Raw genomic sequence first — 85,012 nt, 5'->3', positions numbered from 1 at the left:
CATTCACGGCGCGCTCCTGGCGGGAGCGCATTTGCGCCGGGGCCAGGAGCGGGAGGCGCCGTGGGGTTGGGCCCCACAAGTCCTTCCGTGACGCCGCCCCGGCGCAAATGCGCCCCGTCCCGAAGGGATCCGGCGCAATCGGCCCGCTGCCGCGTTGCTCGTCGTCGAATATGCTCGGCATGTCCTTCCTCCTCGCGCCTAACAGCAGGCCGATTTCACTCGGACCAGGAGCGCGCCCTGGATGTCCACAGGCCCTAATCCTCTGAGATTTTGGACGCGCCCGAATCAAGCGTTACCTCGGCCTCGACCGTAGGGTTTTCCCGCGAATCGAGCACCTCGCGTCCTCTGATGTCGAAGATCGACGCCATGCCACCCCTCTCCCCTCGAGCACGACAACCCGCCACGGCAACACTTTACCGCCCGTCCGAACCGAGGCAAGAGCGGCCAGTCCCCTGGGCGCCGACTCTGCCGCCGGGACCCGAACAGGGCTATTTTGGCGGTGGCTTGAAAAAAATCTGAGCGTGGGGAATAAAACTCGAATTCCTTCGTTGTCATACTAAACAGCCCGGCTAACTGCATAAAAAACCGCCAATAACGGCCGACGGCAACAACGAGGCAAAACGGAACACAACTGAGGGGACGAACCCTTAGGACAGAAAGGAGAGCAGTCCACGAGAAGTCGGTCCGAAGCCGTCCTTGAACCTGCTTTCCAAAAACTGCAAAGATCCCGCCCGATGATCGCTCATCCGGCGGGTTCTTTATTTCCCCATCGCGCAGTTCGCCGGTTCCTCTCGCCCGTGGTGGCGGCCGGCGTGATGCTCGGCGGCCTCTCCGCTGCGCCGGCCGCGCCGTCTTCGCTGCAGGCCGGCCTGACGCAGGCCGGGCAGGAGCGCGCTCTCGATGACTTGGCGAGGGTCGTGCACGCGCTCGTGGCGGGCGCCTCGCCGGGCGTGGGCCTGCCGGAAACGCTGGCGCCCGAAGGAGCGGCGGTCTATCTGGCCTTCCGGCGACAAGGCCTGAAACTCGGTGATGGCTGGGCGGAGGCCCCCACGGCTCTGGCGGCTCTGCGCCGCGCCATCGAAGCACTCCGCAAAAGCACGGCGGAAGCGCCCGATACGGTCGAGCTCGCCTTCGCCTATGATTTCCGGCCCGTCGCCTTCAGCGAGCGGGCGCGCATCCTGACCAACCTGCAGCGGGGCATCGCCGGCGTGGAGCTGCGCTTCGGCGACGCCGTCGAACGGGTCGGACCAACCCAAATGATCGCGACGAACCGCTCCTTCCAGCGGGTCATCGACCGCTTCGCCTCCGCCCGCGGTCTGACCGAACCGGATCTGTCGCGCGGCCTGGGTCTGCGCCGCTTCGCCGCACGGCAATTCCTCGTGTTCCTGGGTCCGGAACCCTCGGCCGTGGCCCTTCATCGCGGCAACCAGGTAGTGCGGCGCGAGGATGTCACTAAATCGGCGGTTGTCGGACTCGCGCGCCGCATGTCCTCCTGGCTCGCCCGCCAGGTCAGGCGCGACGGCCGGATGACCTACAAGTACTGGCCGAGCAACGGGCGGGAATCCCGAGGCAACAACATGATCCGCCAGTGGATGGCCACGCTCGCCCTGGTACGGGTCGGCGAGCACTATCGGGATGCCGATATCACGGCGCTGACGGCGCGCAACATTCGCTATAATCTCGCAGCCTTCTATCGGGAAAAGGACGGCCTTGGGGCGATCGAGTACCGCGACAAGGCGAAGCTGGGCGCGATCGCCATCGCGGCCCTGGCTTTGGCCGAGCATCCCGACCGGAGCGATTTCACCGACGTCGAAGCGGCCTTGAGACGCAGTATCGAGCACCTCTGGGCCGACGACGGATCCTTTCGCACCTTCCTCACGCCGGAAGGCCGCAACGACAATCAGAACTTCTATCCAGGCGAAGCCCTGCTCTATCTCGCGAACCTCTACCGGGAGAGCGGCGATCCGGAGCTGCTCGCTCGGATGATGACGAGCGTGGAGTACTATCGCGCCTGGCATCTGGCAGCCCGCGACCCGGCTTTCGTGCCTTGGCACACAATGGCCTACGCGGAGGTCTGGCGGCGCACCCGCGACCCAGGTTTGCGCGACTGGATCTTCCAGATGAACGACTGGCTGCTCGACATGCAGCAGGCGAGCCTCGACCCGCCCGACATCGATGGACGGTTCTACGATCCGCGCCGGTCCCACTTCGGCCCGCCCCACGCCTCGGCCACCGGGGTCTACCTCGAGAGCCTGATCCAGGCCTTCCAAATCGCCCGCGACACCGGCGACCAGCCGCGCGCGCAAGCCTACCGCCGGGCCATCGTCGGCGGCCTCCGGAGCCTTCTTCAGCTGGAGTTCAAGGATCCTATCGACATGTACTACGTGTCGAAGCGCGACCGGGTCCGTGGCGGCCTCCGCACCACGGTCTACAACAACGAGATTCGCGTCGACAATGTGCAGCACGGTCTGATGGCGGTGCTGGAAATCCTGACCGCCTTCTCGGATGGCGACTACCGCTGAGGGAGACGCGCGGCGGCTGGCTTCAGCAGCGGGGCGGGCCCTGGATGAGACCCCAGCCGTAGATCGGGTCCTTTCCCGGGTCGCCCAAATCCCGAGCCCTCAGCTTGAGTTCCTCGACGATGTCGTCGCTCGCCAGATCGGTCCGCTGGGATAAGAGGTCGGCGGCGAGCGCGGTGACGAAGGGTGCGGCGAAGGACGTGCCGTCGCGATACTCGCCGCCGTCCCTCCGGTCGATCGTCCAGACATCGACCCCGGGCGCGGCGAAACTGACATGCCTGCCTCTGTTGGCCCATCGGTAGACCCGCAGATCGGCGTCGACGCCGGTGACGGCGATCACGCCCTTGTAAGCGGCGGGATAGGCCGGCGGCGCGGCGGGTCCGAAGTTGCCCACAGCGGCGACCACCGCGATTCCTCTCTTCAGGACACGCGGCACCGATGCCGCCAACAAGGTGTTGTCGGGTCCGGAGAGACTGAGGTTGATGACTTGAACCCTTTCCCCGGCGAGCCAGTTGAGCGCCGACACCAGTTCCAGAGCGTCGACGAGCTCCCTGCCCCCGTCCTCCTCGGCCCGCAGAGCGTCGGCGAGGAAGACCTCCGCCGCGGGGATCAGGCCGGGAAACTCGCTGTCGGGCGCTCCGACCAGGATGCCGGCGACCGCCGTGCCGTGGGCGCTCGGCTTCGATGCCACACCCTCGGGGAACGAGCGGACATAGATGGCCCGATCCGCCAGGGCCGGATGAGACACGTCCACGCCGGAGTCCACCACGCCGATCCGGGCGCTGCGCCCGCAGGCGGGACCGGCCGCTTGCCAGGCCACCAGCGTGCGTTGCCGACAATGGCGCCCGGCGCATTCCGGTTCGGAGGACGAGTAGAGGTGATTGAGTGAGAAGCTGGCGTTCGGTGCCTCGCGGCGCAGGACCTCAATGGCTTCTTCCGCGCTTATGCCCACCGGTGGGCTCACCTGTGCGACCGAGAGGCCGAGTTCTCCGAAGTTCCTGACAGCAACAACCGAGTAGGAAAGGTTGCTCAAGGCCGCGAGCGTCTGGGGATCCGGATCGAGCACCAGAACCTCGCGTTCGACGACCGAGGTGCTGCCGCCTTCACTGGCCGCGGATTGGCCCTCGGTCGCTCCCGCGCTGCCATTGCCGCTATTGGCTTCTGCATCGCTGTCGGCGCCGTCCGCGCTACCGGAAGCGCCCCCGTCGCCGCCACCGTCGCCGCCACCGTCGCCGTCGCCGTCTCCATCCCCGTCGCCGTCACCGTCGCCGTCGCCATTCCCGCCGCGGCCTCCCCCGCCGGCGCCACCGCCACCGCCGGCGCTAGCGCCACCGCCACCGTCGCGACCGCCGCCACCGCCGCCACCGCCGCCGCCATCGCCATCGCCATCCCCGTCGCCATCCCCGTCGCCATCCCCGTCGCCATCCCCGTCGTCGGCGAGCGCCGGCGGGACGAGCGTACAGAGCCCGTCGGCGACGGTCTCGCCGGCGCGGTACGGCTGGCCCGTGAGGTACGCGCCAATCAGAACGGCAATGAAGAGGGATACTCGCGGCATTCCCAGGCTACAACCTCTAGGCGTATATTTTTAATCTGACGGCAATTCGGTTGCCGTACTGTAAAAGACAACGTCTTTACCAGCGGTTTAATCCCCTGAGACGAAGTCTTCTAACTGGGTTTTCTTCACTCTTGGTAAAGCTTCGCGCATTGCTGGCAGGTGTTTATCTTGGCGAATGATGTGCAAGCGGATGGCTTTGGAATAAATCTGTTCGGGAAACGTTGTCGAGGTACAGGGCCATGACCGCGTCGGAAGACATCAAGCAGCAGATGGTCGCTCTCCTTCCGCGACTGCGCCGCTTCGGTTACGCCCTGACGGGCTCGACCGAAGAAGGCGACGACGTCGTTCAAGCCGCCTTCGAGAGAGCCCTGAGCCGGCTCCATCAGTGGCAACCCGGCTCGCGGCTCGACAGTTGGATGTTTCGCATCATGCAGACCATTTGGCTCGATCAGATCAGGTCCCGCGCAGTGCGCGCCGTCTCGGTCGACCCCGACGAGCTGGCGGATCAGCCGGGATTGGACGGGCGCCGTGTTACCGAGAGCCACATCACCCTGGAGACCGTGCGGCGGGCGATACAGGAGCTGCCGGAGGACCAGAGAGTCGTTCTCGCCTTGGTCGCGGTCGATGGGCTTTCCTACAAGGAGGCGGCGGAGACGCTTCAGGTTCCCATGGGAACCGTGATGAGCAGGCTCGCCCGCGCGCGTCAGCGGATCATCAGCCAGGCCTTGGATCAAGAAGAAGAAGAGGCGCCCGGCCGGCGCCGAGCAAAGACAGGGGTGGACAGTGTTTGAACTCAACGAAGAGATGCTGATGGCCTTCGCCGACGGCGAACTGGATCCTCAGGTGATGGCCCAGGTCCGGGCGGCACTGGCCGACGACCCGGCGGCCCGCGAGCGGGTGCGCCTCTATCGCCGCACGACGCAGCTCTTGCGCCAGGCCTATGACGCACCGATGCACGAGCCCGTTCCGAAACCGCTGCTCGACGCGGTCGATCCGCGCAACGACGCCACGGGGTCCGGCGAGGTCGTCGAACTGGCCGCGCGGAAGAATTCGGACCGCCGCTGGTCGGTTAGAAGCGCGGCCTTGCCGCTCGCCGCTTCCCTCGCCCTGGTGATCGGCACCGCGGTCGGCTACCGGCTGCAGCCCGCCCCGGTTGACACCTTCGCCGGGGGCGACGGCTTCGCCGGCCGCATCGCGCTCGAGAGCCCGCTGCACAGGCTGCTCGAGACCAAGACCAGCGGAGAACCGCTGGAGTGGGCCGCCGACGAGGGGGCCAGGGTGCGCGCCCTCGCGCAGCTCACCTTCAAGAGCGCGGACGGCCAATACTGCCGGCAATACCGTGTCTCCGTTGCCGGCCACTCGCGAGCCGGCGCGACGGCGGGCATCGCTTGCCGCTCGCCCGAGGGCGGCTGGCGCAATGAGATCGTCGTCAACGTGCCCGCCGATGCCGGCGCGCCGCCTGGGGACAGCTACGTGGCCGCCGGCGGTCGCGGCGTCGAAGCGCTCGACCGATTCATCGAGCCCATCATGGCCGATCCGGCTCTGGGCGCCGACGAGGAGACCCGGGCCATCGATCTCGGCTGGCGTTAGAGCAGCATCGTCCGGCCGAGCACGAGCTTTTCGAGGGAGCGAACGAGAGTCCTTGCACCGGGACGGCCGGGGATCGATGCTGGAGCGGTTGTTCACCGCCCCAAGGCGCTCCCCATGCATCTCCAACTCTTAACCTGGCAAGAGGTCGAAGCCTATCTCAGGACGTCGACCGGCATCATCGTTCCCATCGGCTCCACGGAGCAGCACGGGCCGACTGGCTTCATCGGCACCGATGCGCTCTGCCCGGAGCTGGTCGCCCGGGGCATCGGCGACAAGCTCGAGGCCATGGTCGCGCCGACGCTCTCGATCGGGATGGCGCAGCATCACCTGGGATTCGCCGGCTCCATCACGCTTCGTCCCTCGACCCTGATGGCGGTTGTACAGGATACGGTGAACTCCCTAGCGCGCCACGGCTTCGACCGTTTCTTCTTCCTCAACGGCCACGGCGGAAACATCGCAACGGTGACGGCGGCCTTCTCAGAAGTCTACGCCGAGGCGAGCCTGGGCACCGCCGGTCACAACCGGCCGAGCCTGCGCTGTAAGCTCCAGAATTGGTGGGATTGCGAAGGCGTGAAGCGGATTTCGGCCGAGCGCTTCGCCGAGGCCGAGGGTCAGCACGCGACCGCCTCGGAGGTCTCGCTGACCTACTTCGGCTATCCGGAGCACGGCGAGCGTGTGCGCAAGGCCGAAACCACGCCGTCGATCGCACCGCTCGGGCCGATTTACGACGCCGACGACTACCGGCGCCGCTTTCCCGACGGGAGGATCGGCTCGGACCCGAAGCTCGCGACACCAGAAATCGGCGCCCTGCTCTACGAGGCCGCGGTCGAGGAGATTTCGGGCGCCTACCGGGACTTTCTCGCCGAGGGCTAGCTCCCCCTTTTCGCGGCGCTTTCCAGGAGCCTTTTTACGTCTTTGTAACGTGGCCACGCCCATAGTTGCCGGGCTTACTCCTGGAGGCGTGGATGAAGGCGGAAAACCGTCCGCTGAGCGACTGGTTTAACCGGGTGCGCACCGGACAGGTGCGCCTGCCCCGATTCCAGCGTTACGAGGTTTGGGGCCACGCCGAGGTCAGCAGTCTCTTGGAGACGGTGTTCCGCGAGCTGCCGTCCGGCGCCACGCTGCTGCTGCAGGTGGACGAGGAGGAGCAGTTCCCGAGCCGGTCGATCTCCGGCGCGCCGGACCCGACCGAGAAGTGCGAGGAGCATCTTCTCGACGGCCAGCAGCGTCTGACCGCCTTGTGGCGCTGCGTCAACGACCTCTACGACGACCGCACCTACTTCGTCTACTTCCGGGCGGACAGCGACCACGACGGTGCCGAGATGCCCTGCATCTATGGACAGGCGCGCTGGTGGAAGAACGGCATCCGCCATCCGCTGTGGTGCGACGTGCCGAGGGAGGTCCACGGCCGCGGCTACCTGCCGCTCGGCCTGATGCGGACCGACGACGACATCTTCCGCGAGATCCGCAAGTGGTGCGACCTGGCGACCGCGAACGATCTGGCCGAGAGCCGGGAGCTGGAAGACCGCATCCTGTCGATGCGAAAGCAGATGTTGAGCTACAACCTGCCCTATCTGGCCCTGCCGGCGACCACGCCCCCCGACGTCGCCCTCGACGTCTTCATCAAGCTGAACACCACGGCGGTCAAGCTCTCGACCTTCGACATCATGGTCGCCCGCTTCGAGGACGAGACCGGCCAGTCGCTGCGCCAGCTGGCCAGCCAGCTGTGCCACCAGGTCCCGGCGATCGAGCGATATCTGACCCCAGAGGACCTCATTCTGAGCGCCGCCGCCATGCGCGAGGGCCGCGCGCCGACCCAGGCCAATTACGAGCGCCTCGACCTCAAGCGGCTCCACGACGAGTGGCCGGAGCTGGTCGCCGGCGTGCGCTGGGCCGTCGGCTGCCTCGAGCAGGAGAACGTGTTCGACGAGGCGCGCCTGCCCACGGTCGCCGTCGTGCCGGTCCTGACCGCGCTCCACGCCGACGAAGCGCTCAACCTGGAGCGCAAGGCCGGCGCCAAGACGCTGATCCGCAAGTACCTCTGGCGCGCCTTCCTGACCCGGCGCTACGAGAACTCGGTATCCGGCCGGCAGCTGCAGGACCTCAACGGTCTGCGCTATGTCCTCGCCGGCCACGCCGACGAGACCGAGGTGCCGATCTTCGATCACAACCAGTTCCCCTTGCCGACCGTCGAGGAGCTTATGCTCGCCGGCTGGCCCAAGCGCCGGGACACGCTGGCCCGCGGCATTCTCGCCATCACGCTCAAGGGGGGCGCCATCGACGTCGCCGACAACGAGCCGGTCTCGGCGGGGCACATACGATTGAGGGACTATCAGCACCTCTATCCCTATGCGCTCCTCACCGGCGACGGGCAGATGCCGAACTCAGAATGCTTTCAGGCACTCAACTGCGTGCTGATGACGTGGGACCTCCAACGGTTCCTCTCCGCCCAGAAACCGCGATCCCTGTTCAAGAAGCGCGACAAAGCGGCCGACCTCAGCCGTGAAGTCATCATGGACCGTCTCGGCACCCACGCCGTTCCGATCGACCACCTGCCGCAAGAGAGCTATGCCAAGATCGGCGACCCGGACGACCGTGCGGAGAAGATACGGGTCGACTACCAGGCCTTCCTCAAGGCCCGGGCGGAACAGCTTCGCGAGGCCATCGAGGTGCTGTGCGACGGCGAGGACTGGCCCGGCGAAGGCGCCGCCCGCCGCCCGGCGAAGAAGACCCGGGCGGCATCTTGATCCCTGCGTGAATTAACTGGCCTGCGTCAGGAACCGTCAGTTTCCGGCGTGTCGCGATAGCTCGGTTTTTGTCTCGCAAGCAAGCCCGCTGTAGCCTGCCTGCTATTGGCGCTCCCACGATAGGGCTGAAGTATGGGACCCAGGATCTACAGGGTCGCGGAAATCGGGAAGGGATTTTTGGGCATCATGGCAAAGCCGACGGCCGGCGATGACGCGGCTGCGGCCTTCGCCGAAATCGCGGCGGCCGGGATCATGCAAGTCGCGTCGCTTCTCGAGGAAGCGGAAGCGCAACGACTCGGCCTCGGCCAGGAAGCTGCGCTTTGCCAGGCACACCAGATGCGTTTCGCCGCCTTTCCAATTCCCGACTTCGGCCTGCCCGGATCTCTCGAGGGTTTCGCGGCCTTCACCTCGGATCTCTGCTGCGACATCGCAAAGGGGATCAATACGGCCGTGCACTGCCGCGGCGGCATTGGCCGGTCCGGCCTTACCGCTGCCGGGGTCCTTCTGCACGCCGGTCTGGAGCCGGAAGACGCCTTCCGGATGATCTCCGAAGCGCGGGGCGCGCGCGTGCCCGAGACCCAGCAACAGCATGACTGGCTGATCAATAACAGGCACCGGATCCAAGCGTGGAAGCGCGTCTCCCCGAACACGGAAAGCCTCGATGTACCAGATCGATGATAAGGACAGGGTGCGGAAGCTTTCCGGCGTGCCCCGGCCTGATGTCGGGGCGCCGCTGCCGGTCGTCCTGGCGTCGGAAGGAAACCTGGATCTGGTTTACCGGGTCGACGATCCCGATTCGAAGACGGACCAGGCGACCGACGCCAAGGTCGGCAGCTGTCACGGCAAGCCGGTCGTGCTTCGCGTCCTGTCGGGCGCCATGCACCAGGAGGGCGGGATCTTCTTTCGCAGCGCGAAAGGCGTCTGGCTGGCCGACCAGGTGCCGGCGCGTTACCTCGAGCTTCCCTAAGCGATCCCGACCGGCTTGGCCTTGGCCAGGCGGTCGAACTCCATCAGGGTCTCGACCAGCGCGGGCAGGTCCTTGAGGTGGATCATGTTGGGACCGTCGGAGGGCGCGTTGTCAGGGTCCTGGTGGGTCTCCATGAAGACCGCGGCGACACCGACCGAGACGGCGGCGCGGGCCAGGACAGGCACGAACTCGCGCTGCCCGCCGGACGCCGTGCCCTGCCCGCCCGGCTGCTGGACCGAGTGGGTTGCGTCGAAGACCACGGGGCAGCCGGTCTGGGCCGCCATGATGGGCAGGGAACGCAGGTCGGTCACCAGGGTGTTGTAGCCGAACGAGGCGCCGCGCTCGCAGACCATCACCTTGTCGTTGCCCGAGTCCTTCAGCTTGGCGGCGACGTTCTTCATGTCCCAGGGGGCCAGGAACTGGCCCTTCTTCACGTTGATCGCCCGGCCGGTCTTGGCGGCCGCGACGAGCAGGTCGGTCTGACGGCAGAGGTATGCCGGAATCTGCAGCACGTCGACCGCTTCCGCCGTCGGCGCGCACTGGTCCGGCTCGTGGACGTCGGTGAGGACCGGACAGCCGTAGGTCTCGCGCACCTCGGCGAAGATCGGCAGGCCCTTCGCCATGCCGATGCCCCGCTTGCCAGTGAGGCTGGTGCGGTTGGCCTTGTCGAATGACGTCTTGTAAATCAGCCCGATACCGAGGTTTTTTGCCATCTCGGTCAAAGCATGGCTGATCTCGAGCGCATGTTCGCGGCTCTCCATCTGGCAGGGTCCCGCGATCAGGACGAAGGGCCGGTCGTTGGCGATCTTCAAGTCGCCGACTTCGACGGTGGTGTTGGCAGCGCCGTTGGTGCTCACCTTCTCGCTCCGCTTACATCAGCCGCGACTGCTCGACCGCCGCCTTCACAAACGACGTGAAGAGCGGGTGGGGCTCGAACGGCTTGGATTTCAATTCGGGGTGAAACTGGACGCCGACAAACCAGGGGTGCGACGGCAGCTCCACGATCTCCGGCAGTTCGCCGTCGGGCGACATGCCCGAGAAACGCAGGCCCGCCTCTTCCAGCGCCTTGCGGTAGTTGATATTGACCTCATAGCGGTGGCGGTGGCGTTCGGAGATCTCACGGACGCCGAAGATCTCGTGGGCCCGGCTGCCCTGTTCCATGACGCAGGGGTAGGCGCCCAGGCGCATGGTCCCGCCCAGGTCTCCCTCGGCGCTGCGCCGCTCTACGGTGTTGTCCCGGGTCCACTCGGTCAGGAGCCCGACCACCGGATCCTTGCACGGACCGAACTCGGTCGAGCCGGCGCCCTTGAGGCCAGCAAGCGATCGGGCGGCCTCGACCACGGCCAGCTGCATGCCGAAGCAGATGCCGAAATAGGGCACCCGGTGCTCGCGAGCGAAGCGGACCGCGGCGATCTTGCCTTCCGAACCCCGCTCGCCAAAGCCGCCGGGCACGAGGATGCCGTGCACCCCCTGCAACTCTTCGGTCATGCCGTCCTGCTCGAAGATCTCCGAGTCCAGCCAGTTGACATTGACCTTCAGGTTGTTGGCGATCCCGCCGTGAGCCAAGGCCTCGGCCAGTGACTTGTAGGCATCGATCAGGCTGGTGTACTTGCCGACAACACCTATGGTTACCTCGCCGTCCGGCCGCCGAATCCGCTCTATCACCTGATCCCAGGCCGAGAGGTCGGGCTCGGCTTCGGGCAGGCCGAAGTGGCGGCAGACCTCGGTGTCGAGGCCCTCGGCATGATAGGCGCGCGGTACGGCGTAGATCGTGTCGACGTCGAGCGCCTGGATCGCGGCCTCGGGCCGAATGTTGCAGAACAGCGCGATCTTGCGCCGGGTGTCCTCCGGGATCCGGTGCTCCGTCCGGCAGACCACGATGTCGGGCTGGATGCCGACGCTCTGCAGCTCCTTGACCGAATGCTGGGTCGGCTTCGACTTGAGCTCGCCCGCCGAGGCGATGTAGGGCAGCAGGGTCAGGTGAATGAAGAGGCTGTTCTCCCGGCCCATCTCGTTGCCCAGCTGGCGGATCGCCTCGAGGAACGGCAAGCCCTCGATGTCACCCACCGTGCCGCCGATCTCGCAGACGATGAAGTCCTCGTCCGTGACTCCGCTGAGAACGAACTCCTTGATGGCGTCGGTCACGTGGGGAATGACCTGGACCGTCGCGCCGAGATAGCTGCCGCGCCTCTCCCGCGCGATCACCTGGGAATAGATCTGGCCCGTGGTCACGTTGTCGCCCTTGCGCGAGGGCACACCCGTGAAGCGCTCGTAGTGGCCTAGGTCGAGGTCGGTCTCGGCGCCGTCATCGGTGACGTAGACCTCGCCGTGCTGGTAGGGGCTCATGGTGCCCGGGTCTACGTTGAGGTAGGGATCCAGCTTGCGCAGCCGAACCTTGAATCCGCGCGCCTGAAGCAAGGCGCCGAGCGCCGCGGCGGCGAGACCTTTCCCCAAGGAGGAGACCACGCCGCCGGTGACAAAAATAAAACGCGCCATGGAGCGTCACTATCGTCGGATTCGGTTGCTCCGAGCAAGCCCGAGCCCGCCCGCGAACGAAGTCTTCACGCCTGCGCCTATTCGACGGGTACGGCCGGTCCGGCCGGCGCCTGGGGTTCCGGCACGGCCGGCGCGGTGATCGGCAGGTCGTCGGTGATCGAGCGGCCCCGATCGGTCTGACTCTCGATCCACGCCAGGAGCATGCTCGTGGCCATGAAACAGGCTGCCAGGATCGCCGTCGTGCGGGTCAGGACGTTCTTGGTCGAGCTGCCCGAAAGAAACCCGCCCATGCCGCCGCCACCGCCGCCGCCGCCACCGATGCCCAGACCGCCGCCCTCGCTGCGCTGCAGCAGGACGACGCCGATCATGGCAAGGGCCAGCAACAGATGGATTACCAGTAAAACAGCCGTCATGGGGTGCCTTTCGATCGCGGGCCTGTCCCGGCCGGCGGGCCTTCCGGCCACGCAGGAATTCGCTGAGCGCTATGTAGTCGTTTCGGCCAGCAAAGACCAGCCCGCATTTCGGCCCCGCGGGCTCAGCCCCTTCGGGTCCGGGCGCTCGATTCGAGCCTGCCCCGATCCCCCTTCCCGGGCCTAAGCGGCGCGCGCGGCGATCGCCAGGAAGTCGTCCGCCTTGAGGCTCGCGCCGCCGATCAGGGCGCCGTCCACGTTGGGCACCGCGAGCAGTTCGGCGGCGTTTTCCGGCTTGACCGAACCGCCGTAGAGGATCCGGACGGCCGCGGCTGCGTCGCCGCCGAGCAGGTCTGCCAGTCCCGCACGGATCCCCTCGTGGACCGACGCAACGTCCGCAGGTGTCGCAGTCTTGCCCGTCCCGATCGCCCAGACCGGTTCGTAGGCGATGACCAGGGACGCGCCGTCGGTCGCGACAAGGGAAGAGCGGAGCTGATCCCCCACGACCGCCATGGCCCTGCCCGCCTCGCGCTCGGCCTCGGTCTCTCCGATACAGACGATAGGGCAGAGACCCGCGGCGAGCGCGGCGGCCGCCTTGGCCTGGACCTGAGCGCTGGTCTCGCCGTGGTCCTGCCGCCGCTCCGAGTGGCCGACGATCACGTAGCTGCAGCCGACGTCCCTCAGCATGGCGGCGGAGATGTCTCCGGTGTGGGCGCCCGACTGCGCCGGGTGGCAGTCCTGGCCGCCCAGGGCGACGGCGCTGTTCTTCAGAGCGGCGGCGACCGGCAGGAGCAGCTGCGCCGGCGGGCAAACGAGCAGCTCGCAGGCCGGGCCGGCCTCCGCCGCGCGCGTCGCGATCGCCCCGGCGAGGGCCTGTGCGTCGGCCAGCAGGCCGTTCATCTTCCAGTTGCCGGCGATGAGCTTGTTTCTAGCCACCCAGTTTCCCCCCTGCACGCTCGGAGCCGCCCCCTGCCCCGGTTCTACCTAACACGGCCCCATTCCCGTGGCCAGCGCCCGACCAGTCGCTGCCAAGCCTTTGTTCTCGCAGCGAAGTGAGTAAATGCGCCTTGCCGGGCTTTTCGGCGGTCCCTAAGATGCCGCGCTTCCGCGCAGCGAGCCTCTTCCCGGTCAAGGAACGCGCCTACGATGCTGATTCAGATGCGATCGAAGATCGCCAAGGTCTTCATGTTCTTCCTGTTCGGAATTCTGATCCTCAGCTTCGCGGTCTGGGGCATCGAGGATGTCTTTCTGAACCGCGGCCAGGATGCCGTGATCGCAGAGGTCGGCGACACCGAGGTCCAGCAGACCGAGTTCGCGCGTCTGCTGAACCGGGAAATGAACATCCTGCGACGCCGTTTCGGCGGCCAGTTCGACATCACGCTGGCCCGGTCCCTCGGCCTCGTCGACCAGGTCATCGATCAGCTCGTGACCCGCGCCATGTTCGAGCAGCAGGCCAAGGACATGGGCCTTACCGTGACCGAGGATCAGATTCGCCAGCGCATCCTCGAGGAGCCGGCCTTTCAGAACAGCCTTGGCGATTTCGAACGAGGCCGTTTCCAGCAGGTCCTCGCCAACAACAACCTCACCGAACAGCAATACGTCCGCAGCCTCGGTCTCGCTATCGGACAGCAGCAGATCGTCGAGGCCGTGAGCGGGGCGAGCGAAGCGCCGCAGGACCTGGCGACGGCGCTCTATCTCTTCGAGCAGGAACGGCGGATAGCCGAGATCATCGAAGTACCCCTCGCCGAGCTGCCGGAAGACGTGGCGCCGACGGATGAAGATCTGATGGCGCTCTACGAGGCGAACACGCCGTCTTTCCAAGCGCCGGAGTACCGGACTCTCGTCTTTCTAGCGCTTGACGCCGAAGGTATCGCCGAGGGCATCGAGATCACGGAAGAGGTTCTCCGGGTCGAGTTCGAGCTGCGCCGCGCGGACTTCAGCCAGCCGGAGCGGCGAACCATCGAGCAGATGGTCTTCAGCTCCGAAGAGGAGGCCCGAACGGCAGAGGAGCGCATGTCGGGCGGCGAGGACTTCGCCGCGGTCTCGCAGAACCTCCTGGAGCGCGACCCGGTCGGTCTCGGCCAGTTGTCGGAAGCGGAGCTCTCCCAGCAGCTTCCCGCGGTCGTCGATGTGGTCTTCGCGCTCGACGAAGGCGCGGTCAGCGCTCCGGTGCAGAGCCCCTTCGGCTGGCACCTGATGCGGGTGCTCAGGATCGATCCGGAGCGCGAACCGACCTTCGAAGAGGCGCGGGCCGAGCTGTCACAGGACCTGGCCATGCGCGAGGCGGTCGATGCCATGCTGGAACTGGCGGACAGTCTGGATGACGAACTGGCCGCCGGCGCCTCGATCGAAGAGGCGGCCAGCACCATCGACCTCCCCGTGCGCACCTTGCCGGCTGTCGATCGCTCGGGCCAGGACAAGCAAGGCGAGCGCGTGGCCGGCCTGCCGACCGGCGCGGAATTCATGCAGACCGCGTTCCAGACCGAGCCGGGAGAGACCAGCCTGCTGACCGCGACCCGCGACGGCAATTACTTCGTGCTGCGGGTCGATGGAATCACCGACTCGACGACGCGCCCCTTCGAGGAGGTGCGGAGCGATGTGCTCGAGATCTGGCGGGGCGAGGAGCGCGACCGGCGAACCCAGGAACGGGCCGAAGGCCTTGCCGAGCGGGCCCGCGAGGGTGTCGAGCTCTCGGCCATCGCCGAGGGCGAGAGCCTGGTCGCCTCGACCACCGAGCCCCTGATCCGGGACCCGCGCCAGACCGAGAGCGGCGCGGCGCGGGCGATCGCCGCCCAGCTGTTCGACATGGCCCAGGGCGACATCGCCGTCGTGGCCACACCCGAGGGCCAGGCGGTCGCCAAGCTTACCCAGATCCAGAGCGCGGATGCCGCGGCCGATCCCGATGCGGTCGAGCGCCTGAAGGCGCAACTTGCAGAGGATCTCCAGAACGATCTCTTGGCGGGCTTCGTCTCGACGATGCGGAACGAATTGGGCGTCACGATCGACCAGCGGGCCGTCGAGAACGCGATCCCGACCTACTAGGGCCTGTTGGCACTCACGTCGCGCTTCTGGTCCGAGTGAAATCGGCCTGCTGTTAGGCGCGAGGAGGAAGGACATGCCGAGCATATTCGACGACAAGCAACGCGGCAGGAGGCCGATTTCGCCGGATCCCTTCGGGACGGGGCGCAAATGCGCTCCCGCCAGGAGCGCGCCGTGAATGTCAACAGGCCCTAGCCCATGAAGCCGGTCCCCGATATCGAGCGCTTTTCGGCGCTCTATGCGGCCGGCAAAGCCCAAGTCGTGTCGACCAAGCTGGTTGCCGACCTGGAGACGCCGGTGTCGGCCTTTCTGAAACTTGCCGACGGGCGGCGCTACGCCTGCCTTTTCGAATCGGTCGAGGGCGGCGTCACCATCGGCCGCTACTCGTTCATCGGCCTGAAGCCCGACGTGATCTGGCGCTGCCGCGGCGGGCAGGCGGAGATCAACCGCAAGGCGCGCAACGACCTGGAGGCCTTCGAGACCGAAGCGCTGCCCGCGCTGGAGAGCCTGAGGCGCCTGATCGAGGAGTCGCGGATCGACCTGCCTGATGCGCTGCCGCCCATGGCGGCCTGCCTGCTCGGCTATATGGGCTACGACACGGTCCGCCTCATGGAGCGCCTGCCGGCCGAGAATCCCGACAAGCTCGGACTGCCCGACGGGCTGTTCTTCCGCCCCACCGTCATCTGCGTGTTCGACCGGGTCGAGGACCAGGTGACGGTCTTCACCCCGGTGCGTCCGCGGGACGGCGTCGACGCCGAAGCCGCCTATGAAGAGGCCTGCGCCCGCCTGGCCGATATCGTCGGAGATTTCGAACGCTCCCTGCCCTATCGACGGGAGCCGCTCGAACGCCGCCAGGACCTGCCGCAACCAACGTCGAACATGACACGCGAAGCCTTCTGCAAGATGGTCCGGCGCGGCAAGGAGTACATCTTCGCGGGTGACGTCTTCCAGGTCGTGCTGTCGCAGCGCTTCGCGCTGCCCTTCAAGCCGCCGCCCTTTGCGCTCTACCGCGCGCTTCGGCGACTCAACCCCTCGCCCTTCCTGTTCTATCTCGACCTCGACCAGTTCTCTGTGGTCGGCTCCAGTCCCGAGATCCTGGTCCGCCTGCGCAACGGCAGGGTGACCATCCGGCCGATCGCCGGGACACGCTGGCGCGGGGCCGACGAGGCGGAGGACCGACGACTGGGGGAAGAGCTGCTGGCAGACCCCAAGGAACTGGCCGAGCATCTGATGCTGCTCGATCTGGGCCGCAACGACGTCGGCCGGGTGGCGAAAATCGGTACCGTGGAGGTCACGCAGCGCAACCTGATAGAGCGCTACAGCCACGTCATGCACATCGTCTCCAACGTCGAGGGCGAGCTGGACCCGAAGTACGGTGCCATGGACGCGATGATTGCGGGCTTTCCCGCAGGCACGGTGTCCGGCGCGCCCAAGGTCCGGGCTATGGAGATCATCGAGGAGCTGGAGCCCGAGCGTCGGGGCATCTACGCCGGCTCGGTAGGCTACTTCGGCGCCGGCGGCGCCATGGACACCTGCATCGCGCTCAGGACCTCCGTGGTGAAGGACGGCGTGGTCTACATCCAGGCAGGCGGCGGTATCGTCGCGGACAGCGACCCGGAAGCGGAGTACCAGGAGAGCTGTAACAAGGCCCAGGCCCTGGTCCGGGCTGCGCAGGAAGCCGTTCGTTTCGCCGCCGACCGGAGCTAGAAAACTACTCCGCCCCCGTGGCCTTGGCCGAAGCAGCCATGGCCCGCTCTACCACCGTGGTCAGGGGCACGAGAACGAAGCCGCGGCGCGTCGCTTCGGGGATCCACTGTTGCAGGACGTCGAGGGTGGCGTCGTGGGGATGGGCGATGCCGATCGCTTCGCCGCGGCGCCGGGCGACGCGTTCCAGCTTGCGCAGCTGCGACCAGATCGATCGTTCGTCCTCGGGCGTGTTGTCGATGAAGATATCGCGACCGGCGTGGGGAACCCCGAGGCGGCTGGCCAGGTTGACGCCCACGCTGGAGCCCGCGGTCAGGGAATCGAGGAACAGAAGGCCGCGCGACTTCAGGGCAGCCATCACCTGAGCCATGCCGAGCAGCGAGGTGGTGAAGCGGCTGCCCATATGATTGTTGATCCCGACGTAGCCCTCGAAGCGCCCGAGCGCCCAGTCCAGGCGCCGCTCCAGCTCGTCTTCCGGGAGCCCAACCAGGAGCGCGTTCGGACCCGGATCCCAGCGCAGGTCCTTCGGCTCCATGGGCACGTGCACCAGGAGTTCGTGACCGGCGTCCCGCGCCTGCCTGGTCAGGCCCTCGAGCCCCTCGGCATAGGTCAGGAAGGAGAGGGTCAGAGGCGCCGGCAGGGCGATGGCCCGGCGGGAATTGATCCGGTTGAGGCCGAGGTCGTCGATCACCAGCGCGATAACCGGGCGGCCGCCAAGCCCCGTCACGGAGACGGAGTGACGCTGCCAAAGGGGATCGGTTTCCACGTGGGCATCCGGGACGACGACGCCGAGGGAGTCGTCGGTGATCGGGTAGTCGTAGGCCACCTCGGTCTCATCGGCGGGGATCACCGCGTGGATAATGCCGAGCGGCTCGGGCTCCCCGACCATATCTCCCGTGCTCTTCGAGGCCGGCAAGGGAACCGGGTCCAACGGCGCCGCCGGTTCAGCCGGCCCGGCAGGCGCACGAGCCGCCTCGAGGATGACCTGCGCCGGCAGCAGCGCATCGGCACCCGCTACGCTGGCCGCTGCGAGACCACTCTCCGGCGAGGGTATCTGCCGCTCCGAGCTGGAGCCGCTCTCCGTGCCCATCACGGCGCCGACGAGCAGGCCGACACCGGCGGCTGCCAGCGCGACCACAAGCGAGCCCAGCGCGCCCTGCGGGCGGCCTGAAGCCCAGCGCTGTCCAGTAAACAGGGTCCGGGCGCGGCGCGCCGACTTGGGGTTGATCTCGGAGGCGGGCATGAAGACCGGCTAGGTGGGGCTGACGCTGTTAACTATACGGTAGATTCGCGATCACCCAAGTTTTCTTCCACGGGAATCGACGGTATAGCGAGCTTATGGTTAATTAATTCTGCGGTCTTGTGCCTTTTACGTGTCCTTATAGTTGGATTTCTCTTTAGGCGTCTCGCTTGCCTCGTTCCTGACCTCCGCCAGATCTCGAAGAATCGGACAATCGGGACGCTCGTCGCCCTGGCAGCGGTCGACCAGGTCGGTCAGGGCGGCCTTCATGGCCGTGAGCTCGGCGATCTTGGCATCGATCTCGATCAGATGGCGATTGGCCAGATCTTTGACTTCCGCGCTGGAGCGCTTCTTGTCGCGCCACAGAGCCAGCAGCCGCGCGACGTCGTTGACCGCGAAGCCGAGCCGCCGGGCGCGGCGAATGAAGCGCAGCGTTTCGATATCCCGACGTTCATAGCTCCTGTATCCCGACTCGGTGCGCCGAGCCGGGCCGATCAGACCGATCGACTCATAGTAACGGATCGTCTTAGCGGGAACCCCCGACTGGCTCGCGGCTTGGCCGATATTTATAGTCCAGCCTCCTTCACAGTCTAACTTGGCGCAAGCGCAGGGCGTTGGCGATCACCGACAGGGAGCTCAGGCTCATGGCCGCCGCCGCGATCATGGGGTTCAGCGTGAGACCGATCAGCGGATACAGCAGCCCGGCCGCGACGGGCACCGCAAGGCCATTGTAGCAGAAGGCAAGAAAGAGGTTCTGGCGGATGTTCGTGAGTGTGGCGCGGCTCAATCGGCGGGCCCGAAGCACGCCGCGGAGATCGCCCTTGATCAGGGTTACGTCGGCGCTGGCGATCGCGGCGTCGCTGCCGCTGCCCATGGCGAGCCCGACATGAGCCTGGGCCAGGGCGGGCGCGTCGTTAATGCCGTCGCCGGCCATCGCGACCAAGCGTTCCTGGTCCTGGAGGGCCCGCACCAGCCGTAGCTTGTCGGCGGGCAGCACCTCCGCCTCGATCCGATCGATGCCGAGTCGTCCTCCGACCGCTGCCGCGGCCTCGGCGGTGTCGCCGGTCATCATCACTATCGTGACACCGTCTCGGCGCAGCCCGCGCAGCGCCTCCTCCGTCGTGGCCTTGATCGGATCGGCCAGGGTGAAGAGGCCGGCGACCTCGTCGCCGACGCTGAGGATCACCGCCGTCTCGCCCTCGGCGGTGAGGTCCGCAAGAATCTCATGGATGTCGCTCGTGTCGACCGACAGGGTCCGCATCATCGCCGCGTTGCCGAGCGCCGCCGGCGTGCCTTTCACCACGCCCCGCACACCGCGGCCGGGCTCTGTCTCGACGGAAGCGACCGGCGACAAGCCAATCCCGGCGTCCCGCGCGGCCCGCAGGAATGCCTCCGCCAGGGGGTGCTCGCTGCCCTGCTCAAGACTGGCGGCGATCGCCAAGACCGCCTCCTCTGACCTGCCCCCGAGCGTCACTGTCCGCGTCAGGCGGGGGCGGCCCTCGGTCAGGGTTCCGGTCTTGTCGACCACCAGCGTGTCGACCCGTTCAAGGGTCTCCAGCGCTTCGGCGTTCTTGATCAGGACGCCGGCACCGGCGCCGCGTCCGGATGCCACCATGATCGACATCGGCGTCGCCAGTCCCAGGGCGCAGGGACAGGCGATGATCAGGACCGCGATCGCACTGATCATGGCGTGAGCCAGTCGCGGCTCCGGACCGAACCAGGCCCAGAGTGCAAAGGCGAGCAGCGCGATCGCCACGACCGCCGGCACGAAATAGCCGGACACCCGGTCGGCCAATCTCTGGATTCGCGCACGGCTGCGCTGCGCCTCACCGACCATGCGGACGATCTGTGCCAGCAGCGTTTCCCCGCCGACCCGTTCTGCCGCCATGACGAAGCCGCCGGTGCCGTTCAAGGTGCCGCCGATCACGCCATTGCCCGGCCCCTTCTCGACCGGTATGGGCTCGCCCGTGATCATCGATTCGTCGATGCTGCTCCGCCCCTCGAGGATCCGTCCATCGGCAGGGACTCGCTCGCCCGGGCGCACCCTCAGCCGGTCGCCCACCTCCAGCGCGTCGAGCGGGACATCTTCCTCGCTGTCGGCGCCGATGCGGCGCGCCACTCTCGGTGCCAAGGCGAGCAGAGCGCGCAACGCCGTGGTCGTTCTTGCCCGCGCCTTTAGCTCCAGAACCTGACCGAGCAGCACTAAGGTCACGATGACGGCCGCCGCCTCGAAGTAGAGCGGTACCGAACCCGATTCGCCTCGGAACGTCGCAGGGAACAACTCGGGGACGAGCAGCGCCATCAGGCTGGCCAGGTAGGCGGTCCCGGCGCCCAGCGCGATCAGGGTGAACATATTGAGCTGGCGTGTCCTGAGCGAGACCCAGCCGCGCTCGAAGAGCGGCCAGCCGGCCAAGACCGCGACGCTCGCCAGAACGCCTTGGAGCCATCCCGACCAGGCTTCGCCGATGAAAGCGGCAGCCGGAACCATGTCCGACATCGCCACGACAACAACCACCAGCGTCGGCGGAAAGGCGAGCCAGAGCCGTCGCGTCATCTCGGCCAGTTCAGGACTGGCGCCGCTGTCCTCGGCGGGGTCGGCGGGCTCGAGGGCCATGCCGCAGGACGGGCAGGCGCCCGGCCCCTCGTTCTCCACTTCGGGACACATCGGACAGATGAACAGGCCCGGGCGCCCGGGTGCCGCGCGCCGCACGCTCGCGCCGGCATGATGCCCGCAAGAGCCCGGCGCGTGGCAGCGTGGGCTCTCGCCGGCGTGTTCCAGCGCCCCTTCCAGGGCGCGAGATTCGTTTCCCTGCCTTGTCATGCGCCCGATATGAGGCTTCCAGTAACTAGAAGGTCAAGCCCGCGATCGCCTTGGTCCCTCGGCTTTCACCGCCTGGGCCTTGCTGATATAACCGGAGCAGCCGCTAGGCGCGGCTCCAGGCTTACGCTTCTAACGTTTTGATATGTTTCTCTTAATCGACAACTACGACAGCTTCACTTACAACCTCTTCCATTTCCTCGGAGAGCTTGGCGCCGAGGTTACCGTGAAGCGGAACGACGCCCTGGGGGTGGCCGAGGCACTGGCGATGGAACCCCAGGGAATCGTTCTCTCTCCGGGTCCCTGCGATCCTGATCAGGCGGGCATCTGCCTGGACCTGGTCGAGGCGGCGGCCGGCCAGCGGCCAATCCTGGGGGTCTGTCTCGGCCACCAGGCGATCGGACAGGCTTTCGGCGGCCGGGTCGTGCGCGCACCGAGCCCGATGCACGGCAAGACCAGCGAGGTCCGCAACACCGGAGAAGGCGTTTTCCAGGGTTTGCCCGAACGCTTCGAGGCGACCCGCTACCATTCCCTGACCGTCGAGCGGGACAGCCTGCCGGATTGCCTCGAGATCACGGCGGAGTGCGACGAGGGCGTCATCATGGGGTTGCGCCACAAGGAACTCCCGGTTCATGGCGTCCAATTCCATCCGGAGAGCATCGCCACCGAACACGGCCACGCCCTGCTGAAGAACTTCCTGACAATCGCCGGGAAGAACGATGTCTGAGCGGTCGAAACCGACGGGCACGCGGAGTCCGGGCCCGTGACCGGTGACATGAGCAACCTCAAGGAGCTTCTGGGCCAGGTCGCGACCGGCCAAGTGCTGACCGAGGTGCAGGCCGAGCGGGCCTTCGACATCATCATGTCGGGCGATGCCACCCCGGCTCAGATGGGCGCCTTCCTGATGGCGCTGCGTGTGCGCGGAGAGAGCGTTGCCGAGATCACCGGCGCGGTCCGCGCCATGCGGGGCAAGATGCTGACCATCGAGGCGCCAGCTGACGCGATCGATGTCTGCGGAACCGGCGGCGACGCCTCGGGCACCTACAATATCTCGACCGCCAGCCAATTCGTCATCGCCGCCTGCGGCGTACCGGTCGCCAAGCACGGCAACCGGGCCCTCTCGTCCAAGAGCGGCGCCGCCGACGTGCTGGCGGCCCTGGGTGTCAATATCGAGGCAGACCTGCGCCTGGTCGAGAAGGCGCTTAGGGAGGTCGGCACTTGTTTCCTCATGGCACCGCGGCACCACAGCGCCATGCGCCACGTCGGCCCCACCCGGGTCGAGTTGGGCACCCGGACGATCTTCAATCTCATGGGGCCCCTGTCGAACCCGGCGCGGGTCAAGCGCCAGCTCGTCGGCGTCTTCTCGCCGGACTGGATAGAGCCCATGGCCCAAGTGTTGAAGGGGCTCGGCCACGAGGCGGCCTGGGTGGTGCACGGCGCCGACGGACTTGACGAGCTGTCCACGACCGGCCCGTCGCAGGTCGCCCAGCTCAAGGACGGGGCGGTGACCACCTTCGAGGTGAGCCCGGAGGACGCCGGCCTGCCGACGGCCACGCTGGACGATCTGGCCGGCGGCGACGCCGCCCGGAACGCCGAGGCGCTGAAGGCCGTCTTGCAGGGCGAAGCGGGTCCCTACCGGGATATCGTGCTCTACGGCAGCGCGGCGGCCCTGGTGGTGGCCGGCAAGATCGAAGACTTGAAGCTTGGCGTCGCCATGGCAAAAGACGCGATCGACAGCGGCCGGGCCGCCAAGGTGCTGGAGGGGCTGGTGGCGGTCACCAACGAAGGAGCGGACGCGTGAGCGATGTCCTGGAGCGGATCTGCGCCGACAAGCGGGCCGCGGTCGAAGCGGCGAAGGCGCGGGTCGGCCTCGCGCAGCTCGAGGCATCGGCGCGCGAAGCCGGGCCGGTCCGCGGCTTTCGCCAGCGCCTGATCGCGCGGTCGGCCGAGGGCGCGCACGCCCTGATCTGCGAGATCAAACGGGCCTCGCCGAGCAAGGGGCTGATCCGGGCGGACTTCGATCCGGCCCGGCTTGCCCGGGATTACGAGCGGGGCGGCGCCGCCTGTCTTTCCGTCTTGACCGACGAGCCCTACTTCCAGGGCAGCGACGCCCATCTGGTCGACGCGCGGCACGCCGCAAGGCTGCCCGTCCTGCGCAAGGACTTCATGCTCGACCCCTACCAGATCGTCGAATCGAGGGCGGTCGGCGCCGACTGCATCCTGCTGATCATGGCCGCGCTCGACGACGGCCAGGCGGCGGAGCTGGAGGCCTGCGCCCGGGACTGGGAGATGGACGTGCTGATCGAAGTCCACGACCGGGAGGAACTGGAGCGCGCGCTCGCGCTCGCGTCGCCGCTGATCGGCATCAACAACAGAAACCTCAAGACCCTGGCGGTCGACCTGGCGACCTGCGAGGCGCTGGCTCCGCAAGTTCCGGCCGACCGGCTGGTGGTCGCGGAGAGCGGCCTCTACGAGCCGGCGGATCTGGCCCGGGCCTACGCGGCCGGCGCCCGGGCTTTCCTGATCGGCGAATCCCTGATGCGCCAAGACGACGTCGCGGCGGCGGCGGCGCGCCTGGTGAAGCGCCAGTCGGTTCCGGCCGGCTGACCGCCCCGAGATGCCGCGCCTCACCCACTTTGACGCGGAAGGCAAGGCCGTGATGGTCGACGTCTCGGCCAAGGCCGAAACCACGCGGGTGGCCGTCGCCAAGGGCGCGGTCTACATGGCCGCGGAAACCCTCGCCTTGATCCGCGACGGCGGCGTGCAGAAGGGCGACGTGCTCGCCGTGGCCCGGCTCGCGGGCATCATGGGTGCCAAGCGGACGGCGGAGCTGATCCCGCTCTGCCACCCCCTGCCGATCACTTCGGTCGAGCTCGACCTGCAGCTGGACGAGGCGCGCAACGCGGTCGACATCGCCGCGACCTGCAAGGTCACGGGGAAGACGGGCGTCGAGATGGAAGCCCTGACCGCGGTCTCGGTCGCGGCCCTGACGATCTACGACATGTGCAAGGCGGCGGACCGCGCCATGCGCATCGGCGACATCCGCCTGACGCATAAATCCGGCGGCAAGTCAGGCACCTACGAGGCGTCTTGATGATCCCCGTCGAGGATGCGCTGGCCCGTGTCACAGCGGCGGTCGAGCCGCTCGAGACCGAATTGGTGAGCCTCTCCGAAGGTCTCGACCGCGTCCTTGCCGAAGATCTTCACGCCCGTGTCACTCAGCCACCCTGCCCGGTATCGTCGATGGACGGCTATGCGGTCAGGAGCGTGGACCTCGCGAAACCGCCGGTGACGCTGACCATGGTCGGCGAGGTCGCCGCGGGCGGGCGCCACGATGAAGCCCTCGCGGCGGGCCAGACCGTCCGAATCTTTACCGGCGCACCCCTGCCCCCGGACGCCGACGCAGTGGTGATCCAGGAAGACGTGACCGCCGAGGGAACCCGGGTCACCTTCCCGGAACCGGTTGCCGCAGGCCGCTTCGTCAGGCCCGCGGGCCTCGACTTCAAGGCGGGAGAACTCGGCCTCCCGGCCGGCCGCCGCCTGTCGCCGCGCGATATCGGCTTAGCCGCGGCCATGAACGTGCCGTGGCTCACGGTGCATCGCCGGCCCCGCATCGCCGTGCTCTCCACCGGCGACGAGCTGGTCCTGCCCGGCACGGCGCCGGGTCCGAGCGAGATTGTTGCCTCCAACGGCTTCTCGCTCTCGGCCTTCGTCCGCCTCTGCGGCGCCCAGCCGCTCCATCTCGGCATCGCCGAGGACTCGCCCGAGGCGCTGCGTAGCCGCCTCGAAGCGGCCCGTGGTGCCGACCTTCTGGTGACCTCGGGTGGCGCGTCGGTCGGAAAGCACGACATCGTCGGAAGCGTCCTCGAGTCGCTCGGCATGGAACTCGACTTCTGGCGGATCGCGATGCGCCCGGGCAAGCCTCTGATGTTCGGGCGCATGGGGGCGCTCCCCGTGCTCGGCCTGCCCGGGAACCCGGTCTCCAGCCTGGTCTGCGCCGAACTCTTCCTCAAGCCAGCGATCGACATCATGCGGGGCTGCCGGGACGAGCCGCACCGCACCCGGCGCGCCACGCTGGCCGGCGGCCTCGCCGCCAACGACCGGCGCCAGGACTACTTGCGCGCGCGTCTGCGCGAGGAAAACGGGCAACTCCTGGCCGAACCTTTCGAGCGCCAGGACAGCGCCATGCTGGCCGTTCTGGCGGAAGCCGACTGCCTGATCGTGCGGCCGCCTCACGCGCCTGCCGCCGAGGCCGGAGAACCGGTCGACATCCTGCCGCTTTCGGGCTGCTTTCCCGCAGGTTAAGGGGACAAAGTTGTGGCGCGGTGCGATCAAGGCCGCCGTAAGCTTGACGTCTGAAAAGAACTAAACTAGAACATGCGCGTGAGTTTACGTTTTGTTCTAAATCTAGTGGTGACCCAGAGGGGGCGACAGGATCGGCCATGTTGACCAAGAAGCAGCATCAGCTCTTGCTCTACATCCACAACCATCTCAGCACACAGGGTGTCTCGCCCTCGTTCGACGAGATGAAGGACGCCTTGGACCTCAAGTCGAAGTCGGGCATTCACCGTCTGGTCACGGGGTTGGTCGAGCGCGGCTTCATTCGCCGCCTGCCACACCGGGCCAGGGCTTTGGAGGTATTGCGACTGCCCGACGGCTCCAAGCCGGGCGCCGGCGGCAGCTTCGCGCCGAAAGTCATCGAGGTGGACTTCACGGGCCAGCTTTCGGGCAGCGAGGCCGCCGAGCCGGGCGACACCGTTCAACTGCCGCTCTACGGCAAAATCGCCGCGGGCACGCCGATCGAAGCTCTGCGCGATTATTCGAACTTCGTCGACGTTCCGAGCAGCCTGCTGCGGCGCGGAGAACACTACGCGCTCGAAGTCGAGGGCGACTCGATGGTCGATGCCGGGATCCTGGACGGCGACACGGTCCTGATTCAGCGGCGCGACGTCGCCGAGAACGGCTCCATCGTCGTGGCGCTGGTCGACAACGAAGAGGCCACCTTGAAGCGCTTCCGCAAGCACGGCAACTCGATCGCCCTGGAGCCGGCGAACAAGGAATACGAGACCCGCATCTTCCCGGCCGATCGCGTCAGCATCCAGGGTTGCCTGGTCGGCCTGATCCGCAGCTACTGAGACGATTGGTGCGGCCGGCCCCAGTCTCCGGCCGCGCCGCCTCGCCGTGAGCCGTGCCGGTGCGCGTCCGTTCCGCCGCCCTGGACGATTTCCTGGCTCTTTGCCGTCTCTACGCCGAGCTCAATTCCGAGCGGCCGCCCCTGACCGGTGCCAGGGGCGAAGAACAGTGGCGCAGGCTCTTAGCCCATCCGGGAACTGATGTCTTCGTCGCCGATGCCGGAGACGGCCCGCTCGCCGCCGTGACGCTCCATGTCCTGCCCAACATGACCTACGGCGGTGCGCCCTACGCCCTGATCGAGAACGTCGTTGCGGCCACCGACAGGCGCGGCGAAGGCTTGGGCCAGGCGGTCATGGCGCACGCCGTCGAGCAAGCCCGGTTGGCCGGCTGCTACAAAGTCATGCTGTTGACCGGACGGCTGCGCGGCGCCGCCGGCTTCTACCGGAAGCTCGGCTTCAACGGCGACGAGAAGACAGGGATGATCCTGCGGTTCGATAAAACCCTCTAGATCAGATCGCGATTGAATGGACTCGCCCAGTGCGATCCATTCAATCGCGTGAATCTGCTCTACCTCTAGGCTGTAGAGCGGATCCACATGTTTGGTCGGAACCACGAACTGGTTCCGACCAAACATGATCCGCTCTAGCGCTGCCTCACCCAGGGCCGACGACCGCGATCGCCCGCCACGGTCTCGATCGTCAGGCCGCGCGGATGTAGCCAGATCGCATGGGCGCCCTCGCGCCAAAGGTCGAAGAGGTCGATCACCGCGGCCGGCTTCGGACAGCGACCCCGGAACGGCTCGAGGCTGATCAGCACGCCGGCCCGACGGCAGTCCTCTTCCAAAGCCGCCCCGCTGAGCGCGAAGGCGACCAGGTGCTCTTCGATACGGGCAACGCACCCGGAGGAGTCACAGAGCAGCGGCGACGCCGGGTTCTCCTCCTCGAGCGGCCAAGGCTCGGCGCTCCCCTGCCCGGCCCGGCGCAGCCAGACACCGGCGGTGAAACTCTCGCGCCGGGTTGTCGACAGCCAGAGCCGGCCGTCGGGGTCGCGCAGGGCGAGCAGCCGCCCGCCCCCGTCGACCAGAATGTCCGGGGGCGTGACCCACAGCGCCGCAGCGATCCCGAGCCCGACGGCGCCGAGTCCGAAGAGCCGCCAGGGTCGCCGCCAGATGCAGAGCCAGAGACCGCCGAGGATGACACTCACGAAGGCGGCGAAGGAGCTCGCCTCGATCAACCGGACGGCTCCCGGCAAGGCGGCGACTTCGCGGGCCACGGTAAGGATCACCGACACGCCGCCGCTCATGACCGTCAGCGGCAGGGCTTCGAGTCCGAACGGCAATGCGAGGTAGGCGACCATGGCCGCCGGCATGACCCAGAACGCTGTGACCGGCACCGCGATCAGGTTGGCGAGCAGCCCATAGGTCGCCATGCGATTGAAGTGGTAGGCCGCGAAGGGTCCGGTCGCGACAATGGCGATCACCGAGGTCAGGGCGACACCGGCGAAATAGAGCGCGGCGCCTCGAAGAGGTCCGCGCCCGCCCACGGCGCCCGCGAATCGACCCCTCAGCGCTTCATAGGCGGCAACCAGCGCGACGACAGCGGCGAAAGACATCTGGAAACTCGCCGTCAGCAGGCTCTCCGGCGCCGCCAGAAGCACCACCACGGCGGCCCAGGCAACCAGCCTCAGCGAGATCGCGCTCCGGTCGAGCAAGACCGCGAGCAATGCCAGGGAGACCATGAGGAAAGCCCGCTGGGTGGGAATCGTCGCGCCGACCAGGAACAGGTAGGTCAGAGCGCCTGGCCAGGCGATGACGGCCGCCCACTTCTTGATCGGATAGCGCAGCGCCAGGGCGGGCACGCCGGCTAGGAGGGCGCGGACGGAGAAGAACAGCAGACCTGCCACCAGCCCGAGGTGAAGGCCGGAGATGGCGAGCAGATGGGCCAGGCCGGCGTCGCGCATGGCGACGATAACGGACTCGGGGATGGCGCTGCGGTCACCGGTCATCAGCGCGACGGCGACGGCACCGTTTGCGTCCGGCACGCGGGCAAGGACCCTCTCGCCCACGGTCTGACGCAGCTCGGCCCACCAGAGCCGCCAGCGGGTCGAGAAGCCGCGGTCGTCTTCCCGATGGGCGCTGCCGCGGAGTGTTACATGTGACACGGCAAAGCCGACCGCCCCGATCCGCTCGAAGTAGGCCCGGCGGGCGAAGTCGTAGGATCCCGGCGCAGCGGGCTCGGGCGGCGGGCGCAGCACGGCGCGAAGCTCGATCCAGTCGCCCGGCGAGATCCCCGCGGGATCGCGGCTGGTCAGGCGCAGGCGCGCCCGCGCCGGCGTTGGACCCCGGAGCCCCTCGATCTCCAAGGCGCGGAGCACGATCCGCTCGCCGGCAGCGCGCGGCGGCGCCGCGACAACCTGCCCGACCACCCGTGTCGGCCCGATCCGTTCTTCGAGCACGGGCGCGGCGACCAGCGCGACGCGAAACTGGGCAACGGCGAAACCCAGAGCGATCGCGCCGAGCAGTAATCCCAGGATGCGCCCGCCCGGCAAACGGTGCGTCGCGGCGACCAGGCCGAGTACGGCGCACAGCAGTGCCGGTCCGAGCCAGCGATGGGGCTCGGCCGGCAGAAGAAAGTAGAGTCCGATCCCGGCGCCGAGCGCGACCGGCAGCCAGAGGACCCAGCGGTCCTGCTCGTCGGTCAGCTGCCGTGCCAGTCCTTGGCCCAGCGGCCTCAGTTTGCGAATTTCATCCCGGGCCCGGTCCATTCTCGACCCGGAACCGAGAGCCTGTCCCTTCAGGGATGCCATCGCGTCATGCCCCGTCCGGCAAGTATTATGGCGGAGCAAGTTCGAGATGGATAGCGGCCGGGATCTCCGGTGAACCGGCTGCGACATGGCACCTCGTATCCGCATGTGTTAAACCACCGCTCTTCTAGGATGATCCATCAGCAGCGCGCACCGCGATGACCGTCGTCACCCGTTTCGCTCCCTCGCCGACCGGATTCCTGCACATCGGCGGGGCACGGACGGCGCTCTACAACTGGCTCTTCGCCCGGCATCACGGCGGCCACTTCCGCTTGCGGATCGAGGATACCGACCGGAAGCGCTCCACCCAGGAGGCCGTCGACGCCATCCTGGGCGGCATGACCTGGCTCGGTCTCGACTGGGATGGAGACGCGGTCTACCAATTCGCCCAGGCGGAGCGGCACGCCGCCTGCGCTAGGACGCTCTTGGCGCAAAGTCGGGCCTACCACTGCTACTGCTCGCCCGAGGAACTCCAGGCCATGCGCGAAGAGGCCCGCGCGGCGGGACGCGCCCGACTCTATGATGGACGCTGGCGGGACCGCGACCCTGCCGACGCGCCGGCCGGCGTGGATCCCGTGGTCAGGCTGAAGGCGCCGCTCGACGGCGAGACGGTGATCGATGACCAAGTTCAGGGCCGGGTGACCGTCGCCAACGGCCAGCTCGACGACATGGTTCTGTTGAGGGCGGACGGCACGCCGACCTACATGCTCTCCGTGGTCGTGGACGATCACGACATGGGGATCACCCACGTCATCCGCGGCGACGACCACCTGACCAACGCCTTTCGGCAAACGCAACTATACCGAGCGCTCGACTGGGAACCACCTGCCTTTGCCCACATTCCGCTGATCCATGGATCGGACGGCGCCAAACTGTCGAAACGCCACGGCGCGCTCGCCGTCGAGGACTATCGGGACATGGGCTACCTGCCTGAGTCGCTCAGAAACTACCTTCTGAGGCTCGGCTGGTCCCATGGCGACGATGAGATCATTTCGACCGAGCAGGCCGTCGGCTGGTTTGACCTGGACGGCGTTGGGCGCTCGCCGGCGCGGTTCGACCCGGATCGCTTGGACAGCCTGAACGCGCACTACATCCGCGAGGCGGCAACCGAGCGGCTGGTCGGACTCGTCGCCGACCGGCTCGAAGCGGCCCAGGGCCGACCGCCCGACGAAACCGGCCTCGCCCGCCTCGCTGAGGGCATGGCGGGGCTGCGAACGCGTGCGAAGACAATCGTCGAGCTCGCGGAGAACGCCGCCTTCTACACGGCCCGGCGACCCCTGGAGCTCAGCGACAAGGCCCGAAAGCTGCTCGCCGACGGGGGCTCCGAGACGCTTTCGGCACTTCACGAACGCTTGGCTGAACAGGCGACCTGGGAAGAGGAGGCGCTCGAGCTCGCCGTCCGCCAGTTCGCCGAGGCGCGGGCGATAAAGCTCGGTAAGATTGCACAACCATTACGGGCTGCCCTCACCGGCTCCCATGCCTCTCCAGGGCTGTTCGAGGTTATGGTGGTGCTGGGTCGGGAAGAAAGTCTGAACCGGATCGCCGATCAAACGGCGATCTGAGCCCGGCCGAGGTCCCGATTGATCCCCCGGGCCGGAAACTCTATTCTCCGGCTAAACTTTCGGTCGCAGACGAAGGAGTCGCCATGACAACGACCTCCGGCGAGGCAAGCGCGGTCAAGAACAGCTTTACGCTCACCGACAACAGAAACGGCCGGTCCTGGGAGATCCCCGTGATGGACGGCACTGTGGGGCCAAGTGTGCTCGACGTGCGGAAGCTCTATGCCGACACCGACATGTTCACCTACGATCCAGGCTTCACTTCTACCGGAAGTTGCGAGTCGAAGATCACCTATATCGACGGCGACCAGGGCGTCCTGCTGCATCGGGGTTTTCGGATCGAGGACTTGGCCGAGCACAGCGACTTCATGGAGGTCTGCTCCCTGCTGCTCTACGGCGATTTGCCCAACGCGAAGCAGAAAGCCCACTTCGAGCGGGCGATCACCTACCACACCATGCTGCATGAGCAGTTGAACTATCTCTATCGCGGCTTCCGGCGCGACGCGCATCCCATGGCGATCATGGTCGGGGTCGTTGGCGCCCTCTCGGCCTTCTATCACGATTCGACCGACATCAACGATCCCAGGCAGCGGATGATCGCGTCTCATCGCCTGATCGCCAAGATGCCGACCATTGCCGCTTGGGCCTACAAGTATTCCCTCGGCCAGCCATTCGTCTATCCGCGCAATGATCTGAGCTACGCTGAGAACTTCCTCTACATGACCTTCTCGGTCCCCTGCGAGGAATACAAGATCAGCCCCACCCTGGCCCGCGCCATGGACCGGATTCTGATCCTCCACGCCGACCACGAACAGAACGCGTCTACTTCGACGGTGCGCATCGCCGGCTCGAGCGGCGCCAATCCTTTCGCCTGCATTGCGGCCGGCATCGCCTCGCTCTGGGGCCCGGCCCACGGCGGCGCCAACGAGGCGGTCCTCAACATGCTTCAGGAGGTCGGACACAAGGACCGGATTCCTGAGTTCATCGAACGCGCCAAGGACCGCAACGATCCCTTCCGCCTGATGGGCTTCGGCCACCGGGTCTACAAGAACTACGACCCCCGGGCGACCGTCATGCGCAAGTCCTGCCATGAGGTCCTCGGCGAGCTGGGCGTCGGCCACGACCCTTTGCTCGAACTGGCGATGGAGCTGGAGAAGATCGCGCTGGAGGATGCCTACTTCGCCGAGAAGAAGCTGTTCCCCAACGTCGACTTCTATTCCGGCATTATTCTCAAGGCCATGGGCTTCCCGACCTCGATGTTTACAGTGCTCTTCGCAGTCGCGCGAACTGTCGGCTGGGTCGCCCAGTGGAAGGAGATGATCGAGGATCCGGGCCAGAAGATCAGCCGGCCGAGGCAGCTCTATACTGGCGAATCCGAGCGGCCCTTCGTGCCGATCGACCAGCGGGCCTGAAGCCGTTCCTGGGCGCTCTAGAGTTGATATTGAGCGGATTCACATGTTTTGACGGAACTGCGGCGCGGTTCCGTCAAAACATGATCCGCTCGAGGCCCCGGCTCAGTCGTCCATGATCATGGCCGCGAAACGGGCTTGGGCAACCACCTGCTCGTCTACCTTTGCCTGAGCCGCGAACTTCCAGACGTTGCCTCGGTGACGTTCCTTCTCGACGTGGATCCTCAGCGTGTCGCCGGGAAACACCGGCTTGCGGAAGCGTGCCTCGTCGATCGACATGAAGTAGACGAGCTTGCCGGCTGCCGCCCCTTCCAGGGTGTACACCACAAGGACACCGGCGGTCTGCGCCATGGCTTCGACGATCAGCACGCCCGGCATCACCGGCTGACGCTGAAAGTGCCCCTGGAAGAAGCCCTCGTTGATGGTGACGTTCTTGATCCCGACGGCGCTGACATCCGACTTCAAGTCGACGACCCGATCAATCAGCAAGAAGGGATAGCGATGCGGGATCATCTCCATGATCTGCATCACGTCCATGGTGGCCAGTTCCGCCCCCTGTTCGACCTGATCGTTCATCGCGCCCTTCCACTTCCCCGCGTCGTCCTAAGCCGATAGCAATAGCCGGGCGGCCGCGCAATACCCGCGCGCCTTCGCGGGCCCTGCCGACCGTTGCGATCCGGGTGCGCCGGGGACATGCAGGCTAGTTCTTCAGCGTGGCGATATCGAGCTGCGGCAGCCTCTGATTAAGCCGCTCCAGCGCTTCCCGGGTAATCTCCAGATCCGGCTTGACCAGAACAACAGCGCTTTTTTCCAGCACGATGTCGACCTCCCGCTCCTTGGCGATCTCCTGGGAGATCTCGACCAGGAGCCCCCGGATCTGGTTCATCCCACGGGCGAAGAGCCGTTCCAAGTCGCGCTTGTGTGACTGGATCTCTCGCTGCAGGGTCACCACCCCCTCTTCGAGCTCCCGGCGGCGGGTGTTAAAGACGTCGGCGGTCAGGACCCCGCGCTGGCGCTCCAGTTCCTGGCCGGCGGCGCGCAGGCTCTCTTCCTTGCCGCGCAGTTCCTCTTGATTGCGCGCCCGCTCTTCGTCGACGTGCTTCTGCAGCCGCATAACCGCGGTCGCCTCCCGATAGATCCGCTGGGTGTCGATCACGACAATGCCGAACTCGGTCTGGGCGTCGGCCGGACCGCTCGAACCTACCAGCATCAGGCCCGCAAAAGCGGCGAGCACAAAGCAGATGGAGGTCGTTCGTCGCATTCCTCAGAACCTGGTTCCAAAGCTGAAATTGAGCACCTCGGTCTCGTCGAACTCCTCCTTGATTACCGCGAAGCCGAGGTCCACCTGGATCGGACCGAACGGCGAGTTCCAGGAGAAGCCGCCGCCGACGGAGACGCGTGGCGATGAGGAATCCTCGAGTTCGATCCTGCTGGTATCCCCGTCGACATCCCACGATGCGCCGATATCGGTGAAAAGCCGTCCCCGGATCTGGAACTCCTCAGGCAGACCGAGCGGGAAGCTTATCTCGGCGGTGCCCGAGTAGAACTTCTTGCCGCCGAGCGCGTCGTTGCCGCTGCTGGCCGCATCCCGCGGCCCCACGCCGGCGAACTCGAAGCCGCGCAGATTGTCAGGTCCGATGAAGAAGCGGTCGCTCACGCGCGTGTCCTCGCCCAGCGGCAAGATGAGGCCCCCTTCTGCCCGCGTCGTCCACGTTACGTCGCCGAACAGCGGAAAGTAGAACGACCCGCCGATCGTATTCTTCAAGAAGCGCAGATCGCCGCCAAGGCCGACAAATTCGTTGGTAACGGTTGCCGCGTAGCCCTCTCTCGGATCGAAACGGGAGTCGCGTTTGTCGTAGGACAGCTCCTGGTTGATGCTGGATACGATGTAGGTATCCAAATCATCGATCACCAAGAGCGAGGCCCCGTCGTCGGCGTCCTCCAGCTCTTCGCGCGCCAAGGAGTAGCGTACGACCTGCCGCAGATCCTCGACAATGTCGTAACCGGCACGCAGGGATCCGCCGATCCGTTCTTCGTCGAACGAGCTCTCGCTCTGCTCCGACGTTAGACGGAAAACATCGAAGCCTGCGGAGAGGTTGCGGTCCAGAAAGTAGGGTTCGGTGAAGCTTAGGTTCAGCCGCGTGGTGTCGGCTGAGACGGCGAAATTCAATCGCAAGTCCTGTCCGCCGCCCAGCAGGTTTCGTTCGCGCAGCCCGACGTTGCCGATGGGACCGGCCGTTGTCGAGAAACCCGCACCGAAGGACAGGTCGCCGGTAGACTGCTCTTCGACCTCGACGGTGATCACCGTGCTGTCGGGGCGTGTCCCCGGCTCGTTCGACACATCGACCCTGCTGAAAAAGCCGAGGTTCTGAATCCGCTGGCGCGATCGCCTGAGACGCGCGGAATTGAAGGCGTCGCCCTCGATCAGCAGGAACTCGCGCCGGATCACCTTGTCCAAGGTGCGCAGGTTACCCTGAATGTCGATGCGCTCGACATAGACCTTCGGGCCTTCCCTGATCTCGAAGTTGATGGCGACGACCTTGGTATCCCGGTCTCGCTGTAGCCGCGGATTGACGTCCACGAAAGCGAAGCCGAGATTGCTCAGCCGTTCGGTAAGATTTTCGATCGACGCCTCGACAAGCGAGGCGTCGTACCAATCGCCCTCCTCGATGACCAAGTCCTCGCGCAGGATCTCGGGGTCGAGGTTTCTCAGGCTGGTGGTGATATCGATCGCGCCGACGGTATAGCGCTCGCCCTCCTCGACGGTGAAGGTGATGATGAATCCAGAGCGGTCGGGCGTCAGTTCGGCGATCGCCGAGACCACCCGGATGTCGGCATAGCCCTCGTTAAGGTAGAAGCGCCGCAAGAGCTCCCGGTCGAAGGTCAGGCGGTCGGGATCGTAGGTGTCGGTGCTGGAGAGAATCCGCCAGAAGGCCGTTTCAGTGGTCGTGATCTGATCGCGCAGGGTACTGTCCGAAAAAGCCCGATTGCCGACGAAGTTGATCGCGATGATCTCCGTCTTGGGTCCTTCGTTGATCTCAAAGGCGAGATCGACGCGGTTCTGCGGTAGTTCGATGATCTTCGGGTCGACCGTGGCGCCGAATCGGCCGGAACGACGATAGAGATCGACAATCCTCTTTACGTCGTTCTGAACCTTGGTCCGAGTGAAGACCACCCGTGGCTGAAGGTCGATCTCGCCGCCCAGGGTCTCGTCGTCGATCCGCTCGTTACCCTCGAAGGCTATCCGATTGACGATCGGGTTCTCCACCACGGTCACGATCAAGGCATTGCGCTCGCGGCGCAGGGTAACGTCGGCGAAGAGACCGGTGGAAAAGATGCTCTTGAGGGATTGGTCGAGCCGGATCAGATCGAAGGGGTCGCCGGGATTGAGCCGGAGGTAGGAGCGTACGGTCTCGGGTTCGATCCGCTGAGTCCCTTCAACACGAACCTCCTCGATGATGCCCCCTTGCTGGATCGTCTGGGCCAGTGACGTCCCGTGCCAGGTGGAGAAACTTCCAAGGAGCAGGGTAACGGCAACTGCGACCGCCCGCAGCGGCATAAGCCCCAAACCTACCCCCCATCACTACGCTTACGTGGCTAGATTCTCGAGGAAATCCAGGACATTCAGGTGGTTCACGATGTCGTTCCAGGTCGCGAACACCATCAAGCTGAGCACCAGGGCGAGGCCGATCCGGAAGCCGTATTCTTGAGCACGTTCGCCTAACGGCCTGCCTCGCAGCGCCTCGATGGAATAGAACAATAAGTGCCCGCCGTCCAGCATGGGAATGGGAAAGAGGTTGATCAGGCCGAGATTTATCGAGAGCAGCGCAATGAAGGAGATGATCATGGCCAGGCCCACCTCCGCGACCTGACCGGAGAGCTTGGCAATACGCAGCGGGCCGCCCAGTTCCTCGACGCTACGCTTTCCGACAAGCATTTGCCCCACGGCCTTTAGCGTGCCGGTGGTCAAGGAGACGGTCTTGACCGTGGCCCGCCAGATCGCGTTCACCGGACCGTGGCGCACCACCTCGATCTGCGATCCGCCGATGCCCAGGCGGCCGATCTTCTGCTTGTTGCCCAAGCCGTCGGTGATCTCGGTTATGGTGGGCCGAGCGGTAAGGGTTACCTCGCGGCCGCCGCGCAGGACGACGATCTCCAGCGTTTCCTCTCGAACCAGGGAGACGTGGTGCTGGATCTCCTCGAAACTGTCGATGCGCCAGCCGTTGATCTGAACGATCCGGTCCTGGGGTTCGAAACCAGCGCGCTCGGCCGCCGAATCCTCGACCACGCTGCCGACTACCGGCGGCGTGTGGGCCTCGCCGACCACCATGAAGAACCCGGCCAGGAGAACGATCGCAAACAGGAAGTTCGCGATTGGACCGGCCGCCACGATCCAGGCGCGCTGCCCGAGGGGCTTGCATGGAAAAGCCTCGGCCCTCTCGTCATCGCTCAGCCCGTCGAGCCCCTGCTCCGGCCGGCTCGCGGCGTCGGCGTCCCCGAACATCTTCACGTAGCCGCCGAGGGGTATCAGGCTGATCTTCCAGCGAGTCTTGGCGCGGTCGGTCCAGCCGAAGAGCTCAGGACCGAAGCCGATCGAGAAAACCTCCACGCGAACGCCGAACCGCCGCGCCACCAAGTAGTGGCCGAGTTCGTGGACGAACACCAATATCGTTAAGATCGCGAGGAAGGGCAGACCGAAGCCGTAGAGACCGCTAGGGACTTCCATGTGCTATCTTCCTGTTTCGCCCTTAACTTTCCACGCCGAGTACGGTTCGGCTTGAGCCAAAACTCTATTTGGCCCTGCGATCCCTTTACATAGGATAAATCGTCCGACCTGCAAAGAGGCGCATGCCGTCAGGCGGATCGTCCCGTGAGCCTCTCGGCCACGGCACGGGCTTCCTTGTCGACCATATCCACGTCCTCGAGGCTGCGAATCGCGATGTTGGGCACCTCGGCCAGAGCGCCCTCGACGATCCGTGGAATATCGAGGAACCCGGTCTCGCCATTAAGGAAGCCGGCAACGGCGACCTCGTTGGCTGCGTTCAGGATTGTCGGGGCGCAGCCGCCGGTCTTGAGCGCCTCCCGGGCCAGGGTTAATGCCGGGAAGCGGAGCGGATCCGGCCGCTCGAAGGTCAAGCGGCCGATCTCCGCCAGGTCGAGCCGGTCCACCGGCGCCGCCATGCGGTCGGGCCAAGCCAGCGTGTGAGCGATCGGCGTCCGCATGTCGGGTTGGCCGAGCTGGGCCAGGACGGAGCCGTCGACGTAGGCGACCATGGAGTGGATGACCGACTGCGGGTGAACCAGGATGTCGATCGACGCCTCCTCCATCTGGAAGAGATGGTGGGCTTCGATCAGCTCCAGCCCCTTGTTCATCATGGATGCGGAATCAACAGAGATCTTGGCGCCCATGTCCCAGTTCGGGTGGGCCACGGCCTGCGCCGGCGTGACGCGCGCCATCTCCTCTCGGTCGAACTCGCGGAAAGGACCACCCGATGCGGTCAGAATGATCCGCTCGACCGCGTCCATGTTGTCGAGATCGAGTACCTGGAAGATGGCGTTGTGCTCCGAATCCACGGGCAGCAGCGTGGCGCCGTGACGCGCTACTTCCGAGACCATGAGCGCGCCCGCGCAGACCAGGGTCTCCTTGTTCGCCAGAGCGACAGCAGCGCCCCGGCGCACCGCCGCCAGGGTCGGTGCCAGCCCGGCGGCGCCGACGATGGCGGCCATGACCCAGTCGGCCGGCCGTTCCGCGGCCTCGACCAGGGCTTCGGCGCCGGATTGGGCCTCGACATCGCTGCCCGCCAGGGCGTCCTTGAGCGCCCGGTACCGGCTCTGGTCGCTGATCACCGCGACCTTCGCGCGCAGCTGCTTCGCCTGCTCCGCCAGAAGCTCCACATTGGTGTGGGCGGTCAGCGCCTCGACTTCGAAGGAGTCAGGCTGACGGGTGACGAGATCGACCGTATTGCAGCCCACCGATCCGGTGGAACCGAGAATGGTGATCTTGCGAAACCGTTCGCCGGTCTCGACCCGATCTGAAACAAGCGCCATGGTCAGAAAGACCCCCCCTTTGCCCACACTATCAGAGTTAAGAACAGACCGGCGGCCAAAACGCCGTCCAGACGGTCCATGAAGCCGCCGTGACCGGCGATCAGGTTGCTCGAATCCTTTACCCCGAAGTGCCGCTTGACCCAGGACTCGAAGAGGTCGCCGCCCTGCGCGACCAGGGCCAGGACGGCGCTCAGCGCCGCCAGGGCAAGCGGGTCGGACCACGTCACCAGGGCCCCGGCCGCGGCGCCTACGGCCGCTGACGAGACTACGGCGCCGCCGAGGCCAGCCCAGGTCTTGTTTGGGCTGAGGCGCGGCGCAAGCTTTGGGCCGCCCAGGCCACGTCCCGCGGCATAGGCGCCGATATCGGTCGCCCATACGGCGAACAGCAGCCACAGAACGAGCCCCAGTCCCTGTTCGGGAACGCCGCGAAGCCAGACCAGCGCCATGGCGGGCAAGGCCGCGTAGACCACGCCGGAGGCGTACCAGATGGAGACCCGGTCCTGGACCGTCTCGCTCCGGCCCAGCACAGCGGCTCCCATTGCGCCGACCAGAACGATCCAGCCACCGAGCCGAAGCTCCCCCAAGCTCGCCGCGCTCAGGGCCGCGACCACGGCGGCGACGGACAGATAGCCGGCCCGGGTCAGTTCACCGGCCCCGCATATCCGCGACCACTCCCACGCCAGCACGCCCGCGAGCACCGTGGCCATCAAACCGAAGTAGGGCCAACCCAGGAACGTGAGCAACAGGACCGAGGGCCCCAGAAGAAGGGCCGAGACGATCCGCAGCGTTAGATTGCCTGCGTCAGCTGGAGCCAACCGCTGCACCGTACCGCCGGTCGCGCTGGAGGAACTCGTGAATCGCATGGGTAAAGTCTTCCTCGGAGAAGTCCGGCCATAGCCTGTCGATAAAGACCAGTTCGCTGTAGGCCAGCTGCCACAGAAGAAAGTTGCTCAGCCGCTGCTCTCCGCTGGTTCGGATCAGAAGATCGGGGTCCGGTATGCCGACCGTGGCCAGCTCTCCGGAGAAGAGCGTCTCGTCCAGGTCGTCGGGGTCGAGGTCCCCGGCCACGGCACGCGCGGCGAGCCGCCTGGCCGCCGCGACGATCTCTTGCCGCCCGCCATAGCTGAGCGCAACAGTCAACTTCAACCCTGGGTTGGCATCCGTCAGCTGCTCGGCGTCGGCGATCAGCCGGACGATGTCGAACGGCAGGCGCGTGCGTTCTCCGATCACCCGCAGGCGGACGTGGTTCTCGTGCAGCTTGCTGATCTCGCTCTGCAGATAGCGGCGCAAGAGGCCCATGAGGTCGTCGATCTCGGTGCTCGGACGCCGCCAGTTCTCCGACGAAAAGCCGAACAGGGTCAGGTAGCCGACCCCGAGTTTGCTGGCGCAGGAGACCACGCGGCGGACCGTTTCTATGCCTTGACGATGTCCCGCCGTCCGCGGCAAGCCGCGCGCCTTGGCCCATCGCCCGTTGCCATCCATGATGATGGCGACATGGGTCGGCGGCCGGTCCAGAACCTGCGTCTTGATCGCCGTCATGCTGTCAGACCTGCATGATCTCCGATTCTTTCTGGGCCAGCACCTCGTCGATCGTCTTGATGTGGGAGTCGGTCATCTCCTGGATTTCATCGGACCAGAGGTGGTGCTCGTCCTGGGACAGCTCGCCGTCCTTCTCCATCTGTTTCAGCGACTCCATGCCGTCCCGGCGCACGTTGCGCACAGCGACGCGAGCCTGCTCGGCGTACTTGCCGGCGATCTTGCTCAGCTCCAGACGACGCTCCTGCGACAGCGGCGGGATCGGGACCCGCAGCAACTGGCCTTCTGCCGCCGGGTTGAGGCCCAGTCCGGAATCCCGCACAGCCCTTTCGACCGCACCCACAAGGGAGCGGTCCCAGACCTGCACGGTGATTAGCCGGGGTTCGGGAACGCCGATGGTTCCGACCTGGTTCAAGGGCATGCTGGCCCCGTAGGCCTCGACCTGGATCGGCTCGAGCAGGCTGATCGATGCCCGCCCGGTCCGCAGTCCCGCGAACTCCCGGTGCAGGGCATCGAGGGCTCCGTCCATGCGCCGTTTCAGATCCTTGATGTCTGGGTCCGCCACGGTTCAGTCCTCGTTGTTGATCAATGTGAAGCGCCCCTTGCCGCAGACCACCTCGGCGAAGGCGCCCGGTTGGTAAATCGAGAATACCAGAATCGGGATCTTGTTCTCCCGGGCGAGAGAAATAGCGGCGTGATCCATCACGTTCAGATCCTCGGTCAGGACCCGGTGGAACGAAAGCCGATCGTAACGCTTGGCGTCCTCGACCTGGACCGGATCGGCATCGTAGACGCCGTCGACCTTGGTGCCCTTGAGCAGGACGTCGCACTCCATCTCGAGTGCGCGCAGGACGGCCGGCGTATCCGTGGTGAAATAGGGATTGCCGGTGCCCGCGCCGAAGATGACCACCCGGCCCTTCTCCATGTGGCGAATCGCCCGCCGCCTGATGTAGGGCTCGGCGACGCTGGTCATGGGTATGGCGGTCTGCACACGGGTCTCCAGGCCGAGTTGCTCGAGGGCGCTCTGCAGCGCGAGCGCGTTGATTACGGTCGCCAGCATGCCCATGTGGTCGGCGGTCGTGCGGTCCAGGCCGCCCGCGGCCCCTGCCAAGCCGCGAAAGATGTTGCCGCCGCCGACCACGATCGAGACGCCCACACCGAGTTCCCTGACCTCACCCACGTCCCTGGCGATGCGGTCGATGAACGCCGGATCCAGACCGTAATCCTCGTCACCCATGAGAGCTTCGCCCGAAATCTTGAGCAAAACGCGTTTATAAAGTGGCGAGTTTTTCATGATTTCCGGGAGTACAAGGGCTCTTCGCTGTTACCGGCCTCTCCGGCGGACCCACACCGCGACCCGAAGCGGGACACGGAAACGCTTCGGCCAACGAGAGGACCGGCCGTGATGAAGGGGTGCGCGGGAGCGCGCACGACGCACGAGGGCGCCCGTAGGCGCCCCCAGGGTCAACCGCCGTCGACCCCCTCACCCACTTGGAAACGCACAAATCCGGCAACCTTGACGTCGCTGCCGAGATCCTTGGATGCGTTCTCCAGGACTTTGCGTACCTTGTTCTCGTTGTCGATTACGAAGGTCTGCTCCAACAAGCAGACCTCCTCGTAGTACTTCCGCAGGCGCCCTTCGACCATCTTGGCGACGATCTCCTCGGGCTTGCCCGAGGCCCGGGCTTGTTCGGCAAGAACGTCACGCTCGCGGTCCAGGGCGCTCCGGTCGACGTCGTCGACGTCGACTGCCTGGGGCGAAGCTGCGGCGACATGCATGGCGAGCTGCTTGCCGAGCGCCTGCAGTACGGCCGTGTCACCGGCCGACTCTAGGGCCACCAGCACCCCGATTTTGCCGAGGCCTTCGTCGACCTTGCTGTGGACGTAGGAGGCCACGACTCCCTGGCCGACAGAGAGGCCGGCGCTTCGCCGCAGTTGCAGGTTCTCTCCGATCACCGCGATCAACTGCGTCAGCTCGTCCTCGACGTTCCGGCCAGCGCCGGGATAGTCAGCCTTCTTAAGCGCCTCGAGATCGCCGCCCGCATCCAGGGCCAGGGCGCCGCAGGTCCGCACAAAGCCCTGGAACTTATCGTTTCGTGCGACGAAGTCGGTCTCGGAGTTGACTTCGACGGCAGCGCCCTTGCCGTCGCGCGCGACGACGCCTATCAGGCCCTCGGCCGCGACGCGCCCAGCCTTCTTCGCCGCGGCGGCCAGCCCCTTCTTGCGCAGCCAGTCCACCGCGCTCTCGAGCTCGCCGTCGGCCTCGGCCAAGGCCTTCTTGCAATCCATCATGCCGGCGCCGGTCCGCTGACGCAGCTCCTGAACCTGCCTTGCCGTAATCTCGGCCATTTCGTCCGTCCTTCGTCCGCTTCCGTCAGTTTGCTCTTGTCAGGACGCGCTAGCCGCCGCCTCTGCCTTGGGCTCTTCGGCCTTGGGCTCCTCGGTCTGAGGCTCCTCGGTCTGGGGCTCGTCCGTGGTCGCGCTCTTGCTCTCCTCGGCGGCCGGGGCCGTTTCGTCGGCTGCCGCCGTCTTCTCCTCGCCCCCCTGGGCCGCAGCCGGCTCTTCCGGCAGAGCCTCGCCGGGGGCTTCCTCCGATTCGCCCAGGTCGGTCCCGCTCGCCACCATCTCCTGCTGAATACCGTCGAGCACGGCTTCGGCCATGAGATCGCAGTAAAGGCTGATCGCCCGGATCGCGTCGTCGTTGCCGGGGATGGGGTAGGTTACGCCCTCGGGGCTGGAATTGGAGTCGAGCACTGCGACCACTGGGATGCCGAGCGTGCCGGCCTCGGCGATGGCGATATGCTCTTTGTTGGTATCGATCACGACTAGGACATCGGGCAGGCCGCCCATGTCCTTGATACCACCCAGCGCGCGCTCGAGCTTGTCCCGGTCCCGCGTCAGGTTGAGCAGCTCCTTCTTGGTCAGGCCGAGATCTTCTTCAGCCAGCTTCTCTTCCAGGGACCGCAAGCGCTTGATAGAATTGGAAATAGTCTTCCAGTTGGTCAGCATCCCGCCGAGCCAGCGATGGTTGACGTAGTACTGGCCGCAGCGCTTCGCCGCGTCGGAGATCTTCTCGGCCGCCTGGCGTTTGGTGCCGACGAAGAGGACGCGGCCCCCACCCGCGGTGATCTCGCGCACGAAGCCGAGCGCGTGGTGGAGCATGGGAACGGTCTGCTCGAGATCGATGATGTGGGTATTGTTGCGCTCGCCGAAGATGTAGGGGGACATCTTGGGGTTCCAGCGCCGGGTCGTGTGGCCGAAGTGGACGCCGGCTTCCAGGAGCTGGCGCATGGTGAAGGTCGGCATGGTCATATGTCGTTCTCCGGTTATGCCTCCGTGGGCCGACGATCCGGAAGGGTCCGGACACCGGAGCGGTACCGAGCATATCGCGCTCGACGCCGCGAAGCCCACGTGCGGGTTTGGTTTGGCCGGCTAAATAGCCTCTGCCCTGGGCCAATGCAAGGACAAAGGCTGCGCGCCCCGAGGGTTAGCGATCCTGTACCGCGACGCCGGGGATCGCCTTGATCGCCTGCCGCAGCTCCGCCGATACGCGGTAGGTCTCGGGCAGCTCAATCTCCACCTCGCGGCTGCCTTCGAGGTCGAGCACGAGCGAGACCCGGCCCTTCGCCGGGCTCCCGGCTCCGCGCTCCAGGATCGACTTCAGGCTCTCCAGAGGCTTGCTGTCGCCGATGATGACCTTGAGGCCGGCGCTCGATTGCTCGGCCGCGCGGTCAAGGGGCTCGATCGCCTGGGCCGTCATGCGGGGCGCTTCGTCGTTGCGCAGGTCGGCGTTGACCGTTATCAGCAGCGGCCGTCCGCTCTCCAGAACATCCCGCTTGGCCGACAGAAGCTCCGAGAAGACCATCACCTCGAACATGCCGCTGGTATCGGACAGCTGTACGAAGGCGAAGCGGTTGCCCTGGCGCGACGTGCGTTCCTGCCGCCCGATGACGACCCCGGCCAGCTTGTGCTGAACCCGGTCGCGCAGCACCGCTTCGGTCAAGGAACTTGCCGTGACCACCTTGAGTCGTTCGAGAACCGCCGCGTAGGCATTCAGCGGATGATCGGAAAGATAGAAGCCGATGGCGTCGAACTCCTGGCGCAGGCGCTCCATGTCGGGCCAGTCGCCGACCTCGGGCAGGGCGAGCGTGAGAGAGCCTTCGGCCGAAGGGTCGCCGCCGAACAGATTCTCCTGGGCCGAGTCGCGCTCCGCCGCCGCGGCCGCCGCGTGGCGGATTATGCTCTCCGCGCCCTCGAAGCTCTGCCGGCGATTGCGGTTGAGCCCGTCGAGCGCCCCCGCCGCCGCCAGGTTCTCGATCTGGCGCTTGTTGATCGCGCGGTGATCAAGGCGGCGCACGAAATCGGGCAGATCGCGGAAACGTCCGCCCGCGGCGCGCTCCTCCGCCAGATTGTCCATGGCCGCGCCCCCGACGTTGCGAATCGCGGCCAGCGCATAGCGGATAGCGAGCCGGCCGTCGGGCAAGGCCTCGACACGGAAATCCCGGCGCGACGCATTGACGTCCGGCGGCAGCAACGGAATGCCGAGGCGGTCGAGCTCCTGGCGGAACACGTTTAGCTTGTCCGTGTTCCCCATGTCATAGGTCATCGACGCGGCCAGGAACTCGACCGGGTAGTTGGCCTTCAGGTAGGCGGTCTGGTAAGCGACCAGGGCGTAGGCGGCGGCGTGCGCCTTGTTGAAGCCGTAGCCGGCGAACTTGTTGACTTGGTCGAAGATCGCCGCGGCCTTGGCCTCGGGAACGCCGCGCGCCACGGCGCCTTCGGTGAAGGCGGCCCGCTGGGCATCCATCTCGGCCTTGATCTTCTTGCCCATGGCGCGGCGCAAAAGGTCGGCGTTGCCGAGGCTGAAACCGGACAGTTCCTGGGCGATCTGGAGCACCTGCTCCTGATAGATCATGATCCCGTAGGTTTCGTTTAGGATCCCCTCGAGACTGGGATAGAGGTAGTCGGGCTGCTCGCGGCCGTGCTTGCGCTCGATGTAGCTCGGGATGTTGTCCATCGGCCCCGGCCGGTAGAGCGCCACGACGGCGATGATCTCCTCGAAGTGGTCGGCCTTCAGCTTGCGCAGGACGTCGCGCATGCCCGAGGATTCCAACTGGAAGACCCCAACGGTGTCGGCCCGGGCCAGCATGTCGAAGGTCTTCTGGTCGTCGAGCGGGATCGTCTCCAGGTCCAGTCCGCTCGCTGGGTCCCGTTCCTTGATCAGGTCGAGGGCGCGGACCAGGACCGTCAGGGTCTTGAGGCCGAGGAAGTCGAACTTCACCAGGCCGGCCTGCTCGACGAACTTCATGTTGAACTGGGTGACCGGCATGTCCGAGCGGGGATCGCGGTAGAGCGGGATCAGCTGCTCCAGTGGCCGGTCGCCGATGACCACGCCGGCGGCGTGGGTCGAGGCGTGGCGGTAGAGGCCCTCCAGCTTGAGCGCGATATCGATCAGCCGACCGACCTGCTCGTCCTGTCCGCGCATCTCCTGCAGCATGGGTTCGCCGTCGATCGCCTGCTGCAGGGTGACGGGGTTGGCCGGGTTGTTCGGCACCAGCTTGCAGATCCGGTCGACCTGCGGATAGGGCATCTGCAGGACGCGACCCACGTCGCGCAGGGCGGCGCGCGCCTGCAGCTTGCCGAAGGTGATGATCTGCGCGACCCGGTCGGTGCCGTACTTCTCCTGGACATAGCGAATGACCTCGTCCCGGCGGTCCTGGCAGAAGTCGATGTCGAAGTCGGGCATCGAGATCCGTTCCGGATTGAGGAAACGCTCGAAGACGAGCCCCCAGCGCAAGGGGTCGAGGTCGGTGATCGTGAGCGACCAGGCGACGACCGAGGCGGCGCCGGAGCCCCGCCCCGGCCCGACCGGGATGCCCTGGTCCTTCGCCCACTTGATGAAGTCGGCGACGATCAGGAAGTAACCGGGAAAGCCCATCTGCTCGATGACACCGAGCTCATAGTCGAGGCGCTTCCAATAGGCTTCGTCGGGCCGGGCCGCGCGTTCGTCCGCCGGGCGCCGGGCCAGGCGGCGTTCCAGGCCGACCTTGGCCTGCTCGGCAAGCTCCTCGGCCTCGCTCCGACCGCCGACGGTCTGGTAGGCCGGCAGGATCGGCGCAACCGGGCGCGGGAAGTAGGCGCAGCGCCGCGCGATCACCACGCTGTTCGCGATCGCCTCCGGCAGGTCCTCGAAGAGCGCGGCCATCTCTGGCGCGGTCTTGAAGCGGTGCTCCGGAGTCAGGCGGCGGCGGTCCTGCTGGCCGACGTAGCTGCCCTCGGCGATGCACAAGAGGGCGTCGTGCGCCTCGTACATGGCCTCGTTGGCGAAGTAGACGCCGTTGGTCGCGACCAGCGGCAGGTCGTGCTTAAAAGCGAGATCGATCAGTTCGGACTCGATCGCCTGCTCGTCGCGCAGGCCGTGCCGCTGCAGCTCGACATAGCAGCGGCCGGGAAACAGCCTGGCCAGATTGAGCAGCATGCCCTCGGCCCATTCGCCGCGCTGCTCCAGCAGGAAACGCCCGACCGCGCCCCGGCAGCCGGCCGTCAACGCGATCAGACCCTCGGTCCAACCCTTCAGGGCCTCGAGGGGCAGCTCCGCCGAGCCGCCCGGCTCGCTGTCCAGGTAGGCCTTGGAGACGAGGTGCAGCAGGTTGCGATAGCCGACTTCGTTCTGCACCAGAAGAACCAGTTGATCCGGCGGCGGCGGCGCCCCGTTCTGGCGGCGCGGCTCGCTCTGGGCGATAGAGAGCTGGCAGCCGACGATCGGCTGCACCCCGGCCGCGCAGGCGGCGCTGCAGAATTCGAGGGCGCCGAACAGGTTGGCGCGGTCGGTTACCGCGACCGCAGGCATGGCCTCGCTGCGGCACAGCTCGGTCAGCTGCTTGATCCGAAGTGCACCCTCGGACAGGGAGTAGGCCGAGTGGACCCTGAGATGGACGAAATCGGCGTGAGTCATGACCGACTCAGGATCGCATGTCGGACTGCAGGTGTCAGGAAGAACACTACAGCAACATTTTGCGGTTGGTGGCCGAGTTTTCCACAGCATCTTGGGGCAATTGTGGAAAACGCCCGCCGGGCCATTAGGAGATCCTTAACCATAATGGGCCAGTCTCGGGCCATGTTCGCTCGCCACGTCACCAACATCACCAACGGCCTCGACCGTCGCAGGCGGCACCGCTATCCGGTCATCGGCCCGATCACGGTGAAATTCTATTCCGACGGCCAGTGCGTGACCGGTCGTCTGGAGGACGTGTCCCTGGGCGGCGCCCGGGCCCGATTCGAGGATCACATCGAGCTCGGCGACGAGGTCGAGATCTGGCACCCCTCGACCGGCCGGTTCCGCGCCCTGCGCCGCTGGTCGACGGCGCGCACGCTGGGCATATCGATCGACAACCTGGAGGCCGCGACGCACCTCTGCGTTCAGTGCCTGAACCAGCTCCTGCCCAAGCGCAAGGTCGTCTCGAGCCGTTCCTGATCTCTAGCCTTCGCTAGCCATCAACGACCGCGCCGTCCTCCAGACGCAGGACCCGGTCCATACGGGCCGCGAGATCCAGGTTGTGAGTGGCAACCAGCGCCGCGAGGCGGCTTTCCCGAACCAGGCTGATCAGATACTCGAAGACGGCGTCCGCTGTGTGCGGGTCCAGGTTCCCTGTCGGCTCGTCGGCGAGGAGCAGTCTCGGGGCGTTGGCCAGGGCGCGCACGATGGCCACCCGCTGCTGCTCGCCGCCTGACAGCCTGGCCGGGCGGTGCGTGGCCCGATCGCTCAGCCCGACCCTCGATAGCAGGTCCGCGGCGCGTTCGCGCGCCTGGCGGCGCCCGACGCCGGCGATCATCTGTGGCATGACGATGTTCTCCTGCGCGGAGAACTCGGGCAGGAGGTGGTGATACTGATAGACGAAGCCGATGGCGTCGCGGCGCAGCTCGGTGCGCTGTCCGTCGGAGAGTTGTGAGCAGGCCGTTCCGTCGATCGTGATCTCGCCCGCGTCGGGCCGTTCCAGGAGGCCGGTGATGTGCAGCAGCGTCGACTTGCCGGCGCCCGAGGGACCGACCAATGCCACCAGCTCACCGGAGCCGACCTTGAAGTGAACGTCGTGCAGCACCTCCAGGGCCCGCTCCCCCTGCCGGAAGGTCTTGCCGATTCCGGCGAGGGCCAGTCCCTGCTCCGCGGGTTCACTCATAGCGCAGGGCTTCCACCGGATCGAGCCGGGCCGCCTGCCAGGCCGGCCATAGCGGCGCCAGGAACGACCAGAAGAGCGCCATGGCGACAACCTGCACGACCTCGACCGGATCGATCTCGGCCGGCAAGCGCGACAGGAAATAGATCTCCGCCGGGAACAGGGTGGTGTTGGTGAGGGTCTGCAGGACCTGTCGGATCGTTTCGATGTTGGCGGAAAAGGCGACGCCGAGACCGAAGCCGGCGAGCGTCCCGACCACGCCGATCAGGGCGCCGCTCAGGAAGAACACGCGCAGGATCATGCCCCGGCTGGCGCCCATGGTGCGCAGGATGGCGATGTCGCGTGCCTTGCCTTTCACCAGCATGTACTGGCCGGACAGGATGTTGAAGGCCGCGACCAGGATGATCAGCGAGAGGATCAGGAACATGACGTTGCGTTCGACCTGGATCGCCTCGAAGAAGGACTGATTGGCCCGTTGCCAGTCGACGATCCGCAGGGTCGGATCGGCTACCTCGCGAAGCTGGCGCCGTGCGTCGATGATCTCGTCCGGATTCCGGAAGAACACCTCGACGGCATTGACGCCGCTTGGATAGCGGAAGTATAGCTGCGCGGCCTCGAGCGGCATGTAGATGAAGCTGTTGTCGTATTCGAACATGCCGACCTGGAAAATCCCGACGACCTTGAAGGCCTTGAGCCTGGGCATGGTTCCGAAGGGCCCCTGATGTCCGCGCGGCGAGACCAGCGTGATCGGGTCGCCGACGCGAAGCCCGAGCCGCCGCGCCATGCGGCTGCCGATCATCACCGCGTTCTCGCCGCGGAAATCCTCGAGGCTGCCGGACTGGATGTTGTCCGCGATGATCGCCCGCTGTCTGATGTCCTCGAGCGCCAGCCCCCGAACGATCCCGAGCGATGGACGTCCCTCGACCGTCACCATGACGTGGCCCTGCACCTGCGGCAGGACCCCGGTCACGTCGGGCACACCGCGCAGCTTGTCGGCGAAGGCGTCGTAGTCCGTGAGTGGCGCCGCGTCGGCATAGATCGTGAAGTGGCCGTTGACGCCCAGGATCCGGCCCATCAGCTCCTGGCGGAAACCGTTCATCACCGCCATGACGATGATCAGCGTCGCGACGCCGAGCGCGATGCCGAGAAGCGAGAAGATCGCGATCACCGAGATGAAGCCTTCCTGGCGGCGTGCGCCCAGATAGCGCAGCGCGACCAGGCGTTCGAAGGCACCAAAAATCATGCTGTGGAGCTTTCCGCTCTAGGACGCGAGCTTTGCGAGGGCCGCCTCGGGCGACAGTTCCTGCCGCTCGCCGCTGCGCCGCTCTTTCAATTCGACCACGCCGTTCTTCAGCCCGCGCGGTCCGACGACGAGCTGCCAGGGCAGGCCGATCAGGTCCATCTCGGCAAACTTCGCGCCGCCCCGCTCCTCGGTATCGTCGTAGAGCACCTCGACGCCCGCGTTCATCAGCTTGCCGTAGAGATCCTCCGCCGCGCCCGAGCAGGCCGCATCGTCGACCTTTAAGTTGATCAGGCCGACCCTGAAAGGCGCCACGGCCTCGGGCCAGATGATTCCGTGCTCGTCGTGACTGGCCTCGATGATGCCGCCGACCAGGCGCGAGACGCCGACCCCGTAGGAGCCGCTGTGCACCGCCACCTGCCGGTCGTCCGCGGTGGTCACTTCGGCGCCGAGCGGCTGGGAGTACTTGTCGCCGAAGTAGAAGATGTGGCCGACCTCGATGCCGCGCCGCCGGACGCGCCGGTCCTCGGGCACCGCCGCCTCGTAGGCCGCCTGATCGTGCATGTCGTCGGTACGGGCGTAGTACTTGGTCCAGTAATCGACGATGGGCGAGAGATCGCCGTCGAAGTCGATGGATTCAGCCAGCACGTCGTAGTCCAGCAGGTCGGCGTGGCAGAAGACCTCGGTCTCACCCGTGTCGGCGAGGATGATGAACTCGTGGCTGAGGTCACCGCCGATCGGACCGGTCTCCGCCTCCATGGGGATCGCCTTCAGCCCCATGCGCGCGAAAGTCCTCAAGTAGGCTACGAACATCTTGTTGTAAGACTTTTTGGCGCCTTCGAAATCAAGGTCGAAGGAATAGCCGTCCTTCATCAGGAACTCGCGCCCGCGCATGACGCCGAATCGGGGCCGCACCTCGTCGCGGAACTTCCACTGGATGTGGTAGAGCATCTTGGGCAGATCGCGGTAGCTCTTCGCCGCGTGGCGGAAGATGTCGGTGATCAGTTCCTCGTTGGTCGGCCCGTAGAGCATCTCGCGGCCGTGGCGGTCCTCGATGCGCAGCATCTCCTTGCCGTAGTCATCGTAGCGGCCCGACTGCTTCCACAGGTCGGCCGCCTGGATGGTCGGCATCAGTACTTCCTGGGCCCCGGCCGCGTCCTGCTCCTCGCGTACGATTCGCTCGATGTTCTTGAGCACCCGGAAGCCGAGGGGCAGCCAGGAGTAGATCCCGGCGCTGGCCTGTCGGACCATGCCGGCGCGCAGCATGAGAACGTGGGAAACGATCTCCGCCTCCGCGGGCTTTTCCTTGAGCGTCGGCATGAAGAAGGCGGAGCGGCGCATTGCGTTTCCTGATTGTCGGTCGTCGAACGGCGGCCCGAATGGGCGCGCAGAGACTATGAGAAGGGACAGGCGATGTCCATGGCGCGAGCACGGCGAGACGACGGTGAAACAATGGCGGGTTGGTTCGAAGCCGGGCCGGCTTCAAATCCGACTCTATTTTAGGGCGTCAAGCTGTCTAGCAGGATCGAGAGCGGCGCATTCTCCCGCATCGCCGAGACGGCGGAGCGCAGCGCCTCCGCCCGGTCCTGGTTGAAGCGCTTGGTGACGCAGGCCATGAACTTGGCGTCGAGCGCCTCGTCGCTCATGGGATTGACTGTCGACCCGAGCGGGTGGCCCATCTCGGCGGAGATCTCGCGGCCGTCGCGCAGGGTGACCGTAACCCTGTCGGGATCGTCGGGATCGAGATTGAGAGCGGGATCTCGCGGCACCCGGCCCTCGACGGTGACCAGGGCCGCGAGGTCGCGGACCGCCTGCCGGGCCACTGCCGTGTCGGTGAAATCGTCGAGCCCGAGGTGCCCCTGCAACAGGGCGGCCGCCGCGCAATAGGCGGGACTGAACATCGCCTCGTGCACCGTTTGCGGCACGCCGTAGGGCAGGATCGCGAGATGGAAGTCGGGCACGGAAACAGTCATCGACACCACGTCTTCCGGTGCGACGCCGCGGTCCCGCTTCAACGACAGGGCGGCCCCGATCGTCCGGTGCAGGTAGCCGCAGCAGGGATAAGCCTTCTCGGCCAGGCCGTGCTCGACGATCCCCCAGGGCTTGCCGAGCCTGCCCAGCGTCCGGTCGAAATCGGCCGCGCCCGGATCGACCATCAGGGTGGCGAACCCGGCGGGACCGTCGAGCACGGTGGTCGAGCCGGTGGCGCCCGAGGCGGCCAGATGGGCGGCCAATAAACCGTTCTGCGCGGCCAGCCCGGCGTGCAGCGGCTTGGCCATGGTGCCGAACTGGCTGACATAGCCCGTGCCCATGGAGGTGGCGAAGGAGAGCGCGTGCGCCGTCCGGGCGGCGTCGTGGCCGAGCACGCGCGCGCAGGCGGCGGCGGCGCCGAGGCTGCCCAGGGTCGCAGTGGTGTGCCAGCCGCGGGTGTAGTGGCTCATGTTGACCGCTTCGCCCAGACGCATGATGACCTCCAGGCCGACAACGTAGGCGTCGAGCAGGTCGAGCCCGGCCCCCTCGCCGTCCGGGATCGCGGCCAGGACCGATGGAAAGACCACGGCGCTCGGATGGCTGTTGCCGGGCAGGTCGTAGTCGTCCAGGTCGAAGGCGTGCGCCGCCGTGCCATTGACCAGCGCCGCGCCTGGCGGGGTGAGACGGTCCCGCGTGCCGAAGGCGAGCGCCTTCCCCCTGCCCCAGGGTCTGACGGTGCGCAGCGCCGCCTGGGCCGGCGGCGAAGAGATGCCGTAGATGATGCAGCCGAGCGTATCGAACAGCGCCCGCTCGGCGCGCTTGAGTATCTTGCGATTGCGGACCTGGGGCACCGTCGCGACGAAGGCGGCGATCCGCTCGACCGCCGAGGCCTCGGACTTGGCCACCCCTAGCAGTCCAATGTGTGGTCCCGTTCCCACTGGGTAATGGACCGGCAGTAGGAGTTCCACTCCTCGATCTTCAGCTTGAAGTAGGAGTCGACCAGTTCCTCGCCCAGTCCGGCGCGAAGCACCTTGTCCTTGTGGAACAGGCGCAGGGCGTCGAGCAGGTTGAGCGGCAGCTTCTTGGCGGCCTTGGCCTTGTGGGGCTCCGCGTACATGTCGATGTCGTGACGCTTGCCGGGATCGCGAAGGTTCGTCGTGCCGTCCAGCCCGGCCATGAGAACGCCGGCCTGGAGCAGGTAGGGGTTGGCGGAGCCGTCCATGAGGCGCAGCTCGAAACGGCCAGGATCGGGGATGCGGATCATATGGGTGCGGTTGTTGCCGGCGTAGGTGACGGTGTTCGGCGACCAGGTCGCCCCCGACACGGTGCGCGGCGCGTTGATCCGCTTGTAGGAGTTCACCGTCGGATTGAACAGCGCGGTCAGCGGCTGAGCCGAGTGCATGATGCCGCCGAGGAAGGAATAGGCCAGGTTCGACAGCCCGACCTCGTCGCTCTCGTCATGGAACAGGTTGTTCCTGCCTTCCAGGTCCCAGATCGAGACGTGGGCGTGGCAGCCGTTCCCGGTCAGGTGCGCGAAGGGCTTAGGCATGAAGGTCGCGCGCAGCCCGTGCTGCTCGGCGATGTTCTTGACCATGAACTTGAAAAAGACGTGACGGTCGGCCGTCAAGAGGCAGTCGTCGTACTCCCAGTTCATCTCGAACTGGCCGTTGGCGTCCTCGTGATCGTTCTGATAGGGCCCCCAGCCGAGTTCAATCATGCAGTCGCAGATCTGGCTGATCACGTCGTAGCGCCGCATCAGGGAGGACTGGTCGTAGCAGGGCTTGTCCTGAATGTCGCGCGGATCCGATATCGCCAGGCCGTCGGGCGTGGTCAGAAAGTACTCGCACTCGACGCCGCTCTTCATGCGGTAGCCCTGCTCGGCCGCCTTGGCGATCTGCCGCTTCAGGGCGATGCGCGGCGAGGCCTCGACCTCTCTGCCATCCATCCAGAGATCGCCGGCCAGCCAGCCGACCTCGGGCTTCCAGGGCAGCTGGATCAGGCTGTCGGAGTCGGGAATCGCGAACATGTCCGGGTGGGCCGGCGTCATGTCGAGCCAGGCAGCGAAACCGGCGAAGCCGGCGCCGTCGCGCTGCATGTCACCGATCGCGCGCGCCGGCACCAGCTTGGAGCGCAGTACGCCGAAGAGATCGACGAAGCTGATCAAAAAGTATTTGATGCCGCGGTCCTTGGCGGCCTGCGCGAGATCCTGGGGCATCCTCCCCTCCTTCCCTGATTCTTACTCCGGGCCTGAGGCCCCCCTCGAACACCCTCGCCGCCCCTAAGCGGCGGTGCCATGACAACGCAGTTTCGATGCCTTGCCAAGCAGCCTAGTAACCGCGCCCCGGTATCCAGTCGGTACCCGCGAGCGGCACCTGCGCCATGGCGGCGGCCTCGACGGTGACCGCGACCAGGTCTTCCGGCTCCAGGTTGTGCAGATGAGTCTTGCCGCAGGCGCGTGCGATGGTCTGCGCCTCCAGGGTCATGACGCCAAGATAGTTGGCCAGTCGCCGCCCGGCGCGCACCGGGTCGAGCCGCTTCGCGAGCTCGGGATCCTGGGTACTGATGCCGGCCGGATCGCGGCCTTCGTGCCAGTCGTCGTAAGCCCCGGCGGTGGTGCCGAGCTGCCGATACTCATCCTCCCAATGCGGGTCGTTGTCGCCCAGCGCGACCAGCGCCGCCGTGCCGATCGAGACCGCATCGGCGCCGAGCGCCAGCGCCTTGGCGACATCGGCACCGTTGCGGATACCGCCCGAGACGATGAGCTGCACCCTGCGGTGCATGTCGAGATCCTTCAGCGCCTGCACGGCCGGGCGGACGCAAGCCAGGGTCGGCTGACCCACGTGCTCGATGAAGACCTCCTGCGTGGCCGCCGTGCCGCCCTGCATACCATCGACCACCACCACGTCGGCGCCGGCCTTGACCGAGAGCGCGGTATCGTAATAGGGCCGCGCGCCGCCGATCTTGATGTAGATCGGCTTCTCCCAGTTGGTGATCTCGCGCAGTTCCTGGATCTTGATCTCCAGATCGTCGGGCCCGGTCCAGTCCGGGTGGCGGCAGGCCGAACGCTGGTCGATGCCCTTTGGCAAGGTGCGCATCTCCGCCACCCGGTCCGAGATCTTCTGGCCCAGCAGCATGCCGCCGCCGCCGGGCTTGGCGCCCTGTCCCACCACCACCTCGATGGCATCGGCCTTGCGCAGGTCGTCCGGGTTCATGCCGTAGCGCGACGGCAGGTACTGATAAACCAGCTGCTTGGAATGGCCGCGCTCCTCCGGCGTCATGCCGCCGTCGCCGGTGGTGGTCGAGGTGCCGGCGGCGTTGGCGCCGCGGCCCAGCGCTTCCTTCGCCTGGCCCGAGAGCGAACCGAAGCTCATGCCGGCGATGGTGATGGGGATCTTCAGCTCCAGCGGAGTCTTAGCGAAACGCGTACCGAGCACGACACCGGTGTCGCAGCGCTCGCGGTAGCCCTCAAGCGGATAGCGCGACATGGAGGCGCCGAGGAACAGGAGATCGTCGAAGTGCGGCAGCCGGCGCTTCGATCCGCCGCCGCGGATGTCATAGATTCCGGTGCTGGCCGCGCGTCGGATCTCGGACAGGGTGTAGTCGTCGAAGAGAGCCGACTTGCGCGGTGTCGTGCGGGGCGTGTCAGGATCCAAGGTGCACCTCAATAGGCATCTGCGTGGTCGACGTCGAAATTATAGAGCTTGCGGGCCGAGCCGTAGCGGCGGAAGTCCTCGGGATCGGCATCGATCCCGGCGCGCTCCAGCAGCGAGCCCAGGGTCTCCAGGTGCTCCGGCGTCATCTCCTTCTCGATGCAGTCGGCGCCCAGGCTCTCCACCTTGCCGCGCACGAAGAGCTTGGCTTCGTAGATCGAGTCGCCGAGCGCTTCGCCGGCATCGCCGCAGATCACCAGAGTGCCGAGCTGCGCCATGAAAGCCGACATGTGGCCGACCGAACCGCCAACCACGATGTCGATCCCTTTCATGGAGATGCCGCAGCGCGAGGAGGCATCGCCTTCGATCACCAAGAGACCGCCGTGGCCGGTCGCACCGGCCGACTGGCTGGCGTTGCCTTTCACGCGCACCGTGCCGGACATCATGTTCTCGGCGACGCCGGGGCCGGCATGACCCTCAATGATTATTTCGGCCTGCTTGTTCATGCCGCCGCAGTAGAAGCCGGCGTGGCCCTCGACCGTCACCTTGGCCGGTGCGTCGAGCCCGACGGCGATGGAATGGCGGCCGAGCGGATTGAGCAGGCGCCAATCCAGATCGTTCGATTCACGGCTAAGCGCATGAAGCTGCTGGTTGACCGCGCGCAGGCCGACCTCGGCAAGATCGAGCTCCGCCATCAGGCCCGGCCCCAGCTGTAGATCCGCGCCGGGACCGGTTCCCAGATCCGCGCCTTGTCAGCGCCCGGCAAGGTCGCGATCGAACGGTACTCGGTAGCCATCGCCACCCAGTCGTCGGTCTCGGCCAGGACCGCGTGCTTGCAGGCGATCGGGTCGCGCAGCACCGCAAAACCGTTCTTGGTGCCGATGGCAAAAGTATAGAAGCCGTCGAGGTCTCTGATCGCCGCCTCGAGCGCTTCGTCCAGGCTGGCCCCCTGGCGCAGGCGCCAGGTCAGGTAGCCCGCCGCCACCTCGGTGTCGTTGTCGGTCTGGAACTCCACTCCGTCCCGCTCCAGGCGCCGCCGCAGGCGGTTATGGTTGCTGAGCGAGCCGTTGTGCACGAGGCAGAGGTCTAGGCCGGTCGAGAAGGGGTGGGAGTGCTGCGTCGTAACGGCGCTCTCGGTCGCCATGCGGGTGTGGCCGAGGGCGTGGGTGCCGGTGATCTCGCGCAGCGCGAAGCGGCGCACAACGTCCTTCGGCAGGCCCTTCTCCTTGTAGATCTCGATCGTGCTCCCGGCGCTCATGACCCGGAGCTCCGGGTGGTGCTCCCCGAGCCAGGCCCTAACGCCGTCGAGATCACCGTGAACCACGATGATTGCGTGGCTCGCGCGCACCTCGACATCGGCCTTGTGCCCCAGGCTCTTGGTCATTTCCTTGGCGAGAGGCTTCCAGGGGAAGGCGTCGTCCGCGCTGAACAGCGCGAGCTTGACGCTCTCCTTCGGCGCGGGATCGCGGTAGATCGCCACGCCGGCACTGTCCGGCCCCCGGTCGGACATCTCGATCAGCATGGACGAGAGATGCTCGCCGAGTCTCGATTCGAATTCCGGGTTCTTGGTGAAGAACCCAACGATACCGCACATGCCCCTCTCCTTCCCGTTCCAAGGACCCTAGCGTCTCGTCCTGGGCAAATCAATTTGAGGAAAATAATTTTCTTCCGAGGAACATCAAGGACCGCAGAACGCCTCACAGATAGCGTGGCAGAACATCCTCGGGCCGCCGCGGCGCGATTCCAAGGTCGGCGAAGCCGGCGGCCGCCGCCTGGACCACATTGTCGGCCCTCATCAGCGCGACCTGATCCCGTGTCAGCGGCGGGCTCGGCAGGAACGACGCTGCAACGGCCGCCAGGTCCCACAGCAGAAAGGGAACGGGCAGCAGGAGGCGTCGCAGACCGAGCCGCCGGCAGGTCAGGCGCAGCAGGTCGCGGTAGGGGATGACCTCCGGCCCACCAAGCTCGAACAGGCCGCCGTGATGCGCCGGGTTCTCGATGGCGCGCACCACGGCCTCCGCGACATCCCCGACATAGACCGGCTGAAGGCGCGTCGCGCCGCTCCCGAAGAGGGGCAGAACCGGGCTCGCTCGGACCATCTCGGCGAAGAGGTTGAAGAAGCGGTCGCCCGGCCCGAAGATCGCGCTGGGCCTCAGGATCACCGCGTCCGGGAAGGCCGCGCGCACCGCTTCGTCACCGCGGCCGCGCATACGCGCGTAGCCCGAAAGCGACTGCGGGCCGGCGTTGATACCGGAGACGTGGACCAGGGTCCGCAAGCCCTCGTCCCTAGCGCGGCGCGCCAGGGCCTCGGCGCTGTGCAGATGCACTGACTCGAAGGTGTCCTGCCCCTTCTCGACATAGAGGGAGACGCAGTTGACCGCCGAGGCCGCGCCTTCGAGCGCCGCCCCGACGAACGCCGGGTCGCGCAGGTCGCCGCTGAGGCAGGCTATGCGCTTGCCGCATTCCGCGAAAATGGCGCCGGCAGGCCGGCGCGAAGCAACCCTGACGCCGTATCCCCGCTCGGCGAGACGGCGGACGATGCGGCGCCCGAGGAAACCGGTGCCTCCAAACACCGTGATTACATCGTCCATCCTTCAGGACCGTCGCCGGCCTGGCTACTCCCAGACGTTGGCTTCCTCCTCGAAGCGGGCGCGCTGCGGCCGCACGATGCAGAACCGCTGTCCGGTCGGGGCTTCCATCACGATCCAAGTGCGGATCGCGGCGACGCGCATGGCGCCCAGCCTCTCCAGCCGGGCCGCCTCCGCCTCCAGGTCGTCCGCCTCGATGTCGAGGTGGACCCGGCTCTCATGGTCGACCTGCTGGACCTCGATGTGCGGCGCGTTCGCCTCATCGACCAGTTCGACGTACTTGGCGTCGGCCGGGTCGCCGGTACGCCGCTCCGGAAGCCCCAGGGCCTCGCTCCAGAACTTGGCCGCGGCATCGAGATCCTCGGTGCGACAGTCGATGATCAGGCCGCCCAGCCGGCTCTTATGCATGTGACGTCTTCCTTCCCTTACCTGCCGATGCTTCTTCGGTCTCGGCCTCGGCGATCTTCTTTGCGGCGTCGATGCCGCTCATGTATGCGCCATGGGCCGTGGAGAAGAACTCGCGCGAGGTCGCCTCACCGGCGAAGTAGACCTTCTCATCGAGTGGCTTCGCGAGCTCGACCCTCTGGTGGGCTTGGCCCGGCTGGGCGCAGGAATAGGCGCCCTTGACCCAGGGGTCGCCGCGCCACGCGGTGACATTGTGCCCCGTCACCTGCTTTTTGATACCGCTGCCGAAGGCGGCGGCGAGCTTCTCCGTGGCGAGGTCGACCGAGGCGGCGATGCCAGCGCGCTCGAGCCAGTCGGCGAAGCGCCCCCCGGTCAGGCCGACGACGTGATTGAAGCCGAAGGGGCGCACGCGAAAGGCCATCGGCTCGTCATCGCCGGTCTTCACGGCGAAGCCGGGCCGAACGTCGCTGCCGAAGACGTCCCGGTCGAAGACCAGGCAGATGCGGTTGTGTACACCGACCGGCAAGCCGGCAATGGCCTCCTGCTTCCAAGCGGGCAGCGCCGGCGTAAAGAGGATGTCGCCCGCCGCCAGCACGCCGGTCGACACGGTGACGATGACTCTCTCCGCCTTCAGTCTGCCCCGTGCCGTCTCGACGACGACGCCGGGCCCCGACCAGTCGATCCGGGTCACCGCCGTATTGAGGCTGACCGGCACGTCGGCGCCGTACCGGGCGACCAGCGTGCCGTAGCCGTCCTTGACCGGCCAGTTCTCCTCGGTGTCGCGGTAGGCCATGACGTCGCGTGTGGAGATCTCGTCGACGTCGTGCGAGGTGTAGAGCGACATGAAATAGTCGTGCAGCTCGGTCCAGCGGTCTTCGCGCGCCGTCGCCTCCCAAACCGAGCAGTCCCGCCTGCTTTGCACGACCTGCGCCATCGCTTCCTCGTTCCGCGCCAAGAAGGCGAACCAATCCTCGAGGTTCGAATCGTCGGACCAGCGGCCGTTCTCGAAGTAGCCGCGCGCGAAACCCTCCTTGGTGTAGGCGACGCCCAATTCGTCGGCGATCCTGGCGAAGGGGTTCAGGCTTCCCGAGTGCAGCCAGTGGCAGCCCAGATCGAAGGGCTCGCCGTCGCCGACCGTTTCGGTGTAGGCGCGGCCGCCGATGCGGTGCGAGGCTTCGAGCACCTGGAACGACAGGCCCAGGCGGCGCAGCTCCTTGGCCGCGGCGAGCCCGGCCGCGCCGGCGCCGATCACCACAACATCGACGTCTGCGTCAGCTCTCGTCATGAGATTGCACGATGACCGAGAGGAAGCGAATGGGCAGCGAGATCAGCTCCTCCGGCCCGTGGGGCGCGTCGGAATCGAAGAACAGAGAGTCGCCCGGCTGGAGCCGGTAGGTTTTGTCGGCGTGGCGGTAGAGGACCTCGCCCTCCAACACGTAGACGAACTCCGCGCCCGGGTGCTGGAACAGCGGGAAGACCTCGGATTTCTCGGTCAGGGTGATCAGGTAGGGCTCCATCGAGACCGGCTTGCCGACCGTGTGGCCGAGCAGCTGATACTGGTGCCCGGCGCGAGTGCCGCGCCGCTCGATGGTAAGCCCGTGCCCCGCCTTCACGAAGGTGGCGTCGCGCTGCTCCTCGTACTTCCGGAACAGCGCCGTGACCGGCACGTTGAGCGCCTGGGCCAGGGCGCTAAGCGTCGCCAGCGAGGGCGAGGTCATGCCGTTCTCGATTTTCGACATCATGCCGGGCGAGAGGCCGGTCAGCTTGGCCAGCTCGACCAGGGTCATATCGAGCTGCTGGCGGTACTGGCGCACCTGCCGGCCGATCGCCGCTTCCAGGTGATTGTCTTTCGGCTCGGCCGGCTCCGACGAGGCCAGGTCTGTCGCGGGCTTCGCCATGCCGTCAGGAGGCCGCGGCGAGGGCCTCGCGGGCGGCGCCAAGGGCCGGGACCGGCTCGGCGAAGCGCCGGGCGTGTGCCAGGGCGGGGATCCGCTGCCGTGCCTCGGCGACTTTGGCCGGATCGATCTCGGCGGCGATGAAGCCCGGCCCGTGATCGTCGCCCTCCGCCAGGACCTCGCCCCAGGGATCGACGATCAGGGAGTGGCCGTAGCTGTAGCTGCCGACGCCGTGGTCGCCGTACTGGCAGGGCGCGAAGACGTAGCTGCCGGTCTCGATCGCGCGGGCGCGCTGAAGCACGTGCCAGTGGGCCTGGCCGCTGGTGCGCGTGAACGCGGCCGGGGTTGCCAGGTAGAGCGCGCCGGCCTGCGCCAGGCTGTGATAGAGCTGCGGAAAGCGCACGTCGTAGCAGACCGACAGGCCGAGCGGGCCCCAGGGCGTCTCGGCCAGCACGGCCTGCTCGCCCGGTGCCACCGTGGCCGACTCGCGGTAGCTCTCGCCGCCCTCGAGATCGACGTCGAAGAGGTGGATCTTGTCGTAGGTCGCGGCGATGCCGCCCTTGTCATCGACCAGATAGGAACGGTTATTGACCTTGCCGCCATCCGTGGTCACCGCGAGGGAGCCCAGGAGCAGCCAGGCCTCGAGCTCCCGCGCGAGGTTCCTGAAGCGCGGCAGCGCCGGATGCGCCTCTTCCGTGAAGGGCGTGGAGATCAGCAGACCGTCGATGACGTCCAGGCTGGTGAAGTACTCTGGCAGGCAGATGAGCCGGGCGCCGGCATCCTGGGCGTCGCGCACCAGGTCCTCGGCCTCGGCCATGCTGGCTTCCATGTCGCCGGTGGCGCCGTTCTGAACGCAGGCGACGGTGAACTTTCCGGTCATGTCGGCTCCTCCTCGCAGCCGCGACAGTATAGGTGAGCGCCGCGCGCCCGCAATGCCCCCCGGTTACCCGGGCTGCCCGCCGAACCGCTCCGTGACGACCGCCGGCAGATCGGCGATCGACTCGATCCGGGCATCGGGCACGACGCTCGGATGCTCCAGGTCGGCCGCCGTGAACTTGCCGGTCCGGACCTGCACCGCCCTGATCCCGGCGCTCTGGGCTCCGCCGATGTCGGCCTCGATGTCGTCGCCGACCATCACGGCCTCGTCGGCCGCCACGCCCAGGTCGTCCAGTGCCTGCTGGAAAAAGGCGGCGGCCGGCTTGCCGACGACCACGGCCTCGACTCCCGCCGCGTACTCAACGGCCGCGACGAAGGGACCGGCATCCAGCGCGATCGCGTCGCCGCGCCGGCACCGCCGGTTCTTGTGCAGGGCGATCAGGCGCGCGCCGTCATGGACCAGTCCGAAGATCAGGTTGAGTCGGTCCCAGTCGTAGCCCTTGTAGAGGTCGCCCATGACCACGGCGTCGACCGGGCCCTCGCCGCGGACCTCTAGACCGGCGAAGTCCTCGGCGGTCTCCGGCGGCGCGGCCAGGTGGATGCGGCGGCAACCCCAGGACCCCAGCAGGCCGCGCGCCGCGGCGAGCGGGGTAAAGAGCTGCGATACTTCGACGGCGAGGCCGATGCCTTGGAGCCGTTGCAGCACGCCGGCGCGGGAGGTCGTGGTCGTGTTGGTCAGGAAACGCAAGGCCAGGCCGCGTTCGCGCAGCGCGGCGAGCGTTTCGGCGCAGCCCTCGATCGGCCGCCCCTCCTGGTAGAGGACGCCTTCCAGATCCATGAGGACCGCCCGCAGCGGCATCCGGCCTTTCCTCGCTCGCTGTCTTCTGCCAAGCCTGGCGGATAAGTCTAGAGCGGATCATGTTTGGCCGGAACCACTCATGGTTTCGGCCAAACATGTGGATCCGCTCTACATCCTAGAATGAGAGCAGATTCACGCGATTGAATGGATCGCCCCAGGCGACTCCATTCAATCACGATCTGCTCTAGCGCAGGGACCGCCATGTCCGGAACGAGCTTTGAACTCTCCATCGAAGACCTGCTCGAGCGGTTCCCCCGATTCCAGGTCGCCTTCGCCCTGGTCCGGGGCATGAAGCCGGGCGACACGCCGGGGATCGGGGCCCTTCAGCGCGAGGCCGAGGCGCGCGGGCGCGACCGCCTGGCCGGGCGCGAGGTCGCCGACCTGGTCGAGATCCGGGACTGGCGCGCGGCCTACCGGGCGTTCGGCTGCAAGAAGACCAGCTACAGGAACTCCTGCGAGGCCTTGCTGAGGCGCCTGCGCAGCGACGCGGGGCTGCCCTCGGTCCTGCCCCTGGTCGATCTCTACAACGCCCTCTCGGTCAAGCACCTGGTCCCGATCGGCGCGGACGACGTCGAGAAGCTGGCGCCGCCGCTCGCCTTCCGCTTCGCCCGGCCCGGCGACGGCTTCCTCGATCTGGCCAGGGATCCGCCGGAGAACGACCATCCGGCCGTCGGCGAGGTGGTCTACACCGATTCCGAGAAGTGCCTCTGCCGCCGCTGGAACTGGCGCCAGGATGCGCGCAGCCGGATCCGGCCGGGAACCCGCGACGCCGCCGTCGTGATCCAGACCCTGGCCCCCGACGGCGCCGAGCGCCTGGCGCGGGCGGCGCAGGAGCTGGCCTCGCTCGCCGCGGCCGATCTGGGCGCGACCTGCCGGTGGGCCATTGCCTCTGCGGCCGAGCCGAAGATCGTGGTCAGCGGATAGTCGGGCGCTCGCCGAGACGCTCCCTCAGCCACCCGGAGAAGGCCGAGACGGAAGGCTCCAGCTCGGCATAGGGCCCTGGCCGCGACAAGGGCGACGCGATCCCGGCCTGCTGCTCCTCCAGGACCGCGATGTCCTCGGCGATCGCCGTATCGAGACGGTGGTAGTAGGCCTCGGCCCGGGTCTCGAAATCCGGCAGCTCCGTGCTCGAACGCGGGAAACAGACGCTCTGGACGATCCGGCTCCGGGCCGGGGTGATCGGCGTCGCCTCGTAGATCCAGGCGCAGTCCCGCGCCAGCGCGAAGGTCATCGAGGGGAACACCCAGGTGTAGCGCGTCCCCTCCCGATTCCGGCCGCCGAGGCTGGGCATCGAAGGCAGGGCCTCGCCCTGGTCGTCGGCGAGCAGCGCGCTTGCGCCGTCGTGGGTGCCGAACTGGCTGACGAAGCAGCCCGTGGCCTCGTCGAGCCCATCCGGCCGATCATAGATCCCGCCGATCGAGCCCGGATGCACGAAGGGAAGGTGATAGTATTCGTTGAAGACGTCGAGGAAGAGCTTCCAGTTGCAGTCCACCTCGAAGGACCGGCGCCGCGTGGTCACCAGATCAGCCGGCGCCCAGGGCGCCAAGACGTCGCTCAAGTTACCAAGCCATTCGTCCAGGCTTGGGGCTTCCTGATCGCAACAGAGAAAGACGAAGCCGTCGCGCAGGGCGACGCGGAGCGGCACCAGGCCGTAGTCCTCGGCCGCGAAGCCTGGGCTCCGGGTCATGCGCGGTGCGGCGGTCAGCCGGCCGTCGAGCCCGTAGCGCCAGCCGTGGAATGGACAGACGATGGCGCGGCAGGCCCCCTGCCCTTTCAGCAGCCGCGTGCCACGGTGGCGGCAGGAATTGGCGAAGGCCCGCAGTGCGCCGGACTCGTCGCGCAGCACCAGGACCGCCAGGCCCGCTGGATCGACCGCGAGGTAACTGCCGGGTTCGGGCCAGAGGTCCTCGCGTCCGATCCCGATCCAGGACCGCGCGAAGAGCTGGGCGCGCTCCCGGGCGAGGTAGCTCTCCGCGCTGTACCACGCGGAAGGCAGGGACAGCGCTGTCACGCGCTCTTTCCCTGAGCGTGGAAGTGGTAACCCAGGACGTTGAGCAGGAGCTGGGCGGCCAAGAAGGCCGTCGTGCCGGTCCGGTCGTAGTCCGGCGCGACCTCGACCAGGTCGATGCCGACGATCTCGCCCCGGGCCGTCAGACCCTGCAGCAGCTCGAGGACCTCGTAGTAGAGGAAACCGCCATGACTGGGCGTGCCGGTCCCCGGCGCGATCGAGGGATCGAAGCCGTCGATATCGATGGTGCAGTAGTAGCGGACACCCGAGGGGATCCGTTTGAGAACGGCTTCGACGCCGAGGCGGCGGAAATCGCGCACCGACAGGATGTCTGAGCCGGCCCGGCGCGCCGCTTCGTAGTCCGCCCGGTTGGACGAGGAGACGTGGCGGATGCCGAGCTGGGTAAAGCCGGTGACGTGCTTCAGCTCCGATGCGCGACGGAGCGGATTGCCGTGCCCGTAGCGCACCCCGTGGCGCTCATCGACGAAGTCGAGATGCGCGTCGACGTGGATGATGTGTACCGGTTCCTGTTCGGAAAAGGCGCGGATGCAGGGGATGTGCACCGAATGGTCGCCGCCCAGCACCACCGGCAGGGCGCCGGCGGCCAGGATCTTGCGCACCGCGTGCTCGGCGTTGTCCAGGCTGCGGATCGTGTCGGTGTGGATCATGTCGGCGTCGCCGACGTCGACGATGCGGACCTGGTCGAGCGGCAGATAGGTGACGTCGTCCTCGAAGTCGTAGGCACCGGCGTGGCCGAAGCTGTATAGGGTCGAGGCTTCCCGGATGGCGCGCGGACCGAAACGGGCGCCGGCACGGAACTGCGTGCCCATGTCGAAGGGAATGCCGAGGATCGCCGCGTCGGCGTCGATCGCCTCCCAGTCGAGGCAGGCCGGCCGCTTGGCGAAGGTCGCGTGGCCGACGAACGGCAGGTCGAGCCGGCCCTTGTCGTAAAGGTTCTCCGTCATGCCGCCTCCTTTTTCCGCCCGGTGCATGGCCCGGGTCCGACAAGGGTCACAGCTTATGGCGGCGGTCGCAACCGGGAAGCGGGGTCACAGGGAGAGCCAGCGGGTCAGGAAGTCATCGAACCATGCGGCCATGGCGGCGTCGTGTCGCCGGGCGTCGGCCAGCTGGCGCTCTCGGGAATGGGCTCCCGGGGCCTCCAGGGAAGCCGAAGCTTCAGTCATCCAGCGTTCAATCACCGAGGGCGAGACCTCGGGATGGAACTGGAGGCCGTAGGCCGACGGGCCGAAACGGAAGGCCTGATTCGGGAAATCCGGCCCCGTCGCCAGCAGTTCGGCGCCCGCTGGCACATCGAAGCCTTCCTTATGCCAGTGATAGAAATGGATCGAGCGGTCGAGAAAATCCCGTGCGGCCGGGGTCGGTTCGATTTCGACGTAGCCGATCTGGTGCTGGCCCTCGGGGTGGGGCCCGACCTCGGCGCCCAGCGCCCGGGCCAGGAGCTGGCCGCCCAGGCAGATCCCCAGGTATGGATGCCCGGCATCGACCCAGTCGCCGATCCAGGCGAGCTCGGCCTGGAGGTAGGGACGGTCGTGGTCTTCGCTCAGGTTCTCGGTCCCGCCGTAGACCACGACGGCGTCGTAGGCTGCCCGCCTGGCGGGAAGCGCGTCCCCCTTCCCGGGGCAGAGCCATTCGATCGCGCAGCCGCGCTCCTCGAACCAGCGCGACGCGCGGTCGTCCCGTTGCCCTACCGGGTGGTCGATCAGCAGAATTCGCTTCGGCATGGCTCAGTCCGCCCTTGTCCGCGCAACCAGAAAGGCGTCCATGTGGAACCGGGCCTGATCCGGCCGGTAATGCCATGACGTCCCGACCGGACAGGCGCGCCGCGCCCGGCAGCCGAGCTCCAGGCAGTCCGCCCCTTCGGGAGCCCGGACATGGGCCACGCAGGCCGGCACGTCGTAGCCTCCCGCGCCGAAGGCGGCCACCGGGCAGACCGAGAGACAGGGTTTTTCCTCACAGGTGTCACACGGCCGCGCAACCGGCGCCCAGGGCGCAAGATCGAGCGGCTCTGCGAAGGCGAGCGCGCCGCGATAGGCGTGCCACAGCCCATAGTCCGGGTGGATCAGGATACCGAGCGGCGACTCAGCGACGGGTCCCGCGCGCTTGGCCCAGGCAACGAAGGGGTGATAGGGCGGGCCACCGAAGGGATAGAGCCCCGCCGCGCCGAGGTCGTCGGCCAACTGCCCGATCACTCGCCGGCTCCAGCGGTCGAGGGCATCGGGCTGCCCGTCCCCGCTCTCCGGCGCCGCCTGGAAGGCCAGCCACATCGCGGAACCGACGTTGCCAAGCAAGACCAGGCTGCGCGCCGGACGGCCCGCCACCGCCGGCACGCGGTCTTCCTCGTGCGGATGGAAGGCGCCGCAGACCACGAGGCCGGCAGCGCCGGCCGCTCGTTCGACCGTTTCGATGTCCATGATTTCGCATAAGCGAGAAATCATGTCAGTTCAACCGCGACGGCTCGCTCCGGGCGGTCGATCGCCCGCGACACGGCGTGCGGCTAGCGGTTGTCGCTCAGCAAAAAAAGTGTCACACACAAAGGGATGCAGGCGGCGGGGCAGCAAAGGGAATAAAGCAAAGGTGTCCCAAGGGTTCGAAACCCGACCGGGCGAGGCTCGTCGAGACAAAGCGGACTCCCGAGAGCAGCCGACGCGCCGCGTCAGCCCGTCACAGCGGGATAGCCCCCAGGTTTTCGGGTTCTACCTGATCCCCAAGTTCTCCATGTTAACCTTCACGTCGGCGGTCGAGCCGCTGCGCTGCGCCAATCGCCTGGCAGGGCAGGATCTCTACGCCTGGCGGCTGTTCTCGGAGCAGGGCGGGCCGGTGGCGGCCTCGAACGGTATCGAGCTTCTCACAGAAGGCGATATGGACGAACCGGGCCCCCTCGACCATCTCATCGTGGTCGCCGGGCTCAGCGTCGAGAAGTACGACGACAAGCGGCTGTTCGCCTGGCTCAGGCGCCTCGACCGCACCGGCTGCCGGGTCGGGGCGCTCTCTACCGGCAGCTATATCCTCGCCCGGGCCGGCCTGCTGGACGGCTACCGCTGCACCATACACTGGGAGAACCTCGCCGGGTTCCAGGAGGTCTTCAGCCACCTAGACATCACCGGCGAGCTCTACGAGATCGACCGCAACCGGATGACCTGCTCCGGCGGCACCGCCGCCCTGGATATGATGCTCTCGATCATCGCGGTCGAACACGGCCGTGACCTTGCGACCCAGGTGGCCGAGCAGTTCATCCACGAGAGGATCCGGGACCAGCGGGACCAGCAGCGCATGGGCCTGCGCAGCCGCCTCGGCATCAGTCACCCGAAGCTGCTCCAGGTGATCGCCCTGATGGAGGAGAACCTGGAAGAGCCCGTGCCACGGTCTGAGCTGGCGCGGCGGGCCGGCATGTCGACCCGGCAGCTCGAGCGGCTGTTCCGCAAGTATCTCTCGAGAACGCCGACGCGATACTACCTGGAGCTCAGGCTCTATCGCGCGCGGACCTTGCTGGCCCAGACCTCCATGTCGGTGCTTGACGTGGCGCTGGCCTGCGGCTTCGTTTCCGCCTCCCACTTCTCCAAGTGCTACCGGGAATTCTTCAATCGAACACCCCGGGAAGAGCGCTTATTGCCCACTTAATAGAAATAATTTTCGCATTATTTGAGATACTTCTGCCCTTTTCTTAATTTTTCCTTATAGAACTTTTGGTTCACTCGACACAATCTTTTCACCCGCCTGGGGACCGCGCCCGTGCATCTTTTCCGTCAGTTTCTCAGAGATGAATCAGGGGCAACTGCGATCGAGTATGCCTTGTATCTGGGGCTGATCGCGGTGGTGATCGTCGGTTCCCTGAACTCCTTGAGAGAAGGCATGATCGAGATGTACGACTTCGTGTCTTCCGAGGTCAACGATAACATCGACTTCTAGATTAAGACGTTCTGGCCTGGCGCCGGCCATCAACCCGCCATCTATTCCTTCTCTGCCCGATCGAACGCCGTCGCTCGCGGCACAGAGGTGATTCGCGACCGGCCCCCGCCGATTCCGGCTTGTCACTTGCAAGCCCGATGCGTGTAGGCTCGTAGCCGGTAATCTTCAGACCGCAGCCGCGAGCCGGAACCATGGCGAAATCCCGCCGCTTCAAGCTTCGTCCGGGCAGACTGACCCTGTCCGACCTCTATGCATTTTGGCGCGGCGCCTACGCCGGGGTCGCCGTGACGCCCGACGCCTGGCCCAGGGTCGAGGCCTCGGCATCAGCCGTGCAGGCGGTATCGCGCGACGGCGGCCAAGTCTACGGCATCAATACCGGCTTCGGCAGCCTCGCCAGTACCAGCATTCCGCACGACCAGCTCTCGGAGCTTCAGCGCCGCCTGGTCCTTTCCCACTGCGCCGGTGTCGGCGAGCCGCTTTCTCCCCGGGTAACCGCCCTCACCCTGGTGCTCAAGATCAACGCCCTGTCCAGAGGCTACTCCGGGATCCGTCGCGTCGTGATAGAGCGGCTGGTGACCCTCTACAACGCGGGAGCGCTGCCCGTCGTGCCGGCCCAGGGTTCGGTCGGCGCGTCGGGCGACCTGGCTCCCCTCGCTCACCTCTCGGCCCCTCTGATCGGCCAGGGTGAGGTCATCCTCGAAGGCGAGCGCATGGTGGCCGCGGCGGCCCTGCAACGGCTCGGCCTGGAGCCCCTGACGCTCCAGGCCAAGGAGGGGCTTGCTCTGCTCAACGGGACCCAGGTCTCGACGGCCCTTGCTCTGGCGGGCCTCTTCGCGGGCCTCGATGCCTTCGCCGCCGCCCTGGCCGCCGGGGCGCTCGCCGTGGACGCCGTTCTAGGCAGCGATACGCCTTTCGACCAGAGGATCCACGCGATCAGGGGTCAGCCCGGCCAGATTACCACCGCCGCCGTGCTGAAGGCCTTGCTGCACGGCAGCGCGATCCGCGGTTCGCACCTGACCTGCGACAGGGTACAGGACCCCTACTCGCTGCGATGCCAGCCCCAGGTCATGGGCGCCGCCCTCGACATGCTGGGCGCCGCCGCCGAGATGCTGGGACGTGAGGCCAACGCGGTCTCGGACAATCCGCTGGTCTTCGCGGACGACGGCGAGATCCTCTCGGGCGGCAATTTCCACGCCGAGCCGGTCGCCTTCGCGGCCGATATGGCCGCCATCGCCCTCAGTGAGGTGGGCGCCCTGTCGGAACGGCGAACCGCCATGCTGACCGACGCCCACCATTCGAGCCTGCCGCCCTTCCTGATCGCGGACCCTGGCATCAATTCCGGCTTCATGATCGCCCACGTGACCGCCGCGGCGCTGGCAAGCGAGAACAAGCTCCTCGCCCAACCGGCCAGCGTCGACAGCCTGCCGACCTCGGCCAACCAGGAAGACCACGTCTCCATGGCCACCCACGGCGCCAGGCGCCTGAACACCATCGACGAGCACCTCAGGTCGATCATCGCGATCGAGCTTCTGGCCGCGGCTCAGGGCATCGATCTGCGCAAGCCCCTGGCCACCGCGCCGCGCCTGGTCGAGGTCATGAAGGCCGTGCGGGAACGCGCCTCGTTCCTGGAAGCGGACCGGCCACTCTCGCCGGATATTGCCGCGACGGCCGATTTGATCGAGAGCGGCTGGTTCCTCGATTTCATATGGCCGGACGCAGCAAGCCGCCCGATTCTGATGACTTAATCTTTGACTAAATTTAATAATCTTTTTATACTATGCTTAATAGACATATGGCGGTCTTCTTCCCGGCCCGGACCCGTCTTATTGGACCGGACCGCTGGCGGGGAACCACGGGAAAACTTGAGGGGCAATCAGAAATTGGCATCGCTCGGCACCACAGAGAAAGTCGTTCCCCTGGTTCAACCGGCGGAGAGAGACATGGCAGCAACGTCTCTCGACAGCCAGGCGGTTCATCTTCTTCGCTGCGCGCACAAGCGGGCCTCCGCCCTCTTCGTCGCGGAGTTGGGAGAGAAGAACCTCACGCCGGCTCAGTACCTGGCCATCACCCGGCTGTACGATCTGAAACGGGTCTCCCAGAACCAGCTCGGCCGCATGACGGCCATGGATCCGGCGACCATCCAAGGGGTGGTGCAGAGGCTCATGGGACGCGGCCTGGTCGAACGCCATCCGGACGAGAACGACCGCCGGCGGGTCATGCTCTGCCTGACGAGCGCCGGGCGGGCCGCGGTCGAAGAGATCAAGGACCAGATCACCGCGATCAACGACCGCATTCTCCAGCCGCTTTCCCGCGGCGAGCGAGAGCACTTCATTCGACTTCTCAGGCGTCTCGGCTAACCGTCTGTCCAAAAAACGTTTTACGCGACCGGCCCGCCGCGAAAAAGATCGCGGCGGCTACGGCGCGGTAGGAGCCGTTCGGGTCAGCGGACCTGCTCTAGCCCTCGACGGTCCAGGTGTGGCCGGCGCGCAGCAGCTCGGCAACGTTCGCCGTGCCGACGGACGCGCGCGCCGCGGCGCCGTCCCCTGCTAGGAGCTGATCGTAGCTCGGGCTGGGATCGCAATAGATCACGCCCAGGGCCACCGGGAAGTTCGGCGGCTCGAGGGCGGCGAGCATTGCGGCCAGGACGGGATCCGTCTCGTCGTGGCGAAGCAGATCCTGCTCACCGACACCGCCGCCCAGCGTGACCACCTCGAGCTTGAGGCTGTTGGGCTTCAGCATCAGCCCCTTGTCCCCGTCCTTGCCGAACACCAGCGGCTCGCCGTGGCGGAGATGAAGCTGGGCCTCCTCGGCCCGGTCGCGGTCCGTGATCGCCGCATGGACCCGGTCGTTGTAGACGATGCAGTTCTGCAGGATCTCGATGAAGGACGTGCCCCTGTGGTCGCGCGCCCGTTTCAGCAGATCGGGCAGACGCTTTTGCTGGGTATCCACGCCGCGCGCAACGAAACGGGCGCCGGACCCGAGCGCGAAGGCGGCCGCCGAAATCGGCCGTTCCATCGAGCCAGCCGGCGTCGAGGGCGACCGGGTGCCGGCCCGCGAGGTCGGGGAGTACTGGCCCTTGGTCAGCCCGTAGATCTCGTTGTTGAACAGGAGGAACTGGACATCGACGTTGCGCCGCAGAAGGTGCAGCAGATGGTTGCCGCCGATCGACAGCGCGTCGCCGTCACCGCTGACCACCCAGACGTCGAGCTCCGGTCGGGTCAACTTGATCCCGGTCGCGATCGCCGCCGCGCGCCCGTGTATGGTGTGGAAGCCGTAAGTGTTCAGGTAATAGGGGAACCGCGCGGCGCAGCCGATTCCGGAAACGAAGACCGTGTTCGCGGGGTCCGCCTGGACCTGTGCGAGGCAGTGCTGGACCGATTTCAGAATCGCGTAGTCGCCGCAGCCTGGGCACCAGCGGACTTCCTGATCGGAGGCATAGTCCTTGGCGGAGAGCGCCGGCGGTGTCGCAACGTTCATGTGCCGGCCTCCGTTCGCTCGTCGATAGCCGCCTCGATCTCGGTGATCATGAAGGGCTTGCCCGCTACCTTGTTGAGCCCCTCGGCGGGCAGCAGGTAGGTGCTCCGCAATAGGGCCAGAAGCTGTCCGCAGTTCATTTCGGGAACCAGGACGCGATCGAACTTCGCGAGCAGCGCCCCCAGGTTCGTCGGAAGCGGCCAGAGGTGCCGCAGATGGATGTGCGAGACCGCGCGACCCTCGGCGCGCTTGTTCGACACGGCGCGCGAGATCGGACCGTAGGTCGAACCCCAGCCGACCACGGCGAGCCGGCCGCCGCCCTCGCCCTGATCGACCGCTTGATCGGGGATCTCCTTGGCAATGCCGGCGATCTTGGCTGCGCGCAGCTCGGTCATGCGCTGGTGGTTCTCGGCGTCGTAGGACACATCGCCGCTGGCCGCGTCCTTCTCCAGGCCGCCGATCCGATGCTCCAGACCCGGGGTGCCCGGCACCGCCCAGGGCCGCGCGAGCGTCTCGGGATCCCGGGCATAGGGCCGGAAGCCCTCCGGATCCTGGTGAAACCGTGCCGGGAACCGCGGTATGGCGTCGAGATCGGGGATGCGCCAAGGCTCCGAGGCGTTGGCGATGTAGCCGTCGGACAGCACCATGACGGGGGTCATGAAGGTCACCGCCAACCGGACCGCCTCGATCGCGACAGCGAAACAGTCGCCGGGAGACGAGGCGGCGATCACCGCCATCGGGCTGTCACCACTGCGCCCGAACAGTGCCTGGTTCAGGTCGGACTGCTCGGTCTTGGTCGGCATGCCCGTCGAGGGGCCGGCCCGCTGCGAATTGATAACAACGAGCGGCAGCTCGGTCATGACCGCCAGCCCCAGGGCCTCGCCCTTCAGCGCGATCCCGGGCCCGGAGCTCGAGGTCACCCCGATGCCCCCGGCATAGGACGCGCCGATCGCCGCGCAGGCCGCCGCGATCTCGTCCTCGGCCTGGAACGTTAGGGCGCCACGGCCCTTGAGCCCGGCCAGAACGTGGAGGATCTGCGAAGCCGGCGTGATCGGGTAGGAGCAGAACGTCAGCGGCAGCTCGGCGAACTGCGCTCCCGCCACCAGGCCGTAGGCCATGGCCTCGGTACCGGTGATGTTGCGATAGAGCCCAGGCGGGATCTTGGCCACCGGCACGACGAACCCGCCAATATCCCTAGGCAGCTCCGCGGTCTCACCGAAGGCGTGGCCGGCGTTGAGCGCCGCGATGTTGGCGGCCGCCAGGTCGGGGCGCTGAGCGAACTTAGCGGTCAGCCACTCGGTGGTTGGAAGCCGGTCCCGGTCGTACAGCCAATAGACGAGGCCCAGCGCCCAGAAGTTCTTGCACCTAAGCCCTTCCTTCTTCGACAGCCCCTGTTCGCGAACAGCTTCGAGCGTGAGGCTGGAGATGTCGAAAGGCAGAACCCGGTAAGCGGAGAGCGTATCGCCGTCCAGGGGATTGGCCTCGTAGCCCGCCTTGCGCAGGTTCCTTTCCCCGAACGCGCCCACATCGGCGATGATCAGTCCCCCGGGCTTGAGGTCCGGCAGGTTGACCTTCAGCGCAGCCGGATTCATGACGACCAGCACGTCGGGCTGGTCGCCCGAGGTCTTGATGTCGCGGGCGCCGAAGTTGATCTGGAACGCCGAGACGCCGAACGTCGTGCCGGCGGGGGCGCGAATCTCGGCCGGATAGTCCGGGAAGGTCGCCAGGTCGTTGCCGCTTAGCGCCGTCGAGAGCGTGAACTGACTGCCCGTGAGCTGCATGCCGTCGCCGGAATCACCGGCGAAACGAACCACGGAGGATTCGACTACCTGCCGTGCACGGGCGGCACCTTTAAGCGCCGCAGAGACGTCCATACCCTGTAACTCTCCCGGGGCCCCAACGCCGCGGCCCTCGATGCCGCGCGTAGCGTGATATAGAGTGCCGACGGCCTATTGTCACGATCAAGTTTGCGGCTCGGACTGCGCCAAGACGTCGAGCATCTCGGAGAGTCGGGTCAGCTTCCTGCGCGGGGCGCCCGGCGGTGCGGCGGCGATCTCCCAGGCCTCCAGACGCTTCCAATCGGCGAAGGAGACCCAGCCTGCGGTGCTCTCTTGCAGCAATCGGACCAGCTCCCGTCGACCGGGCTTGCCGCCGCTGCCGACGTCTTCGGCGATCTGGGTCGCGACGGCGGCGCCGTCCGGCTTGTTGCTGCCGATCACGCCGACCGGGCCCCGCTTGGCCCAGCCGACGACATAGAAGCCGGTCGAGATCCGCCCGTCGCGGTGCGCAACGTGGCCCTTCTCCAGCAGCAATCCCGGAATGGCGGGTGTGCGGTAGCCGATCGCCGCCACCAGCAGTCCGCAGGGCAGATCGAAGAACTGCCCGGTTCCGATCGCGCGTCCGTTTTCCAAGCGCGTGCGCTCCAGCCGCAGCGCCGTGATTCGGTCGTCGCCCAGCACCTCGACCGGCTGGGCCAGGAAAAGGAAATGCAGGTGCTTTCCCTGCGCCTTCGGTGGGCCCTCGGCCATTTGACGCAGTGTCGCCAGGTTCTTCTCGCGCAGGCGCCTGTCGCGGTCCGGCATCGTTCCGGTCACCGCGCCCGGAAGGCTCGCCTGGTCGATCACCGGACGGCAGTTCCGCAACCTGCCCATCTCGCGGAGCTCCACGTTGGTCCACTTTGCTTCCACGGGCCCGCGCCGCCCGATCAGATAGACGTCGCGAATCGGCGCTTCGTGGATGCGTCTGGCAACGTCTTCCGGCAGGTCCGTGGCGCGCATTTCCTCGGGAGTCTTGAGCAGCAACCGCGCGACATCGAGCGCGACGTTGCCATTGCCGATGATGGCGGCCGAGGTGACAGCCAGGTCGGGATCCAGGCCGCAGTGGCGCGGATGACCGTTGTACCAGCCCGCGAAGTCCGCCGAGCCGTAGACGCCCCTCTTTTCCGCGCCCGGGACCGTGAGCGGGCGGTCGAGCGGCGCGCCGACCGCGACGACCACGGCGTCGTAGAGCGCGCGCAAAGTGCCCAGCGACAGGTCGCGCCCGACCTCGACGTTTCCGAAATAGCGCACGCGCGAGTCCATGGCGGTCTTCTCGAAGGCTTTGGAGACTTTCTTGGTCTTTTCGTGATCCGGCGCGACACCGAAACGGATCAGGCCGTAGGGCGTCGGCAGAGCCTCGAGCAGGTCTATCTGACAGTCCAGGCCAGAGCGAAGCAGCGCCTCGGCTGCGTAGAAGCCGCTTGGTCCGGCGCCAACGATGGCGACAGTGACCGCCATGTCCGCTTTCGCATCTTCTCTCGCGCGAGCGGCCGTAGCCGGAGGGGCGCGAGACTCGACGTTGCCAAAGTCTCCCCTGGGTGCACTATCCTGCAACGCGTGACAAGTGCATGCTGTCGGCGGTCGGCAGCGCCGCCGACACGGTGACCGACGTGACCGACAAAAAACTCGACGACAGGAGCGACGCGACGCGAGACCCGGCAGCCGGGTCGGCGGGACGAGCGAAAAGCGATCGCCTGCTGCAGCAGATGCGCGCCGCTGTGAAAGATCACCGCGCCGGGCGCCTGGACCGGGCGATTGCGGCCTACCGCGCGATCCTGCGCGATCATCCGAACTTCGCGGAGGCCGGCCACAACCTGGCCGTAGCGCTCAGAACCCAGGGACGGCTCCCCGATGCCATCGCCTGGTGGCGCAGGGCCCTGGCCGCGCGCCCGGACTACGCGGCGGCCCACGCCGGGCTGGCATCGGCCCTGGCCGCCGCCGGACAGCAGAACGACGGCCTCCGACACGCCGTTTCCGCGGTGCGTCACGATTCAGGGAACCTCGGGCACAAGCTTCTGCTCGCGGATCAGCTCCGGCCCATGCGCTTTTCCGAGGCCAGCCCGGAAGTCGTCGCGGCGATCCTGGACTGCTTCGAGACCGACGGCATCGAGCATCAGCTGATCAGCGCCGCCGCGCTCAGCCTGTTGCGCCGGGAACCGGCGATCGCCCGAGCCTTGTCGCTCGCGGAGACCGGCACGGAGGACCTGGAGCTTGCGCTCGGCCAGGGCGCGCTGGCGGCGCTGTTCGAGAACCGGCTGCTGCACGCCGTGTTGTCGCGGTCGCTCCTCGCCGCACCGGACTTCGAGCTGCTGTTCTCCCGCTTTCGCTATTGCGCCCTACGCGGCCTTTCGGCCCCCGAATCGGCGGAAGGTCCGCCGGGACTGTTTCATGCCGATCCCGCTCTTCTCTGCGCACTCGCCAGCCAGTGCTTCCTGAACGGCTACCTATACCTCGAGAGCGAGGGCGAGCGCGCCGCCGTGGAGCCGCTCCACATGCGCCTGGGCTTCGGACCGGCCTCGGTCGCGGAACTCTGCGTCCTCGCGATGTACCGCCCGCTCCACTCGACCCGCTCCCCCGCCGCCCTCGGCAACTGGGCCAGGACCGCGCCGGAGCCGGTGCGCGCCCTTGTGCGGCAGCAACTGGACGAGCCCCTGGCCGAAAAGGCCCTGGCGCGCGAACTGCCGTCGGCGACGCCGGTGACCGACGCGATCTCTCTGGCGGTCAGGCAGCAGTATGAAACCAATCCTTATCCACGCTGGGTGTCGACCAACGCCAAGAGAGCGCGCCCGCTGGCCGCGGTGCTCGGCCGTCTGTTCCCCCACGCGGGCGGCCTGCCCGATCCGGCGCGCCCGCTGAGGGTTCTGGTGGCCGGCTGCGGCACGGGCAAGCACGCAGTCGACGTCGCCCTGCGGTTTCAGGACGCCGAGGTGTTGGCGGTCGACCTGAGCCGCCCGTCCCTCGCCTATGCCAAGCGCCGGGCCGGCGAGTTGGGGCTGGATTCGATACGCTTCGCCCAGGCCGACATCCTCTCGCTGGGTGCCCTCGGCGAGCGTTTCGACCTGATCGAATCGGTCGGCGTGCTGCACCACCTCCAAGAGCCCCTGGAAGGCTGGCGCCAGCTGCGGCGGCTCCTGGCCGATCGCGGCGTAATGAAAATCGGTCTCTACAGCGCCAAGGCCCGCCGGTCGATCGATGCCGGACGCCGCCTGCTCGCCGAGCAAGGCTTCGGCCCGCGCGACGAGGATATCAAGGCGTCACGGCGGGTGATCCTTGACTTGCCGCCCGACCACCCCGCCTCGGGCATCGCCGGCGAACTCGACTTCTACAGCCTCAGCGGATGCCGGGACCTGCTGTTCCACGCCCAGGAATGTGCCGTCTCCATCCCCGAGATCGGGTCCTGGCTGCGCGCCCTTGAGCTCCGCTTTCTCGGCTTTGAGTTGGTCGACCGCCAGACCGGCGAGGCCTACAGGAGGCGCTTTCCCCAGGATGGGGCCATGACCGACCTCGGCCTCTGGGACCGTTTCGAGAACGAGCGGCCGGACACTTTCCGGACCATGTACCAGTTCTGGTGCCAGCCCGTGTCCGCGGACCCGGGGCCGCCGCCGACCAACCGGTAAGCCCAGCCGGCAAGCCCCCGCCGGGCGCGCACTTTTTCCTTTTCGTTAACCACGGCAGTGTAGCGTCGCCCGCATGAACGCGCTCGTAAGCCCCGCGATCACAGGCCTAGCCGAGGCGGTTCCCCTCTTCCTTGTCGCTACCGGTCTTTCCATCGTGTATCGCGTCACGGGAACGGTGAACTTCGCCCAGGGTGCCTTCTTCATGATCGGCGCCTACGCCAGCTACGCCTTCGCCGGCGACGGCGACGCCTTCGGTCTGATGCTCGCCATCGTCATGGCCGCCGTTCTGGTCGGCCTGCTGGGCTTCGTGGTCGAGTTCGCCCTGATGCGGCGCACCTACCGGCTACCGCTGCCGCTGCAGCTGCTCTCGACCTTCGCCGTCGCCCTGATCGCGCAGGACATCATCATGGAGATCTGGGGTGCGGAGCCGCTGACCAGCGCCGCCGCGGCCCAGGCCGCCGGCGCTCTGCAGCAGGCGCCCGTAGCGGTCCCGGTCTCGGTTCCGACCTACGACCTAGCGCTGATCGCGATCGTTCCCGTCGTGTTGTTCATCCTCTGGTTCCTGCACGCCAAGAGCCCCTGGTCGACACACATCAGGGCCATCATCCACGACTCCCAGATGGTCGCGATCCTGGGCATCCGGAAACGCTGGATGTTCAGCTACGCGGTCATCGTCGGCGCCGCCCTGGCCGGTCTTGCGGGCGCCTTGCAGATGCCCCGGGCACCGATCCACCTTGGCATGGACGAGCAGATGCTCGCCCAGGCCTTCATTGTCATGGTCGTCGGTTCGCTCGGCAGCGTGATCGGTGCGCTGGTGGCGGCCATCGTCGTGGGGCAGCTCAGCGCCTTCGGCGGCCTCATCATGCCGGGCGGTTCGGCGGTGCTGCTGTTCCTGGTCATCGCGATCTTCGTCGCCGCTCGGCCGCAAGGCCTGTTCGGCGGTGTGCAGGCGCCGCCCGAGCGCTCTTACGGTGCCGGCGACCGGCCGCCGACCCTGCCGCGGATCGTCTTCCTGACCATCTTCATCGGCGCCCTGATCATGCTGGCTGCCGTGCCGCTGGCCAACAATCCCGACCTGTTGCTGGTCGCCAACGAGATCCTGATCTTCGTCCTGTTCGCCGCCTCACTCCAGTTCCTCATCGGCCAGGGGTCGATGGCGTCATTCGGACACGCCCTCTACCTCGGTCTCGGGGCCTACGCCTCGGCGGTCCTGGTACGCTACTTGGCGCTGCCCTTGGAGTCGGTGATCGTTCTGGCACCGGTCGCGGCGACCTTGGGCGTCTTGTTGATCGGCTGGTTCTCGGTCCGGCTGTCGGGCGTCTACCTGGCAATGCTGACCCTGGTTTTTGCTCAGCTGGGCTGGTCGGTCTCGCAGTTCTTCGCCGCGACGGCGAACGGCGGAGACCTGCTGCTGTCCGGCACGGCGCCGGTGGCACTGTTTCCCGATCAGCGCATCTTCTACGGCATGACGCTGGCCCTCGTCGTCTTTGCCTTGATCCTGATCAGGCAGGTGTCGCAATCGCCCTTCGGCCTCGCCCTGCGGGCCTGCCGCGACTGTCCCGAACGGGCCGCGGCGCTCGGCCTCGACATGACCGGCCTACGCTGGACAGCGACAATCCTGGCCGGCGTCTTCGCCGGTCTCGCGGGCGGCCTCCTGGCCTACCTGAAATCCCAGAACCTGCCGGACATCGCGCCAGTCGCCGCTTCGACCGAGGGGCTCGTCATGGTGCTGCTGGGCGGCATTCAAACCATGCTCGGCCCGATCGTCGGCGCGACCATCTACACGACTCTCAAGTCGCTCCTGGTCACCAACACGGAGTTCTGGCGGCTCTTGATCGGGCTGATCATCATCGCCTTCGTCCTGCTGCTGCCCCGCGGCCTGATCGGCGGTCTGAGCCAGCTCATGGGGTCGCGACGATGAGCGCACTCTTCGCGGTCGAGGACCTGACCAAGCGATTTGGCGGCCTGCTCGCGGTCGACGAGGTGTCCTTCGAGATGCTGTCGAGCGATGTCATGGCGGTGATCGGCAAGAACGGCGCCGGGAAGTCGACCCTGTTCAATTTGGTGACCGGGAAGCTGTCTGCCGACAAAGGCAAAGTGAAATACCGCGACCAGGAGATCACTCACTTCAGTCCGAAGCACCTGTTCCAGATCGGTATCGGCTGCACCCACCAACGCCCGGCCGTCTTCGCTTCCATGACCGCTTTGGAAAACGTCCAGCTCTCGATTTTCGCCAGCGAGAAGCGGGCCGGCGCCATGTTCGAGGCCGCCAAGGATCTCTACGTCGAGGATTCGACAAAGTTCCTGGAGACTTACGGCATCGAGCACTTTGCCGACACGGTCGCCGGCGAACTCACGATCGGTCAACAGAAGCGTCTCGAGATCGCCATGGTCATGGCGCACTATCCCCGCCTGCTGATCATGGACGAGCCGACCGCAGGCCTGCCCGCCGCGGAACGCGCCGACTTCATGGAGCTCTGCATGGAGACGACGCTGCGCGAGGGCTGTGCCCTGTTCTTCCTGGAGCGCGATCTCGATATGGTGTTCCGGTTCGCCGGGCGCGTCCTGGTGATGAACCACGGCATGGTCGTGGCCGACGGAACACCGTCCGAGATGCGGGACAACGCGATCGTGCGCGATCTTTACCTCGGCTACTCGTTCGAGAACCTGGAAATCGCGAATGCTCAGAATATCCGACATTGATGTCTTTCGCGGCGCGACCCAGGTGATCCACGGCCTCAACCTCGAGGTCGCGGAAGGTCAGGTGGTGGCCCTGCTGGGGCGCAACGGTTCCGGTAAGAGCACGGTGCTGGACACGATCATGGGCATCGCGCCGGCCCGGCGCGGCCAGATAGAGTTCCGCGAGCGATCCATCGCCAGGCTGGTGCCCCAGGTCATCGCCCGGCGCGGGATCGGCTACATGCCCGACACCTGCCGGCTGTTCCCCGACCTGACGGTCATGCAGAACATCCGCCTCGGTCGGCTCGGCCGCCGCAAGGGCGTACCCGAGTGGACCCGGGACAAGCTGTTGAAGCTGTTCCCAACCCTGGACGAACTGAAGGGCCAGCGAGCCAGCCAGATCGACGGGGCCGACCGTAAGCTGGTCGCCCTGGCCCGGGCGCTCTGCGGCAATCCGCGCCTACTGCTGCTCGACGAGCCCGCCGAGTGCCTCAACTCACTCGCGGTGCAGGAGATGGCCGAGACGATCAACTTCCTCAGGGAGGAAGGCCTGACGATCCTGCTGGCCGATCAGAATCTGCGCTTCGCCGCCGCCGTCGCCGACTGGGCCTACGTGCTCGACGCCGGAAACGTCGTGGTCGAGGGCGACATGGAACAACTCGCCGCTCACGATAAGATCTGGCAGGAATTTCTCGCTGCCTGACGTCCCTTCCTGTCCTCGGACAGGGCTTCAAGCCTATGAAAAGTATAGAATTTCGGCGGCCAGCCCCGCGTTGTCGCTATTCAGCAACGATCTGTCGCGCGAGGTAAAGCGGCGACCGACTCTGAATTTTACCAACGCAGGTCTTGCGCAGTCGATGCTGCGCGCTCTTGCCGGGGACGAGCCATGTCGGACATGGACGATTTGGACCTTCGCACGCTCGACGACGACGAGCTCAACAAGCAGATGCAGGACGACCTCTACGACGGTCTCAAGGAGGAGATCGAAGAGGGTGTCCACATCTTCCTGGAGCGCGGCTGGCCACCCTATAGGATCCTGACCGAAGTGCTGGTCGAGGGCATGCGGATCGTCGGCATCGATTTCCGCGACGGCATTCTCTTCGTCCCCGAAGTGCTCCTGGCGGCCAACGCGATGAAGGGCGGCATGACGATCCTGCGTCCGCTGCTCGCCGAGACCGGCGCCGAGCAGGTCGGCAAGATGGTGATCGGCACGGTCAAGGGCGACATCCACGACATCGGCAAGAACCTGGTCGGGATGATGATGGAGGGCGCCGGCTTCGAGGTCATCGACCTCGGCATCAATAATCCGGTCGAGAACTACCTGGACGCGCTCGACGAGCACAAGCCGAACATCCTCGGCATGTCGGCCCTGCTGACCACGACCATGCCCTACATGAAGGTGGTCATCGACACGATGAAGGAAAAAGGCATCCGCGACGACTACATCGTCCTGGTCGGCGGCGCGCCCTTGAACGAGGCCTTCGCCGAGGCGATCGGCGCCGACGCCTACTGCCGGGACGCCGCGGTCGCGGTGGAAACGGCGAAGGAGTTCGTCGCACGCCGGCACAACCAGGGCAGCAAGGCCGCCGCGCAGTAGGCGCGGCGCCAGCGGGAGTCCCAGACATGGCGGAGTCCGACCCGCGCGGCGCGGCGCCGCGAACCTTGCTGATCGCTTGCGGCGCCCTGGCCCGGGAAATCGTCGACCTGATCCAGATCAACGGCTGGTCCCACATCAACGTGACCTGTCTGCCGGCGAGCTGGCACAATCGGCCGGAGAAGATCCCTGAGGGTGTGCGCGGCAAGATCAGCGAAGCCAGGGACACCTACGACAACATCTTCGTGCTCTACGGCGATTGCGGCAGCGGAGGCCTGCTCGACCGCGTGCTGGAGGAGGAAGGCGTGGAGCGCATCGAGGGCCCGCACTGCTACGCCTTCTACGCCGGCGTCGAGGCCTTTCTGTCCGAAGCCGAGCGGGACCCCACCTGCTTCTACCTGACCGACTATCTGGCCCGGCACTTCGACCGCTTGATTATCGAGGGACTGGGACTGGACCGCCATCCGGACTTGCAGCCTCTCTACTTCGGCAACTACACCACCCTTGTCTACCTGGCGCAGACCGAGAGCCCGGCCCTGCAGGCCAAGGCCAAGCAAGCGGCGGAGCGGCTCGGTCTGGCCTACCGGGAGATTCACACGGGCTACGGCGGCCTGGGCGATTTCGTCGCCCAGGCGAGCCGCGCCGGCGGGACAACCGACCCGAGCGTCTGACAGCTGCGGGCAGGAGAGGACTCGAGGGGACGGAGGGCATGGCACAGTTGATCGTCGTCTATTGGCGGGACATCCCGGCGCAGGTCATCGTTAAGGCCGGCCGCAAGGCAGCCAAGCGCCAGCTCAGCGAACGCTTCGAAAAAGCAGTCGACCGGGCGGCCATGAAGGCAAACCTGCGCGACACGGATTCCTATCTGGGCGAATGGCGGCGGGCGGATCCCGTTGACTGCGGAGACGATCTGGAGGCCGAGGCCGAAGCCTCTGCCGCGCGCTTCGAGCAAGAGTATAGTGACGAGCGGTTGAGGGGCCTGGTGTCGAACCACGGCCGCGAAGCGGACTAGGGTCTGTGGACACTTGGGGAGAGCGCCATGGCTGCCAGTGAAACCACCGTTGTCGAGTCGGGCGCGGTGTCGAAGTCCCAGATCGTCGATTTCATGGCCGGGTTCACGATCGAGACGACCCCGGGCTCGGCGCTCAAGATCCCCGACTACCGGGAGCATCTGCGGCCGGGAACCACGGTCGCCGTTACCTTCCTGCCGGGGTCCGACTTCGAGACCACTATCGAGACCGCCGCGCGCCTGCGCACCGAAGGCTTCGAGCCGGCGCCTCACATCGCCGCCCGTTCGGTGCCCAGCCGGTCCCACCTGGACACCTGGCTGCGCCGGCTGCGCGACGAGGTCGGCGTGACCGAGGTGGTCGCCCTGGGCGGCGCGGTCGACCAGCCGATCGGCGAGTTCTCCAGCTCGATGGAGGTGCTCGAGACCGGCCTCTTCGACAAGCACGGCATTTGCAAGATCGGTGTCGCCGGCCATCCGGAAGGCAGCCCCGATATCCCGGACCGGGAGCTGGAGGCCGCGATTGCCTGGAAGAACGCCTTCGCCGAGCGCAGCGACGCGGAACTCTACATCGCCACGCAGTTTTGTTTCGAGGCGGCGCCGATCATCGCCTGGGACCGCGCTCTGAGCGCCGCCGGCAACCGCCTGCCGATCCATATCGGCGTGCCGGGCCTGGCCACCTTGAAGACGCTGATCAACCACGCCAAGGCCTGCGGAATCGGTCCCTCGATGCGCTTCCTGACACGTCAGGCGCGCAACATCTCAAAGCTGATGACCGTGAACGCGCCAGACCGCCTGCTGCTCGACCTCGCCCGCTACCGCGCGCTCGATCCGGACTGCGGCATTCGCCGCGCCCACTTCTATCCCCTGGGCGGCCTCCGCCGCTCGGCGGCCTGGGCCTACGCCGTCCATGACGGCGAGTTTACCCTGCGCCGGGACGGCAAAGGCTTCGCCGTGGACCGGGAAATCCCGTGAGCGCCGGCGCCGCTGCGCGGATCGGCCAGTCCAGGTCGCGCCTGCGCCAGCCTGACGCCTCGCTCCGGCGTCAAGCTCGCGGCCTGGAACCTGCGGCCCCGGCCGGGGACCCGCCGTGGATGAAGGAGACCGGCCTGCCATGACCCGCACCGTCGTCAGCTCGCACAAAAAAGAGATCGCCATCGGCTTCGACGAGCCCTTCTGTGTCATCGGCGAACGGATCAATCCGACCGGCCGCAAGAAGCTGGCCGCGGAGATGGCGGCCGGCGACTACTCGACCGTCGAGTCCGACGCGCTCGCCCAGGTCGCGGCCGGCGCCAAGATGCTCGACGTGAACGCCGGCATTCCCCTGGCCGACGAGCCGGCAATCCTCGCGGAATCGATCAAGCTGGTGCAGTCCCTGGTCGACGTGCCCCTGTCGATCGACTCCTCGATCGTCGAGGCCCTGGAGCGTGGTCTCGAGGTCTACCAGGGCAAGGCTCTGGTCAACTCTGTGACCGGCGAAGAGGAACGGCTCGAGGTCGTGCTGCCGCTGGTCAAGAAGTACGACGCCGCGGTCGTCGCGATCTCGAACGACGAGACCGGCATCTCCGAGGATCCCGACGTGCGCTACGAGGTCGCCAAGAAGATCGTCGAACGGGCCCAGGACTACGGAATTCCCGCGGCAGACGTGGTGGTCGACCCGCTGGTCATGCCGATCGGGGCGCTGGGCAACGCCGGCAAGGCGGCGTTCCGCCTGATCCGCCGCCTGCGCGAGGAGCTTGGCGTCAACACGACCTGCGGTGCGTCAAACATCAGCTTCGGCCTGCCGAACCGCCACGCCCTGAACGGCACATTCCTGGCCATGGCCGCCGGTGCGGGGATGACCTCGGCGATCATGAATCCCATGCACGAGGAAGAGATGACCGCTATCATGGCGGCGGACGTGATGAACGGCGTCGATCTCAACTGCAAGCGCTGGCTGACCAAGTTCCGCCAGCCGGCGCCTGCGGCGATCGACGACGGGACCGGCGCGCGCGCTCGGCGGGAGCGTCGCCGCCGGCGAGGATAGCCGGACGTGACCCAGGAAGCGGCCAGCGGGGACGCTCTCGTCGTCTTCACACCCTCGGGCCGGCGCGGCCGATTTCCCAAGGGAACTCCCCTTCTCAAGGCCGCGCGCAGCCTCGGTGTCGACGTGGACTCGGTGTGCGGCGGCCGCGGCATCTGCGGCCGCTGTCAGGTCAGTCCGAGCCTCGGCGAGTTCGCCAAGCACGGCATCGTCAGCCGTTCAGAACATCTCAGCGACTTCAACGAGGTCGAGGCCCGCTACGGATCGCGCAAGGGCCTCGGGGCGGGCCGTCGCCTGTCCTGCCAGGCGCTGCTCCAGGGCGACATGGTGATAGACGTGCCGCCCGACAGCCAGGTGCACAAGCAGGTCGTCCGCAAACGCGCGGAGGTGCGCGACATCGAGCTCGATCCGGCGATCCGTCTCCACTACGTCGAGGTGGAGGAGCCGGACATGCACAACCCGAGCGGCGATCTCGAGCGCCTGCTGAAGGCGCTCAAGGAGCAGTGGGAACTGACCGGGCTGGAATGCGACTTGCACATTCTCCAGTCGCTGCAAGGCGCGCTGCGCGCTGGCGCCTGGAAGGTCACGGTCGCGGTGCACCGCGCGCAGGTCATCACGCAGATCTGGCCCGGCTTCCACGACCGCGCCTACGGCCTGGCGATCGACGTCGGCTCGACCACGATCGCGGCCCACCTGTGCCGCCTCTCGACCGGCGAGGTCCTGGCCTCCTCAGGAATCATGAACCCGCAGATCCGCTTCGGCGAGGACCTGATGAGCCGGGTCTCCTACGTAATGATGAACCCCGGCGGCGAGCAGGACATGACCCGGGCGGTGCGCGAGGCCATCAACACGCTGGTCTGCGAGGTCGCCGAAGAGGCCGCGATCGACAGGAACGAGATCCTTAACGCGACCTTCGTCGGCAATCCGATCATGCACCACCTGCTGCTTGGGATCGACCCGACCGAACTGGGCGGCGCGCCCTTCGCGCTGGCGGCCAATTCCGGCATTACCCTTTGGGGCAAGGAACTGGACCTGGACATCAGCCGCAATGCCCGGGTCTACGTCCTGCCCTGCATCGCCGGTCACGTCGGCGCCGATACCGCCGGCGTGATCCTCTCGGAATCGCCGCACCTGTCGGACGAGATCACCCTGGTGGTCGACGTCGGCACCAACGCCGAGATCGTTCTGGGCAGCAAGCGGCGCCTGCTGGCCGCCTCCTCGCCGACCGGGCCGGCCTTCGAGGGGGCGCAGATCTCCTGCGGCCAGAGGGCGGCGCCGGGCGCCATCGAGCGCCTTCGTATCGATCCCAAGACGCTCGAGCCCCGCTACAAGGTGATCGGCAGCGACCTCTGGTCCGACGAGCCAGGATTCGCCGAGACTACCTCGAAAACCGGTATCACCGGCGTCTGCGGCTCCGGGATCATCGAGGCCCTGGCCGAGATGTACCTGACCGGCATCCTGGCCAGCGACGGCACCATCGACGGTGCGGCTGCCGCCCGCTCGCCGCGGGTCCAGCCCGACGGGCGCACCTTCACCTACCTGATTCGCGAGGGCGAGCCGGAACTGAGGATCACCCAGAACGACGTCCGCGCCATCCAGTTGGCCAAGGCGGCGCTCTACGCCGGCGCGCGCCTGCT

At 66.7% G+C, this 85,012-nt stretch carries 76 protein-coding genes and 1 pseudogene (1 of these 77 only partly in view); 33 read left to right on the top strand and 44 right to left on the bottom strand.

What is annotated here, in order from left to right; genetic code table 11:
• A partial coding sequence (locus QNJ67_00900; GenBank protein ID MDJ0607507.1) for a hypothetical protein occupies positions 1–181 on the bottom strand: 181 nt, incomplete at its 3' end.
• Positions 182–812: 631 nt separating this feature from the next.
• Between QNJ67_00900 and QNJ67_00895 the strand changes: the two genes are divergently transcribed.
• Positions 813–2,522 carry a hypothetical protein gene (locus tag QNJ67_00895; protein MDJ0607506.1) on the top strand — a complete coding sequence of 570 codons (1,710 nt, stop codon included), beginning with the start codon at positions 813–815 and terminating at the stop codon, positions 2,520–2,522.
• Between the two features lie 22 nt (positions 2,523–2,544).
• Here the strand turns inward: QNJ67_00895 and QNJ67_00890 are convergent, their stop codons facing one another.
• Positions 2,545–4,074, bottom strand: coding sequence for a S8 family serine peptidase (locus QNJ67_00890; protein ID MDJ0607505.1), 1,530 nt, complete (start codon positions 4,072–4,074; stop codon positions 2,545–2,547).
• A gap of 239 nt (positions 4,075–4,313) precedes the next feature.
• On the opposite strand from QNJ67_00890, the gene QNJ67_00885 reads away from it, so the two are divergent.
• From QNJ67_00885 to QNJ67_00870, 4 genes are all read left to right on the top strand, one after another.
• Positions 4,314–4,865: an RNA polymerase sigma factor gene (locus tag QNJ67_00885; GenBank protein MDJ0607504.1), complete on the top strand. Its 552-nt coding sequence runs from the start codon at positions 4,314–4,316 to the stop codon at positions 4,863–4,865.
• Positions 4,858–5,664, top strand: coding sequence for a hypothetical protein (locus tag QNJ67_00880; protein MDJ0607503.1), 807 nt, complete (start codon positions 4,858–4,860; stop codon positions 5,662–5,664). Before QNJ67_00885 ends, QNJ67_00880 begins: the two co-directional genes overlap by 8 nt.
• Positions 5,665–5,778: 114 nt before the next feature.
• Entirely contained in the window at positions 5,779–6,537 is a 759-nt protein-coding gene (locus tag QNJ67_00875) for a creatininase family protein (GenBank protein ID MDJ0607502.1), read from the top strand.
• 92 nt (positions 6,538–6,629) lie between these two features.
• On the top strand, positions 6,630–8,411 hold the full coding sequence (locus tag QNJ67_00870; protein MDJ0607501.1) for a DUF262 domain-containing protein: 1,782 nt from the start codon (positions 6,630–6,632) through the stop codon (positions 8,409–8,411).
• Positions 8,412–8,513: 102 nt separating this feature from the next.
• On the opposite strand, the gene QNJ67_00865 is transcribed toward QNJ67_00870, so the two are convergent.
• A complete protein-coding gene (locus QNJ67_00865; protein ID MDJ0607500.1) occupies positions 8,514–9,035 on the bottom strand; it encodes a hypothetical protein in 522 nt (173 codons plus the stop codon).
• 37 nt (positions 9,036–9,072) lie between these two features.
• On the opposite strand from QNJ67_00865, the gene QNJ67_00860 reads away from it, so the two are divergent.
• The gene (locus tag QNJ67_00860; protein MDJ0607499.1) at positions 9,073–9,378 is read left to right on the top strand and encodes a hypothetical protein; all 306 of its coding nucleotides are present in this window, start codon (positions 9,073–9,075) and stop codon (positions 9,376–9,378) included.
• Here QNJ67_00860 and kdsA read toward each other — a convergent pair.
• From kdsA to tpiA, 4 genes are all read right to left on the bottom strand, one after another.
• Positions 9,375–10,235: a 3-deoxy-8-phosphooctulonate synthase gene (gene kdsA / locus QNJ67_00855; GenBank protein MDJ0607498.1), complete on the bottom strand. Its 861-nt coding sequence runs from the start codon at positions 10,233–10,235 to the stop codon at positions 9,375–9,377. The genes QNJ67_00860 and kdsA overlap by 4 nt on opposite strands.
• A gap of 13 nt (positions 10,236–10,248) precedes the next feature.
• On the bottom strand, positions 10,249–11,874 hold the full coding sequence (locus QNJ67_00850) for a CTP synthase (GenBank protein MDJ0607497.1): 1,626 nt from the start codon (positions 11,872–11,874) through the stop codon (positions 10,249–10,251).
• Between the two features lie 77 nt (positions 11,875–11,951).
• Positions 11,952–12,287 carry a preprotein translocase subunit SecG gene (gene secG / locus QNJ67_00845; GenBank protein ID MDJ0607496.1) on the bottom strand — a complete coding sequence of 112 codons (336 nt, stop codon included), beginning with the start codon at positions 12,285–12,287 and terminating at the stop codon, positions 11,952–11,954.
• A 180-nt stretch (positions 12,288–12,467) separates the two neighbouring features.
• Entirely contained in the window at positions 12,468–13,220 is a 753-nt protein-coding gene (tpiA, locus tag QNJ67_00840) for a triose-phosphate isomerase (protein ID MDJ0607495.1), read from the bottom strand.
• Positions 13,221–13,430: 210 nt separating this feature from the next.
• On the opposite strand from tpiA, the gene QNJ67_00835 reads away from it, so the two are divergent.
• Together QNJ67_00835 and trpE are read left to right on the top strand one after the other, a co-directional pair.
• On the top strand, positions 13,431–15,326 hold the full coding sequence (locus QNJ67_00835; protein MDJ0607494.1) for a peptidyl-prolyl cis-trans isomerase: 1,896 nt from the start codon (positions 13,431–13,433) through the stop codon (positions 15,324–15,326).
• Positions 15,327–15,521: 195 nt separating this feature from the next.
• Entirely contained in the window at positions 15,522–17,030 is a 1,509-nt protein-coding gene (trpE, locus tag QNJ67_00830) for an anthranilate synthase component I (protein MDJ0607493.1), read from the top strand.
• Positions 17,031–17,034: 4 nt separating this feature from the next.
• On the opposite strand, the gene QNJ67_00825 is transcribed toward trpE, so the two are convergent.
• From QNJ67_00825 to QNJ67_00815, 3 genes are all read right to left on the bottom strand, one after another.
• Complete coding sequence (locus QNJ67_00825; GenBank protein MDJ0607492.1) at positions 17,035–18,270, bottom strand: divergent polysaccharide deacetylase family protein; 1,236 nt, start codon at positions 18,268–18,270, stop codon at positions 17,035–17,037.
• 126 nt (positions 18,271–18,396) lie between these two features.
• Positions 18,397–18,837: a Cu(I)-responsive transcriptional regulator gene (cueR, locus tag QNJ67_00820; GenBank protein MDJ0607491.1), complete on the bottom strand. Its 441-nt coding sequence runs from the start codon at positions 18,835–18,837 to the stop codon at positions 18,397–18,399.
• A gap of 13 nt (positions 18,838–18,850) precedes the next feature.
• Complete coding sequence (locus QNJ67_00815; protein ID MDJ0607490.1) at positions 18,851–21,088, bottom strand: copper-translocating P-type ATPase; 2,238 nt, start codon at positions 21,086–21,088, stop codon at positions 18,851–18,853.
• A 142-nt stretch (positions 21,089–21,230) separates the two neighbouring features.
• Between QNJ67_00815 and QNJ67_00810 the strand changes: the two genes are divergently transcribed.
• From QNJ67_00810 to QNJ67_00780, 7 genes are all read left to right on the top strand, one after another.
• A complete protein-coding gene (locus tag QNJ67_00810; GenBank protein MDJ0607489.1) occupies positions 21,231–21,812 on the top strand; it encodes an aminodeoxychorismate/anthranilate synthase component II in 582 nt (193 codons plus the stop codon).
• A 48-nt stretch (positions 21,813–21,860) separates the two neighbouring features.
• The gene (gene trpD / locus QNJ67_00805) at positions 21,861–22,886 is read left to right on the top strand and encodes an anthranilate phosphoribosyltransferase (GenBank protein MDJ0607488.1); all 1,026 of its coding nucleotides are present in this window, start codon (positions 21,861–21,863) and stop codon (positions 22,884–22,886) included.
• Positions 22,883–23,692: an indole-3-glycerol phosphate synthase TrpC gene (trpC, locus tag QNJ67_00800; protein ID MDJ0607487.1), complete on the top strand. Its 810-nt coding sequence runs from the start codon at positions 22,883–22,885 to the stop codon at positions 23,690–23,692. The genes trpD and trpC overlap by 4 nt, the downstream gene beginning before the upstream one ends.
• 10 nt (positions 23,693–23,702) lie before the next feature.
• Positions 23,703–24,179 (top strand): cyclic pyranopterin monophosphate synthase MoaC, encoded by a 477-nt coding sequence (gene moaC / locus QNJ67_00795; GenBank protein ID MDJ0607486.1) that lies wholly within the window; start codon positions 23,703–23,705, stop codon positions 24,177–24,179.
• The gene (locus QNJ67_00790; protein MDJ0607485.1) at positions 24,179–25,390 is read left to right on the top strand and encodes a molybdopterin molybdotransferase MoeA; all 1,212 of its coding nucleotides are present in this window, start codon (positions 24,179–24,181) and stop codon (positions 25,388–25,390) included. The genes moaC and QNJ67_00790 overlap by 1 nt, the downstream gene beginning before the upstream one ends.
• Before the next feature lie 137 nt (positions 25,391–25,527).
• Complete coding sequence (gene lexA, locus QNJ67_00785; GenBank protein MDJ0607484.1) at positions 25,528–26,220, top strand: transcriptional repressor LexA; 693 nt, start codon at positions 25,528–25,530, stop codon at positions 26,218–26,220.
• A gap of 59 nt (positions 26,221–26,279) precedes the next feature.
• Positions 26,280–26,726, top strand: coding sequence for a GNAT family N-acetyltransferase (locus QNJ67_00780; GenBank protein ID MDJ0607483.1), 447 nt, complete (start codon positions 26,280–26,282; stop codon positions 26,724–26,726).
• A 134-nt stretch (positions 26,727–26,860) separates the two neighbouring features.
• Here the strand turns inward: QNJ67_00780 and QNJ67_00775 are convergent, their stop codons facing one another.
• A complete protein-coding gene (locus tag QNJ67_00775) occupies positions 26,861–29,023 on the bottom strand; it encodes a ComEC/Rec2 family competence protein (GenBank protein ID MDJ0607482.1) in 2,163 nt (720 codons plus the stop codon).
• Positions 29,024–29,178: 155 nt separating this feature from the next.
• Between QNJ67_00775 and gltX the strand changes: the two genes are divergently transcribed.
• Both gltX and gltA read left to right on the top strand, forming a co-directional pair.
• Positions 29,179–30,582 (top strand): glutamate--tRNA ligase, encoded by a 1,404-nt coding sequence (gltX, locus tag QNJ67_00770; GenBank protein MDJ0607481.1) that lies wholly within the window; start codon positions 29,179–29,181, stop codon positions 30,580–30,582.
• Between the two features lie 83 nt (positions 30,583–30,665).
• A complete protein-coding gene (gene gltA, locus QNJ67_00765) occupies positions 30,666–31,991 on the top strand; it encodes a citrate synthase (protein ID MDJ0607480.1) in 1,326 nt (441 codons plus the stop codon).
• 102 nt (positions 31,992–32,093) lie between these two features.
• On the opposite strand, the gene fabZ is transcribed toward gltA, so the two are convergent.
• From fabZ to dnaE, 12 genes and pseudogenes are all read right to left on the bottom strand, one after another.
• On the bottom strand, positions 32,094–32,564 hold the full coding sequence (gene fabZ, locus QNJ67_00760) for a 3-hydroxyacyl-ACP dehydratase FabZ (GenBank protein ID MDJ0607479.1): 471 nt from the start codon (positions 32,562–32,564) through the stop codon (positions 32,094–32,096).
• A gap of 124 nt (positions 32,565–32,688) precedes the next feature.
• A complete protein-coding gene (locus tag QNJ67_00755) occupies positions 32,689–33,249 on the bottom strand; it encodes an OmpH family outer membrane protein (protein MDJ0607478.1) in 561 nt (186 codons plus the stop codon).
• A 3-nt stretch (positions 33,250–33,252) separates the two neighbouring features.
• Positions 33,253–35,547, bottom strand: a complete 2,295-nt coding sequence (gene bamA, locus QNJ67_00750) for an outer membrane protein assembly factor BamA (GenBank protein ID MDJ0607477.1) — start codon at positions 35,545–35,547, stop codon at positions 33,253–33,255.
• Between the two features lie 30 nt (positions 35,548–35,577).
• A complete protein-coding gene (gene rseP, locus QNJ67_00745; GenBank protein ID MDJ0607476.1) occupies positions 35,578–36,714 on the bottom strand; it encodes an RIP metalloprotease RseP in 1,137 nt (378 codons plus the stop codon).
• Between the two features lie 128 nt (positions 36,715–36,842).
• On the bottom strand, positions 36,843–38,036 hold the full coding sequence (locus QNJ67_00740; protein MDJ0607475.1) for a 1-deoxy-D-xylulose-5-phosphate reductoisomerase: 1,194 nt from the start codon (positions 38,034–38,036) through the stop codon (positions 36,843–36,845).
• A gap of 2 nt (positions 38,037–38,038) precedes the next feature.
• Complete coding sequence (locus QNJ67_00735; GenBank protein MDJ0607474.1) at positions 38,039–38,899, bottom strand: phosphatidate cytidylyltransferase; 861 nt, start codon at positions 38,897–38,899, stop codon at positions 38,039–38,041.
• Positions 38,838–39,575, bottom strand: a complete 738-nt coding sequence (locus tag QNJ67_00730; protein ID MDJ0607473.1) for an isoprenyl transferase — start codon at positions 39,573–39,575, stop codon at positions 38,838–38,840. The genes QNJ67_00735 and QNJ67_00730 overlap by 62 nt, the downstream gene beginning before the upstream one ends.
• Positions 39,576–39,579: 4 nt before the next feature.
• Positions 39,580–40,101, bottom strand: coding sequence for a ribosome recycling factor (gene frr / locus QNJ67_00725; GenBank protein MDJ0607472.1), 522 nt, complete (start codon positions 40,099–40,101; stop codon positions 39,580–39,582).
• Between the two features lie 39 nt (positions 40,102–40,140).
• The gene (gene pyrH, locus QNJ67_00720) at positions 40,141–40,866 is read right to left on the bottom strand and encodes a UMP kinase (protein ID MDJ0607471.1); all 726 of its coding nucleotides are present in this window, start codon (positions 40,864–40,866) and stop codon (positions 40,141–40,143) included.
• Positions 40,867–41,036: 170 nt separating this feature from the next.
• A complete protein-coding gene (gene tsf, locus QNJ67_00715) occupies positions 41,037–41,921 on the bottom strand; it encodes a translation elongation factor Ts (GenBank protein ID MDJ0607470.1) in 885 nt (294 codons plus the stop codon).
• 210 nt (positions 41,922–42,131) lie between these two features.
• Positions 42,132–42,884, bottom strand: a pseudogene (rpsB, locus tag QNJ67_00710) (30S ribosomal protein S2).
• Positions 42,885–43,059: 175 nt separating this feature from the next.
• Positions 43,060–46,527: a DNA polymerase III subunit alpha gene (dnaE, locus tag QNJ67_00705; protein MDJ0607469.1), complete on the bottom strand. Its 3,468-nt coding sequence runs from the start codon at positions 46,525–46,527 to the stop codon at positions 43,060–43,062.
• Between the two features lie 144 nt (positions 46,528–46,671).
• Between dnaE and QNJ67_00700 the strand changes: the two genes are divergently transcribed.
• Positions 46,672–47,046 (top strand): PilZ domain-containing protein, encoded by a 375-nt coding sequence (locus QNJ67_00700; protein ID MDJ0607468.1) that lies wholly within the window; start codon positions 46,672–46,674, stop codon positions 47,044–47,046.
• A 13-nt stretch (positions 47,047–47,059) separates the two neighbouring features.
• Here QNJ67_00700 and QNJ67_00695 read toward each other — a convergent pair whose 3' ends face one another.
• The 14 genes from QNJ67_00695 to QNJ67_00630 all read right to left on the bottom strand — a co-directional run bounded on the left by QNJ67_00695 (position 47,060) and on the right by QNJ67_00630 (position 61,230).
• Positions 47,060–47,749 carry an ABC transporter ATP-binding protein gene (locus tag QNJ67_00695; protein ID MDJ0607467.1) on the bottom strand — a complete coding sequence of 230 codons (690 nt, stop codon included), beginning with the start codon at positions 47,747–47,749 and terminating at the stop codon, positions 47,060–47,062.
• Complete coding sequence (locus tag QNJ67_00690) at positions 47,742–48,989, bottom strand: lipoprotein-releasing ABC transporter permease subunit (GenBank protein ID MDJ0607466.1); 1,248 nt, start codon at positions 48,987–48,989, stop codon at positions 47,742–47,744. Before QNJ67_00690 ends, QNJ67_00695 begins: the two co-directional genes overlap by 8 nt.
• A gap of 18 nt (positions 48,990–49,007) precedes the next feature.
• Positions 49,008–50,327, bottom strand: a complete 1,320-nt coding sequence (locus QNJ67_00685) for a proline--tRNA ligase (GenBank protein MDJ0607465.1) — start codon at positions 50,325–50,327, stop codon at positions 49,008–49,010.
• Between the two features lie 158 nt (positions 50,328–50,485).
• On the bottom strand, positions 50,486–51,862 hold the full coding sequence (locus tag QNJ67_00680; protein ID MDJ0607464.1) for an MmgE/PrpD family protein: 1,377 nt from the start codon (positions 51,860–51,862) through the stop codon (positions 50,486–50,488).
• Between the two features lie 2 nt (positions 51,863–51,864).
• Positions 51,865–53,172, bottom strand: coding sequence for a type III glutamate--ammonia ligase (glnT, locus tag QNJ67_00675; GenBank protein MDJ0607463.1), 1,308 nt, complete (start codon positions 53,170–53,172; stop codon positions 51,865–51,867).
• A 112-nt stretch (positions 53,173–53,284) separates the two neighbouring features.
• On the bottom strand, positions 53,285–54,610 hold the full coding sequence (locus QNJ67_00670; protein ID MDJ0607462.1) for an FMN-binding glutamate synthase family protein: 1,326 nt from the start codon (positions 54,608–54,610) through the stop codon (positions 53,285–53,287).
• A gap of 8 nt (positions 54,611–54,618) precedes the next feature.
• Positions 54,619–55,302 (bottom strand): protein GlxC, encoded by a 684-nt coding sequence (locus tag QNJ67_00665; protein ID MDJ0607461.1) that lies wholly within the window; start codon positions 55,300–55,302, stop codon positions 54,619–54,621.
• Positions 55,302–56,201, bottom strand: a complete 900-nt coding sequence (locus QNJ67_00660; protein ID MDJ0607460.1) for a glutamine amidotransferase family protein — start codon at positions 56,199–56,201, stop codon at positions 55,302–55,304. Before QNJ67_00660 ends, QNJ67_00665 begins: the two co-directional genes overlap by 1 nt.
• Positions 56,202–56,304: 103 nt before the next feature.
• Positions 56,305–57,198, bottom strand: a complete 894-nt coding sequence (locus QNJ67_00655) for a complex I NDUFA9 subunit family protein (GenBank protein ID MDJ0607459.1) — start codon at positions 57,196–57,198, stop codon at positions 56,305–56,307.
• A gap of 24 nt (positions 57,199–57,222) precedes the next feature.
• A complete protein-coding gene (locus QNJ67_00650; protein MDJ0607458.1) occupies positions 57,223–57,603 on the bottom strand; it encodes a VOC family protein in 381 nt (126 codons plus the stop codon).
• On the bottom strand, positions 57,596–58,885 hold the full coding sequence (locus QNJ67_00645; protein MDJ0607457.1) for an NAD(P)/FAD-dependent oxidoreductase: 1,290 nt from the start codon (positions 58,883–58,885) through the stop codon (positions 57,596–57,598). The genes QNJ67_00650 and QNJ67_00645 overlap by 8 nt, the downstream gene beginning before the upstream one ends.
• The gene (locus tag QNJ67_00640; protein MDJ0607456.1) at positions 58,872–59,498 is read right to left on the bottom strand and encodes an XRE family transcriptional regulator; all 627 of its coding nucleotides are present in this window, start codon (positions 59,496–59,498) and stop codon (positions 58,872–58,874) included. Before QNJ67_00640 ends, QNJ67_00645 begins: the two co-directional genes overlap by 14 nt.
• 4 nt (positions 59,499–59,502) lie before the next feature.
• Positions 59,503–60,375: a carbon-nitrogen hydrolase family protein gene (locus QNJ67_00635; GenBank protein ID MDJ0607455.1), complete on the bottom strand. Its 873-nt coding sequence runs from the start codon at positions 60,373–60,375 to the stop codon at positions 59,503–59,505.
• 63 nt (positions 60,376–60,438) lie between these two features.
• The gene (locus QNJ67_00630; protein ID MDJ0607454.1) at positions 60,439–61,230 is read right to left on the bottom strand and encodes a TIGR01458 family HAD-type hydrolase; all 792 of its coding nucleotides are present in this window, start codon (positions 61,228–61,230) and stop codon (positions 60,439–60,441) included.
• 201 nt (positions 61,231–61,431) lie between these two features.
• Here QNJ67_00630 and QNJ67_00625 point away from each other — a divergent pair, with 201 nt between their 5' ends.
• Positions 61,432–62,154 (top strand): phenylalanine--tRNA ligase beta subunit-related protein, encoded by a 723-nt coding sequence (locus QNJ67_00625; protein ID MDJ0607453.1) that lies wholly within the window; start codon positions 61,432–61,434, stop codon positions 62,152–62,154.
• Here the strand turns inward: QNJ67_00625 and QNJ67_00620 are convergent.
• The 4 genes from QNJ67_00620 to QNJ67_00605 form a co-directional block, all read right to left on the bottom strand.
• Complete coding sequence (locus QNJ67_00620; protein MDJ0607452.1) at positions 62,144–63,241, bottom strand: aromatic ring-hydroxylating dioxygenase subunit alpha; 1,098 nt, start codon at positions 63,239–63,241, stop codon at positions 62,144–62,146. The genes QNJ67_00625 and QNJ67_00620 overlap by 11 nt on opposite strands.
• Positions 63,238–64,203: an agmatinase gene (gene speB / locus QNJ67_00615; protein ID MDJ0607451.1), complete on the bottom strand. Its 966-nt coding sequence runs from the start codon at positions 64,201–64,203 to the stop codon at positions 63,238–63,240. Before speB ends, QNJ67_00620 begins: the two co-directional genes overlap by 4 nt.
• An 84-nt stretch (positions 64,204–64,287) precedes the next feature.
• The gene (locus QNJ67_00610; GenBank protein ID MDJ0607450.1) at positions 64,288–64,980 is read right to left on the bottom strand and encodes a glutamine amidotransferase; all 693 of its coding nucleotides are present in this window, start codon (positions 64,978–64,980) and stop codon (positions 64,288–64,290) included.
• A 3-nt stretch (positions 64,981–64,983) separates the two neighbouring features.
• A complete protein-coding gene (locus tag QNJ67_00605) occupies positions 64,984–65,670 on the bottom strand; it encodes a ferredoxin (protein MDJ0607449.1) in 687 nt (228 codons plus the stop codon).
• A 304-nt stretch (positions 65,671–65,974) separates the two neighbouring features.
• On the opposite strand from QNJ67_00605, the gene QNJ67_00600 reads away from it, so the two are divergent.
• The 4 genes from QNJ67_00600 (at position 65,975) to QNJ67_00585 (ending at position 69,522) form a co-directional block, all read left to right on the top strand.
• Positions 65,975–66,877, top strand: a complete 903-nt coding sequence (locus QNJ67_00600; protein ID MDJ0607448.1) for a GlxA family transcriptional regulator — start codon at positions 65,975–65,977, stop codon at positions 66,875–66,877.
• Positions 66,878–66,988: 111 nt separating this feature from the next.
• Entirely contained in the window at positions 66,989–67,165 is a 177-nt protein-coding gene (locus tag QNJ67_00595) for a Flp family type IVb pilin (GenBank protein MDJ0607447.1), read from the top strand.
• A 191-nt stretch (positions 67,166–67,356) separates the two neighbouring features.
• Complete coding sequence (hutH, locus tag QNJ67_00590) at positions 67,357–68,910, top strand: histidine ammonia-lyase (GenBank protein ID MDJ0607446.1); 1,554 nt, start codon at positions 67,357–67,359, stop codon at positions 68,908–68,910.
• A 195-nt stretch (positions 68,911–69,105) separates the two neighbouring features.
• Positions 69,106–69,522, top strand: coding sequence for a MarR family transcriptional regulator (locus QNJ67_00585; GenBank protein ID MDJ0607445.1), 417 nt, complete (start codon positions 69,106–69,108; stop codon positions 69,520–69,522).
• 97 nt (positions 69,523–69,619) lie between these two features.
• On the opposite strand, the gene QNJ67_00580 is transcribed toward QNJ67_00585, so the two are convergent.
• The 3 genes from QNJ67_00580 to QNJ67_00570 all read right to left on the bottom strand — a co-directional run bounded on the left by QNJ67_00580 (position 69,620) and on the right by QNJ67_00570 (position 73,914).
• Entirely contained in the window at positions 69,620–70,642 is a 1,023-nt protein-coding gene (locus QNJ67_00580; GenBank protein MDJ0607444.1) for a 2-oxoacid:ferredoxin oxidoreductase subunit beta, read from the bottom strand.
• Positions 70,639–72,453 carry a 2-oxoacid:acceptor oxidoreductase subunit alpha gene (locus QNJ67_00575; GenBank protein MDJ0607443.1) on the bottom strand — a complete coding sequence of 605 codons (1,815 nt, stop codon included), beginning with the start codon at positions 72,451–72,453 and terminating at the stop codon, positions 70,639–70,641. The genes QNJ67_00580 and QNJ67_00575 overlap by 4 nt, the downstream gene beginning before the upstream one ends.
• Before the next feature lie 147 nt (positions 72,454–72,600).
• Positions 72,601–73,914, bottom strand: a complete 1,314-nt coding sequence (locus tag QNJ67_00570) for an FAD-dependent oxidoreductase (protein ID MDJ0607442.1) — start codon at positions 73,912–73,914, stop codon at positions 72,601–72,603.
• A gap of 110 nt (positions 73,915–74,024) precedes the next feature.
• Between QNJ67_00570 and QNJ67_00565 the strand changes: the two genes are divergently transcribed.
• The 10 genes from QNJ67_00565 to QNJ67_00520 form a co-directional block, all read left to right on the top strand.
• Positions 74,025–76,073 carry a methyltransferase domain-containing protein gene (locus QNJ67_00565; protein ID MDJ0607441.1) on the top strand — a complete coding sequence of 683 codons (2,049 nt, stop codon included), beginning with the start codon at positions 74,025–74,027 and terminating at the stop codon, positions 76,071–76,073.
• 73 nt (positions 76,074–76,146) lie between these two features.
• Positions 76,147–77,994, top strand: coding sequence for an ABC transporter permease (locus tag QNJ67_00560; protein ID MDJ0607440.1), 1,848 nt, complete (start codon positions 76,147–76,149; stop codon positions 77,992–77,994).
• On the top strand, positions 77,991–78,776 hold the full coding sequence (locus QNJ67_00555; protein MDJ0607439.1) for an ATP-binding cassette domain-containing protein: 786 nt from the start codon (positions 77,991–77,993) through the stop codon (positions 78,774–78,776). The genes QNJ67_00560 and QNJ67_00555 overlap by 4 nt, the downstream gene beginning before the upstream one ends.
• Positions 78,754–79,455: an ABC transporter ATP-binding protein gene (locus tag QNJ67_00550; protein MDJ0607438.1), complete on the top strand. Its 702-nt coding sequence runs from the start codon at positions 78,754–78,756 to the stop codon at positions 79,453–79,455. The genes QNJ67_00555 and QNJ67_00550 overlap by 23 nt, the downstream gene beginning before the upstream one ends.
• A gap of 192 nt (positions 79,456–79,647) precedes the next feature.
• Positions 79,648–80,349, top strand: a complete 702-nt coding sequence (locus QNJ67_00545; GenBank protein ID MDJ0607437.1) for a B12-binding domain-containing protein — start codon at positions 79,648–79,650, stop codon at positions 80,347–80,349.
• A 26-nt stretch (positions 80,350–80,375) separates the two neighbouring features.
• Complete coding sequence (locus QNJ67_00540; protein MDJ0607436.1) at positions 80,376–81,017, top strand: DUF1638 domain-containing protein; 642 nt, start codon at positions 80,376–80,378, stop codon at positions 81,015–81,017.
• 38 nt (positions 81,018–81,055) lie between these two features.
• On the top strand, positions 81,056–81,358 hold the full coding sequence (locus tag QNJ67_00535) for a virulence factor (protein ID MDJ0607435.1): 303 nt from the start codon (positions 81,056–81,058) through the stop codon (positions 81,356–81,358).
• 27 nt (positions 81,359–81,385) lie between these two features.
• Positions 81,386–82,327, top strand: a complete 942-nt coding sequence (locus QNJ67_00530; GenBank protein ID MDJ0607434.1) for a methylenetetrahydrofolate reductase — start codon at positions 81,386–81,388, stop codon at positions 82,325–82,327.
• Positions 82,328–82,466: 139 nt separating this feature from the next.
• On the top strand, positions 82,467–83,378 hold the full coding sequence (locus QNJ67_00525) for a methyltetrahydrofolate cobalamin methyltransferase (GenBank protein MDJ0607433.1): 912 nt from the start codon (positions 82,467–82,469) through the stop codon (positions 83,376–83,378).
• A gap of 6 nt (positions 83,379–83,384) precedes the next feature.
• A protein-coding gene (locus tag QNJ67_00520; protein ID MDJ0607432.1) for an ASKHA domain-containing protein crosses the window boundary here: on the top strand, positions 83,385–85,012 show its 5' portion. Its footprint extends 430 nt past the window's final position; only the first 1,628 of its 2,058 coding nucleotides appear in the window; it begins with the start codon at positions 83,385–83,387; its stop codon lies off the right edge, out of view.

Source organism: Kiloniellales bacterium (genome assembly GCA_030064845.1).
Lineage (GTDB): Bacteria > Pseudomonadota > Alphaproteobacteria > Kiloniellales > JAKSDN01 > JASJEC01.
This window is presented reverse-complemented; position numbering and strand designations above follow the sequence as displayed.

Bases quoted from the DNA above. Each gene is read 5' to 3' on its own strand.
- hutH (MDJ0607446.1), top strand. From the start codon at position 67,357: ATGGCGAAATCCCGCCGCTTCAAGCTTCGTCCGGGCAGACTGACCCTG.
- lexA (MDJ0607484.1), top strand. From the start codon at position 25,528: ATGTTGACCAAGAAGCAGCATCAGCTCTTGCTCTACATCCACAACCAT.
- glnT (MDJ0607463.1), bottom strand. From the start codon at position 53,172: ATGCCCCAGGATCTCGCGCAGGCCGCCAAGGACCGCGGCATCAAATAC.
- QNJ67_00665 (MDJ0607461.1), bottom strand. From the start codon at position 55,302: ATGGCGGAGCTCGATCTTGCCGAGGTCGGCCTGCGCGCGGTCAACCAG.
- QNJ67_00695 (MDJ0607467.1), bottom strand. From the start codon at position 47,749: ATGAGTGAACCCGCGGAGCAGGGACTGGCCCTCGCCGGAATCGGCAAG.
- QNJ67_00735 (MDJ0607474.1), bottom strand. From the start codon at position 38,899: ATGCGATTCACGAGTTCCTCCAGCGCGACCGGCGGTACGGTGCAGCGG.
- QNJ67_00885 (MDJ0607504.1), top strand. From the start codon at position 4,314: ATGACCGCGTCGGAAGACATCAAGCAGCAGATGGTCGCTCTCCTTCCG.
- tsf (MDJ0607470.1), bottom strand. From the start codon at position 41,921: ATGGCCGAGATTACGGCAAGGCAGGTTCAGGAGCTGCGTCAGCGGACC.
- QNJ67_00875 (MDJ0607502.1), top strand. From the start codon at position 5,779: ATGCATCTCCAACTCTTAACCTGGCAAGAGGTCGAAGCCTATCTCAGG.
- QNJ67_00685 (MDJ0607465.1), bottom strand. From the start codon at position 50,327: ATGCGCCGCTCCGCCTTCTTCATGCCGACGCTCAAGGAAAAGCCCGCG.
- QNJ67_00700 (MDJ0607468.1), top strand. From the start codon at position 46,672: ATGGGCCAGTCTCGGGCCATGTTCGCTCGCCACGTCACCAACATCACC.
- frr (MDJ0607472.1), bottom strand. From the start codon at position 40,101: ATGGACGGAGCCCTCGATGCCCTGCACCGGGAGTTCGCGGGACTGCGG.
- QNJ67_00610 (MDJ0607450.1), bottom strand. From the start codon at position 64,980: ATGCCGAAGCGAATTCTGCTGATCGACCACCCGGTAGGGCAACGGGAC.
- QNJ67_00645 (MDJ0607457.1), bottom strand. From the start codon at position 58,885: ATGACGAGAGCTGACGCAGACGTCGATGTTGTGGTGATCGGCGCCGGC.
- QNJ67_00530 (MDJ0607434.1), top strand. From the start codon at position 81,386: ATGGCTGCCAGTGAAACCACCGTTGTCGAGTCGGGCGCGGTGTCGAAG.
- QNJ67_00585 (MDJ0607445.1), top strand. From the start codon at position 69,106: ATGGCAGCAACGTCTCTCGACAGCCAGGCGGTTCATCTTCTTCGCTGC.
- QNJ67_00550 (MDJ0607438.1), top strand. From the start codon at position 78,754: ATGCTCAGAATATCCGACATTGATGTCTTTCGCGGCGCGACCCAGGTG.
- speB (MDJ0607451.1), bottom strand. From the start codon at position 64,203: ATGACGGAGAACCTTTACGACAAGGGCCGGCTCGACCTGCCGTTCGTC.
- QNJ67_00655 (MDJ0607459.1), bottom strand. From the start codon at position 57,198: ATGGACGATGTAATCACGGTGTTTGGAGGCACCGGTTTCCTCGGGCGC.
- QNJ67_00565 (MDJ0607441.1), top strand. From the start codon at position 74,025: ATGCTGTCGGCGGTCGGCAGCGCCGCCGACACGGTGACCGACGTGACC.
- fabZ (MDJ0607479.1), bottom strand. From the start codon at position 32,564: ATGAACGATCAGGTCGAACAGGGGGCGGAACTGGCCACCATGGACGTG.
- QNJ67_00630 (MDJ0607454.1), bottom strand. From the start codon at position 61,230: ATGCCGCTGCGGGCGGTCCTCATGGATCTGGAAGGCGTCCTCTACCAG.
- QNJ67_00525 (MDJ0607433.1), top strand. From the start codon at position 82,467: ATGACCCGCACCGTCGTCAGCTCGCACAAAAAAGAGATCGCCATCGGC.
- secG (MDJ0607496.1), bottom strand. From the start codon at position 12,287: ATGACGGCTGTTTTACTGGTAATCCATCTGTTGCTGGCCCTTGCCATG.
- bamA (MDJ0607477.1), bottom strand. From the start codon at position 35,547: ATGCCGCTGCGGGCGGTCGCAGTTGCCGTTACCCTGCTCCTTGGAAGT.
- QNJ67_00835 (MDJ0607494.1), top strand. From the start codon at position 13,431: ATGCTGATTCAGATGCGATCGAAGATCGCCAAGGTCTTCATGTTCTTC.
- QNJ67_00600 (MDJ0607448.1), top strand. From the start codon at position 65,975: ATGTTAACCTTCACGTCGGCGGTCGAGCCGCTGCGCTGCGCCAATCGC.
- QNJ67_00605 (MDJ0607449.1), bottom strand. From the start codon at position 65,670: ATGGACATCGAAACGGTCGAACGAGCGGCCGGCGCTGCCGGCCTCGTG.
- QNJ67_00660 (MDJ0607460.1), bottom strand. From the start codon at position 56,201: ATGTGCGGTATCGTTGGGTTCTTCACCAAGAACCCGGAATTCGAATCG.
- QNJ67_00635 (MDJ0607455.1), bottom strand. From the start codon at position 60,375: ATGACCGGAAAGTTCACCGTCGCCTGCGTTCAGAACGGCGCCACCGGC.
- QNJ67_00810 (MDJ0607489.1), top strand. From the start codon at position 21,231: ATGTTTCTCTTAATCGACAACTACGACAGCTTCACTTACAACCTCTTC.
- QNJ67_00625 (MDJ0607453.1), top strand. From the start codon at position 61,432: ATGTCCGGAACGAGCTTTGAACTCTCCATCGAAGACCTGCTCGAGCGG.
- QNJ67_00650 (MDJ0607458.1), bottom strand. From the start codon at position 57,603: ATGCATAAGAGCCGGCTGGGCGGCCTGATCATCGACTGTCGCACCGAG.
- QNJ67_00535 (MDJ0607435.1), top strand. From the start codon at position 81,056: ATGGCACAGTTGATCGTCGTCTATTGGCGGGACATCCCGGCGCAGGTC.
- QNJ67_00860 (MDJ0607499.1), top strand. From the start codon at position 9,073: ATGTACCAGATCGATGATAAGGACAGGGTGCGGAAGCTTTCCGGCGTG.
- QNJ67_00775 (MDJ0607482.1), bottom strand. From the start codon at position 29,023: ATGGCATCCCTGAAGGGACAGGCTCTCGGTTCCGGGTCGAGAATGGAC.
- trpE (MDJ0607493.1), top strand. From the start codon at position 15,522: ATGAAGCCGGTCCCCGATATCGAGCGCTTTTCGGCGCTCTATGCGGCC.
- QNJ67_00825 (MDJ0607492.1), bottom strand. From the start codon at position 18,270: ATGCCCGCCTCCGAGATCAACCCCAAGTCGGCGCGCCGCGCCCGGACC.
- QNJ67_00755 (MDJ0607478.1), bottom strand. From the start codon at position 33,249: ATGCGACGAACGACCTCCATCTGCTTTGTGCTCGCCGCTTTTGCGGGC.
- QNJ67_00640 (MDJ0607456.1), bottom strand. From the start codon at position 59,498: ATGGCGAAGCCCGCGACAGACCTGGCCTCGTCGGAGCCGGCCGAGCCG.
- QNJ67_00555 (MDJ0607439.1), top strand. From the start codon at position 77,991: ATGAGCGCACTCTTCGCGGTCGAGGACCTGACCAAGCGATTTGGCGGC.
- QNJ67_00545 (MDJ0607437.1), top strand. From the start codon at position 79,648: ATGGACGATTTGGACCTTCGCACGCTCGACGACGACGAGCTCAACAAG.
- QNJ67_00790 (MDJ0607485.1), top strand. From the start codon at position 24,179: ATGATCCCCGTCGAGGATGCGCTGGCCCGTGTCACAGCGGCGGTCGAG.
- QNJ67_00890 (MDJ0607505.1), bottom strand. From the start codon at position 4,074: ATGCCGCGAGTATCCCTCTTCATTGCCGTTCTGATTGGCGCGTACCTC.
- QNJ67_00740 (MDJ0607475.1), bottom strand. From the start codon at position 38,036: ATGGCGCTTGTTTCAGATCGGGTCGAGACCGGCGAACGGTTTCGCAAG.
- gltX (MDJ0607481.1), top strand. From the start codon at position 29,179: ATGACCGTCGTCACCCGTTTCGCTCCCTCGCCGACCGGATTCCTGCAC.
- rseP (MDJ0607476.1), bottom strand. From the start codon at position 36,714: ATGGAAGTCCCTAGCGGTCTCTACGGCTTCGGTCTGCCCTTCCTCGCG.
- trpD (MDJ0607488.1), top strand. From the start codon at position 21,861: ATGAGCAACCTCAAGGAGCTTCTGGGCCAGGTCGCGACCGGCCAAGTG.
- QNJ67_00815 (MDJ0607490.1), bottom strand. From the start codon at position 21,088: ATGACAAGGCAGGGAAACGAATCTCGCGCCCTGGAAGGGGCGCTGGAA.
- QNJ67_00570 (MDJ0607442.1), bottom strand. From the start codon at position 73,914: ATGGCGGTCACTGTCGCCATCGTTGGCGCCGGACCAAGCGGCTTCTAC.
- gltA (MDJ0607480.1), top strand. From the start codon at position 30,666: ATGACAACGACCTCCGGCGAGGCAAGCGCGGTCAAGAACAGCTTTACG.
- QNJ67_00690 (MDJ0607466.1), bottom strand. From the start codon at position 48,989: ATGATTTTTGGTGCCTTCGAACGCCTGGTCGCGCTGCGCTATCTGGGC.
- QNJ67_00730 (MDJ0607473.1), bottom strand. From the start codon at position 39,575: ATGACGGCGATCAAGACGCAGGTTCTGGACCGGCCGCCGACCCATGTC.
- dnaE (MDJ0607469.1), bottom strand. From the start codon at position 46,527: ATGACTCACGCCGATTTCGTCCATCTCAGGGTCCACTCGGCCTACTCC.
- QNJ67_00850 (MDJ0607497.1), bottom strand. From the start codon at position 11,874: ATGGCGCGTTTTATTTTTGTCACCGGCGGCGTGGTCTCCTCCTTGGGG.
- QNJ67_00560 (MDJ0607440.1), top strand. From the start codon at position 76,147: ATGAACGCGCTCGTAAGCCCCGCGATCACAGGCCTAGCCGAGGCGGTT.
- QNJ67_00580 (MDJ0607444.1), bottom strand. From the start codon at position 70,642: ATGAACGTTGCGACACCGCCGGCGCTCTCCGCCAAGGACTATGCCTCC.
- QNJ67_00870 (MDJ0607501.1), top strand. From the start codon at position 6,630: ATGAAGGCGGAAAACCGTCCGCTGAGCGACTGGTTTAACCGGGTGCGC.
- QNJ67_00540 (MDJ0607436.1), top strand. From the start codon at position 80,376: ATGGCGGAGTCCGACCCGCGCGGCGCGGCGCCGCGAACCTTGCTGATC.
- pyrH (MDJ0607471.1), bottom strand. From the start codon at position 40,866: ATGAAAAACTCGCCACTTTATAAACGCGTTTTGCTCAAGATTTCGGGC.
- moaC (MDJ0607486.1), top strand. From the start codon at position 23,703: ATGCCGCGCCTCACCCACTTTGACGCGGAAGGCAAGGCCGTGATGGTC.